General features: G+C 73.1%; 99 protein-coding genes and 1 riboswitch (1 of these 100 running past the window's edge). Of the genes, 46 read left to right on the top strand and 53 right to left on the bottom strand.

Going from position 1 to position 114740, the window contains the following annotated elements; genetic code table 11:
• The 5 genes from ACFYSC_RS19155 to ACFYSC_RS19135 form a co-directional block, all read left to right on the top strand.
• A protein-coding gene (locus ACFYSC_RS19155; RefSeq protein WP_389963574.1) for an N-acetylneuraminate synthase family protein crosses the window boundary here: on the top strand, positions 1-512 show its 3' portion. It extends 1588 nt beyond the left edge of the window; the window shows 512 of its 2100 coding nt (coding positions 1589-2100); its start codon lies off the left edge, out of view; its stop codon occupies positions 510-512.
• A 303-nt stretch (positions 513-815) separates the two neighbouring features.
• Positions 816-1742, top strand: a complete 927-nt coding sequence (locus tag ACFYSC_RS19150; protein ID WP_389963571.1) for a glycosyltransferase family 2 protein — start codon at positions 816-818, stop codon at positions 1740-1742.
• Positions 1739-3052, top strand: coding sequence for a polysialyltransferase family glycosyltransferase (locus ACFYSC_RS19145; RefSeq protein WP_389963032.1), 1314 nt, complete (start codon positions 1739-1741; stop codon positions 3050-3052). Before ACFYSC_RS19150 ends, ACFYSC_RS19145 begins: the two co-directional genes overlap by 4 nt.
• A 107-nt stretch (positions 3053-3159) precedes the next feature.
• Entirely contained in the window at positions 3160-3993 is an 834-nt protein-coding gene (locus ACFYSC_RS19140) for a HAMP domain-containing protein (RefSeq protein WP_389963029.1), read from the top strand.
• Positions 3891-4520 carry a sensor histidine kinase gene (locus tag ACFYSC_RS19135; RefSeq protein WP_389963568.1) on the top strand — a complete coding sequence of 210 codons (630 nt, stop codon included), beginning with the start codon at positions 3891-3893 and terminating at the stop codon, positions 4518-4520. The genes ACFYSC_RS19140 and ACFYSC_RS19135 overlap by 103 nt, the downstream gene beginning before the upstream one ends.
• A 207-nt stretch (positions 4521-4727) precedes the next feature.
• On the opposite strand, the gene ACFYSC_RS19130 is transcribed toward ACFYSC_RS19135, so the two are convergent.
• Positions 4728-5912 (bottom strand): DUF6716 putative glycosyltransferase, encoded by a 1185-nt coding sequence (locus ACFYSC_RS19130; protein ID WP_389963025.1) that lies wholly within the window; start codon positions 5910-5912, stop codon positions 4728-4730.
• An 11-nt stretch (positions 5913-5923) separates the two neighbouring features.
• Positions 5924-6961, bottom strand: coding sequence for a hypothetical protein (locus tag ACFYSC_RS19125; RefSeq protein WP_389963022.1), 1038 nt, complete (start codon positions 6959-6961; stop codon positions 5924-5926).
• A 450-nt stretch (positions 6962-7411) separates the two neighbouring features.
• A riboswitch (cyclic di-AMP (ydaO/yuaA leader) is annotated at positions 7412-7549 on the top strand.
• A gap of 18 nt (positions 7550-7567) precedes the next feature.
• Between ACFYSC_RS19125 and ACFYSC_RS19120 the strand changes: the two genes are divergently transcribed.
• From ACFYSC_RS19120 to ACFYSC_RS19095, 6 genes are all read left to right on the top strand, one after another.
• Positions 7568-8254: a CHAP domain-containing protein gene (locus tag ACFYSC_RS19120; protein WP_389963019.1), complete on the top strand. Its 687-nt coding sequence runs from the start codon at positions 7568-7570 to the stop codon at positions 8252-8254.
• Positions 8255-8744: 490 nt separating this feature from the next.
• The gene (locus ACFYSC_RS19115; protein ID WP_389963016.1) at positions 8745-10091 is read left to right on the top strand and encodes an ABC transporter substrate-binding protein; all 1347 of its coding nucleotides are present in this window, start codon (positions 8745-8747) and stop codon (positions 10089-10091) included.
• An 80-nt stretch (positions 10092-10171) separates the two neighbouring features.
• Positions 10172-11149: a carbohydrate ABC transporter permease gene (locus ACFYSC_RS19110; RefSeq protein WP_389963013.1), complete on the top strand. Its 978-nt coding sequence runs from the start codon at positions 10172-10174 to the stop codon at positions 11147-11149.
• Positions 11146-12027 (top strand): carbohydrate ABC transporter permease, encoded by an 882-nt coding sequence (locus tag ACFYSC_RS19105; protein ID WP_389963010.1) that lies wholly within the window; start codon positions 11146-11148, stop codon positions 12025-12027. The genes ACFYSC_RS19110 and ACFYSC_RS19105 overlap by 4 nt, the downstream gene beginning before the upstream one ends.
• Entirely contained in the window at positions 12024-13448 is a 1425-nt protein-coding gene (locus ACFYSC_RS19100; RefSeq protein WP_362944278.1) for a GH1 family beta-glucosidase, read from the top strand. Before ACFYSC_RS19105 ends, ACFYSC_RS19100 begins: the two co-directional genes overlap by 4 nt.
• 33 nt (positions 13449-13481) lie before the next feature.
• A complete protein-coding gene (locus tag ACFYSC_RS19095; protein WP_389963565.1) occupies positions 13482-14489 on the top strand; it encodes a LacI family DNA-binding transcriptional regulator in 1008 nt (335 codons plus the stop codon).
• Positions 14490-14665: 176 nt separating this feature from the next.
• Here the strand turns inward: ACFYSC_RS19095 and ACFYSC_RS19090 are convergent, their stop codons facing one another.
• Positions 14666-15358 (bottom strand): hypothetical protein, encoded by a 693-nt coding sequence (locus tag ACFYSC_RS19090; RefSeq protein WP_389963007.1) that lies wholly within the window; start codon positions 15356-15358, stop codon positions 14666-14668.
• 22 nt (positions 15359-15380) lie between these two features.
• Here ACFYSC_RS19090 and ACFYSC_RS19085 point away from each other — a divergent pair, with 22 nt between their 5' ends.
• The 3 genes from ACFYSC_RS19085 to ACFYSC_RS19075 all read left to right on the top strand — a co-directional run bounded on the left by ACFYSC_RS19085 (position 15381) and on the right by ACFYSC_RS19075 (position 18082).
• Complete coding sequence (locus ACFYSC_RS19085) at positions 15381-15884, top strand: RNA-guided endonuclease InsQ/TnpB family protein (protein WP_389963004.1); 504 nt, start codon at positions 15381-15383, stop codon at positions 15882-15884.
• A 281-nt stretch (positions 15885-16165) separates the two neighbouring features.
• Positions 16166-17062 carry an aldose 1-epimerase family protein gene (locus ACFYSC_RS19080; protein WP_389963001.1) on the top strand — a complete coding sequence of 299 codons (897 nt, stop codon included), beginning with the start codon at positions 16166-16168 and terminating at the stop codon, positions 17060-17062.
• Positions 17063-17071: 9 nt separating this feature from the next.
• Positions 17072-18082: a phosphotransferase family protein gene (locus ACFYSC_RS19075; protein ID WP_389962998.1), complete on the top strand. Its 1011-nt coding sequence runs from the start codon at positions 17072-17074 to the stop codon at positions 18080-18082.
• 12 nt (positions 18083-18094) lie between these two features.
• Here the strand turns inward: ACFYSC_RS19075 and ACFYSC_RS19070 are convergent, their stop codons facing one another.
• Positions 18095-18607, bottom strand: a complete 513-nt coding sequence (locus ACFYSC_RS19070) for a GNAT family N-acetyltransferase (protein WP_389962995.1) — start codon at positions 18605-18607, stop codon at positions 18095-18097.
• Between the two features lie 225 nt (positions 18608-18832).
• On the opposite strand from ACFYSC_RS19070, the gene ACFYSC_RS19065 reads away from it, so the two are divergent.
• Both ACFYSC_RS19065 and ACFYSC_RS19060 read left to right on the top strand, forming a co-directional pair.
• The gene (locus tag ACFYSC_RS19065; protein ID WP_389962991.1) at positions 18833-20056 is read left to right on the top strand and encodes an FAD-dependent oxidoreductase; all 1224 of its coding nucleotides are present in this window, start codon (positions 18833-18835) and stop codon (positions 20054-20056) included.
• Between the two features lie 125 nt (positions 20057-20181).
• Complete coding sequence (locus ACFYSC_RS19060; protein WP_362944268.1) at positions 20182-21513, top strand: class II 3-deoxy-7-phosphoheptulonate synthase; 1332 nt, start codon at positions 20182-20184, stop codon at positions 21511-21513.
• Between the two features lie 178 nt (positions 21514-21691).
• On the opposite strand, the gene trxA is transcribed toward ACFYSC_RS19060, so the two are convergent.
• The 4 genes from trxA to ACFYSC_RS19040 all read right to left on the bottom strand — a co-directional run bounded on the left by trxA (position 21692) and on the right by ACFYSC_RS19040 (position 28246).
• Complete coding sequence (gene trxA, locus ACFYSC_RS19055; protein ID WP_389962988.1) at positions 21692-22063, bottom strand: thioredoxin; 372 nt, start codon at positions 22061-22063, stop codon at positions 21692-21694.
• Between the two features lie 46 nt (positions 22064-22109).
• A complete protein-coding gene (locus ACFYSC_RS19050) occupies positions 22110-23423 on the bottom strand; it encodes a PQQ-binding-like beta-propeller repeat protein (protein ID WP_389962985.1) in 1314 nt (437 codons plus the stop codon).
• A 259-nt stretch (positions 23424-23682) separates the two neighbouring features.
• On the bottom strand, positions 23683-25464 hold the full coding sequence (locus tag ACFYSC_RS19045; protein WP_389962982.1) for a hypothetical protein: 1782 nt from the start codon (positions 25462-25464) through the stop codon (positions 23683-23685).
• Positions 25465-25843: 379 nt separating this feature from the next.
• Complete coding sequence (locus ACFYSC_RS19040; RefSeq protein ID WP_389962979.1) at positions 25844-28246, bottom strand: ExeM/NucH family extracellular endonuclease; 2403 nt, start codon at positions 28244-28246, stop codon at positions 25844-25846.
• A gap of 162 nt (positions 28247-28408) precedes the next feature.
• Here ACFYSC_RS19040 and ACFYSC_RS19035 point away from each other — a divergent pair, with 162 nt between their 5' ends.
• From ACFYSC_RS19035 to ACFYSC_RS19015, 5 genes are all read left to right on the top strand, one after another.
• The gene (locus ACFYSC_RS19035) at positions 28409-29854 is read left to right on the top strand and encodes a pentapeptide repeat-containing protein (protein WP_389962976.1); all 1446 of its coding nucleotides are present in this window, start codon (positions 28409-28411) and stop codon (positions 29852-29854) included.
• Between the two features lie 95 nt (positions 29855-29949).
• Positions 29950-30627: a permease prefix domain 1-containing protein gene (locus ACFYSC_RS19030; RefSeq protein WP_389962974.1), complete on the top strand. Its 678-nt coding sequence runs from the start codon at positions 29950-29952 to the stop codon at positions 30625-30627.
• Positions 30628-30954: 327 nt separating this feature from the next.
• On the top strand, positions 30955-32220 hold the full coding sequence (locus tag ACFYSC_RS19025) for an extracellular solute-binding protein (RefSeq protein ID WP_389962971.1): 1266 nt from the start codon (positions 30955-30957) through the stop codon (positions 32218-32220).
• 192 nt (positions 32221-32412) lie between these two features.
• A complete protein-coding gene (locus tag ACFYSC_RS19020) occupies positions 32413-33318 on the top strand; it encodes a carbohydrate ABC transporter permease (protein ID WP_389962967.1) in 906 nt (301 codons plus the stop codon).
• A gap of 60 nt (positions 33319-33378) precedes the next feature.
• Positions 33379-34269 carry a carbohydrate ABC transporter permease gene (locus ACFYSC_RS19015; RefSeq protein WP_389962964.1) on the top strand — a complete coding sequence of 297 codons (891 nt, stop codon included), beginning with the start codon at positions 33379-33381 and terminating at the stop codon, positions 34267-34269.
• 106 nt (positions 34270-34375) lie between these two features.
• Here the strand turns inward: ACFYSC_RS19015 and dnaE are convergent, their stop codons facing one another.
• The gene (gene dnaE, locus ACFYSC_RS19010) at positions 34376-37939 is read right to left on the bottom strand and encodes a DNA polymerase III subunit alpha (protein ID WP_389962961.1); all 3564 of its coding nucleotides are present in this window, start codon (positions 37937-37939) and stop codon (positions 34376-34378) included.
• Positions 37940-37995: 56 nt separating this feature from the next.
• On the opposite strand from dnaE, the gene ACFYSC_RS19005 reads away from it, so the two are divergent.
• A complete protein-coding gene (locus tag ACFYSC_RS19005) occupies positions 37996-39006 on the top strand; it encodes a LysR family transcriptional regulator (RefSeq protein ID WP_389962958.1) in 1011 nt (336 codons plus the stop codon).
• 42 nt (positions 39007-39048) lie between these two features.
• On the opposite strand, the gene ACFYSC_RS19000 is transcribed toward ACFYSC_RS19005, so the two are convergent.
• The gene (locus ACFYSC_RS19000; protein WP_362938080.1) at positions 39049-39378 is read right to left on the bottom strand and encodes a helix-turn-helix transcriptional regulator; all 330 of its coding nucleotides are present in this window, start codon (positions 39376-39378) and stop codon (positions 39049-39051) included.
• Positions 39379-39593: 215 nt separating this feature from the next.
• On the opposite strand from ACFYSC_RS19000, the gene ACFYSC_RS18995 reads away from it, so the two are divergent.
• From ACFYSC_RS18995 to ACFYSC_RS18960, 8 genes are all read left to right on the top strand, one after another.
• Positions 39594-40778, top strand: a complete 1185-nt coding sequence (locus ACFYSC_RS18995; protein WP_389962953.1) for a cytochrome ubiquinol oxidase subunit I — start codon at positions 39594-39596, stop codon at positions 40776-40778.
• A 25-nt stretch (positions 40779-40803) separates the two neighbouring features.
• Positions 40804-41571, top strand: a complete 768-nt coding sequence (locus ACFYSC_RS18990) for a cytochrome d ubiquinol oxidase subunit II (RefSeq protein WP_389962950.1) — start codon at positions 40804-40806, stop codon at positions 41569-41571.
• A gap of 21 nt (positions 41572-41592) precedes the next feature.
• Positions 41593-43470, top strand: a complete 1878-nt coding sequence (locus ACFYSC_RS18985; protein WP_389962947.1) for an ABC transporter ATP-binding protein/permease — start codon at positions 41593-41595, stop codon at positions 43468-43470.
• Positions 43467-45320 carry a thiol reductant ABC exporter subunit CydC gene (gene cydC / locus ACFYSC_RS18980; RefSeq protein WP_389962944.1) on the top strand — a complete coding sequence of 618 codons (1854 nt, stop codon included), beginning with the start codon at positions 43467-43469 and terminating at the stop codon, positions 45318-45320. The genes ACFYSC_RS18985 and cydC overlap by 4 nt, the downstream gene beginning before the upstream one ends.
• A 280-nt stretch (positions 45321-45600) precedes the next feature.
• Complete coding sequence (locus tag ACFYSC_RS18975; protein ID WP_389962941.1) at positions 45601-46227, top strand: hypothetical protein; 627 nt, start codon at positions 45601-45603, stop codon at positions 46225-46227.
• Positions 46224-46538, top strand: a complete 315-nt coding sequence (locus ACFYSC_RS18970; RefSeq protein ID WP_389962939.1) for a winged helix-turn-helix domain-containing protein — start codon at positions 46224-46226, stop codon at positions 46536-46538. Before ACFYSC_RS18975 ends, ACFYSC_RS18970 begins: the two co-directional genes overlap by 4 nt.
• Before the next feature lie 93 nt (positions 46539-46631).
• Entirely contained in the window at positions 46632-47516 is an 885-nt protein-coding gene (locus ACFYSC_RS18965) for an ABC transporter ATP-binding protein (RefSeq protein ID WP_389962935.1), read from the top strand.
• 170 nt (positions 47517-47686) lie between these two features.
• Positions 47687-48427, top strand: a complete 741-nt coding sequence (locus tag ACFYSC_RS18960; RefSeq protein WP_389962932.1) for an ABC transporter permease — start codon at positions 47687-47689, stop codon at positions 48425-48427.
• Between the two features lie 309 nt (positions 48428-48736).
• Here ACFYSC_RS18960 and ACFYSC_RS18955 read toward each other — a convergent pair whose 3' ends face one another.
• The 7 genes from ACFYSC_RS18955 to lon form a co-directional block, all read right to left on the bottom strand.
• A complete protein-coding gene (locus tag ACFYSC_RS18955; RefSeq protein ID WP_389962929.1) occupies positions 48737-50065 on the bottom strand; it encodes a S1C family serine protease in 1329 nt (442 codons plus the stop codon).
• A 349-nt stretch (positions 50066-50414) separates the two neighbouring features.
• Entirely contained in the window at positions 50415-51959 is a 1545-nt protein-coding gene (locus tag ACFYSC_RS18950) for an AMP-binding protein (protein WP_389962926.1), read from the bottom strand.
• Between the two features lie 198 nt (positions 51960-52157).
• On the bottom strand, positions 52158-52991 hold the full coding sequence (locus ACFYSC_RS18945) for a MetQ/NlpA family ABC transporter substrate-binding protein (protein ID WP_389962923.1): 834 nt from the start codon (positions 52989-52991) through the stop codon (positions 52158-52160).
• Positions 52992-53141: 150 nt separating this feature from the next.
• Entirely contained in the window at positions 53142-53798 is a 657-nt protein-coding gene (locus tag ACFYSC_RS18940) for a methionine ABC transporter permease (RefSeq protein WP_362938117.1), read from the bottom strand.
• Positions 53795-54757: a methionine ABC transporter ATP-binding protein gene (locus tag ACFYSC_RS18935; RefSeq protein ID WP_389962918.1), complete on the bottom strand. Its 963-nt coding sequence runs from the start codon at positions 54755-54757 to the stop codon at positions 53795-53797. Before ACFYSC_RS18935 ends, ACFYSC_RS18940 begins: the two co-directional genes overlap by 4 nt.
• A 494-nt stretch (positions 54758-55251) precedes the next feature.
• Positions 55252-56397, bottom strand: coding sequence for a Fic family protein (locus ACFYSC_RS18930; protein ID WP_389962915.1), 1146 nt, complete (start codon positions 56395-56397; stop codon positions 55252-55254).
• Positions 56398-56635: 238 nt separating this feature from the next.
• A complete protein-coding gene (gene lon, locus ACFYSC_RS18925; protein WP_389962912.1) occupies positions 56636-59005 on the bottom strand; it encodes an endopeptidase La in 2370 nt (789 codons plus the stop codon).
• A gap of 339 nt (positions 59006-59344) precedes the next feature.
• On the opposite strand from lon, the gene ACFYSC_RS18920 reads away from it, so the two are divergent.
• The 5 genes from ACFYSC_RS18920 to ACFYSC_RS18900 all read left to right on the top strand — a co-directional run bounded on the left by ACFYSC_RS18920 (position 59345) and on the right by ACFYSC_RS18900 (position 64223).
• Positions 59345-60649, top strand: coding sequence for a sensor histidine kinase (locus ACFYSC_RS18920; protein ID WP_389962909.1), 1305 nt, complete (start codon positions 59345-59347; stop codon positions 60647-60649).
• Complete coding sequence (locus tag ACFYSC_RS18915) at positions 60646-61302, top strand: response regulator (RefSeq protein ID WP_389962906.1); 657 nt, start codon at positions 60646-60648, stop codon at positions 61300-61302. The genes ACFYSC_RS18920 and ACFYSC_RS18915 overlap by 4 nt, the downstream gene beginning before the upstream one ends.
• 260 nt (positions 61303-61562) lie before the next feature.
• Complete coding sequence (locus tag ACFYSC_RS18910) at positions 61563-62303, top strand: alpha/beta hydrolase (protein ID WP_389962903.1); 741 nt, start codon at positions 61563-61565, stop codon at positions 62301-62303.
• A complete protein-coding gene (locus tag ACFYSC_RS18905) occupies positions 62296-63420 on the top strand; it encodes an acyltransferase (RefSeq protein WP_389962900.1) in 1125 nt (374 codons plus the stop codon). The genes ACFYSC_RS18910 and ACFYSC_RS18905 overlap by 8 nt, the downstream gene beginning before the upstream one ends.
• Positions 63421-63593: 173 nt before the next feature.
• Positions 63594-64223, top strand: a complete 630-nt coding sequence (locus ACFYSC_RS18900; RefSeq protein WP_389962897.1) for a heme oxygenase (biliverdin-producing) — start codon at positions 63594-63596, stop codon at positions 64221-64223.
• Here ACFYSC_RS18900 and ACFYSC_RS18895 read toward each other — a convergent pair.
• From ACFYSC_RS18895 to ACFYSC_RS18875, 5 genes are read right to left on the bottom strand one after another with little or no spacing between them, the layout of a single operon-like run.
• Positions 64165-64845: a hypothetical protein gene (locus ACFYSC_RS18895; RefSeq protein WP_389962894.1), complete on the bottom strand. Its 681-nt coding sequence runs from the start codon at positions 64843-64845 to the stop codon at positions 64165-64167. The genes ACFYSC_RS18900 and ACFYSC_RS18895 overlap by 59 nt on opposite strands.
• A complete protein-coding gene (locus ACFYSC_RS18890; protein ID WP_389962891.1) occupies positions 64836-66380 on the bottom strand; it encodes a hypothetical protein in 1545 nt (514 codons plus the stop codon). Before ACFYSC_RS18890 ends, ACFYSC_RS18895 begins: the two co-directional genes overlap by 10 nt.
• The gene (locus ACFYSC_RS18885; RefSeq protein WP_389962888.1) at positions 66377-67234 is read right to left on the bottom strand and encodes an ATP-binding cassette domain-containing protein; all 858 of its coding nucleotides are present in this window, start codon (positions 67232-67234) and stop codon (positions 66377-66379) included. The genes ACFYSC_RS18890 and ACFYSC_RS18885 overlap by 4 nt, the downstream gene beginning before the upstream one ends.
• Positions 67231-68064 carry a zf-HC2 domain-containing protein gene (locus tag ACFYSC_RS18880; protein WP_389962885.1) on the bottom strand — a complete coding sequence of 278 codons (834 nt, stop codon included), beginning with the start codon at positions 68062-68064 and terminating at the stop codon, positions 67231-67233. The genes ACFYSC_RS18885 and ACFYSC_RS18880 overlap by 4 nt, the downstream gene beginning before the upstream one ends.
• 13 nt (positions 68065-68077) lie before the next feature.
• Positions 68078-68704 carry an RNA polymerase sigma factor gene (locus ACFYSC_RS18875; RefSeq protein ID WP_389962882.1) on the bottom strand — a complete coding sequence of 209 codons (627 nt, stop codon included), beginning with the start codon at positions 68702-68704 and terminating at the stop codon, positions 68078-68080.
• Positions 68705-68995: 291 nt separating this feature from the next.
• On the opposite strand from ACFYSC_RS18875, the gene ACFYSC_RS18870 reads away from it, so the two are divergent.
• Positions 68996-69322 (top strand): hypothetical protein, encoded by a 327-nt coding sequence (locus ACFYSC_RS18870; protein ID WP_362938161.1) that lies wholly within the window; start codon positions 68996-68998, stop codon positions 69320-69322.
• A gap of 13 nt (positions 69323-69335) precedes the next feature.
• The gene (locus ACFYSC_RS18865) at positions 69336-70367 is read left to right on the top strand and encodes a DUF6745 domain-containing protein (RefSeq protein WP_389962879.1); all 1032 of its coding nucleotides are present in this window, start codon (positions 69336-69338) and stop codon (positions 70365-70367) included.
• Positions 70368-70539: 172 nt separating this feature from the next.
• Here ACFYSC_RS18865 and ACFYSC_RS18860 read toward each other — a convergent pair whose 3' ends face one another.
• From ACFYSC_RS18860 to ACFYSC_RS18840, 5 genes are all read right to left on the bottom strand, one after another.
• Positions 70540-71382, bottom strand: coding sequence for an STM4011 family radical SAM protein (locus ACFYSC_RS18860; protein WP_389963562.1), 843 nt, complete (start codon positions 71380-71382; stop codon positions 70540-70542).
• A 182-nt stretch (positions 71383-71564) separates the two neighbouring features.
• Positions 71565-72977, bottom strand: coding sequence for an STM4012 family radical SAM protein (locus tag ACFYSC_RS18855; protein ID WP_389962876.1), 1413 nt, complete (start codon positions 72975-72977; stop codon positions 71565-71567).
• The gene (locus ACFYSC_RS18850) at positions 72968-73774 is read right to left on the bottom strand and encodes an STM4013/SEN3800 family hydrolase (RefSeq protein WP_389962873.1); all 807 of its coding nucleotides are present in this window, start codon (positions 73772-73774) and stop codon (positions 72968-72970) included. The genes ACFYSC_RS18855 and ACFYSC_RS18850 overlap by 10 nt, the downstream gene beginning before the upstream one ends.
• A gap of 65 nt (positions 73775-73839) precedes the next feature.
• Entirely contained in the window at positions 73840-75186 is a 1347-nt protein-coding gene (locus tag ACFYSC_RS18845; RefSeq protein ID WP_389962870.1) for an STM4014 family protein, read from the bottom strand.
• 144 nt (positions 75187-75330) lie between these two features.
• Positions 75331-76281 (bottom strand): STM4015 family protein, encoded by a 951-nt coding sequence (locus tag ACFYSC_RS18840; RefSeq protein WP_389962867.1) that lies wholly within the window; start codon positions 76279-76281, stop codon positions 75331-75333.
• A gap of 281 nt (positions 76282-76562) precedes the next feature.
• On the opposite strand from ACFYSC_RS18840, the gene ACFYSC_RS18835 reads away from it, so the two are divergent.
• The gene (locus ACFYSC_RS18835) at positions 76563-77996 is read left to right on the top strand and encodes an MFS transporter (RefSeq protein WP_389962864.1); all 1434 of its coding nucleotides are present in this window, start codon (positions 76563-76565) and stop codon (positions 77994-77996) included.
• 128 nt (positions 77997-78124) lie between these two features.
• Here the strand turns inward: ACFYSC_RS18835 and ACFYSC_RS18830 are convergent, their stop codons facing one another.
• Positions 78125-79354, bottom strand: a complete 1230-nt coding sequence (locus ACFYSC_RS18830) for a cytochrome P450 (RefSeq protein ID WP_362938179.1) — start codon at positions 79352-79354, stop codon at positions 78125-78127.
• 158 nt (positions 79355-79512) lie between these two features.
• Between ACFYSC_RS18830 and ACFYSC_RS18825 the strand changes: the two genes are divergently transcribed.
• The gene (locus tag ACFYSC_RS18825; RefSeq protein WP_389962860.1) at positions 79513-80982 is read left to right on the top strand and encodes an FG-GAP repeat protein; all 1470 of its coding nucleotides are present in this window, start codon (positions 79513-79515) and stop codon (positions 80980-80982) included.
• On the opposite strand, the gene ACFYSC_RS18820 is transcribed toward ACFYSC_RS18825, so the two are convergent.
• The 3 genes from ACFYSC_RS18820 to ACFYSC_RS18810 all read right to left on the bottom strand — a co-directional run bounded on the left by ACFYSC_RS18820 (position 80957) and on the right by ACFYSC_RS18810 (position 84244).
• Positions 80957-81505 carry a hypothetical protein gene (locus ACFYSC_RS18820; protein WP_389962858.1) on the bottom strand — a complete coding sequence of 183 codons (549 nt, stop codon included), beginning with the start codon at positions 81503-81505 and terminating at the stop codon, positions 80957-80959. The two genes, ACFYSC_RS18825 and ACFYSC_RS18820, sit on opposite strands and share 26 nt — an antisense overlap.
• A gap of 160 nt (positions 81506-81665) precedes the next feature.
• Positions 81666-83174 (bottom strand): alkaline phosphatase D family protein, encoded by a 1509-nt coding sequence (locus tag ACFYSC_RS18815; RefSeq protein ID WP_389962855.1) that lies wholly within the window; start codon positions 83172-83174, stop codon positions 81666-81668.
• Positions 83175-83395: 221 nt separating this feature from the next.
• Positions 83396-84244: a hypothetical protein gene (locus tag ACFYSC_RS18810; protein ID WP_389962852.1), complete on the bottom strand. Its 849-nt coding sequence runs from the start codon at positions 84242-84244 to the stop codon at positions 83396-83398.
• A gap of 291 nt (positions 84245-84535) precedes the next feature.
• On the opposite strand from ACFYSC_RS18810, the gene arfB reads away from it, so the two are divergent.
• The gene (gene arfB, locus ACFYSC_RS18805) at positions 84536-84958 is read left to right on the top strand and encodes an alternative ribosome rescue aminoacyl-tRNA hydrolase ArfB (protein ID WP_389962849.1); all 423 of its coding nucleotides are present in this window, start codon (positions 84536-84538) and stop codon (positions 84956-84958) included.
• A gap of 134 nt (positions 84959-85092) precedes the next feature.
• Here arfB and ACFYSC_RS18800 read toward each other — a convergent pair whose 3' ends face one another.
• A complete protein-coding gene (locus tag ACFYSC_RS18800; protein WP_389962846.1) occupies positions 85093-85710 on the bottom strand; it encodes a hypothetical protein in 618 nt (205 codons plus the stop codon).
• 325 nt (positions 85711-86035) lie between these two features.
• Between ACFYSC_RS18800 and ACFYSC_RS18795 the strand changes: the two genes are divergently transcribed.
• Positions 86036-86359 (top strand): DUF1330 domain-containing protein, encoded by a 324-nt coding sequence (locus ACFYSC_RS18795; protein ID WP_389962843.1) that lies wholly within the window; start codon positions 86036-86038, stop codon positions 86357-86359.
• Between the two features lie 47 nt (positions 86360-86406).
• Here ACFYSC_RS18795 and ACFYSC_RS18790 read toward each other — a convergent pair whose 3' ends face one another.
• The 3 genes from ACFYSC_RS18790 to ACFYSC_RS18780 form a co-directional block, all read right to left on the bottom strand.
• The gene (locus tag ACFYSC_RS18790; RefSeq protein ID WP_389962840.1) at positions 86407-87045 is read right to left on the bottom strand and encodes a hypothetical protein; all 639 of its coding nucleotides are present in this window, start codon (positions 87043-87045) and stop codon (positions 86407-86409) included.
• Between the two features lie 55 nt (positions 87046-87100).
• Complete coding sequence (locus ACFYSC_RS18785; protein ID WP_389962837.1) at positions 87101-87910, bottom strand: HAD-IIA family hydrolase; 810 nt, start codon at positions 87908-87910, stop codon at positions 87101-87103.
• Positions 87911-88106: 196 nt separating this feature from the next.
• On the bottom strand, positions 88107-89006 hold the full coding sequence (locus ACFYSC_RS18780; protein WP_389962834.1) for a TIGR03619 family F420-dependent LLM class oxidoreductase: 900 nt from the start codon (positions 89004-89006) through the stop codon (positions 88107-88109).
• 232 nt (positions 89007-89238) lie between these two features.
• Here ACFYSC_RS18780 and ACFYSC_RS18775 point away from each other — a divergent pair, with 232 nt between their 5' ends.
• Positions 89239-90324, top strand: a complete 1086-nt coding sequence (locus ACFYSC_RS18775; protein ID WP_389962831.1) for an aminoglycoside phosphotransferase family protein — start codon at positions 89239-89241, stop codon at positions 90322-90324.
• A 46-nt stretch (positions 90325-90370) separates the two neighbouring features.
• On the top strand, positions 90371-90640 hold the full coding sequence (locus ACFYSC_RS18770; RefSeq protein ID WP_389962828.1) for a zf-TFIIB domain-containing protein: 270 nt from the start codon (positions 90371-90373) through the stop codon (positions 90638-90640).
• Between the two features lie 158 nt (positions 90641-90798).
• Here ACFYSC_RS18770 and ACFYSC_RS18765 read toward each other — a convergent pair whose 3' ends face one another.
• The 16 genes from ACFYSC_RS18765 to mtnA form a co-directional block, all read right to left on the bottom strand.
• Positions 90799-91740 (bottom strand): hypothetical protein, encoded by a 942-nt coding sequence (locus ACFYSC_RS18765; RefSeq protein ID WP_389962825.1) that lies wholly within the window; start codon positions 91738-91740, stop codon positions 90799-90801.
• Positions 91741-91763: 23 nt separating this feature from the next.
• Complete coding sequence (locus ACFYSC_RS18760) at positions 91764-92336, bottom strand: phosphatase PAP2 family protein (protein WP_389962822.1); 573 nt, start codon at positions 92334-92336, stop codon at positions 91764-91766.
• Between the two features lie 131 nt (positions 92337-92467).
• The gene (locus tag ACFYSC_RS18755) at positions 92468-92887 is read right to left on the bottom strand and encodes a hypothetical protein (RefSeq protein WP_389963559.1); all 420 of its coding nucleotides are present in this window, start codon (positions 92885-92887) and stop codon (positions 92468-92470) included.
• A 189-nt stretch (positions 92888-93076) separates the two neighbouring features.
• Positions 93077-95104, bottom strand: coding sequence for a CehA/McbA family metallohydrolase (locus ACFYSC_RS18750; protein WP_389962819.1), 2028 nt, complete (start codon positions 95102-95104; stop codon positions 93077-93079).
• A 207-nt stretch (positions 95105-95311) separates the two neighbouring features.
• On the bottom strand, positions 95312-95917 hold the full coding sequence (locus tag ACFYSC_RS18745) for an ATP/GTP-binding protein (RefSeq protein ID WP_362938224.1): 606 nt from the start codon (positions 95915-95917) through the stop codon (positions 95312-95314).
• Positions 95898-96284 (bottom strand): DUF742 domain-containing protein, encoded by a 387-nt coding sequence (locus tag ACFYSC_RS18740; RefSeq protein ID WP_362938227.1) that lies wholly within the window; start codon positions 96282-96284, stop codon positions 95898-95900. The genes ACFYSC_RS18745 and ACFYSC_RS18740 overlap by 20 nt, the downstream gene beginning before the upstream one ends.
• The gene (locus tag ACFYSC_RS18735; RefSeq protein ID WP_362938230.1) at positions 96284-96706 is read right to left on the bottom strand and encodes a roadblock/LC7 domain-containing protein; all 423 of its coding nucleotides are present in this window, start codon (positions 96704-96706) and stop codon (positions 96284-96286) included. Before ACFYSC_RS18735 ends, ACFYSC_RS18740 begins: the two co-directional genes overlap by 1 nt.
• A gap of 98 nt (positions 96707-96804) precedes the next feature.
• Positions 96805-99327 (bottom strand): nitrate- and nitrite sensing domain-containing protein, encoded by a 2523-nt coding sequence (locus tag ACFYSC_RS18730; RefSeq protein ID WP_389962815.1) that lies wholly within the window; start codon positions 99325-99327, stop codon positions 96805-96807.
• 213 nt (positions 99328-99540) lie between these two features.
• Positions 99541-101241: a prenyltransferase/squalene oxidase repeat-containing protein gene (locus ACFYSC_RS18725; protein ID WP_389962813.1), complete on the bottom strand. Its 1701-nt coding sequence runs from the start codon at positions 101239-101241 to the stop codon at positions 99541-99543.
• 53 nt (positions 101242-101294) lie between these two features.
• On the bottom strand, positions 101295-102176 hold the full coding sequence (locus tag ACFYSC_RS18720) for a terpene synthase family protein (RefSeq protein WP_389962809.1): 882 nt from the start codon (positions 102174-102176) through the stop codon (positions 101295-101297).
• Entirely contained in the window at positions 102173-103507 is a 1335-nt protein-coding gene (locus ACFYSC_RS18715; RefSeq protein ID WP_389962806.1) for a cytochrome P450, read from the bottom strand. The genes ACFYSC_RS18720 and ACFYSC_RS18715 overlap by 4 nt, the downstream gene beginning before the upstream one ends.
• A gap of 572 nt (positions 103508-104079) precedes the next feature.
• Positions 104080-105048 (bottom strand): methylmalonyl Co-A mutase-associated GTPase MeaB, encoded by a 969-nt coding sequence (gene meaB / locus ACFYSC_RS18710; protein ID WP_389962803.1) that lies wholly within the window; start codon positions 105046-105048, stop codon positions 104080-104082.
• Positions 105032-107227 carry a methylmalonyl-CoA mutase gene (gene scpA, locus ACFYSC_RS18705; protein WP_389962800.1) on the bottom strand — a complete coding sequence of 732 codons (2196 nt, stop codon included), beginning with the start codon at positions 107225-107227 and terminating at the stop codon, positions 105032-105034. The genes meaB and scpA overlap by 17 nt, the downstream gene beginning before the upstream one ends.
• A complete protein-coding gene (locus ACFYSC_RS18700; protein ID WP_389962797.1) occupies positions 107224-109041 on the bottom strand; it encodes a methylmalonyl-CoA mutase family protein in 1818 nt (605 codons plus the stop codon). The genes scpA and ACFYSC_RS18700 overlap by 4 nt, the downstream gene beginning before the upstream one ends.
• 82 nt (positions 109042-109123) lie before the next feature.
• Complete coding sequence (locus ACFYSC_RS18695; RefSeq protein WP_389962794.1) at positions 109124-109888, bottom strand: N-acetylmuramoyl-L-alanine amidase; 765 nt, start codon at positions 109886-109888, stop codon at positions 109124-109126.
• 416 nt (positions 109889-110304) lie between these two features.
• Positions 110305-111285 (bottom strand): S-methyl-5-thioribose-1-phosphate isomerase, encoded by a 981-nt coding sequence (gene mtnA / locus ACFYSC_RS18690; protein WP_389962791.1) that lies wholly within the window; start codon positions 111283-111285, stop codon positions 110305-110307.
• A 306-nt stretch (positions 111286-111591) separates the two neighbouring features.
• Here mtnA and ACFYSC_RS18685 point away from each other — a divergent pair, with 306 nt between their 5' ends.
• Both ACFYSC_RS18685 and ACFYSC_RS18680 read left to right on the top strand, forming a co-directional pair.
• Positions 111592-112332, top strand: coding sequence for a DUF4232 domain-containing protein (locus ACFYSC_RS18685; RefSeq protein WP_389962788.1), 741 nt, complete (start codon positions 111592-111594; stop codon positions 112330-112332).
• Between the two features lie 98 nt (positions 112333-112430).
• Positions 112431-113045 carry a gamma carbonic anhydrase family protein gene (locus tag ACFYSC_RS18680; protein WP_389962785.1) on the top strand — a complete coding sequence of 205 codons (615 nt, stop codon included), beginning with the start codon at positions 112431-112433 and terminating at the stop codon, positions 113043-113045.
• Between the two features lie 24 nt (positions 113046-113069).
• Here the strand turns inward: ACFYSC_RS18680 and ACFYSC_RS18675 are convergent, their stop codons facing one another.
• Positions 113070-113543: a nuclear transport factor 2 family protein gene (locus tag ACFYSC_RS18675; RefSeq protein WP_389962782.1), complete on the bottom strand. Its 474-nt coding sequence runs from the start codon at positions 113541-113543 to the stop codon at positions 113070-113072.
• 103 nt (positions 113544-113646) lie between these two features.
• Here ACFYSC_RS18675 and ACFYSC_RS18670 point away from each other — a divergent pair, with 103 nt between their 5' ends.
• Positions 113647-114327, top strand: a complete 681-nt coding sequence (locus ACFYSC_RS18670) for a TetR/AcrR family transcriptional regulator (RefSeq protein WP_389962779.1) — start codon at positions 113647-113649, stop codon at positions 114325-114327.
• Here the strand turns inward: ACFYSC_RS18670 and ACFYSC_RS18665 are convergent.
• A complete protein-coding gene (locus ACFYSC_RS18665) occupies positions 114296-114490 on the bottom strand; it encodes a hypothetical protein (protein WP_389962776.1) in 195 nt (64 codons plus the stop codon). The genes ACFYSC_RS18670 and ACFYSC_RS18665 overlap by 32 nt on opposite strands.
• Between the last annotated feature and the right edge of the window lie 250 nt (positions 114491-114740).

Below are 114740 nucleotides of genomic sequence, written 5' to 3'. Positions count from 1 at the left end.
CCATGGACGTGGTCACGCACAAGGTCGCCTCGGCGAGCCTGACCGACCTGGAGCTGCTGCGCGCCCTCGCCGCCACCGGCAAGCCGGTCATCCTGTCCACGGGGATGTCCACGCTGGAGGAGATCGACCGGGCGGTGGAGGTCCTCGGCACCTCCAGGCTCGTGCTGATGCACGCCACGTCCACCTACCCCCTCCCCCCGGAGGAGGCCAACCTCCGCACGATCCAGACCCTCCGGGAGCGGTACGGCGTGCCGGTCGGCTACTCCGGCCACGAGCGCGGCCTGCAGATCTCACTCGCCGCGGTGACGCTGGGCGCGGTGGCCGTGGAGCGGCACATCACGCTCGACCGCACGATGTGGGGCTCCGACCACGCCGCCTCACTGGAACCCGCCGGGCTGGAGCACCTGGTCCGCGACATCCGCGTCATCGAGAGCGCACTGGGCGACGGCGTGAAGCGCGTCTTCCCCGGCGAAGAAGCCCCGAAGTCCCGCCTGCGGCGTGTCACTGTTTAGATGGCGGCAGTTCTCATGGCGACGCTGCGCGTCGCGGCTCGGGGGCTGGTAACCGGTGTCTTCCCTCGTCGTTCACTCGCTGCGCTCGCTCTCTCCTCAGTCCAGACACCGGCGCCCCCTCGCGGGTCCCGACACCGGCACCCCCTCGCGGGTCCCGACACCGGCGCCCCTGAGCGGGTCCGGAGACCGGGGTCCGTGGGCGGGTCCGGACGGCGGGGCCCTGGGCGGGTCCGGATTCCGGTGCTCCTTGTGGCGCGTCACCGTGTGTGAACAGGAAAGAGAACCTTGATCAGGTTGTCGGTTGTGGTGCCGGTGCGGGATGTCGAGCCGTACGTGGCCGACGCGCTGGCCTCCCTCGCCCGGAACGCGCGGCGGGACTTCGAGTTCATCGTGGTGGACGACGGTTCGGCGGACCGGACCGGGCAGATCATCGAGGACTTCCGCGATGACCTGCCCGGTCTGGTCGTGCTGCGCAACGAGACGCCCGTGGGGCTGGCCGACGCCCGCAACCAGGGGGTGTCGCTGGCCTCCGGCCGTTACCTGACGTTCATGGACGGTGACGACTGGCTCGCCCCCGGCTACCTGGCCGATCTGGTGGCGGCGATCGAGGGGCTCGGCTGCGACTTCGTCCGGGTGGACCACGTCCAGGCCGAGGGGCGCAGGAGGGTGGTCCACCGGGCCCCGCTGGCCGTCCGCGGGGTGGTGCTGAAGCCGCGCGAGCACATCCTGCCCCTGGCGTCGCGGACCATGGTGGACTACCCCTACGCCTGGGCGGGGATCTACCGCCGTGACCTGGGTGAGCTGCTGACCTTCCCCGGCCGTCTGCACACCGCCGAGGACCGGCCGTGGATCTGGCGGTTGCACCGGCGGGCGGCGTCCTTCGCGGTGGTGTCGCTGGCCGGGATCTTCTACCGCCGGATGGTGGCGGGCTCGCTGACCCAGGTCGGCGACGCCCGGCAGCTGCACTTCTTCGACGCCTTCGACCTGGTCTTCGCCGATCTGGAGAGGGACGCGGAGGAGGAGTTCGCCGCCAAGGCCGCCCGTACCTTCTGCGCGCTGCTGGTCCACCACCTGGAGCTGGGTGACCGCTTCTCCCCCGAGCTGCGCGCCCGCTTCGAGGCGCGCGGCGTCCAGGCCCTGCGACGGCTGCCCGCCGGTCTGCTGGCCGAGGCGGGAAGCCTGGGTCCCGAGCGCGACGCGGTACTGCGGAAGCTGCTGGAGGAACGATGACGCGGCTGTTCTACGCTTCGACGCTGTTCGGGGCGATGACGCTGGCGGCCGCGATCGACGACGGCCGTTTCGGGCCGCGCGAGGACCGGCGGATCCTGCTGGTCTCCGGCAACGCCGCCGTCCCGGAGGTCATCCCGCCGCTGGACGAGGCTTCCGGGTTCGCCCCGCTGCGCCCGTACTTCGACGAGATCCACTCGTGGAACGAGATCGTGGCCCCGATGCACCCGTCGGACTGGAAGGCGCGCGTCATCGAGGTGCCGATGCTGAGCCGTCTGCTGGCCGCGCGGCTCTCCCTCGGCGACGACCTGCGCGAGCTGGTCCTGGAGTCCGTCGCGGTGCCGCCCGCCCGGACCGTCGCCGCGCTGGTCAGGGACTGCCCGATCACCGTCTACTCCGACGGCCTGATGAGCTACGGCCCCACCCGCGACCCCCTGCCGCTGGAGATCTCCGGGCGGATCACCCGGCTGCTCCACCTCGACCTGGTGCCGGGCCTGACCCCGCTGCTGCTGTCGGAGTACGGCGTGCCCGCCGACGCCCTCCCGGACCGGGCGTTCCTGGACGTGGCGGAGTCGGTGACCTCGGCGGTGGACCCGGCGGCGCCCATGGGGGCGCGGGAGACACCCGGGGCCCCCGAGGACCGGGCGATGATCCTGGGACAGTACCTGTCGGCGCTCGACATCCTCACGGCCGCCGAGGAGGCGGAGCTGCACGCGGACATGCTGCGCGGCGTGGCCGCCCGGGGGTTCGAAACCGTCCTGTTCAAGCCCCATCCGGCCGCCGGGCGGCGGCACGCCCTCCGGCTGCGGGAGACGGCGGCGGAGCTGGGCGTCAGGCTGGAGATCGCCGCGGAGAGCGTCCCCGCCGAGTCGTACTTCGCGGCTCTGCGGCCCGGGCTGGTCGTCGGCTGCTTCTCCACCGCGCTGATCACGGCAAGGAACCATCATGGGCTGCCGGTGGCCGCGATGGGGGGCGAGCGGGTCCTGGAACGGCTCTCGCCCTATGAGAACAGCAACCGGATCCCGGTGACGATCACCGACGCCCTGCTGCCCCGGCTGGCGGCCGACGGGTCGGTGAGCGAGCCGCCGCCGGTGGACCTGCCCGCCCTGGTCCGCGCGGTCGGCTACTGCATGCGGGCCGAGGCCCATCCCGGTCTGCGTGAGGCCGCGTCCGCCTACCTGGACGCCCACGGCCCCGATCGTTACTTCAAGCGTCAGCGGCTGGCCGCCCTGGAACTGCTCACCACTCCGGATCGTACGGGGCCGGGGACGCTCGCCCGGCTCCGGCGGCGCCTGTCACGAACACCCTTGTAAAACCCCAAAATTTGCACATATATGCCTTCTGAGCTGGGATTATCCCCTCCAATCGTCTTGAATGCGGTGCAGGGTCTGCGACGGAAAGGGCGACGAGAGGTAAGAGCATGACGCTGCGGGCACGCAGCACTGCGATCACGGCGCTGTTGACCACCGTGATCGTCGTGCTGGGCTTGGTCGGCCTGCTCATCGTTCTCCGGCAGATGGAGACCGTTGAGGTGCGCGGCCACGCCGCGTCGCTGGCCCGACAGAACGCGATGGCCATTCGGGAGGGTAGGGCGCCCAGCCTGGCGATCGCCGACGACGGGACGGTCATCCAGCTGGTGAGAGGCGGGCGGGTGATCTCCTCCGCACCGGAGTCGGCCGCCGGTCGGCCTCTCACCACGACCCGTCCGGACCCGGGTGATCCGCGCTGGGACGGGACCGTCACCTGGAACAAGCACCGGATGATCATCGTGGGTTCCTCGGTCCCCGGCGGGGCGGTCTACGTCGCGCAGCCGGAACCCGGCCTGTTCTTCGACCCTCCGCGGGTGGCGCTGCTCGGCGTCGCCGGGCTGGCCTGCGTGGGTCTGGTCGCCCTCGCCACCTGGGTGACCACGTCCCAGGCGCTCACCCCGGTACAGCGCATCTGCGCGGAGCTGTGCGACATCACCGCCACCGACCTGAGCCGGCGGGTGCCGGAACCGCGGGGCCCGGAGGAGATCCGGAGGCTGGCGCGGGCCATCAACGACACGCTGGCACGGCTGGAGGAAGCCGTCGGCCGGCAACAGCGGTTCGCCGCCGACGCCTCCCACGCGAGCTTCGCAGCCCGGTCACGGCCCTGCGGACCCAGCTCGACCTGGCGCTGTCCGATCCCGAACCGGACACCGACGCGACGTTCGAGGGGCTGGACCATTCGATCGACCGGCTCCAGCTGCTGGTGGACGACCTGCTGGCGGTGATCCGGCTGGACGCCGCCGCCCCGCACAACCGTGAGCGGATCGACCTGGGCGAGCTGGTCCGCGCCGAGCTGGACCGCCGCCCCGACGAGATCAGTCGTGACCTGACGGCGGGCGCGCTGGTCGAAGGCGATCCGCTGCAACTGGCCAGGGTGCTGACCAACCTGGTGGACAACGCGCTACGGCACGCCGAACACGAGGTGCAGGTGAAGGTCCGCCCCGACTCCGGGTCGGGACACGCGGTGCTTGAGGTCATCGACGACGGCGGCGGCATCCCGGAGGCCGACCGGGAACGGGTGTTCCAGCGGTTCGTCCGGCTGAAGGAGGGCCGCGAATGCGACGTGAGCGGCAGCGGGCTGGGCCTGCCGATCGCCCGGGAGATCGCCGAGGGCCACGGCGGCACCCTGAGCGTCGCCGACTGCGACCACGGCGCCCGCTTCGTCCTACGCCTCCCCCTCTTGGCCCTGGGAGAAGACCCCGCCCTCAACTCCTCCGAGTCCCCAAAGCCCCAACACGAAGTGTCGCAATAAGCCCGCTCGGGAACGCCGGTGTCCGGGCCCGCCCAGAGACCTTGATGTCCCCCGCCTAGGAACGCCGGTGCCCGGACCCGCTCGGGGGCGCCGGTGTCTGGACTGAGGAGAGAGCGAGCGCAGCGAGTGAACGACGAGGGAAGACACCGGTTACCAGCCCCCGAGCCGCGACGCGCAGCGTCGCCATGAGAACCGCAAGACACCGGATCAAGAGCCCCGAGCCGCGACGCGCAGCGTCGCCATAAAACGGCGGCCGGCGCGCAGCACCCTGGGCGGGACCTCGACGCGCAACCGGGCGCGGCGGCGGGCGGCGGCGTACGCCGGCCCGTCGAGCAGGGAGCGGGCCGGGACCAGGCGTCCCGAGCGGGCCATGCCGACCAGGGTGACCAGGTGGGAGGTCCAGTCGTCCAGCCCGCCGGGGTGGAAGTAGTTGGCGTGGCACCACTCCCCGTCCGGGGCGAGGAAGCGCCCCGCGGCCAGGTCTTCGAGGGTGCCGAGCAGTCCGCTTCCCTCGAAGACGAGGTTGATCGTCTCGGCGCCGACCCCGAAGTCCGACAGCACCAGCAGGGGGACGGAGCAGGCGATCGCCTCCAGCGCGGCGGTCGAGCTGACCGTGACGAACCCCGCCGCGCGGGCGAGGTGGTCGCGCATCGGGCCGGCCTCGAACCGCACCGCGCCGGCGGGGACCGCGTCCCGCCCGGCCAGTTCCTCCCACAGCCGCCGGTAGGGGTGCCGCTCGGCGTGGGTCTGCCGCTCGTCGTCGAGGGCGCGGAGCTTGACCACGACGTCCAGGTCCGGCCGCCGCCCGGCCAGCTCCGCCAGGGACAGCAGGATCCGTTCCCGGTCCTCTCTGCGCCTGGGCACCTTGGCCTGGGCGGCGAACACCACGCGGTCGCGCGGCCCGGCGGGGGGCGGGGCCTGCCCCGCGGGCAGGAACGGCAGCCGGGCCAGGCCGACCGCGCCGCCGCCGCCCAGTCTCCGGCCGAGTTCGGTGAACTCCGCCACCTCCCGGCCGCTGTGCAGGACGAACAGGTCGCAGCCGCTGCGGAACAGCCATGCCTTCTCGGTGGCGGGGACGGAGATGCCGGGCAGCCCGGAGACGAACACCGGCCTGGGCGAGAGGCCGGCGAGCACCTCGCCGACCAGCACGTCGACCACCGGGCCGGTGCAGGCGGCCAGCACCGCGTCGGGCCGCAGCCGTTCGGCCGCCCGGCGCAGCGCCCGCGCCGACAGCACGGGAGGGTCGGCGGCCACCCCGGTGACGGCCGCGCGGATCTGCGCCGGCGAGGGTGCGATGGGGGTACGGATCACCGCGAGCTCCGCCGTACAGCCGCCGGGAAGGCCCGCGAGCAGGTGGGCGGCCCACTTCAGATAGGAATCCGAGTCGGCCACGGCCAGGACCTTCACTTTTTGACTCCGGTGTCGTGAGGAGCGGACATCGACAGGTGTGAGCGGAGGGAGGGCGCCGCCAGGGCGGTCCACCAGTCGTCGGGGACGTCCACCGCCTCCACGGTGACGCCCCGGGGTGCCAGCAGGACACGTAGCGAGGTGACGGCGGTGGACGGCAGGCTGAGCACCCGCTGCCCGGCGTCCAGTCCCCGCAGGGTCATCTCGGCGGGGGCCCCGGCGTCGTAGACGGTGACGCCGGGCTGCGCGCCGATCCGTTCGAGGTCGCCGGGGTCCTCCCGGCGGTGCGGGAAATAGGCCATCGGCCCGGCCGCGCCCACCCCGGCGAGCCAGGTGAGGTAGCGGTCGCGGTGGATCAGGCCGTTGCGCACCAGTGAGGTGCCGAGGACGACCGTGGGCTCCTGCGGCCGGGGCCGGCGCAGTGGCTGCGCGCGCAGCCAGGTGAAGTCGTGGACGACCAGTTCGGCTCCCCTGCCGCGTACGGCGCGCGCCAGGTCGTCCGGGATGGGCATCGCGGTGAAGACCGTCAGCCGGCCCGACCGGGCGGCCGAGCGCAGTCGCAGACCGGCCGCCACGCCGAGGACGGAGCGCGACGGGCCCGCGGTGGCCCGGGCCCGTAGCAGCGGCCTGCCAGGGGGCCCGGCGAGCAGTTCCAGGAGCCTGATCGTGGCCAGCCCGTCGTCGACGACCACGATCCGTCCGGGGAGTGCGGTGAGCCAGCGGGCCTGGACCCGGCCGGAGAAGGCGTCGCCGATCACCCAGGTCATGCCCCGCCGGGGCCTGGGCGGCCCGGGGGCCGGGCCGGCCTGTTCCAGCCCCGGGGGAAGGACGAGGCGGGACAGTTCCCGGCGGGTGGCGGTCAGCGGGCGCGAGCCGGCACGGGGCACCACCCGGACGGGGGCGCCGAGCAGCCCGGCGTGGCAGGCCTCGACCACGCAGAGCAGTTGCAGGGGGGACTCCGCCCAGGCGATGGCCGAAGGCTGTTCCCGCGCGTGGTCCCGCCCCTCCTCCACGCCGGGCGATGACCCGTTCACGATCGCCTCACCGTAACCGTGACGCCTTACGCGGCCGGGAACCGCGGATGAACATCCGAGCACGCGCGCCCGGCGACGTGCCGCCCGGAAAGGCACTGAACAGGTAAAACGATCCCCCTTTAAAAAGATCTACGTTAGGGGGCGCTTCAGCCGGGAAGAATCGTCCGTCGCACCGGGGCGTCGCCGGTCCCGCGGTGCGGAAATCCCTGTGCCGCAAGGGTTTGCGGCTTTTGCGAAAGCCTTTGGCCCGAAGTCGCCGATCTTCGGACCGGGAAGTCGACGATCACCGATATTCGGCGTTTTCCCAAGTCAAGGCAATGCGGGAGCTTGCAATCGGCCTGGAGCAGCACGTACGTTCTACTCGTTCGCGATGAGGACCGAGGTCCACAGACCCATCTCTCGTCGACACATTGCCCGACCGCGCATCATCACGACGGATCACTCCGTCGATGGGCGCGGCCGCCGAATCCGCGGCTCTCGCGGAACCGGGGAACCACTTCATGGGGTGAATCAGCGCGTTCGCGCGCCGTAGGGCACTTCCCAGCCCGAACCCGTCAGCTAACCCGGTAGGCGGCATGGAAGCGACGCAAGGAGCCGAACTCTCCCATGGCCAAGAACCGCCTCACCCCCGGGAAGCACAGCCTGGTCCGCGCCCTCGTGGGCGCGTCCATCGTCCTCGCCGGCGGTGCCGTGACCACCGTTCCCGCCCTCGCCGACAACCACGCCTCCGGCCCGCAGGCCGGGTCGGTCACCGAGAACGCCGCGGCCTCGTCCGAGACCCAGGCCCAGAACCTGCCCAAGGTCAGCGCCCAGCAGGTCCTCGACATCGCCGCCCAGCAGATCGGCGTCTCGGAGAACGCCTACGGCGGCGGCACCAAGTTCCATGCCTGGTACCTCGCCAGCGAGCGCGCGAAGGAGACCGTCGCCCGCGACGGCGGCAGGATCCAGGACTACGCCAACGCCCCCTGGTGCGCGATGTTCGTCTCCTGGGTCGGCGAGCAGGCCGGCATCCGGCCCACCATGGGCTGGGACGCCTACACCGTCAGCTACGCCAAGTGGTTCGCCGACAACGGACGCTGGGGTCAGACCCCGAAGCCCGGCGCCGTGGTCTTCTTCGACTGGGGCGGCAGCAAGGACATCGACGCCATCGACCACGTGGGTCTCGTCAAGAAGGACAACGGCGACGGCACGATCACCACGATCGAGGGCAACACCGGCAACGGCAAGGTCGAGGAGCGTGTCCGGCCGGTCGCCCAGGTCGACGGCTACGGATACCCGGTCTACAACGGCTGACGGACGACTCCGGTCTTCCGTTCCCCTCTCCCCTTCCCCTCGTCCGCTCCCGTCCCTCCGGGAGCGGCGAGGACCGGCGGCGGAGACCGGCGGACTACGGCCGACGGACGGCGACCCGGCACGACCGGGTCGCCGTTTCGGCTTTCCGGCCGGGACCTTATCGCCGCGAGGAAGGTCCGGACGATCCCTGATGCACTGGATGATCCCGGTTGGTGAGCGTTCGCCGCGTCGTGTCATGTTGGGGTGGGAGCGCTCCCAAGCGCCCGATCGCACAGTTTGTCACCTTAACGACTGTTCGCCGAGCTGAAACACCCGCGATGTAACGGTTACGTTTCGGCATATTGACGCGCCGGTTGCCCATCGTCCAGTCTTCGTGGGAGCGCTCCCAAAAGCTGCCCGCGCGCAACCCATCGCCGATCGCGTTCGTCGGGGGCCGGTTCGCGATGTCACCTCCCAATCGATTCGGGCGACCACCTGAGAGGGGTCCGGAATGTTGAACACCAAGCGGCACGGCAAGCTCGCCGCCGTCGTGGTGATGACCGCCGCAGCACTGGCGGTCACCTCCTGTAGTTCGAGTGAGCCCGCCAAGAACACGGCCGCCTCGGGCGGCTCGGCCTCCGAGCCGGTGACCATCACCGTGCAGACCTTCGGCGGCGGCGCGAACTTCGGCTACAAGAAGGCCGTCGAGACCTGGAACGCGTCACACCCGAACATCCAGATCAAGCACGAGAACCCGACCGACCGGTTCGAGGACGTCTTCCTGCCCCAGCTCCTGCAGCGTCTGCAGGCCGGCAGCGGCGCGGCCGACGTGGTCGGCATCGACGAGGGCGCGATGGGCCTCATGAAGGCCCGCCCGCAGTTCTTCGTCGACCTCGCCGAATACGGCCTGGACAAGCGCAAGAGCGACTTCCCCGCCGCCAAGTGGGAGAACGGCATCAACAAGGACGGCAAGCTCTTCGCCCTCGGCACCGACATCGGCGGCATGGCGATGTGCTACCGCAAGGACCTGTTCGAGAAGGCCGGCCTCCCCGGTGAGCGCGACGAGGTCAGCAAGCTCTGGCCGGACTGGAACGCCTTCATGGAGGTCGGCAAGAAGTTCCAGGCCGCCAACACCGCCAAGGGCGACCCGAAGTTCCTCGACGGTCCCAACACCCTCTACAACGTGGTCCTGTCGCAGGAGGCGCCGAAGAACGGCAACGTCGCCTACTTCGACAAGAACAACCAGCTCATCCTGGAGTCGAACCCGGCCATCAAGACCGCGTTCGAGACGGTGAAGAGCTTCAGCCAGGCGGGCATGACCGCCAAGCTCGCCTCCTTCACCCCGCCGTGGAACGCCGCGCTGAAGAAGGGCGGCTTCGCCGTCATGGGCTGCCCGGCCTGGATGGTCGGTGTGATCAAGGACAACTCCGGCGAGGGCAACTCGGGCAAGTGGGACGTGGCCGGTGTTCCCGGCGGCGCCGGCAACTGGGGCGGCTCCTACCTGGCGATCACCAAGCAGAGCAAGCACCCCAAGGAGGCCGCCGAGGTCGTGAACTACCTCACCGGCAAGGAGGGCCACGTCATGGCCTTCCAGGAGGCCAATGCCTTCCCCAGCTCCATCACCGCCCAGGAGGACCCGGCGGTCAAGGACCTGAAGAGCGACTACTTCAACAACGCTCCCACCGGCCAGATCTTCGGCGACTCGGTCAAGGACCTGCAGCCGGTCTTCCTGGGTGAGAAGCACGCCCAGGTGAAGACCTCGGTGGAGAAGGTGCTGGAGGGCATGGACCAGGGCTCGGTGCCCTACGACCAGGCGTGGCAGAAGTTCGTCGAGGCCGGCGTCAAGGCCGCGGGCTGACCCCCGTCCCGATCGGCACGGCCCGGCGGCGGTGATCCCGCCGCCGGGCCGGTCGCCTGCCCACCGCTGAAAGGCTACCGATGACCCTGCACGTCGACACCCCGGCGCCGGCCCGGCCACGGTCCCCGCGCCGATCCCCCGGACACCGCGGCTCGGGACGCGGCGGAGGGCTCGCCAGGTTCGACCTCCGGGCGACCCCGTACTTCCTCGTCTCCCCGTACTTCCTGCTCTTCGCCGTCTTCGGCGTCTTCCCGCTCGGCTACACCCTCTGGGTCTCCCTCTACGACTGGGAACTCGCCGGTGACAAGTCGTTCGTCGGGTTCGAGAACTACATCTCCCTGATCACCGACGCGGCCTTCTGGAACGCGGTGGTCAACACCCTCGCGATGTTCGTCATCTCGACGGTTCCCCAGCTCGTCCTCGCGCTCATCCTCGCCAACGCGCTCAACAAGCGCATCCGGGGCCGGCTCTTCTTCCGCCTCGGCGTGCTGCTGCCGATGATCACCTCCGTCGTCGCCGTCGCCGTCGTCTTCACCCAGCTCTACGGGCGCGACTACGGAATGATCAACTGGTTCCTCGGCCTGTTCGGGGTCGACGCGATCAACTGGCAGAACGAGAGCTGGACGGCGTGGATCGCGATCTCCACGATGGTCGACTGGCGCTGGACCGGCTACAACGCGATCATCCTGCTCGCCGCGATGCAGACCATCCCCAAGGACCTCTACGAGGCCGCCGCCCTCGACGGCGCGTCGGCCCGCCGGCAGTTCTGGCAGATCACCATCCCGATGCTGCGCCCGACGATCATCTTCATCGTCTTCATCTCCACCATCGGCGGACTGACGCTCTTCACCGAGCCCGTCCTGTTCGACGGCAACCCCACCATGGCGGGCGGCGCCACCGGCCAGTACCAGACGGTGGCGATGTTCATCGTCAAGGAGGCGTTCCGCGACTTCGACTTCGGCTACGCGGCCGCCGCGGCGTGGCTGCTGTTCGCGCTGATCCTCATCGGCACCCTCATCAACTACTCCTTCACCCGCCGCATCGGGGGTAACAAATGACGGCGATCCACGCCCGGAGCCGCCCGGCGAGAACCGGGTCCGCGCCGAACAGCATCTGGGACGCGACCCCGCTGACGAAGGTCGTCCTGGCCCTCGCGCTCGTGGTGTCGGCCTTCCCGATCTACTACATGTTCATCATGGCGACGCGGACGAACGACGACGCCAGCGAGGTGCCCCCGCCGCTGCTGCCCAGCGGCCGCCTCGGTGAGAACGTCGAGCGGCTGCTGAACACCGAGGACGCCCACTTCCTCCTCGGTCTGACCAACTCGGCGATCATCGCGGTCACCGTGACCGTCTCGGTCGTGCTCATCTCCACCCTGGCCGGTTTCGCCTTCGCCAAGCTCCGCTTCAAGGGCGGCAAGATCCTGCTCGGCCTGATCCTGGTGACGATGATGGTGCCGCTCCAGCAGATGGGTGTGGTGCCGCTGTACCAGCTCATGGTCGACCTCGGCTGGACCGGCCAGATCAAGGCGGTGATCCTGCCGTTCCTCGTCAACGGCTTCGGCGTCTTCATGATGACCCAGTACACCCAGCAGGCGGTGCCCGACGAGCTCGTCGAGGCGGCCCGGGTCGACGGCGCCTCCACCATGCGGATCTACGCCAACGTCATCCTGCCCGCGCTGCGGCCCGGCATGGCGGTGCTCGCCCTCCTGGTCTTCATGCAGACCTGGAACGAGTTCATGTGGCCGCTGATCGTGCTGACCCCCGACAACCCGGTGGTGCAGACCTCGATCGCCGCGCTCAACCAGGCCCACGGCACCGACTACGTCATGCTCTTCACCGGCACGGCGGTCTCGGTCCTCCCCCTGTTCATCGTCTTCGTCGCGTTCGGTCGTCAGATCGTCGGCGGCCTCATGGAAGGTGCGGTCAAGGCGTGACCACGCAAGAGACACGGCTACAGGCCGCGGAACTGCTGTTCCCGACGGACTTCGTCTGGGGGGCGGCCACCTCCGCCTACCAGATCGAGGGGGCCCTCGAAGAGGACGGGCGCGGCCGGTCCATCTGGGACACCTTCATCCGCCAGCCCGGCCGGATCGTCAACGGCGAGAACGCCGACGTGGCGATCGACCACTACCACCGCTACCGCGACGACGTGCGGCTGATGGCCGACCTCGGCCTCGGCGCCTACCGCTTCTCCATCTCCTGGCCGCGGATCCAGCCCGACGGCTCCGGCCCGATCAACCCCAGGGGCCTCGACTTCTACAGCCGCCTGGTCGACGAGCTGCTGGAGCGGGGCGTGGACCCGTGGGTGACGCTCTACCACTGGGACCTGCCCCAGGCTCTGGAGGACGCGGGCGGCTGGCCGTCGCGGGAGACGTCGAAGCGCTTCGCCGACTACGCGGCGGCCGTGCACGACGCCCTCGGTGACCGGGTGCGCAACTGGAGCACGGTCAACGAGCCCTGGTGCGCGGCCTTCCTCGGCTACGCCTCCGGCGAGCACGCCCCGGGACGGCGCGAACCGGCCCAGGCGGTGCGGGCCGCCCACCACCTGCTGCTCGCGCACGGCCTGGCCACCCAGGCCATGCGGGCCCAGCGGTCCGACAGCAGGATCGGCGGCTGCGTCAACCTCTACGCGATCTCCCCGCAGACCGAGTCCGAGGCCGACCGGGACGCCGCCCGCCGCATCGACGGCCTGCAGAACCGCTTCTTCCTGGACGCGCTGCTCAAGGGCGCCTACCCCGAGGACGTGCTGATCGACCTCGACGGGATGGCGGACTTCACCGAGGACGGGGACATGGAGATCGTCTCCACCCCGATCGACATGCTGCTGGTCAACTACTACAGCCGCTTCACCGTCTCCGGCGTCCCCGGCGGCGCGGCGTCGGCGGCGGCGGCGCCGACCGACAGCGGCTCGCCCTGGGTCGGCAGCGAGGCCGTGTCGTTCGTCCAGGCGGGCCGGCCGGTCACCGCCATGGGCTGGGAGATCGACCACACCGGTCTGCAGGAGATCCTGCTGCGGCTGGCCCGGGAGTACCCGAGCGTGCCGCTGGTCATCTCCGAGAACGGCGCCGCCTTCGAGGACGTTGTGGGCGACGACGGCGTGGTCCACGACCGCGAGCGGGTGGACTACATCGAGTCGCACCTGCGCACCTGCCACGAGGCGATCGAGGCGGGGGTGCCGTTGAAGGGCTACTTCGCCTGGTCCCTGATGGACAACTTCGAGTGGGCGTGGGGATACGACAAGCGATTCGGCCTGGTCCGCGTCGACTATGCGACCCAGGAGCGTATTCCCAAGGAGAGTGCTCTCTGGTATGCCGGGACCATCAGGCGCGGAGGCCTGAACGGTCCGGCAGAATAAGGGGCCGGCGAATCATTCATGGGGGCAGGCAACATGAACGGCGACCGTCGTCCGACGCTTGAGGCGGTCGCGGCACTGGCCGGTGTCGGCCGCGGCACCGTGTCACGGGTCATCAACGGCTCACCCAAGGTGAGCGAGAAGGCTCGTGAGGCGGTGCAGCAGGCCATCGAGGAACTGGGGTACGTCCCCAACCGGGCGGCTCGCGCACTGGTCACCCGGCGCACCGACACGGTCGCGCTGGTGGTCTCGGAGTCGGAGTTCCGCGTCTTCGACGAACCCTACTTCGCCGGGACCATCCGCGGCATCGGCTCGGCGCTATCCGAGACCGGTCTGCAACTTATCCTCGCGATGGCGCAGTCGAAGCAGGAGCACGAGCGGCTGGAGCACTACCTCACCGGCCAGCACGTCGACGGGGTGTTGCTGATCTCGCTGCACGGCGCCGACCCGCTGCCCGAACGCCTGGAGGCGATGGGCGTGCCGACCGTCATCGGCGGCCGCCCCGTCGGCCTGACCCCGTACAGCTACGTCGACGTCGACAACCGGGCCGGAGCCCGGCAGGCGGTCAAGTACCTGCTGGGCAAGGGCCGTTCCAGGATCGCCACCATCGCCGGTCCGCAGGACATGGGTGTGGGCGTCGACCGGCTCGCCGGCTACCGCGACGCCCTGCTGGCCACCGGCCTGCCGGAGATCGTGGCCTACGGCGACTTCAGTGAGGAGAGCGGCATGGAGGCGACGATCCGCCTGCTGGCCGACCACCCCGATCTGGACGCCGTGTTCACCGCCTCCGACCCGATGGCCCTGGGGGCCATGCGGGTGCTGCGTGAGGAGGGCAGGGCGGTCCCGTCGGACGTGGCGGTGATCGGATTCGACGACTCCGCCGCCGGCGCGCACTCCTCCCCCACGCTCACCAGCGTCCACCAGCCGACGGAGGCGATGGGCCGGCAGATGGCCCACCTCCTCGTCGCCCGCATCAACGGCGAACGCCTGGAACAGCCCGTCGTGATACTGGACACCCACCTGGTCGAGCGCGACTCGGCCTGAGCGTCCCGGCGGGCCTTCCTCCTCTCGTCTCCTCTCGTCTCCTTTCGACGACGCGTCATCGTGGGCGGCGTCCCACGCGCAGAAGGTTTTCCACCGGACACGTCCGCCGGGCCCCCGGGCCCGGCGTCAACGCGTGGAGGTCTGATGACTCTGCGATTCAACCTGCTGGGCCGGCTTCAGCAAACCATTTGTGAGGGGCTCCGGTCCTTCAGGGCCGGGAGGAATCGCATACGTCGCCGCACGGGCCGGACCGAGCCGGTAAACTTCACAGCGTGAAGTTCGTCGTGCAGGTCCGGCTGTTCCCCACGCCCGCCCAGGAGGCGGCGCTGGCGGACACGCTGCGCCTGTGCAACGAAGCGGCCAACCTCGTCTCCCGCACCGCATGGCAGACCGAGGTGTTCGGCAACTACGACCTGCGCAAGCACACCTACGGCCGCCTCAAGGACATGGGCCTGTCGGCCCAGCCCGCCCAGCACGTCATCAAGAAGGTCGCCGACGCTTATGCGACGGTGAAGGCCCAGGTGAAAGCGAAGCTGCGCAAGCCCCTGGCCACGCCGGTCGCCTTCCGCCCCGACGCGGCGCAGCCGTTCGACGACCGGTGCCTGTCCTGGCAGGCCGAAGAGCGCACCGTGAGCATCTGGACCACCGGCGGCCGGATGAAGGGCGTGGCGTTCGGCTGCTCCGACGAACAGGCCCGCGCGCTGATCGCCTACCGCAGAGGCGAATCCGACCTCATCCACCGCGACGGCCTGTGGCTGCTGACGGCCACCTGCGACGTCCCCGACGTCGACGTCACCGAACCCGACGCCTTCCTCGGCGTCGACCTCGGCATCGCCAACATCGCCACCACCAGCGACGGCACCCGCCACTGCGGGAAAGCACCTGAACGCCGTGCGACACCGCAACCGGGAGCTGCGCCGCCGCCTGCAGGCCAGGCAGACCAAGTCCGCCAAGCGGCTGCTCAAGCGGCGCCGCCGCAAGGAGGCCCGCTTCGCCCGCGACGTCAACCACGTCATCTCCAAGACCATCGTGACCGAGGCGCAACGCACCGGGCAAGGGATCGCCCTGGAAGACCTCCAGGGCATCCGCGACCGGGTACGGCTCCGCAGGCCCCAGCGGGTCACGCTGCACTCCTGGAGCTTCCACCAGCTGGGAGGCTTCATCGCCTACAAAGCCGCCCGGAGCGGGGTCGCCGTGATGCACGTCGACCCCGTTTACACCTCCCAAGGGTGTTCGGTCTGCGGGCACACCGACCGGCGCAACCGGCCGGACCAGGAAACCTTCTCCTGCACGTCGTGCGGCTTCGCTGAGCACGCCGACGTCAACGCGGCCCGCAACATCGCCTCGCGCGGCGTTGCGGGCTGGGCCGCCGTCAGCCGGCCGCACGCGGCCTGAACCGTCGAACCCATCGACGGTGAGGAGCTGCAAGCTCGGTCCTTCAGGGCCGAGAAGCTGACATACGCCACTCCGGCCGCCCCGGCGGCCAGGACCGATCGGATACACGCGGGCGTGTATCCGTCCGGTGATCACCGGCCGTTGACCGCCGCCGCGGCTGTCCCTAACGTTGGACCGTCATGGGAGCGCTCCCATCCATGTTGCGACGGTCCCGGCGGTGGCCGGGCTGCGAAAATGGGGCAGGGCGTCCGCACCGCCCGCCCGACCGAAAGGATCTCCCCTTGTCCCGGCAGTTCACCCTCCGCAGCGGCACCCTGCACGCCGAGATCACCGAGCGGTCCGCCGCCCTGCGCGTCCTCCGCGACGGCGAGCGCGACCTCGTGGTCTCCTGGCCCGCGGACGGGCCGATCCCCTACTACAGCGGCACCCTCCTCGCCCCCTGGCCCAACCGCGTCGGAGGCGCCCGCTACACCTTCGAAGGCGGGGAGTACCGGCTGCCGGTGAACGAGGAGGACCGCGGCAACGCCCTGCACGGGCTGGTCGCCGAGGCCGACTGGAAGGCGGTGGAGTGGCTGTCGGTGGAGGACGAGCACGGGTTCGTCCGGCTCGCCCACACGATCACCCCCACCCCCGGCTACCCGTTCACCGTGGCCCTGGAGGTGCGTTACTCGCTGGCCCCCGGCGGGCTGACCACCACGCTGACCGCCGAGAACACCGGCGACGCCGCCGCCCCCTACGGCTGCGGCCCGCACCCGTGGCTGCTGGCGGGCGACGACGTCGAGCGGTACGAGCTGCACGTACCCGCCGGCAGGGTGCTGCTGGTGGACGACCGGCTGCTGCCGCGCGCGCTGGAGGACGTCTCCGGCACGCCGTACGACTTCACGGTCCCGCGCGTGGTGGGCGACACCGCCGTGGACCACGCCTTCACCGGCCTCACCGCCGATGACTCCGGTCAGGCCACGGTACGGCTGCGCGGCCCCGAGGGCGGGGTCGAGGTGCGCTGGGACGCCTCCGTGCTGCCCTGGGTGCAGGTGTGCACCGGCACCGGCCTCGGCCACCGCGGGCTGGCGGTCGAGCCGATGACCTGCCCGCCCGACGCCTTCAACTCCGGCACCGACCTGATCGTGCTGCGGCCCGGCGAGAAGGCCGAGACCTCCTGGACCATCTCCCCCTGCTGAGGCGGCGTCATGGAAAGCAGAACCAAGCGGCGGCTCACCGGAGCCGACCTCGACGCGCTGGCCCGGCGGACGCTGGGCTCCGGGGTCACCGCCTCCACGGAGCTGACCGACGGCTACGCCAACGCCGTGTGGCGGCTGACTCTGCGCGACGGACGCGAGGTGATCCTGAAGACGGCGCCTCCCCCCGAGATGGAGCAGCTCGGCTACGAACGCCGCCTGCTGCGCACCGAGGCCATGGTCTACCGTCTGGCCGGACCGGCCGGGGTGCCGTGCGCCGAGCTGCTGGCGGCCGACCTGGACGATCCGGTGCTGGGCGGCGACCACCTGTTCCTCTCGGCCCTCGACGGGGTGCCGTGGAACCATGCCGGCCTCGGGGAGACGGACGAGCGGGCGGTGCGCCGGGAGCTCGGCGGCCTGCTGGCCCGGCTGAACGCGGTCACCGGTGACGTCTACGGCTACCCGTACGCCGGCCTGACCGGCGCCACCTGGCGGGAGGCGTTCCTGACGATGACCGGCGCCGTCCTCGCGGACGCGCACCGCTACGCGACGTCGCTGCCCAGGCCCGCCGGGGAGATCTCCGGGGTGATCGCGGCGAACGCCGGCGCGCTGGACGAGGTGACCGAGCCCCGCCTGGTCCACTTCGACGTCTGGCCGGGCAACGTCTTCCTGACGACCGCCGGAGGCCGTCCCCGCATCCAGGCGCTCATCGACCACGAGCGGGCGTTCTGGGGCGATCCGCTGGCCGAGTTCGTCACCCCGACCATCTTCGGGGAGCTGGAGGAGTCGGACGAGATCGTGGCGGGTTACCGGGATGCAGGCGGAACGGTCGCGTTCACCGACGCCGCGCGCACCCGGATCACCCTCTACCGCCTCTACCTCGCCCTGATCCTGCTCGTGGAGGAGGGGCCCCGGCAGTATCCCGAGGAGGAGTACGCCCCGCTCCGCGCCCAGGCGGCCGCTGAGCTGACCGGGGCCCTGGACGCGCTCTCCGGCCGGTCCCCGTCCGCCGTGACCGCCTGAGCGCCTGAGCGCCTAGGAGCGGCGGTCGCGGGCGAGGCGGAACATCTCCGACTCCATGCCGAAGAAGCGCGTGGTACGGCCCTGCGGGGTCATCCCGAGCCGCCGGCAGACGGCCATGGAGGCGTCGTTGTCCGGCTTGACCAGCGCGTACACCTCTTCCAGCCCGGAGGCGAACCCGCGCTCGACCGCGCCCCGGGCCGCCTCGGTGGCGTAGCCGTTGCCCCAGGAGTCGGGGTGGAGGTGCCAGCCCACCTCGACCTCCCCGTCGCCGCCGGGGATCGGCCGGAACAGCACGGTCCCGGCGGCCACCCCGGTGTCACGGACCTCGACCGCCCAGGAGCCGAACCTGCGGTCCCGCTCGTGGAAGGCGTGCCAGCCGTCCACCGCGGGGGCCGCCTCGAAGGTGAAGGGCGGCAGCCAGCGGAGGACCTCCGGCCGGGTGTAGATGTCGGTCATCCGGTCGAGGTCGGCCGGGTCGTGAGTCCACTCGCGGACGATGAGCCGCTCGGTCGCGTAAACAGTCATTCCGGATTTTTATCGCGGCCGGGACGCCGGGTACGTCCCCCGGGAGGACGACCGCACAGCCGCACGGCCGCACGGAGTCGGCGGGTCGGCGGGTCGGCGGGTCGGCGGGTCGGCGGGTCGGCGGGTCGGCGGGTCGGCGGGTCGGCGGGTCGGCGGGTCGGCGGGTCGGCGGGAGGAGGTTTACCTTCGGCCCCGGTCGTGAAACAATTCAATGGGTGATGAATTATGACGGAGAACACGTGCGTGATCGCCGGGGCAGGCCCGGCGGGAGCGACGCTCGCGCTGCTGCTGGCCCGCGCGGGCGTCGAGGTCACACTGCTGGAGAAGCACGGCGACTTCCTGCGGGACTTCCGGGGTGACACCATCCACCCCTCCACCCTGCGGATCCTCGACGAGCTGGGGCTCGCCGAGGAGTTCCACCGGCTGCCGCACCGCAAGGAGCACCGGCTGGTCGTGATGACCGACGACGGCCTGACACCGGTCGCCGACCTGACCCGGCTGCCGGGCAGGTATCGCTACATCGCCTTCGTCCCGCAGTGGGACTTCCTCAACCTGGTCACCGAGGCCGCCGGGCGGTACCCGTCCTTCCGGCTGGTGATGAACGCCGAGGTGACCGGCGTGATCCGGGAGGGCGGCGCGGTACGCGGGATCCGCTACCGCGACGCCGGAGGCGAGCACGAGCTGCGCGCGACGCTCACCGTCGCCGCCGACGGCCGCACCTCCGCCGTGCGCCGGGCCGCCGGACTCGTCCCGAAGGAGTTCGGCGCGCCGATGGACGTGGTGTGGTTCCGGCTGCCGCGCGAGACGTCCGACCTCGACCAGACCTTCCTGCGGCTGTCCAGCGGCCACATCATGGTGGCGATCGACCGCGGCTCCTACTGGCAGCTCGCCTACGTCATCCCCAAGGGCGGTTTCGACGCCCTGCGGGCCGATGGGATCAAGGCGCTGCGCGAGCAGGTCGCCGGTCTGCTGCCGTTCCTCGCCGGCCGCGTCGGGCTGCTGGACGGCTTCGACGACGTGAGCGTGCTGTCGGTCCGGGTGAACCGGCTGCTCCGCTGGCACCGTCCCGGCCTGCTGGCCATCGGCGACGCCGCGCACGCCATGTCACCGATCTTCGGGGTCGGCATCAACCTGGCCGTGCAGGACGCCGTGGCCGCGGCCAACCTGCTGGCCGGGCCCCTCGCCGCCGGGGCCGACATCCCCGAGTCGCTGCTGGCCCGCGTCCAGCGGCGCCGCGTGCCGCCCACGGCGGTCACCCAGCTGGTCCAGCGCGCGGTGCAGGCCGCGCTGATCGGCCCCGCCCTCTCCGGCCGCGTCCGGCCGGCGGGCCTGCCGCGCGACGTCTCCCGCCTCCCGGTGGTCGGCGCCCTCGGCCGCCGCTTCATCGGTTACGGCGTCCTCCCCGAGCACGTGAGGAGCCCGGAGGCGCCCCGTCCCCGGCCGGACTGATCCGGCCTCCCCGGCTTCCCGGGCGGGGTTCTCCCACCCCCGACGTCTCATTTATGACGAAAGCCATCTCATATCTTGGACAAGGGGGTCCGGGAGACGACGCGGTTGCAATAGCCTGGTATGCCGTGAGCATCAACTTCGATTCCTGGCGGCGGCTGCCCGCGGCGCAGCAGCCCGAGTGGCCCGACCGCGACGAGCTGGAGAAGGTCGTCGCCGAGCTCAAGGGGCTGCCGCCCCTGGTGTTCGCCGGCGAGTGCGACAAGCTCAAGGCCGAGCTGGCGGCGGTGGCACGGGGTGAGGCGTTCGTGCTGCAGGGCGGTGACTGCGCCGAGACCTTCGCCGGGGCGACCGCCGACGACGTGCGCAACAAGCTCAAGACTCTGCTGCAGATGGCGATCGTGCTCACCTACGCGGCCAAGGTGCCGGTCGTGAAGATCGGCCGGATGGCCGGCCAGTTCGCCAAGCCGCGGTCCAAGCCGACCGAGGCCCGCGACGGCATCGAGCTGCCCACCTACCGGGGTGACATGGTCAACGGCTTCGACTTCACCCCCGAAGCCCGCGTCCCCGACCCGTGGCGGCTGCTGCGCGCCTACCACTCCTCCGCCGTCACGCTGAACCTCGCCCGCGCCTTCACCCGCGGCGGCTACGCCGACCTGCGCCAGGTGCACGCCTGGAACCAGGACTTCGTGATCGAGTCGCCCGCCGGGAAGCGCTACGAGCAGCTCGCCCGGGGGATCGACCAGGCCCTGGCGTTCATGCGCGCCTGCGGGGCCGACCCGGACGAGTTCCACACCGTGGAGTTCTACTCCTCGCACGAGGCGCTGATCCTCGACTACGACCACGCCCTCACCCGGATCGACTCCCGGACCGGCCTGCCGTACGACGTGTCGGCGCACATGGTCTGGATCGGCGAGCGCACCCGCCAGCTCGACGGCGCGCACGTGGAGTTCTTCTCCCGGATCCGCAACCCGATCGGCGTGAAGCTCGGTCCGACGACCACCCCCGAGGACGCCCTCGCGCTCATCGAGCGGCTGAACCCGGACAACGAGCCGGGCCGCCTGACGTTCATCACCCGGATGGGCGCCGGGAAGATCCGCGACCACCTTCCGTCCCTGGTGGAGAAGGTGACCGCGAGCGGCGCCACGGTGGCGTGGATCTGCGACCCGATGCACGGCAACACCTTCGAGGCGCCCAGCGGCCACAAGACCCGCCGCCTGGACGACGTGCTGAACGAGGTGGCGGGCTTCTTCGAGGTGCACGGCGCACTCGGCACCCACCCCGGCGGCATCCACATCGAGCTCACCGGCGACGACGTCACCGAGTGCGTGGGCGGCGGGCTGGAGATCGTCGAGGACGACCTCGCGCGGCGCTACGAGACGGCGTGCGACCCGCGCCTCAACCGTAGCCAGTCGCTGGACCTGGCCTTCCGGGTGGCGGAGCTGTACCGCTCGGCCTGACCCTCCGCGGTTCCCCCCGGCCGTGCCGCCCCGGTCACCCGGCCCTTCCCGGGCGGCACGCGCGGGCCGTACCCCGTGCCGGGAGGCCGCCGGCGAGACATGTGGTCCGCGCCCGGAGGCGGACACGATGAGAGCCCCGCGGCCGTTCACGGCGCGGGGTTCTCGTGGTGCGGGGGTCTCAGCCCTCCTGGACGCCCATCTCCTTGGCCAGCTCGGCCCGGATCGCCTCCATGTCGAGGGCACGGACCTGACCGATCAGGTCTTCGAGGGCCGGCTCCGGCAGCGCCCCGGGCTGGGCGAAGACGACGATGCCGTCGCGGATGGCCATGATCGTCGGAATCGAGGTGATCTCGAAGCCCTGGGCCAGCCCCTGCTGCGCCTCGGTGTCGATCTTGCCGAACTTGATGTCGGTGTGCTTCTCCGACGACTTCTCGAAGATGGGGCCGAACGTGCGGCACGGCCCACACCAGGCCGCCCAGAAGTCCAGCAGGACGATCCCGTCGTCGGCGATCTCGTTGAAGTTCTGGTCGGTTACCTCGATGGTCGCCACCGGTGGCTCCTCTTGTCGTTCACGTCTGTACGGCTCCCATAACCACCTACCCCCCACCGGACATTCCATGGCGGCCACCGACGCGCAGCGCGGTGACCGCGTGCCTGACGCCCGGCTGCTGGAAGGGCATGACCACCAGGGTGCCGTCCCGATGGTGGACGTGGGCGTCCTCGCCCTCCTTCTCGACCCCGTCCGGCAGCTCGGCGACCGGCGTCGCCCTGCCGGTGGCCGTGTCGATCCTCGTCAGCCTGGCCGCGGGCCCGGAGTAGCCGCCCACCTCCAGAACCAGGAGGCCCTTCTCCCCCGCGTCGCCCTCGACGAACGTGATCCTGTTCTGCCCGATGCCCGAGGACTTCCACAGCCGCCTGCCGGTCGCCAGATCGAAGGCCAGGACGTCGTTGCGGCTCTCGGCGAGGCTCTTCCCCCGCACGGGGGCCGCGGCGAGATAGAGCGTGCCGCCTCGCACGGCCGCGCGGAGCTCCTCACGGCCGTGCTCCAGGTACATCGTCCTGTTGAGCCGCAGGAGGTCGACCTCCTCCCCGGTGCCGAACCTGCGCGCCTTTCTGCCCCGGTCCTCCAGCACGAGGATGGACGCCTCGTCCGCGCCGTCCCAGGCGGCGACCACCGGGTCGGCGGAGAGCAGGTGCTCGGGCCCCTCGTGGATGCCCGCGACCCGCTGCCGCCCCGTGACGGCTCCGGTTCTCGCGTCGAGGACCACGATGGCGTCGCCTCCCTCCGTGCAGCTCAGGCTGACGGCCACCTGGGCGGCGGAGGCGAGGGCGTCCCGGGCCGCACACGGTGACGAGATCGCCCGCCGCCACGCCCGCCCGCCGTCGGAGAGCCGGTAGGCCGCCACCTCCTCCCAGGTCCGCACGACCACCAGGTCGCCCGAGAGCAGCAGGGTAGGAGGGAAGATCCCCCTGTCGTTCTTCGCCGGGGGCATCGGCGGGATCGCTGTCTTCCAGGCGATGCGGCCCGTCCCGGCGTCGATGCCCACCAGCCTGTCGCAGACCTTCCCGGTGCCGTGGGCGGCGGCGCCCCTGCCGCCCGAGAGGCCGTGGGTCGCCGCGCACATCTCCCCGCCGGGAGACGGGATGCCCCAAGCCCGCTTGCCGGTCCCCAGGTCGTAGGCGAGCAGGCCGTCCTTCTGCACGCGGACGGCGGCCTTGTCGCTCACCCAGGTGCCGAGGGCGATCGAGGCGTCGGTGCCGATGACCTCGGTGCCCTCCGTGGTGAAGGGGACGCGCCATTCGCCGTCCCCCAGGCCCCCGCTTCCCGATCCGAACCCGCCGGAGACGAGCCAGGCGGTGCCCGCGCCGATGCCGAGCAGCACGACGAGGCCGAGCGCCGCCAGGAGCACGGTCCTGCCCGTCCTCCTCGGGACAGGCGGAGGAACGGGGTGCGCTCCCCGCGGCTGCGGGGCCTGGTACGGCCCGGGGCCCCGCGGTGGGTACGGCGGCGCGCCCTGCGGCGGGTAGGGTCCGGGACCCTCCGGTCCCGGCGGGTACGGCCCGCCCGGCCACGGGTACGGCTGCCCGCCGTACCCGCCCGTCCGTTGCGGCGGGTGCGGCCACCCCGGCGGCGGGGGGTTGCGGTCGTCGGTCATCCTGCTCTCCCCGTCAGCCGAGCCGGCCGCGGACGTAGTCGGCCCACTGCCGCTGGAACCGGTCCTCCTCGACGCCCAGGACCTTCCGCATCGCGTCCTGGGAGCGGCCGTCGCGGTAGGAGGCCGTGACGAACTCGACGAGCCTGCGCTCGCCGTACCTCTCCGCGATCATCCGCGACGCGAGGTGGCCCATCAGGTAGTTCACGCTGGTCATCCCCTTGGCGTCCCAGGAGACGTTGTCCGGGATCCGACCGGTGAACGGCTGGGAGAGCCGCCCGGCGAGGTAGGCGCGGCCCTCGTCGTAGCGGACGTCGGCGGTGATGGGGCTGCCGCGGTTGGCCACGTACTCGGCGAAGCCCTCGACCATCCAGTTGTCGAGCCCGAGGAAACCGGCCTTGCCGCCGTCGAGGCTCGCCAGCGCCGAATGCGTGAACTCGTGGCGGAAGATCTCCCGGATGCCGCCGACGGTCCCGAAGAACGCCGAGGCGGTGTCCACCACGACCCGGCTGCCTCCGATCGGCAGCGCGTCGACGCTGCTCTGCCAGGTGAACATGGGGATGGAGACCCCGGCCTCGTGGGCCTTCTCCTTGCGGAACAGACCGCCGAGCTGTTCCCTGCCCTTGACCAGCGCCGCCACGAAGCCCTTGGGCACATCCCGTCCCCGCCGGCCGTTCTTCGCCAGGAACGCGAGGTCGTCCGCGGCGGCCCGTTCGGCGATCGGGGCGATCCGCCTCGCCTTGGCGGCCAGCGACGGCGGGGCCAGCATGACGACGTGCGGGGTCCTGACCATCGAGACGTCGGACCAGACGTCCCACGGCCCGGGGTAGTAGACGGTCCTGGAAGCACCGCCCACCGGCGCCGGGGCGCCGCCCACCTTGGTGACCACGATCGGGGCGCCGGCGGCCCGCCGGGAGACGGTCCAGCGGTACCACTCGGAGACGGGTTCCAGATCGATCCCCTTGAACCGGTGGACGAAGGCGACATCGAGGTTGAACGTCACGCCCCGGCCGAAGCTGTCCTGTGCACGTCCCTCCTGCGCCAGGGTCCGGTAGGACATCTCGGTGATCGGCAGCTTGCGCAGGTTGTTGAAAAGCCTGGTCTGCTGCTGGACCAGCGCCGTGTTCTCCTGGTCGAAGATCCCGGTGTACGCCTTGAGGTCGCCGTCGTTCAGCGCCGCGGTGTGCCCCTTCAGCAGTGCCTCGACGTCCTGCTTGGTCACCGCCACGGAGGCCGGGTCGGCGGGCGCCGTCTCCTCGGCGGAGGGCCCGGAGCGCTTCCCCGTTCCCAGCACCGTGCCCACCACGATCCCGGCCCCGACCGTCACCAGGACGGCGAGGAGGGCGAGAGCGATCCACAGCCAGGTCCTGCGGCGGCGCGGCGCCGGGGGGCCCGGCGGCTGCTGCCCGCCCGAATACGGCGCGGAGGGCTGCTGCCCGCCCGGCTGCCATTCCAGGGGCCCCTGCCACTGCGGATCCGACTGCGGGCCGGGCTGTCCGTACGGCGGACCGGGCGGAGGGGGTTGCCCGTACGGCGGGCCGGGCTGAACGGGCGGGGGCCGTTCGCCCCACCGGGACGGCGCGGGCCCCTGCGGAGCCTGCGGCACCGGCGCGGGCTGCGGCGCGGCAGGAGAAGGCAACGCGACGGGGGAAGGCGACGCGACGGGCGAGGGCTGCTGCGGCTGCTGCGGGACCGGCGGCGCGTCGGGTGCGGGCGACTGCCCGCCAGGCTGCCACTGCGCGGGCCCCTGCCACTGCGGGTGTGGCGGATACTGCTGGTTGCCCGGCCCCGTAGTCACATTCGCCCCATAGACACCAAGAGTTATAGACCGCCCCAAACCATAGCGCCGATCCCGAACCCCAGAACCACGAATCCCCCGTCGCCTCCGCGTGGAGGCGACGGGGGATTTTCACGCGACGCGCAGCGTCACCATGAACCCGCTCGGGGGCGCCGCTTCCTGGGCTGAGGGACGCCGCGAGGGGCGCCGGTGTCTGGACTGAGGAACGCAGGAGCGGAGCGACGAAGTGACGAGGGAAGACACCGGGTCAAGAGCCCCGAGCCGCGACGCGCAGCGTCGCAATGAATACAGAACGACGAGGGAAGACACCGGGTAAGAGCCCCCGAGCCGCGACACGAAGTGTCGCCATGAGTAACAGCGTCGCCATGAGTGACAGCTGCTAGGGCTTTCCGCCGGGCAGGTCCAGCCCGATGATCACCGGGTCGTGGTCGGAGGAGCGGAACGCGTCCGGCCGGTAGAGGCTCGGCGGGTTGTACTCCGTGTTGTAGTCGAGCATGCGGCTCTCGTCCGAGTTGATGTGCCAGATCGTCGCGCCGGTGACGCGCTTGAGCAGGCTCTTTCCGGCCAGGGCGTGGTCCAGTTCGCCGAGCTTGCCGCCGTAGAGGTAGCTGTAGCGGTCGGGCGCGGGGATGAGCTTCTTGGTCACGCTGGTCAGACCGCCGGCCTCCAGCGTGTGGATCGGGTCCTCCTCGCCGTAGGAGTTGAGGTCGCCGAGCACCAGCGGGTTGGGCAGGTCGAGGCTGCCGATCAGGGCCAGCGTCGCCTGCGCCTGGCGGATCCGCTCGCCGTTGTAGCAGCCCTGGCCGTCACCGGTGTCGGCGTCGGGCCCGATGGCGTCCTCGTCGCAGCCCTTGGACTTGAAGTGGTTGACGATGAGCGTGAACGGCTGGCCGCCCTGGACCCGGCGGAACGTCTGGATCAGCGGGGGCCGCCGGTAGACGGGGTCGGTGGAGGAGAGCGCGGGACCGACGGGCTTGAGCCTGGCGGGCTTGTAGATCGCCGTCGCGTGGATCAGGTCGGTGCCGGGGGTGGGATTGGCGAGCGCCGCGTAGGTGCCCGCGCCGACCTCGGCGTTGAGCGCGTCGACCAGCGCCTGGACGGCGGTCTGGCCGTTGTTCTGGACCTCCATCAGGCCCACCGCGTCGGCGTCCATCCCCTTGAGGGCGGCGACCAGCTTGGCGAGCTGACGTCGCTGCTCCTCGGCGGTGGTGGCGCCGCGCGACTTCAGGGTGGTGAACCAGTTGAGGGTGTTGAAGCTGGCCACCTTGACGTTCCCGTGGACCGGGGACGGCTTGGCCTGGCGCGGGGCGGCCGGGGCGAACTCGATCGGCGCGGTCGGCTGGAGGCGGTAGACGCCGAAGCCGTAGCCCAGCACTCCGGTGACGCCGGTGGCGGTGTCGCCGAGGCGGACGACCCGGGGGTCGGTGTAGGGGATGACGGCGGGGTTCTCCTTGGTGGAGCCGTCGTCCACGAGCAGGCTGCGGCGGGCGTCGCGGGCGGCGTCCACGCCCCGCCGGTCGGTCGGCTGGAACACCCGGCCGTCGGCGGAGACGGTGACCTCGCCGTAGCGGCCCAGGTTGTAGTGGTCGGTGAGGGTCAGCTTGTCCGGGAAGGTGACGAGCACGCTCTCAAGCGGCTCGAAGGTCTTCCCCTCGGGCAGCGGCAGGTGCTGCCCGGCGGGCCGCACGCTGCCGGTGCCGCAGACGTCGACGGCGGTGACCGGTGACAGCTCGGTCCAGCCGTTGTACTCCACGACCTTGCCGGTGACCAGCACCCGGTCGCCGGGCTTGACGTCCTTGAAGGAGTCGCGGGCGTAGGCGTAGAGGCCGTCGGAGGTGGCGGGGTCGTCGTCGGGGGTCGGGTCCTGGAGGAAGAACCCGCCGAGCTGGTCGGCTCGCTGGAAGTCGCCGGTCACGATGCCCTCGACGCGGACGGTCCGCCCGGCCAGCGGGCTGACGTCACCGCTGCCCTGCACCTCGGCGATCTGGTGGGTGGCCGGGGTCTCGCACGGCTCCCCTGTCGGTGTCGGCGTCGGCGAGGAGGTCGGGCTCTGCGACGGGGTCGGGCTCACCGTGGGGCTCGCCGTCGGGGTGGCGGTGGGGTCGGGACCGGGGTCGCCGCAGGGCGCCGGGGTGGTCGCCCGGTTGCGCGGCGCGGGGGCTCCGGTGGCCACGTCGGCGGCGTTGGCGTCGGTGTCGGCGCAGCCGTGGTCGCCGCGCAGGCCGGCGAGCGTGCCGGAGAGGGCGGGGGCCGGGGCGGAGCCCTCGAAGTAGTTGGCGGTGCCGTACCCGACGAGGTCGGCGATCAGCGCCGTCTGCTCGACGGTGCAGGGGGCGGAGCCGCCGTTGCAGGCCAGGCCCTCGGCCGAGCGGACCAGGACGACCTTGCCGGCGCTCGCGCTCAGATTGATGGCGCCGGTGCCGTCGGGGTCGGGCAGCGCGGCGCCGGTGGAACCGCCGGCGAGCCGGATGAGGTGGTACTGACCGGGCGCCAGCGTGCCGGCCAGCGGGACGGGCGAGTTGGCGCCGAAGGTGCCGGTTCCGGTGGCGCTGCCGTACTGCACGGACCAGCCGTCCAGCGGGACGGGCGCGGAGCCGCGGTTGAACAGCTCGACGAAGTCGTTGGCGTACGGCGCGCCGCTGTTGCCGCCACCGCCGTAGACCTGGCTGATGACGACGGTGCCCGGCGCGGCCAGGGCCGGGGCGGTGGTCAGGACCGCCAGACCGGACACGGCGAGGCCGCCGGCCATGAGGGCCGCGGCCACTTTGGTTGAAGGACGCATGACCGGGAGCGTAAAGCCACATGTATCGCTCCACACGTACTTATGAGTAGATAGAAGGTGAAATTACATAATCTCGATACTTTGTGGAGGTTAACCGGCGGCGATCATGGCGCACTTTGCCATAGATCTCGCTTTGGCCCTCTTCATGGGTATGAGTCGGTCATGAGAAGCCTGGACGTGGGCTGGGCCACCTGCGCCGCCCTTCACGGATGCACCGGATCGGCGCGGCAGCCCTACGGGCGCTGCCTGGTCCACCTGGACGCCGACGAGCTGGCCGAGGTCCTCGGCGGCCTCTCCCCCGGCTCCCCCCTCGACCTCCGGGGCACCCGGATCGAACCGGAACTCCTGGAACGGGTCCTGGAGGCCACGCGCGGACGCCCGGGGCGGGCCAGGTTCGACCGGGCGGTCCTCACCGGGGACGCGCGGTTCGGCGGCGTCGTCTTCGGCGGGGACGCCTCCTTCGACCACGCGCGCTTCCACCGCCTCGCCTCCTTCGTGGACGCGCGCTTCACCGGGAACGTCTCCTTCCGCGGGGCCGGATTCGCCAGGGAACTGTCCCTGCACGGCGTCTCCGTCGCCGGGCACGCGGCGTTCGACCGGGTCTCGGCGGGCCGGGACGCGCTGTTCGGCGCCGCCGCCTTCGGGCGCACCGTCTCCTTCGAGGGCGCCGAGTTGCACGGCTTCACCAGCTTCGACGGCGCCAGGTTCGCCGGGGACGCCGTCTTCCGCGGGTGCCGGTTCGACCGGGCGGTGTCGTTCCGCAGGGCGGAGTTCGGCGGGCTGGCCGGGTTCGAGGGGGCACGGTTCCGGGAGGGCGGCTCCCTGACTCCCACCGCCGCCGGTCGCGGCCTGTGCCTCGCCGGGGCGTGGACGGGCGGCGGCCTGGACGTCGCGGCCGCCGGCTGCCGGGTGGACCTGCGGCGCCTGCGGGCGGCCGGGCGGCTGGCCGTACGGCTCGACGGCGCCGAGGCCGACCTCACCGGCGCGACACTGCTCGGCCCGGCCAGGATCGAGGGGCGCGCCCGGCCCGGTGACGGGAACGCGGGAGGCGCCGGGGGCGGCGGGCGGGACGCGACCGCGCGACGGGTGTCCGTGGGATACGGCGCGGCCCGGATGACCTCGCTCCGCGGGCCGGACCGGACGAGGCCGCCGGGTACTCCCACGACCGGCCGGGTGAGCTCGCTGCGCGGGGTGGACGCCGAGGCCCTGGAGCTGGTCCGGGTGGACCTCGGCGCCTGCGGTCTCGCCGGGGTCCGCCGCCCGGAACGGCTCCGGCTCACCGGGTGCGCCTTCACCGGGGCCCCGCGAGGCGCGCGCCTCGCGACGCGCGGGTGGCCGCGCCGGCGCGCGCCGATCTCCGGCCCCGCCCGCGGGATGGCGGGAATGCGCCACGTCGCCGTCGCGGCGTCCGCGCACTGGCTGCTCGGGCCGCGGTGGGCGCTCGGCGGGAACGGCCCGCGGACGAACCGGATCATGGGATGGCTCGCGCTGGTCACCGCCGTCACGGTCGCGAGCCTGCTGGCCGGCATGGTCTCGCATACCGCTCACCGGCCCGTCCCCGCACCTCCCCCAGAAAGACATTCCATGACATTCCAGGGTTACCCCTGATGCGCATCCCCGGATATGGGGCCAGGATGGATCATGTACAGCTATGCCGGTCCCCGCCCGGGACCGCTTTTTCCGAAGACCACGATGGAGTGAGGATGGCGAACGCCGGAGTCATCGACGACTACGTGACCCGGCTCGGCCGCACCCTCAAGGGTCCGCCCGGCCCCAAGCGGGACATGATCACCGAGGCTCGCGACAGCCTGGTCGACACCGCCGAGGCGCTGGAGGACGGTGGTCTGGACCGGGCCGAGGCCGAGCGGGTCGCGGTCGAGGAGTTCGGCGGGATCGACGAGATCGCCCCGGCCTACCAGGAGCGGCTGGCGGTCTCGGCGGGCCGCAGGCTGGCGGCCCTGCTCTTCGTCAGCGTGCCGCTCACCTGCCTCATGTGGGGCGTGATCTGGAAGTTCTTCCCGGGCGACCCGGCCGGCTACGTCTCCAGACCGGGATGGTTCGGGCCGGTCGCCCGCGCCGTGGACCTCATCCAGGTGTTCGTCGGCCTGCTCGGCGGGGTCGCGCTGTTCGCGCTCGGCCGGGGGCTGCGCAGGCTCCGCCGGCCGCGGTTCGTCATCAGGTCGCTCGCCGCGCTGGTCTGGGTCATGCTGCCGACGGTCGGCGTCCTGTCGCTGGCACTGACGTACGGCTCGCACAACGCGGGCGGCTTCCCCGTCTACGGAACGGCCGCCGCGCTGGTGAGCGACGCGCTGTCGCTCGTACAGCTGTACGGTGCGGTGCGATGCATGAGGGTCACCCGGCGCCGGCTCGCCATCGCCTGACCCCGCGCACCCGTTCACGACCCGCCCGCCCGCATACACGCTCGGCCGGCCACGGCCCGCCCGCGTGCCCGGTCCCGCGCTGACCGCACGCCTGGAGCGCCGGTCGTGTCCGTCCTCGATTCTCTGCGTCGAACGCTCTCCGCCCTGAACGCTCCCCCGGTATAGACCAGTTGGCGTGGCCGTCCCGCCTCGTTGTGAATTTGATATTTGCTGGTATAGACCGGCCCCCCGGTTCCGGTTTACCTTGGCGGAGCCGTACACGAGGGGCGCCTGCCCGTTCCTCACTGCCGGTACGGACCAGCCCCCCAATCCCAAGGTGGTAACCGAATGAACAAGAGGATCATCGGCGTGGCCGGCGCCGGCGTGGCCGCCGTGCTGGCCCTGTCGGCCTGCGGCTCGGGCGGCGGCGAGAGCGGCGGCGGGGAGAAGGCGGCCGACGGCTCGGTGACGCTGAAGCTCGTCGCCGCCGACTACGGCGGCGGTCCCAGCGCGCCGGACAGCGGCGACAAGTTCTGGAAGGGCGTCGTCGACGAGTTCCAGGCCGCCAACCCCAAGATCAAGGTCGACGTCCAGGTCATCAACTGGAACGACATCGACAAGCAGGTCGCGACCATGGTGCAGAACGGGCAGGTGCCCGACATCCTGCAGACCGGTGACTACTCCGGCTTCGTCAAGGACGGCCTGCTGTACAAGACCGACGAGATCCTCTCCTCCCAGACGCAGTCCGACCTGCTCGCGAAGTTCGCCGAGTACGGCAAGGTGGACGGCACCGCCTACGGCATCCCGTTCGTCTCCTCCGCCCGCGCCCTGTTCTACAACAAGGCCCTCTTCACCAAGGCCGGGATCTCCGAGCCGCCCAAGACCTGGGACGAGCTCAAGGCCGACGCCGAGAAGCTGAAGAAGGCCGGGGTGTCCCAGCCGTTCGGCCTGCCGCTCGGTCAGGAGGAGGCTCAGGCCGAGTCGTTCCTGTGGTTCATGGGCAACGGCGGCGGCTACAAGGACGCCTCCGGCAAGTGGACGGTGAACTCGCCGCAGAACGTCGAGGCGTTCACCTTCCTCAAGGGCATGGTCGACGCCGGTCTCACCACCCCCAACCCCGGCACCAAGGACCGCAAGAAGGTCTGGGAGGACTTCGCCGCGGGCAAGGTCGGCATGGTCAACGGCGGCCCCATGTCCATCCCGATCTTCGAGAAGGGCGGCCTGACCGACTTCGGCGTGGCCCCGATCGCCGGCAAGACCGGTCCGCTGGACACCACCCTCGGCGTCATGGACTGGATCATGGCCTTCAACAAGAACGGCCACAAGGAGGAGATCAAGAAGTTCTTCGACTTCTTCTACTCCTCCTCGGCCGTGCAGAAGATCAGCGACACCTACAAGCTGCTGCCGGTGACCACGTCGGGCATTGAGAAGCTCTCCTCCGACGAGAAGCTCAAGCCGTTCCTCGACGCGCTGCCCAACGCCACCTTCTACCCGTTCACCGACCCCAAGTGGTCCGAGGTGAACACGCAGATGAAGCAGACCGTCGGCAACGCCGTCACCGGTGACCCGGCCCAGGTGCTCGGCGCGGTCCAGAAGGTCGCCGACGCCGGCTAGTTGTGCTGATGATGCTCGCGCCCCTCGTGAAAGACGGGCCGGCGAGGGGCGCGTCGGTGCCTGGAGTGACGAGCGCCGGGAGCGCAGCGACCAGAGCGAGGAGGGAAGGCACCGACCCTCAAGCGCCCCAAGCCGCGGCGCGCAGCGCCGCCATCGACACAGCGAGCCCGCCCCCTGTTAGAGAGCGAAATTATGCAGCAGACGTCCACCCTGAAACGGGTGATCCGTGCGCTCGGTCCGCTGCCCTGGATCGGCCCGGCGGTGGTGCTGATCGGCGTGGTGGTCGTGTGGCCGGTGGTCACGATGATCCAGTCATCGTTCCTGAAGATCAGCCGGTTCGGCGTGACCCAGGGTTCCAACGGGCTGGACAACTACACCAAGCTGTTCGACGAGCCCGACTTCGGCGGAGTGATGTTCCGGAGCCTGGTGTGGGTGGTGGCGGTGGTCACCCTCACGGTCCTGATCTCGCTCGCCCTGGCCCAGTTGTTCAACCAGCGCTTCCCCGGCCGCCGCATCGCCCGCTGGGCGATGATCGCGCCCTGGGCCGCGTCGGTGCTGATGACCGCGATCATCTTCAAGTGGATGCTCGACCCCGAGGTCGGCCTGATCAACATGATCCTGCGCGATCTCGGGCTGCTCGACGCGCTGGGCGGCGTGGAGGCCGACCCGCTCGGGCGGGCCTCGACGGCGATGCCGTGGCTGGTGGCCGTGGCGGTGTTCGTGTCGCTGCCGTTCACCACCTACGCGTTGCTGGCCGGGCTGGCCACGATTCCGGGCGACGTCTACGAGGCGGCGCGGATGGACGGCGCGTCGCGGTTGCGGACCTACTGGTCGATCACGCTGCCGCTGCTGCGGCCGGCGCTGACCGTGGCGGCGCTCATCAACGTGATGAACGTCTTCAACAGCTTCCCGATCATCTGGGCGATGACCCACGGCCAGCCGGGCTACTCGACGGCCACGTCCACGATCTTCATGTACATCCTCAAGGGGACCGACATCGGCGAGTCGGCCGCCATGTCCGTGGTGAACTTCGGCATGGTGATCGTCCTGGTGGCGATCTTCCTCAGGGTCAGCAAGTGGAAGACCGAGGTGTCCTGACATGTCCGCCATCGAGGCCGCACGTCCGGCGGCGGGGGCTCCGCGTTCCAGGGAGATTCGATGACCGCCACCGAAACCGCGCGCCCGGCGGCGGGCGCGACCGCCCGCCGTACCGCGTCCCCGGCCCCCGCACGACGGCTTCCGAGGATCAGGACGGTGCTCGTCGCGGCGACGGCGTACCTGGTCGCGTTCATATTCCTCTTCCCCTACCTGGAGATGGTGCTCACGGCGCTGCGGCCGCAGGAGGAGCTGCTCAAGGCGTCCTATCTGCCGACCGTCTTCGCCTGGGAGAACTTCACCGCCTTCTGGTCCGGCGGGCTGGCGGGCAACCTGCTGGTCACGCTGCAGGTCGCCGCGGGCTCGACGGTCCTGGTGCTGCTGGTGGCGCTGCCCGCGGCCTACTACACCGCCCGGCACGCCTTCCGGGGCCGTACGGCGTTCCTGGTGCTGGTGCTGATCACCCAGATGTTCCAGCCGACCGCGCTGCTGGTCGGCATCTACCGGGAGTTCTTCCAGTTCGGCATGGTCGACTCGATCTGGTCGCTGATCCTGGTCAACGGAGGCTTCAACCTCGCCTTCGCGGTGTGGATCCTCAACGCCTACTTCTCGTCGATCCCACGTGAGCTGGAGGAGGCGGCGTTCATCGACGGCAACGGCCGGTTCGGCGCGCTGTTCCGGGTCACGCTGCCGCTCGCGGCGCCCGGCGTGGTCACCGCGCTGATCTTCACGTTCATCGCCGCCTGGAACGAGTTCGTGGTCGCCCTGACGCTGACCACCACGCCGGAGCGGCAGCCGCTGACCGTGGCGCTCAACTCGTTCATCGGCCAGTACGAGGTGGACTGGCAGAACCTGTTCGCCGGATCGGTGATCGCGACGATCCCGGTCATCATCCTGTTCGCGCTGATCGAGCGGAAGGTGGTGGGCGGTCTCACGGCCGGGTCCATCAAGTGACGCCGTCCCGGCACCGGGACAGGGCCGGGGACATCGGGACGGAAGGCCCCGCCGGCGGAGCGGTTGGCCGGGCTCGGCCGGGGTGCGGCTCGCGGCCGGGCCCGGCTCACGCTCCGCCGATCGCTTCGGGGCCGAGCAGCGCCTTGAGGTCACCGTAGAACGCCGGGCCGGGCGTGATCTGGAAGGGTTCGAGGTTCATCAGGACGCTCTTGGTACCGGAACGACGCAGGAGCATGTGAACCGGGGTCCGGCCGGGGTGGGCGGTCAGGATGTGTCTGAGCTCCCGGACGAGGCTCAGGTCCACCCGGCTCTCGTGAATCGAGATCACCACCGGGGATCCGATGTCGTTCCGGGAGAGGTCGATCAGGGTGATCTCCTCGGCGTAGACGCTCGTCGTCTCTTCGCGGGTGTTGATACGGCCCCGTACGGAGACGACGCGGTCCTCTGCCAGGGTTCCGCCGTACAGGGTGTAGGTCTTGGGGAAGACGAGGCACTCCACCGCGGCGTCGTGGTCTTCGAGGGTGACGATCGCCCAGGGGTTTCCCTGTTTGGTCACCTTGCGCTGCAGACCCGAGATGATCCCGGCCACCCGCACCGGTCCGTCCACCCGGCCGGAGGCCAGGAGGCCGGCGATCGTGGTGTCACGATGGGTCTCCAGGATCCGTTCGGTCCCGTCCAGGGGGTGGGAGGAGACGTACAGGCCGAGCATCTCCCGTTCGAAGGTCAGCAGTGTGCCCCGGTCCCACTCCTCGGCGGGTATCGCGGCCGAGAACGCCCCGCCGGAGCCGTCGCCGGGCGCGTCGAAGACACCGAAGAGGGAGTCCTGCCCCTGGGCCTGACGGCGTTTGACGTCGATGACCGCGTCGACGGCCTGCTCGTGGACCATGACGAGGGCCTTGCGCCGGTGGCCGAGACCGTCGAACGCGCCGGCCTTGGCCAGCGACTCGATGACGCGCTTGTTGCAGACGACCGGCGGCACCTTGTCCAGGAAGTCGTTGAAGTCGGCGTAGGCGCCCTTCTCCCGGCGGGCTCCGACGATCGCCTCGACGACGTTCGCGCCGACGTTGCGGATCGCGCCGAGCCCGAAGCGGATGTCCCGGCCGACGGCGGTGAAGTCCAGCTCGCTGTCGTTGACGTCCGGGGGCAGCACCTTGATGCCGAGGCGGCGGCAGTCCGAGAGGTAGACCGCCATCCTGTCCTTGTCGTCACCGACCGAGGTGAGCAGCGCGGCGAGGTATTCGGCGGGATGGTTGGCCTTGAGGTAGGCCGTCCAGTAGGACACGACGCCGTATCCGGCGGTGTGGGACTTGTTGAAACCGTAGCCGGAGAAGGGGACGAGGACGTCCCAGACGGCCTTGACCGCCTCGTCGGAGAAACCACGCTCCCCCATGCCGGCGGAGAACTTGCCCCACTCGGCGTCCAGGACCTCCTTCTTCTTCTTGCCCATCGCGCGGCGCAGCATGTCGGCGCCGCCGAGGGAGTACCCGGCGAGCCGCTGGGCGATCGCCATGACCTGCTCCTGGAAGACCACCAGGTGGTAGGTGTCGCCCAGGATCGGCTCCAGCGCCTCTTCGAGCTCCGGGTGGATCGGCTCGACCTTCTGCCTGCCGGTCTTGCGCAGCGCGTAGTTGGTGTGGGCGTTCATCTCCATCGGCCCCGGCCGGTACAGGGCGTTGACCGCGGCGATGTCGGTGAACACCGTCGGCTGCATCAGCCGCAGCAGGACCCGCATACCGCCGCTGTCGAGCTGGAACACCCCGAGCGTGTCACCGCGCGCCAGCAACTCGTAGGTCTTCCGGTCGTCGAAGGGGACCTCGCGGATGTCGATCTCGATGCCCTTGTTGGCCTTGACGCCCGCGATCGCGTCGTTGATGACGGTGAGGTTGCGCAGCCCGAGGAAGTCCATTTTGAGCAGGCCCATCTCCTCGGCCTGCGTGAAGGGGAAGGCGGTGATGACCGGGCCGTCCTGCTTCGGCTTCACCAGGGGAAGCACGTCGATCAGCGGCTCGGACGACAGGATCACACCGGCGGCGTGGACACCGGTGCCGCGGGTCAGGCCCTCCACCCCCATGGCGGTGTCGATGATCTGCTTGACGTCGGGCTCCTCGGCGTACATCCTGCGCAGTTCGGCGGCCTCGCCGTGGCGGGGGTGGCTCTCGTCGCCGATGGCCGCCAGCGGGATCTCCCTGCCGCCGACGGCGGCGGGGAATGCCTTGGTGATACGGTCGCCGAGCGCGTACGGGTGGCCCAGGACCCGGCAGGCGTCCTTCACGGCGGCTTTCGCCTTGATCGTGCCGAAGGTGACGATCTGGCACACCCGATCGTCTCCGTACTTCTCGGTGACGTAGTTGATCATTTCGTCCCGGCGACGGTCGTCGAAGTCCAGGTCGACGTCGGGCATCGTGATGCGCTCGGGGTTGAGGAAGCGTTCGAAGATCAGCTTGTGCTCGATCGGGTCGAGTTCGGTGATGCCCGTGCAGTAGGCGACCATCGAACCGGTCGCCGAACCCCGGCCCGGGCCGAGGCCGATGCCGTTCGCGCGGGCGTGGCGGCAGATGTCGGCGACCACGAGGAAGTAACCGGGGAAGCCCATGTCGTCGATCACCGACAGCTCATGGTCCAGGCGGTCCAGGGCCTCCCGCGGCGGTTCCCCCCTGTAGCGGCGCCGCGCACCCTCCAGCGCCTCCTCGCGCAGCCAGGAGGACTCGGTCTCGCCGTCGGGGACGGGGAACTTCGGCATCAGGTCCCGATGGGCGAACACGTCGCCGTAGTCACCGACGCGTTCGGCGACGAGGAGCGTGTTGTCGCACGCGCCCGGGACCTCCGCGTCCCACAGCGCCCGCATCCGCTCGGCGGTCTTGATGAAGTAGCCGCTTCCGGAGAACCGGAATCGGTTGTGGTCGGCGAGTCGCTTGCCGGTGCCGATGCACAGGAGCGCATCATGCGCCCCGGCCTGGTCCTCGGTCACGTAGTGGGAGTCGTTGGTGGCCAGGGGCGGCAGGCCCAGTTCCCTGCCCAGCCGGAGCAGGTCGTCACGGACGCGGCGTTCGACGGCGATGCCGTGGTCCATCAGCTCCAGGAAGTAGTTCTCCCTGCCGAAGAGGTCGCGGTATCCGGCGGCGGTCTCGACGGCCTTGTCGTACTGGCCCAGCCGCAGCCGCGTCTGCACCGCGCCGGAGGGGCAGCCGGTCGTGGCGATGATGCCCCCGCCGTACTCGGCGAGCAGTTCGTCGTCCATCCGGGGGTACTTCTGCACGTGGCCTTCGAGCCAGGCCCGGGACTGGAGGCGGAACAGGTTCCGCAGCCCTCCGGCGTCGGCGGCCCACATCGTCATGTGGGTGTAGAGACCGCGGCCCGAGACGTCGCCGCCTTCGCCGGTGGCGTCGTCGGACCTGCGCAGCGCGAGATCGTCGCTCCAGTACACCGCCTCCTTGCGGAGCCGGGAGGCGGGTGCGACGTACGCCTCGATGCCGATGACCGGCTTGACGCCCGCCTTGTTCGCCGAGCGGTGGAACTCGTACGCGCCGTGCACGTTGCCGTGGTCGCTCATCGCCACGGCCGGCATCCCCTGCCGGGACACCTCCCGCATCAACAGGTCGATCTTGGCCGCGCCGTCGAGCATGCTGTACTCGGTGTGCACGTGGAGATGCACGAAGGAACGCACCGACATCCACATCCCCTGGTTGTAGATTCATCCGCGAGCCTGAGCATTCGACCTGAGAGTTGATGGAGTTGTCCAACAACCGGCACGCCGAGGGATCACAACCATCTGGTGTACATGAAGGTGAGGGGGATCTTGATATCGCCGCGGTCCGCGCCTTCTTCGCCGTCACCGAGGACCGGTATTTCAGCGAGGCCGCGGCCAGGCTGGGAATCAGCCAGCAGGCCGTCTCCAAGCGCATCGCCAGGCTCGAGTCCGACCTCGGCATGCGACTGCTGTCCCGTTCGCGTACGGGAGCGGAGCTCACCGAGGACGGCAAGGCGTTCCTCCCCCATGCGCGCGCCCTCGTCAACGCCGCCGACCAGGCGCTCGCCATGCTGCGCGACCGACGACGCGCGCTGCGGATCGATGTGCTGGACACCCGGACGGCGGCCATCGACCTGGTCCAGGGGTTCTACGAAGCCACCGGGAGGGGAACGGACATCGAAATCGTCGGCTCGGAAGGACTCAGGTCCGCACGCGGCACGCTTGCCCGCGGAACCGTCGACGCGGCCTTCTGCCGCGTCAGCGGAACGGTGGAGGGCCTCACCTGCGTACCGGCCTACCTGGAACCGGCGCACCTGCTGGTCGGCCGCGACCACCCCCTCGCCGGCCGGCGGCGGGTGGAGACGGCGCGACTGGCCGGATCCACCGTGTGGATGCCGGGCAACGCGGCCGGAAGCGAATGGGCCGAGTACCACTGCCATCTCGGCGCCGCCTTCGACATCGGCATCGACACCTCCGGCCCCGACTTCGGCTATGAGCACTTCGTGTCCGAGGTCGGCGCCGGCCGGCGGATGAGCCTCGTCGGAGAGAGGTCACGCCTCCCCTGGCACCCGGACACCGTCCGGATCCCCCTCGTCGGCCCCGTCCCCGTCTACCCGTGGTCGCTGCTCCACCATCCCCGGAACCGGCACCCGGCGCTGCGGCTGCTCATCCGCCACGTCACGGGCGGCTATCGGCCGTTCGACCCGCGCAGCCAATGGCTCCCGGACCCCGACCGCGCTCTCTTCACCCCGGGCCCCAGGAGTCGTTAGACGCCTGCCGAGTCCGAACGTCCTCCGGGGAGGCACGGCGGGTCAGCGGGTGGTGCGAGGCTCCAGGACGCTGCCGATGGCTCCGGTGAACTCGCGCCAGGCGGAGCGCTCCCCGGCCAGGGCGGTGCGGCCGGAGGAGGTCAGCCGGTAGGTGCGCCGTTTGCGCCCGCCCACCACGGCCCATTCGCTGGCGAGGTATCCCGCCTGCTCCAGGCGGCGCAGCGCCGGGTAGACGGTGCCGGTCGGCACGCTGAGCGCGCCCCCGCTGCGCTCCTGGAGCGCCTCGATGATCGCGTAACCGTGCAGGGGCTCGTTCTCCAGCACCGACAGCAGCAGGGCGTCCATGTGCCCGCGGAGCGCGTCGGTGTTCACACCGCCTCCCCGGTCGTCTCCGCGGTAGGACGCGCGGGACGGGCGGAGGACGCGGGACGCGAGGGAGGCACGGCCCTCGCGCCGTCGCTCTTGTCGGCTCGCTCGCTCACCCTCGTCACCCTACCTCTCGAATAGGCATCCTACATGTAGGCGTGCTACATGTAGAGTGCCTATAGGTAGACAGACACAACAAGAGATGTGACGGAGGTGAGATCGTGGACGTGCTCGACCTGGCCCGGACCCAGTTCGCCGTGACGGGAAGCCTGCACTTCCTGTTCGTCGTGCTGACCCTCGGCCTGGCCCCCCTGGTCGCGATCACGCACACGCGGTACGCGCTGACCGGCAGGCCGCTCCACGAGCGCCGGACCCGGTTCTGGGGCCAGATCTACGTGATCAACTACGCCCTGGGGATCTTCACCGGGCTGGTGATGGAGTTCCAGTTCGGCCTGAGCTGGAGCGGCCTGTCGCACTACGCGGGCGACGTCTTCGGCGCGCCGCTGGCCATCGAGACGCTCGGCGCGTTCTTCCTGGAGTCCACGTTCCTGGGCCTGTGGATCTTCGGCTGGCACCGGCTGCCGAAGTGGCTCCACGTGGCCTGCATCTGGCTGGTGACGCTGACCGCCTACGCCTCCGCGCTGTGGATCATGGCGGCCAACTCGTTCCTGCAGAACCCGGCCGGCGCCGTGGAGCGGGGCGGCCGGCTGGTGCTGACCGACTTCGGGGCGCTGCTGACCAACCCGGCGCTGGCCATGTCCCTGCCCCACGTCATCGGCGCGTCCCTGTGGACCGGCGGCTTCGTGGTGATGGGCGCCAGCGCCTACCACCTATACCGGCGCGACGGCGACCGGGAGTTCTTCACCGGTCCGCTCCGGCTCGGCGTGATCGTCGCGTCCGTCGGCTCGCTGATCACGGTCGGATTCGGTTACGCCCAGTTCGGCATGCTCGGCCAGTACCAGCCGGGCAAGTTCAGCGCCGAGCCGCTGGCCGGGGCCGGGCTCGGCCTGATGATCCTCATCGGCCAGACGCTCCAGCTCCTGCTCGCGTTCGTGCTGCTGCCCGCCGTGTACTGGCTGCCGCGCTGGCGGTGGGCGCAGCCCCTGCTGATGATGATGACCCCGCTGCCGTTCGTCGCCGCGATCTGCGGCTGGCTGGCCCGCGAGGTCGGCCGTCAGCCCTGGCTGATCAACAAGAAGCTGACCGTCGCGGACGCCATGTCCCCGGGCCTCACCTCCGGCATGGTCACCGCCTCGCTCATCGGGTTCGCCGGCGTGCTGGGCCTGCTGGCCGTCGCCGACTACCTCCTGATCGCCCGCGCCGTACGGCGCGGCCCCTCCTCCGTCGCCCTCGGCGCCCCCGGCCCGGCCGATCCGGCCGAGCGCGAGCCCGCGCTGAGCCTCTGACCCCCTTCGACCCCCGGGAAGGCACATGGACATCCTCTGGCTGGGCGTGCTCGCTCTGCTGCTGATCGGCTACTTCGCCCTGGAAGGCTTCGACATCGGCCTGGGGCTGCTGCTGCCCGTGCTGGGCCGCACCCCCCGGGACCGCGACCGGATCGTCGCCGCCATGGCGCCGTTCGTGCTGGCGAACGAGGTGTGGCTGGTGGCGGTGGCGGGCGTGCTGTTCGGCGCCTTCCCCGCGGCCGAGGGGGAGGCCCTGTTCGGCCTCTACCCACTGGTCGTCTCCCTGCTCCTGTCGTGGATCGTGCGCGACGCCGGCCTGTGGTTCCGCCGCCGCCTCGACGGCCCGTCCTGGCGGGCGGCCTGGGACTGGGCGGTCTTCGCCGGCTCGGCGGGCCTGGCCCTGAGCTGGGGCATGGCGCTGGCGGCGATGGCCGGGGGCCTGTCCGGGCCCGCGATCGGGCTGCCGGGCATCGGCGCCGGGCTGCTGGTGGCCGCGGCGTTCGCCTTCCACGGCTGGACGTTCGCCTCCTGGCGCCTGCCGGACGGCCCCACCGGGGCGCGCCGTACCGGGACGGCGCTGCTGGTGTCGGCGTGCGTGGCCGCCGCGCCGGCCGCGGCGGTGGCCGCGGCCGGCGCCCCGTGGCTGCTGGAGCGCGTCGCGTCGGCGGAGACGCTGGGTGTGCTCAGTGTCATAATCCTGCCGTTCACGCCCCTGATGGTCGGTGCGCAAGTATGGGTGTGGCGCGCCTTCGGTCCCCGGAGCGCCGCCGACCGGATGCCGTCGTTCTTCTAGCGTCGCTCTTCTAAGGTTCGCATGCACAAGGATCTCCTACGGCTGGCGCGCGGCGAGCGCGCCGTCCGCGGGCACCTGGCCCTCTGCCTGGCCGCGGCGGTCCTCGCCGGATCGCTCGTCCTCGTCCAGGCGGAACTGCTCGCCGGGGTGCTGTCCGGGCGGTTCGCCACCTCCGCGCTGGGGCTGCTGGCGCTGGTCGTCGCGGTCCGCGCGGCGCTCGGCCTGCTGCAGGGCGTGGCGGCCGGGCGCACCGTCGCGGGGGTGAAGACCACGCTGCGCCTCCGGCTGCTGGGCAGGCTGCGGGACATGGGCCCGGCACGGCTGGCCGCGCACCGCTCCGGCGAGCTGGTCACGCTCGCCGGTCGGGGGCTGGACGCCCTCGACCCCTACCTGACGGGATACCTCCCGGCGGTCGCGGTGGCCGGCGTGGTGCCGATCGCCGTACTGGTCCGGCTGTTCGCCGCCGACCTGACCAGCGCGCTGATCGTGCTGGTCACGCTGCCGCTCATCCCGGTCTTCGGCGCGCTGGTCGGCATGCACACCAAGGCCGTCACCGAGCGGCAGTGGCGGGCCCTCGCCCGGCTCGGCGGCCATTTCCTGGACGTGGTCCGGGGCCTGCCCACGCTGCGGGCCTTCGGCCGCGCCCGCTACCAGGCCGAGGTCATCGCGAAGGTGGCCGACGCCCACCGCGCCGCGACGATGCGCACCCTGCGGGTGGCGTTCCTGTCGTCGCTGGTGCTGGAGCTGGCGGCGTCGCTGTCGCTGGCGCTGGTCGCCGTGCCGGTGGGCCTGCGGCTGCTGTCGGGGTCGCTGGACCTCTCGGCCGCGCTGCTGGTGCTGCTGCTGGCGCCGGAGGCGTACCTGCCGCTGCGCGTCATGGGCAACAGGTTCCACGCGGCCATGGAGGGGGTCGCCGCGGCCGACGAGGCGTTCGCCGTACTGGACGAGCGGGCCGGTCCCCCGGCGGCAGGCGCGACCTCCGGGGACGGCGCGGCGGGTACGGTGACCGGTGCGGCCATCGGTACGGTGGCCGGCGCGGCCCCGGTGGCCGGCGCGGCCTCCGCCCGGGGGAACGGCGCGCGTGGCGGCGCCGATGGCGGTGCGGCGCCGGAGATCCGGCTGGAGAACGTCACCGTGCGCTACCCGGGCCGCGAGGACGCGGCGCTGGAGGACGTCTCGCTGGTGATCGCGCCCGGCGAGCGGGTCGCGCTGGTCGGCGAGAGCGGCGCGGGCAAGAGCACGCTGCTGCACCTGCTGCTCGGTTTCGTCGCCCCCGCCTCGGGCCGGGTCCTCGTGGACGGCGTGGAACTCGGCGGGCCCCGCGAGCCCCGGTCCGGCGAGGTCGCGGAGCCTCCGGAGCCCACGGAGCCCGGGAACCACGCGAAGCCCGGGAACCACGCGGAGCCCGCGGAGCCCGCGGAGCTCGCGGAGCTCGACGCCTGGCGGGCCCGGCTGGCGTTCGTGCCGCAGCGGCCGCACCTGTTCGCCGCGTCCGTGGCCGACAACATCCGGCTCGGCGCCCCCGGCGCGACGGACGCCGAGGTCCGGGACGCGGCGCGCGCCGCGCACGCCGACGAGTTCGTCGCCGCGCTGCCCGAGGGCTACGACACCGTGCTGGGCGAGCGCGGGGCGAACCTGTCGGCCGGGCAGCGGCAGCGGGTCGCGCTCGCCCGGGCGTTCTGCCGCCCGTCGGCCGGCCTCCTGCTGCTCGACGAGCCGACGGCCCGGCTCGACGGCCGTAGCGAGGCCGCCGTGGTGGCCGCGACCCGGGAGCTGACCGGGGGCCGTACCGCGGTGATCGTGGCGCACCGGCCCGCGATGATCGACATCGCCGACCGGGTGATCAGGATCGCCGACGGGCGCGTGGTGGCCGCCGTCCCGGCCGGGGAGGCTCGATGAGCCGGCGGGACGAGGAGCGGGAGGACACCACGGTGGGCCGGGACGGCACGGGCCTGGAGGACACGGGCCGGAACGACGCGGACCGGGACGGTTCAGGCCGTGACGGTACGAGACGGGAGGAAACGGCCACCACGGTGAGGGCTGAGGATGCTCCCATCCGGACGAATGCGCCGGTACGGCCCGGCAGGCGGCTGGCCCTGGCCGCGGTGGCCGGCGCGGCGGCGGAGCTCGCCGGGCTCGGGCTGATCGGCTCGGCGGCGTGGCTGATCACCCGGGCGGCCGAGCAGCCCCCGCTGGCCGCGCTGAGCGTGGCGATCGTGGGGGTGCGGGCGTTCGCGACCACCAGGGGCGTCCTGCGCTACGGCGAGCGCCTGGCCGGGCACGACGTGGCGCTGCGCGCCCAGGCCACGACCCGGGAGCGGCTGTACGAGGCGCTCATCCCCGCCGGGTTGCCGGGGCGGCGCGGTGCCGACCTGCTCAGCCGGATGGTGGACGACACCGACGCCGCCCAGGACCTGCTGGTGCGCGTCCTGCTCCCGGCGGCGGCGGCACTGGTGACCGCGGTCGCCGCCGTGGTGCTCGCCGCGTTCCTGCACCCGGCGGCGGCCCTCGCGCTGCTGGCCGGGCTGGCGGTGGCCGGGGCGCTGATCCCGGCCGGCACCGCCGCCGCGGCCCGCCGCTGGGCGGCGCGGATCGCCCCGGCCCGCGCCGACCTGGCGGCCCGGGTCGCCGACCTGGTGCACGGCTCGGCCGACCTCGCGGCCTACGGCGCCGGGGACCGGGCACTGGCGGCCTGCGCCGAGGCCGACGCCCGCCTGGCCCGGCTGGAACGCCGCCAGGCGCGGGGGAACGCGCTGGCCACCGGTGCCGGCGTGCTCACCCAGGGCCTCACCGTCCTGGCCGTCGTGCTGGTCGCCCGGGGCGCCGGGACGGGCCCGGTCGCCACGGCGGTGCTCGCGCTGACCGCGCTGGTGGCGTTCGAGCCGGTGCTGCCGATGGCCGCGGCCGGGGAACGGCTGACCGGGGTGCTGGCCGCCCTGCGCCGCCTGCGGGAGATCCGCGCGACCCCGCCGGCCGTCTCCGAGCCGGCCCGCCCCCTGCCCGTACCGGCGGGCCCGCCGTCCGTCGAGGTCTCCCGCCTGGTGGTCCGGCACGGCGACGGCCGCGCCCCCGCGCTCGACGGCGTCAGCCTGACCCTGACCCCCGGCAGGCGCGTCGCCCTGGTCGGCCCCAGCGGGGCCGGCAAGAGCACGCTGCTTTCGGCGCTGATGCGCCTGGTGGAGCCGGAGTCCGGAGCGATCCGGCTGAACGGCGCCGACATCCGCGAACTGGCCTCCGACGACGTCCGCGCGGTGATGACGGGCCTGACCCAGGACCCGTACGTGTTCCGGGCGTCGCTGCGCGACAACCTGCTGCTGGCCGGCCCCGAGGCCGGCCCGGAGGAGCTGGCGGAGGCGGTACGGCGGGCCCGCCTGGAGACGTGGGTGGAGCGGACCGGCTGGGACACCGTGCTCGGCGAGGACGCCCGGACGGTGTCCGGCGGGCAGCTCCAGCGGCTGGCACTGGCGCGGGCCCTGCTGCACGACCCGCCGGTGCTGCTGCTGGACGAGCCCGCCGAGGCGCTGGACACCGAGACGGCCGAGGCTCTCATGGCCGACCTGCTGGACGCCACGCGGGGCCGTACGACGCTGCTGGTCACGCACCGCCTGCACGGTCTGGAGCAGGTCGACGAGATCATCGTCCTGGAGAACGGCAGGGTGACGCAGCGCGGCACCCACGACGAGCTGGTGGGTGTCCCCGGCTACTACGGCGACCTGTGGCGGTCGGAGGAGATGGTCTCCCGCCGCTGAGGCGCCCCGCCGGGTCGGCTCCCCCGTCCCCGGGAAGCCCGGCCGTCCGGGGGGCCGGTTCGGCGGCCGTCTCCGCCCGCCCCCGGTTGCTTCCGTGAACGTCTCCGCCCGGCCTCCCCCGGTTGCCTCCGCAGGCGTCTCCGCCGGGTCTCTCCGCCGGACCTCTCCGCGAGGTTTCTCCCCCGAATCGCACTGAGGGGTTGAGTTGGCGGCGCAAGCAGGTTTACAGTTCAAACCAGAGAGTTTGCAACGCAAACTTGTTTACCGCCGAAGGAACACCGTGGACGACGACGAGCGGGTGCTGAGCCCGCAGGAGATGCTCCGGCTCATCGAGCAGCAGGAGACGGCCGCCGCCGAGCGGTTCACCCCGAACCCGGTGCCGCACTTCCTGGCCTGGGGAGTGGCCTGGCTGGCCGGGTTCGGCGCGCTCTTCCTGAGCTACGGCCTGTCCGGCAGGCCGTACGCGCCGGTACCGGTCTGGACGGCCCTGGTGGTCCTCTGGGTGCTCACGGTCGCCGCTCTGGTGATCAGCGCGGCGACCATGTGGCAGCTGCGCAGCCCGGTGCGCGGGGCGTCCCAGGAACGCGGCACCAGGTACGGCATGGCCTGGGGCCTGGGCTTCCTCGGCGTGTGGACGGTGGGCATCCGGTTCGGCCAGCTGCTTCCCGCGGCCGAGACCGGCCTGCTGTGGGCGGGCCTGTCGATGATGACGGTCGCCATGCTCTACGTGGCGGGCGGCGCCGTCTGGGACGACCGGACGATGTACCTCTTCGGGGCCGGCCTGGCCGTGCTCAACGCGGCCGGCGTGATGGCCGGCCCCGGCTGGCACTCGCTGCTGATGGCGGCGGGCGGCGGGGGCGGGTCGATCGTGGCCGGACTGCTGCTGCGCAGGGCGAGACACCGGTGACCCCCGGCCTCGACCCGGTGATCCACGCGCCGGCCCGGCTGCGGGTGGTCGCCACGCTCAACGCCCTCCGCGAGGGCGACACCGTCACCTTCCCCGGCCTGCGTGACCTCCTCGACATGACGGCCGGCAACCTCTCGGTGCACCTCGGCAAGCTGGAGGACGCCGGGTACGTCGAGATCACCAAGACCCACCGGGGGCGCACCCCCGTCACCTACGTCGCCCTCACCCGGCGGGGCCGGCTGGCCTTCGAGGACTACACCGCCGAGATCCGCTCGCTGCTCGACGCCGCGGCACCGCCCGCCGACGACTGACGACCGGCGTCGGCGGCCGACCGCCGGCGGCCGACGCCGAAGGCCGGAGGCCGCCCCGCCTCCCCCACAGACCCCGCACGATACGAAAGGCACATGATGGAGACGCTGGCACGCGCCATCGAGGTCACCCGCCGTTACGGCAGCGTGACAGCCCTGGACGGGGTGTCGCTCGACATCCACCGGGGTGAGCTGGTCGGCCTGCTCGGCCCCAACGGAGCGGGCAAGTCCACCCTGATCAACCTCTTCGCCGGGCTGCGCAGGCCCCACTCGGGCCGGGTCGAGCTGTTCGGCGGCTCCCCCGCCGACCCCGTACGGCGCCGCGACATCGGCGTCACCCCGCAGGAGACCGGCCTGCCGTCGACCCTGCGGGTCCGCGAGGTGGTCGACTTCGTCACCGCCCACTACCCCCGCGGCGCCGCCCGCGGGGAACTGCTGGAGCGGTTCGGGCTGACCGGGATGGAGCGCCGGCAGATCGGCGGGCTGTCGGGCGGGCAGAAGCGGCGGCTCGCGGTGGCGCTGGCCTTCGCCGGGGACCCTCGGCTGGTCTTCCTCGACGAGCCGACCACCGGCCTGGACGTCGAGGCCCGCCGGGCGCTGTGGGACGCCGTCCGGGACTTCCACGCCGGAGGGGGCACCGTGGTGCTCACCAGCCACTACCTGGAGGAGGTCGAGGCGCTGGCCGAGCGGGTCGTGGTGGTCGACCGGGGCAGGGTCCTGGCCGACGACACCGTGACGGCGATCCGGGGCATCGCCGGGATGCGCCGCGTCACACTCACCGCCGGGGAGCTGCCCGACCTGCCCGGCGTCGTGCGCGCCGAGCGGGACGGCTCCCGTGTCCTGCTGCTCACCGCCGACGCCGACGCGCTGGTCCGGGCCCTGGTCCGGGCCGACGTCCCCTTCTCCGGCCTGGAGATCGCCTCCACCTCCCTGGAGGAGGCGTTCCTGACCATCACCGCCCGCGAGCCCCAGGCGGCCTGAACCCCGGTCGCGGGCCCCGGTCGCGTCGCGGCCGTCCGCTCCCCGCCGCGTCGCCCCGGTTCCGCGCCGCCCTGTCCGGCGGCTCCGCGCCCCGCACCGCTTTTCCTCTCCCCGGCTCTCATACTTCCGGGAATCCCCGGTTCCCACGCTCCCGAGAAAGGGACGCCCCCATGTCGTCGCTCCTCCTGACCCACACCAAGTACCGGTTCCTGGAGACCATCCGGGTACCGATCGCGGTGGTCGGCAACACCTTCTTCCCCTCGGCCTCGATGCTGTTCTTCGTCGTCCCGTTCACCGGGGAGGACCCGCTCCTGGCCACCCTCGCGACCGGGTCGATGATGACGTTCTCGGTGATGTCCACCGCCCTGTTCACGCACGGCCTCGGGGTCGCCGACGACCGCGCCCAGCCGTGGGACCCGTACATGCGCACCCTGCCGGCGGGCCCGTGGCCGAGGTTCGGGTCCAACATCCTCAACGGGCTGATCATGACCCTGCTCGGCATCCTGCCGGTGCTCGTCATCGCGGCCACGCTCACCGAGGCGACCGTGACCCCGTCGCAGCTGCTGCTCGGCCTGGGCGCGCTGCTCGTCGCGTCGGTCCCGTTCACCCTGATCGGGCTGTTCGTCGGCTATCTGCTGCCGGCCAAGGCGGCGATCGCGGTCGTCCAGCTCGTGCTGCTGCCGATGGCGGTGGGCGGCGGCCTGCTGATGAGCCCGACGGACCCGCCCGCGTTCATCGCCGCCGTCGCCCCCTACCTGCCCACCCGGGGCGGGGCCGAGCTGGTCTGGGCGGCGGTCGGCGGGCCCGCGCCCCGGATGCTTCCGCTGGTCATGCTCGCGGTGTGGACCGTGGTGGCCGGGGCGCTGGCCGTCTGGGCCTACCGCCGCGACGAGGGCCGCCGCTTCTCCTGAGGCGACCGCGCCCACGGGCCGGGTCCGGATCGCTCCCCCGCCCGGATCCGGCCCGGAGCCGTTCCGGACCGCCCTCCACTCCGGCGTCGCGGGCCCTTCCCGCACCGGGAGAGCACCGGGAGCGCATCGTGAAACACAAGGACGTGCCGCCGGATCCCCTCCTTCCGGCGGCACGTCCTTCTCCAGGGAGTGAGCAGCATCCGTCCCCGGGCTCTCTCCGTACGGCCCGGCCGGTCCGCCGGGCCGTACGGCGGCGCGTGCCACCGGGCGGTCCGGCCGGGCGTACGGCGGGCCGGGCGTGTCGGGTCGTCAGGAGGTGGTGGTCTTCTCCTCCAGGGTCACCCGGACGTTCTGCTCACGGCCGTCGCGGACGTAGGTGAGCGACACCTCCTGGCCCGGCTTGAGGCCGCGCACCGCGCCGACCACCGTGTCGGGGCCGTCGACCGCGGTGCTGCCGATCTTCGTGATGACGTCGCCCTGCTTGATCCCGGCCTTCTCCGCGGGGCTGTCCGCGGTGACCTGGGCGACGAGGGCGCCGGCCGCGTCACCGGTGGCCTGGGCGAGGTTCACGCCGAGGAACGCGTGGGAGACCTTGCCGCTCTTGATGAGCTGGTCGGCCACCTGCTTGGCCGTGTTGATCGGGATGGCGAAGCCGACGCCGATGTTGCCCTCGCCGCCGTTGGTGGCGATGGCCGAGTTGACGCCGACGACCTGGCCGCGCGTGTCGACCAGCGCGCCGCCGGAGTTGCCGGGGTTGATCGCCGCGTCGGTCTGGATCGCGTGGCCGATCGTGGTGGGCCCGCTCGCGGACTGCTGCTGTTGCTGCCCGCCGCCCCAGCCGCCGCCCCAGCCGGGCGGGAGCTGCGGCTGCTGCTGCTGGCCGCCGACGGTCACCGTACGGTCCAGGGCGCTGACGATGCCCGCGGTGACCGAGCCGGACAGGCCCAGCGGGCTGCCGACGGCGAGCACGGAGTCGCCCACCTTGAGCTTGTCGCTGTCGCCGAGCGACGCGGCGGTGAGGCCGGAGACGTCGTTCGCCTTGATCACCGCCAGGTCGGTGGCCGGGTCGGTGCCGACGACCCGCGCGGTGGCGGTCTTGCCGTCGCTGAACTTGACGGTCACCTCGCCGCCCTGCCCGCCGGCCTCGACCACGTGGTTGTTGGTCAGGATCATGCCGTCCGCCGTCAGCACCACGCCCGACCCCTCGCCGCTGCCTCCGGAGGTCTTGACCTGGATGGACACCACCGACGGCTGGACCGCCGCGGCGACGTCGGCGACCGTGGTCACGTTGCCGGCCGGGGCGGCCAGCGGCGCCGACACCGCGGCCGGCACCGCGGTGGGACCGTCGTCGAACGAGGCCGTGGCGACGGAGCCGACCACGCCGCCCCCGACGGCCGCCACGGCCAGCGCCAGCCCCGCGCCGATCTTCTGTGCGGCGGTGAGCCGCGTCCGCTGGGCGGGGACGGCTCCGGGCGCCGGGGCGGTGAGCGTCTCCGGCATCGGGTGGATCATCGTCGGCTGCGGGCCTTCGGCCCTGGAGGCGGCGAAGCCTCCCGCTCGCGGCGGCACCTTGCCGAACTGGCTCCAGCCGGTCACATCGGCCGGGGTGGTGTCCTGCCCATCCTTGTTCGGTTCCATGTCCTGCTCCCCAACTCCTCGCGTCCGCCCGTGCCGAGCCGGGGCGGCGACCGGTGACTCCAGTGCATCCAAAGATGCCGGAGAGGGTGTAAGACCAGGTTAAGAGGATGATCGGGAAAGAAGCGCTCTTCTGACGCGGGCTTTATGCGCCGTGGTCAGCGGGTCCTGCCGGCCCCGGAGATCGGTGACGGAAATCACGCCGGGCCACGTGGAAGGGCCGTACAGGGTGGACCCTACAGGGCGGGCCGCACGCGGGACGATCCGCCCGGGGGCGGACCGCGCGGGGTGAGCCGCCCGGGGGCGGACCGCGCGGGGTGAGCCGCCCGGGAACGGGCCGCGACGGCGCGCGTCAGCGTCCGGTGGGCCAGTACTCGTCGCGCAGCAGGCGCTTGTAGAGCTTTCCGGTGGGGTGGCGGGGCAGTTCCTCGCGGAAGTCCACCGACTTCGGGCACTTGTACGGCGCGAGCCGCTCCCGGCAGTAGGCGATCAGCTCCGCCTCCAGCGCGGGACCGGCCAGGTCCATCGAGACCGGCGAGACGACGGCCTTGACCTGCTCGCCCATCTCCTCGTCGGGGACGCCGAAGACCGCGACGTCCGCGACCTTCGGGTGGACCGACAGGACGTTCTCCGCCTCCTGCGGGTAGATGTTCACCCCGCCGGAGATGATCATGTAGGAGCGGCGGTCGGTCAGGTAGAGGAAGCCGTCCTCGTCGAGGTAGCCGATGTCGCCGAGGGTGGTCCAGCCCCGGCCGCGGGGATCGCGCGACGCCTCCGTCTTGGCCTCGTCGCCGTGGTAGACGAACCGCGGCCCGTCGGAGAAGTAGACCGTGCCGTGCTCGCCCGGCGGCAGCTCCTCCCCCTCCTCGTCGAGGATGCGCACGACGCCGAGCAGGGCGCGGCCGACCGTGCCCGGATGCTTGAGCCAGTCCTCGGAGCCGACGTGCAGGAAGCCGTTGCCCTCGGTGCCGGCGTAGTACTCGTGGATGATCGGCCCCCACCACCCGATCATCCGCTCCTTGACCGGGATCGGGCAGGGGGCGGCGGCGTGGATGGCACACCTCATCGACGACAGGTCGTGGCGGGCGCGGACCTCGGCGGGCAGCTTGAGCATCTTGATGAACATGGTCGGCACCCACTGCGAGTGGGTCACGCCGTACTTCTCGATGAGCGCGAGGGCCCGCTCGGGGTCGAACCGTTCCATGACCACGACCGTCGCGCCGAGCCGCTGGAAGGTCATGCAGTACCGCAGCGGGGCGGCGTGGTACAGCGGGGCCGGGGAGAGGTAGACGCTGTCGGCCGACGGCGCGAACAGCAGCCGCACGAGCTGCAGCAGGCCGCCGGGCGCGTCCAGCGGCGCCTTGGACAGGGTGGGCTTGACGCCCTTGGGGCGGCCGGTGGTGCCCGAGGAGTAGAGCATGTCCGCGCCCTGGCACTCGTCGGCGACGGGGGTGGGCGGGTGCGCCGCCACCGCCTCCTCGTAGGAGGCGAACCCCTCCGCCCCCTCCGGGACGCCGTCGAGCATGAGCCGCAGCTCGACCTTCGGGGTCAGGGCGGTGACGGAGGCGGCCACGTCGGCCAGGGAGGCCGAGGAGATGAAGACCCGCGCCCCGCAGTTGTCGACGATGTAGGCCAGTTCGTCGGTCCGCAGCCGGGAGCTGATCGCCGTGTAGTACAGGCCCGACCGGTGGGCGGCCCAGGCGATCGTCAGGAACAGCGGGTGGTTCTCCAGCATGAAGGCGATGTGGTCGCCCGGCCGCAGTCCCGCGGCCCGGAGGAGGTGGGCCAGCCGGTTGGACTCGGAGTCCAGCTCACGGTAGGTGACGACCTGCCCGGAGTCGGCCATGATCACGGCGGGCTTGTCCGGCGAGGTGGCGGCGATCGCTCCCGGGTGCATGAAACCGAACATTACTCTGCCGGTTGCCCGGTGAGAAGAGACGACCGGGCCGCGGCTCCGGGTGTCCGGAGGCCGCGGCCCGGTCGTGCGGCACGCGCGTGGCGCGGGGTGTGCGGAACGGCACGGGCGCGAGACTCGCACGGGGAACGCCGCGGAACCGTACGGAACGGCCGTGGGCCCGTACGGCACGGCGCGGGGTCAGGAGGCGGGGATGACCGCGCCCTTGTACCGCTGCTCGATGAACTGCTTCACCTCGGGACCGGCGAGCAGCTTGGCGAGCTTGACCACGCGCGGGTCCTTCTCCTTGCCGGCCGCCACGACCAGGCCGTTTGCGTAGGGGTTGTTCTCGGACTTCTCCAGCACCAGCGCGTTCTCGGCCGGCTTCAGGCCCGCCTCCAGGGCGTAGTTGCCGTTGATGACGGCGGCGTCCACGTCGTCGAGGGAGCGGGGCAGCTGCGCGGCCTCCAGCGGCTGGAACTTCAGGTTCTTGGGGTTGCCGGTCACGTCACGCTCGGTGGCGGCGGTGCCGACGCCCTCCTTCAGGGTGATCACGCCGTTGTCGGCGAGCAGCTTCAGCGCCCGGCCGAGGTTGGTGGCGTCGTTGGGCACGGCGACGGTCGCGTTCGAGCCCAGCGCGTCCAGGCTGGTGATCTTCTTGGAGTACAGGCCCAGCGGCTCCAGGTGGACCGGCTGCACGAAGGTCAGCTTGGTGCCCTTGGAGGAGTTGAAATCGTCCAGGTAGGGCTTGTGCTGGAAGTAGTTGGCGCCGAGCTGGCCGTCATCGAGCTGGACGTTCGGCTGGACGTAGTCGGTGAACTCGACGATCTCGAGGTTCAGGCCCTCCTTGGCGGCGAGCTTGTCCTTGACGAACTTCAGGATCTCGGCGTGCGGGACCGGGCTGGCGCCGACCTTGAGGACGTCGGAGGCCGAGGTCGTGCCTTCACCGCCGGACCCGGACGAGCCCGAGCCGCAGGCGGCCAGGGCCAGGGTCAGCGCGATGATCGCGGAGACGATTCCGATGAGCTTGCGCATGGTGTGCTTCCTTGTGGATACGGCGTCCGGCGGCCCGCTCGCGGCGGGGCCTCCGGGGGACGGGAAAGGTACGGCCGGCCCTCCGGGAACCCGTCTCGGCGGGACCCCGGGGGGACGGGAGGAGCGCGGGGGGCGCGGGGGCGCGGAAGGTCAGCGGCGGGCCAGGCGGCGGGCGGCGAAGTCGCCCAGCATCTGGCCGAGCTGCACGATGACGATCAGGACGACGACGGTGACGATCATCAGTGAGGTCTCGAAGCGCTGGTAGCCGTAGCGGATGGCCAGGTCCCCCAGCCCTCCGCCGCCGATGGCGCCGGCCATCGCCGAGTAGGAGATCAGCGCGACCACGGTCACCGTGAGGCCCGCGACCAGGCCGGGCATGGCCTCCGGCAGCAGGACCTTGCCGACGATCGTCGTACGGCTCGCGCCCATGGCCTGGGCGGCCTGCACCTTGTCGTCGCCGACCTCGCGCAGGGCGGTCTCCACCAGGCGGGCGAAGAACGGCGCGGCGCCGAGGGTCAGCGGGACCACCGAGGCGGTCGTGCCGATGGTGGTGCCGACGATCATCCGGGTCAGCGGGATCACCGCGATCATCAGGATGATGAACGGCAGCGAGCGGCCGATGTTGACCACCAGCCCGAGCACCCGGTTCAGCGGCCCGGAGGGCAGCAGCCCGCCGCGGTCGGTGACGATCAGCGCGACGCCGAGCGGCAGCCCGATCAGCACGGTGAACAGCGTGGACCAGGCGACCATCTCGACGGTCTGCCAGGTCGCCTCCCACAGCAGGGGGGCCATCTCGTCCCAGGTCATCGGGCTTCCTCCACCAGCAGGCCGCGCTCGGACAGGTGGGCGAGGGCGGCGTCCCTGCCGCCGCCGGTGAGGCGCACGCGCAGCCGTCCGGCGGAGACCCCGGCGACCTCCTCCAGCGCCCCGCCGAGGATGTTGACGTCCACGTCGAACTTGCGGACCAGCTGCGAGATCACCGGCTCGCCGGCCTGACCGGCGAAGGTGATCGTGACGGCGCCCGGCTCGGCCGGGGGAAGCGGGAACAGCTCCTCCGTCAGCCGGGACCCCGGCCGGGCGAGCAGGTCGGGGATGGCTCCGGACTCCTGGATCCGGCCGTCCGCCATGATGGCGGCCGAGTCGCAGATCGACTTGACGACGTTCATCTCGTGGGTGATCAGCAGGATCGTCAGGCCGAGCTCGCGGTTGAGGCTCTTCAGCAGGGCGAGGATCGACTGGGTGGTGGCCGGGTCGAGCGCCGAGGTGGCCTCGTCCGACAGCAGCACCGCGGGCCTGCCCGCCAGCGCGCGGGCGATGCCGACGCGCTGCTTCTGGCCGCCGGACAGCTGCCCGGGGTGCGCCTTCGCCTTGTCGGCCAGGCCCACCAGCTCCAGCAGCTCGGCGACGCGCCGGGCGCGTTCCGCCCGGCCGGTCTTCATGACCTCCAGGGGGAACGCGACGTTCCCGGCGACCGTGCGGGAGGACATCAGCGCGAAGTGCTGGTGGACCATCCCGATGCCCCGGCGGGCCAGGCGCAGCTCGCCCTCCCCCAGCGCGGTCAGCTCCCGGCCGGCCACGGTCACCGTGCCCTCGGTGGGCCGTTCCAGCAGGTTGACGCAGCGCAGCAGGGTGCTCTTGCCCGCGCCGCTGCGGCCCAGCACACCGAAGATCTCACCCTCGCGGACCCGGAGGTCGACGCCGTCGACGGCGACCACCTCGCGTCCACGATCCCGGTAGACCTTGCGCAGGCCTGACACGTCGATCACAGCTGTGAATCCCCCAAACGGATGTCGAAGAAAGGACGTCGAGCGGGGGACGGGCTAGCGGGTGCCGGGGTGGAAGGGCAGGTGACTCAGACGGCGCAGGACGAGACGGTCCGCGGGGCAGGTCATGGTGGAGGCCTTCATGGGTTCGCGAAGAGGACGGGGCGGGGGCGGGGTCAGCGCGCGGAGCGGGTCCGGCGCGTTCCGCACATGCACATGCCACGACACGACCCTCGGTCCGTCGAGGTCGGGGCGGCACGGCGCGTCGTCTTCACGTGGGCGTCAACACATGCTTTAGAAGCCCTATTCCTGATATTTCATGTGATTCAGGTCACTTTACCAAAGTAGGGTTGACCAGGGAGAACCGGAGATACGGCCTCCCGGGGGGCGTTCCGAGGACCGCGACGGCCTCCCCCGAAGCCGTACGGCGACCACCCGGCGGGGCCGGTGGAGCCGGGCGTCAGGTCTCCCCCGAGACCGCGAGACGCGCCACCGGCTCAGGCGTGGCGGTAGGGGTCGCGCAGCGGGACCGCCCGCGCGGCGAAGCCGTCCTTGATCTCCTGCATCCGCGGACCGGGCGCGTAGAAGCGCCCCTTGGTCTCCCCGTACGGCCGCAGCCACCCCCCGGCCGCCAGGTCGCGCAGGTCCCGGGCCGCCTGCCCCTGGCTGAGCGCCTCGTCGGCCTGGTACCGGCTGCGGCGCAGCCGCCGGTTGACGAACACCTCGTAGAGCGCGGAGACGGTCCGCGGGTTCAGGCCGTCGGCGTCGACGCGCTCCTCCAGCATCGTCCACACCTCCCCCGCCTCGGCCAGCCGCCGCCCGACCTGCTGGGCCTGGAGGTGGTGGGCGCGCAGGCAGAACCGCACCCAGGGCAGCATGTCGCCGTGCGGGTTCCACCGGATGTCCCGCCGTGTGCCGGACAGGGCGCGGTAGTAGTCGACCGTGTTCTCCAGGGTGCCCAGCCACTCCTCGATGGAGGAGAACTCCGGGGTGGTGATCTGGTCGCGGCCGAGAACCAGCGTCTGCAGCGCCCGGGACATCCGGCCGTTGCCGTCGCGCCAGGGGTGGATGCTCACCAGGTTGAAGTGGGCCATGGCCGCCCGCACGTAGCTCGGCGCGTCGAGGTCGCCGGAGTTCAGCCAGTCGGTCAGCTCCTCCAGCAGCTCCGGCACCTCCTCGGCGTCCGGGCCCTCGTAGACGACCTCGCCGGTGGCCGTGTTGCGGACGTAGATGCCGCCGGGCCGTACGGCGCCCGGGGTCTTGTCCACGTGGTGGCCGATCATCATGAAGTTGAGCGCGTGGAGCAGGCCGGTGTCGAACCGGAACGCCCTGGCGCGGGAGAGGATCCGGATGTAGGTGAGCGCCTGCTGGTAGCCGGAGATCTCCCTGGCCACCGCGGCGGGGGTCTCCAGCGGATCCTCACCGGCCATGATCGACTCGATGTCCTCGACGCTGGCGCGGTAGCCCTCGATGGAGTTCGAGCCCTGGATGGCCAGGGCCTGGAGGTGGCGCCGGAGCTTCCCGTCCCAGCGGTGGGTCTCCGCGAGACGATATTTCAGGTCGCGCCGCATCTCCTCGATCTCGCCGAGGACCTTGTCGTCGATGGCCTCCAGCCGAGGCGTGCCGTACAGCATGCCCCCCATGACAGCATGGACGGATCATCCATTCAAGCGAATGAATGATTTGTCCATTTATGCCCTTCGAGGACCGGCCGGGTCGCCGCGACCGCCCGGAACGGCGGACGGCCCGCCCTCTCGAAAAGGGCGGGCCGTCACGGGTACGGCCGGCCGGGCCGCACGCGGCCGGCCGTACCCCGGGCGGCCGGTCGGGCCGCGGGAGGCGGGCCCGGCCGGGTGAACCGGGCCGGGACCGTGAGCCGGGTCAGGCCGCGGCGCGGTCGGCGACCTTGGCCGGGGTGAGCGCGATCTCCAGGACCTCGCGCACGTCGCTGACCGTGTGGACGGTCAGCTCGTCGCGCACCGCCTGGGGCACGTCGTCCAGGTCGGGCTCGTTGCGGGCCGGGATCAGCACGGTGGTGATGCCCGCCCGGTGGGCGGCCAGCAGCTTCTGCTTGACCCCGCCGATCGGCAGCACCCGGCCGGTGAGGGAGACCTCGCCGGTCATCGCCACGTCGCTCCTGACCTGGCGGCCCGACAGCAGCGAGGCCAGGGCCGTGATCAGGGTGACGCCGGCCGACGGGCCGTCCTTGGGAACGGCGCCGGCGGGGAAGTGGACGTGCACCGAGCGGTCCTTGAGGGAGGACACCGGCAGCTCCAGCTCCGCGCCGCGCGAACGCAGGTAGGACAGGGCGATCCTGGCCGACTCCTTCATGACGTCGCCGAGCTGGCCGGTCAGGGTCAGTCCGGTGTCCCCGGTCTCCGGGTCGGCCAGCGACGCCTCGACGTACAGGACGTCGCCGCCCGCTCCGGTGACCGCCAGGCCGGTGGCCACGCCGGGCACCGCCGTACGCTGGCGGGACTCCGGGAGCGAGGACTCCGGCACGTGCCGCGGGCGGCCCAGGTAGGGGACGAGGTCCTCCACCGTCACCGGCAGCTCCCCGGCGCCGAGCGCGACGTTGGCGGTCACCTTGCGCAGGACCCTGGCGATCGAGCGTTCCAGGGACCGCACGCCGGCCTCCCTGGTGTACTCGCCGGCCAGCCGGCGCAGCGCGTCCTCGCCGATGACGACGTCCTCGGCGGTCAGGCCGGCCTTGTCGAGCTGGCGGGGCAGCAGGTGGTCGCGGGCGATGGCGACCTTCTCGTCCTCGGTGTAGCCGTCGAGGGTGACGATCTCCATGCGGTCCAGCAGCGGGCCGGGGATGGCCTCCAGCACGTTGGCGGTCGCCAGGAACAGCACGTCGGACAGGTCGAGCTCGACCTCCAGGTAGTGGTCGCGGAAGGTGTGGTTCTGCGCCGGGTCGAGGACCTCCAGCAGCGCGGCGGTGGGGTCGCCGCGGTAGTCGGAGCCGACCTTGTCCACCTCGTCGAGCAGCACGACCGGGTTCATCGAGCCGGCCTCGCGGACGGCGCGGACGATCCGGCCGGGCAGCGCGCCGACGTAGGTGCGGCGGTGGCCGCGGATCTCGGCCTCGTCGCGGACGCCGCCGAGGGCGACGCGGACGAACTTGCGGCCCATCGCGCGGGCCACCGACTCACCGAGGGAGGTCTTGCCGACCCCGGGAGGACCGGCCAGCGCCAGTACGGCGCCGCTGCGGCGCCCGCCGACGACCCCGAGCCCCTGGGCGGCGCGGCGGCCGCGGACGGCGAGGTACTCGATGATGCGGTCCTTGACGTCGTCGAGGCCGGTGTGGTCGGCGTCGAGGACGGCGCGGGCCGCGGCGATGTCGTACGAATCCTCGGTCCGGGTGTTCCACGGGATGTCGAGGACGGTGTCGAGCCAGGTGCGGATCCAGCCGGTCTCCGGGGACTGGTCGGAGGTCCGCTCCAGTTTGTCGACCTCCTTCATCGCGGCCTCGCGCACCTTCTCGGGCAGGTCGGCGGCCTCGACGCGGGCGCGGTAGTCCTCCTCCTCGGTCTCCGGGGAGGAGCCGTTGAGCTCCGACAGCTCCTTGCGGACGGCGGCGAGCTGCTGGCGCAGCAGGAACTCGCGCTGCTGCTTCTCCATGCCCTCCTGGACGTCCTTGCGGATCGTCTCGGCGACGTCGAGCTCGGCGAGGTGCTCGCGCGCCCACTCGACCAGCTTGGCCAGCCGGTCGGCCGGGTCGGCGATCTGGAGGATCTCGGCCTTGCGCTGGGTGCCCAGCCAGGGGGCGTAGCCGGAGCTGTCGGCCAGGACCGACGGGTCGTCCATCTGGTTGACGGCGTCGACGACCTGCCAGGCGCCCCGCTTCTGCAGGATGGTGGTGGTCAGCGCCTTGTACTGCTTGGCCAGCTCGACGGCGCGCTCGCCCGCCGGAACGGCCTCGATGACGGTGGCCTGCACCCACAGCGCGGCGCCGGGTCCGGTCGTGCCGGCGCCGACGCGGACGCGGTCGACGCCGCGCACCACGGCGGCGGGCTCACCTCCGGGCAGCCTGCCGACCTGCTCGATGACGGCCTTGACGCCGACGGAGCCGTAGCGGCCGTCGATGCGGGGAACGAGCAGGACCTGTCCCTTGTTCTCGGTGAGCGCCTGAGCCGCGTCGATCGCGGCCCGGACCTCGGCCTCGGACAGGTCCAGCGGGACCACCATTCCCGGCAGCACGACCTGGTCGTCGAGCGGGAGAACCGGGAGGATCAAGCTCTCACTCATGCGCACTCCAAGGGTTGAGTTACATCGACTCAATTAATGGGAGCGTGGAAATGTTCCCGGGATTGAGTGTGTTCGCCGTGAGCGATCGTAATTCTGTAATCGACGCCTCTGGCGAGTCTCCCGGGAGTCCCGGGGCGGCCGTCGCCGGGGGCTCCGCAGGACTTCGGAAGCCCGAGGACCGCCCGGGCGGTTTCGCGGGACACACCGGGGTCACCCCCGGCGCGGACCTCCCCGGGGATCGCCGCGAAGGGCTTCGGGGAAGGGTCACCCCCGAGAGGTACGCGACGGATCACCCCGGGGCGGGACGACAGCCGTCCGCGATCTCCCTAGGCTGGGCCGGTGCCCCTGCGCGACGCCCTCCCCCGGTTGTCCCGGCCTCTGGTCCGCGCCCTGGTGAAAGGGGAACCCGGTCCGCCGTTCCCCCGATCCCGGCGCCTCCGCCCCCGGCTTCCGCTCTTCCTGGGACTGCTGCCGTTCCGGACCGTCGACCTGGTCCTGGTGGCCGACCTGGTGCTCGCCTGGATCCTGTTCGCCGGCGGCTACTCGCTCCTGCTGACCCTCAACGGCATGCCGCCCCAGCCGGGTGTCCCCACTCCGGGGATCAACGAGAACGTCCTCTTCCTCTGCGCGCTCGTCTCCTCGCTGCCGGTGGCGCTGCGCAACCGGTGGCCGCTGGCGGCCTGGCGACTGGCCACCGGCGGCATGCTTCTGGCCGCCCACTTCATGGACCGGCTGTTCACCCAGCCCTACTCCTCCTCGGGCGTCATCACCTACCTGCTGGTCGTCTACTCGGTGGCGGTGCGCTGCGACCGGGAGACCGTCCTCGGGGCCTGGCTCGTCTCGATGCTCGCCCTGGTCGCGGTCAAGCCCGGCGACCCCCTGATCGCGCTGGGCGCCGTCATGCTCACCGTGACCGCGCTCCTCGGCTACAACGTGCGGACCAGGCGCCTGGCCGCCGGTCGGCTGGCGGAGGAGGAACGGCGCAGCGAACGGGCCCTGGCGGCGCAGGCCGTACTGGAGGAACGGACCAGGATCGCCCGGGAACTGCACGACGTCGTCGCCCACCACATGTCGGTGATCGCCATCCAGGCCGAGGCCACGCCGCTGAAGGCCGCCGGAGACCCCGGGACGCTGGAGGAGGGGCTGCGGGAGATCCGCGCGCTGTCGCTGGCGGCCATGACCGAGATGCGCCGCGTGCTGGGCGTGCTGCGCGACGGCGACGAGCGCGCCGACACCGCGCCGCAGCCCGGCCTCGGCCGCCTGGAGGAGCTGATCGCCACCGCGCGCTCCGCCGGGCTCACCGTGACGCTCCGGCTCGGCGGCGACCTGCTGGGGCTGCCCACGACGGTGAGCCTGTCGGCCTACCGGATCGTCCAGGAGGCGCTGAGCAACGCCATGCGCCACGCACCCGGCGCGGCCGTCTCGGTACGGATCACCCGCTCCGGCGACGAGCTGCGCGTCCACGTGGCGAACGGCGCCGGCGGCGGTCGCGAGCGGCCGCCGGGCAACGCCGGGCACGGCCTGCTCGGCATGCGGGAACGGGTCTCCATGATCGGCGGCAGACTGTGGGCCGGGCCGGTCGGCAAGGGCTTCGCGGTCACCGCCATACTGCCGATCATGGAAGACGCGGAGGACGGCGCATGACGATCCGGGTGCTCATCGCCGACGACCAGGGCATGGTGCGGACCGGCTTCACCGTGTTCCTCGGCTCGCAGCCGGACATCGAGGTCGTCGGCGAGGCCGCCGACGGGCGCGAGGCCGTCGCCCGGACGGCCGAGCTGCGGCCGGACGTCGTGCTGATGGACGTGCGGATGCCGGTCATGGACGGCCTGGCCGCCACCCGGGCCATCCTGGAGGCCGACGGCCCGAAGCCGAAGGTGCTGATCCTGACCACCTTCGACCTCGACGACTACGTGTACGAGGCGCTGCGGGCCGGGGCGAGCGGGTTCCTGCTCAAGGACGCCTCCGCCCAGCAGCTCGCCGAGGCGGTCCGGGTCGTCGCCTCCGGCGACGCGCTGCTCGCGCCGTCGGTGACCCGGCGGCTGATCTCGGAGTTCGCCCGGGTCGGGCCGCGCCGCCCGCGTGCCAGGCCGGCCGACATCACCGAGCGCGAGACCGAGGTGCTCACGCTGATCGCCCAGGGCCGCTCCAACCAGGAGATCGCCGGACAGCTCGTGCTGTCGGAGCAGACCGTCAAGACCCACGTGGGCCGCATCCTGGCCAAACTGGGTCTGCGCGACCGCGCCCAGGCGATCGTCTACGCCTACGAGTCGGGCCTGGTCCGTCCCGGCGGCTGACCCCGGGGCCCTTCGCGCGGCCGGACGCCGCCCCCGGCAGGGACCTCGTACGGCGAGCGGCCCCCGGGACACCGCGCGCCCGGACACGCCCCCGGCGGGAACCTCGTACGGCGAGCGCCCCCGGGACGCCGCGTGACCGGTCCCGGGGTGACCTCCTCCCCCCACGGGGTGACCGGGCAGGTGAGCGCGGCGGGGTGACGCGGGCGACGGGCCCGGATCCCTAGCGTCCTGTCCGATCCCCCTGTCGGACCGGAGGTCCCATGCCCCGTCGCGCACTCACCGCGGTCGTCGCCGCCGCCCTGGCCTACACGGCCGTCCCCGCCGCCCACGGTGACCGGATCGTCCGCGTCTACGGCGACCTGAGCGCGGCCGAACGCGTCGCGGTCGTCGTCCCCGGATCCGACACCACGGCCGCCAACTTCGACGGCGGCCGGGCCGACCCGTACAGCACGCCGGCGGTCGGGGCCCGGACCGTGCTGGCCGAGGCGCGGGCGCTGGACCCCGGGGCCCGGCTGGCGGTGGTCGCCTGGCTCGGCTACGACAGCCCGGCCACGGAGAGCGTCGGCGCGCTGACCGACCGGGCCGCCCGGAGGGGGGCGGCGGAGCTGCGGCGCTTCCTCGCCGGAACGGGGTTCCGCGGCAAGCGGGTCAGCCTGCTGTGCCACAGTTACGGCTCGGTGGTGTGCGCCCTGGCCGCGCGGGGGTCGGGTGTGGAGAGCGTCGCCGTCTTCGGCAGCCCGGGGCTCGGCGTCTCGTCCGCGGCGGAGCTGGGCGTCCCGCTGTGGGCGGGCAGTGGGAGCGGCGACTGGGTGCGCCGGGTGCCGAAGGTACGGCTGGGACCGCTGGGGTTCGGGCCCGATCCGGCGGGGGCGGGCTTCGGGGCCCGCGTGTTCGCCGCGGGCGGCGTGGGACACAGCGGCTACCTGCACCCCGGCACCGAGTCGCTGCGCAACCTCACCCTGATCGCCCTGGGCCGGACCGGCGAGGTGTCCCGTGGCTAGTCTCAGCGCCGTCGCCGCCCGGATCGAGGCCGCCACCCCGGCCGGCCGGGACCGCGGGGCGGACGCGCTGCGGGCGCTGGCCATCGCCGGGGTGGTCACCGGCCACTGGCTGGTCACGGCGTGGACGCCCGGCCCCGGCGGGACGGTCCGCGTCTCCAGCCCGCTCGCCTGCATGCCCTGGCTGACGCCGGCCTCCTGGGTGCTGCAGACGCTGGCGGTCTTCTTCTTCGTGGGCGGGTACGCGGCGGAGCGGAGCCTGCGGTCGGCCGCCGGATACGGGGCGTGGGCACGGGCCAGGATGCGGCGGCTGCTGCGGCCGGTGGGCCCGCCCGTCCTGGTGTGGGCGGGCGCCGCCGCCGGGCTGGCACTGGGCGGCATGCCGGCCGGCTCGGTCAGGTCGCTGGTGCAGCCCACGGCCGGGCCGCTGTGGTTCCTGGCGGTCTTCGCCGCGCTCACCGCGGCCACACCCCTGCTGCGGGCCGCGCCGCTCGCCGTGGCCGGATCGGCCGCCGCCGCCGTGCTCACCACGGACGTGATCCGGTTCGGGCTCGACGGGCCGTCCTGGCCGGGATGGGTGAACGTGGTGGCCGGGTGGCTGGTGCCGTACGCGCTGGGCGTCGCCTGGGCACGCGGGGCGCTCGCCTCGCGCCGGGCGGCGGCGGGCCTGCTGGCGGCGGGCGCGGCCGGGACGGCGGCGCTGGTCGCCTGGGCCGGGTATCCGGCGAGCATGGTCGGCGTCACCGGGGCGAAGGTGTCCAACCTCGGCCCGCCCACGCTCGCCGTGGTCTGCTTCGGGATCGCGCAGACAGGGCTGGCGCTGCTGGTGCGCGAGCCGCTGGCCCGGCTGGCGCGGCGGCCCCGGGTGTGGGCGGCGATCGCGGTGGTGAACCTGTCGGCGATGACCGTCTTCCTGTGGCACCAGACGGTCCTCGCCGGGGCGGCGCTGGCCGCGCTGCGTCTCGGGGGTCTGCCCGGCCTGGTGGAGGCGCCCACCGGGCCGGCCTGGCTGGCGCACCGGCTGGCCTGGCTGCCGCTGCTGGCCGTACTGCTGGTCCTCGTCGCGTCCGTCACCCGTGCGGGCGGACGGTTCCGCGGCGGGAGGACGGCCGGGGGGTGAACGCCCGTGACGGGCGGACCGGGAAGTCGGGTGGTTCCGCGGCGGGCGCGCCGGACCCGGATGATCGGCGCGAGTTTGACGGGTTTGGTGGGCTTTGTGAGGCTGGGTAGCCGATGTCGGCGTAAACCCCCTTCCACCACGGAGTGATACCGATCGAGACACCGTTCTCCGAAGTGCTCAGGAACGCCACCCGGGACGACCACGCCGCGGCCGAGAACCAGGACTATCTCGTCGCGCTCCTGGCCGGCCGGCTCAGCCCGGAGGGCTACGGCGCGATGGTCGCCCAGAACCACTTCGTCCACGCCGCGCTCGACCGCGTCTCCCGGACCCTGGCGGACGATCCGGTCGCCGCGCCGTTCGTCCTGCCGGAGCTGTACCGGGAGGAGGCGTCGGCGCGCGACCTGGAGACGATCCTCGGCCCCGGCTGGCGGACCGCGATCGAACCATCGACGCCGACCCTGGCCCTGGTCGCCCGCATCGACCGGACCGCCGCCTGGCCGGGCGGCTACGTCGCCCACCACTACACCCGCTACCTGGGCGACCTGTCGGGCGGGCAGTTCATCCGGCGGGAGCTGCGGCGGATCTACGGCTACGGGCCGGACGGCGGGGCCGACGCCTACCGCTTCGACGCCGTCGGCAGCATCCCCCGCTTCAGGAAGGAGTACCGCGCCCGGCTGGACGCCCTGCCCGTGGACGAGGACGAGCGGCGGCGGATCGTCCAGGAGGCCAGGCTCGCCTTCCGGCTCACCACCGAGGTGCTGGCCGGCCTCGGCCGCGCGGTCCTCGCCGAACCGGCCGCCTGAACCGCGAGCGCAGATCACCGCAGGCCGGCCCGAGCAGCACCGTGACGACCACCAGCGTCGCAAGCCAGCCGTGGTGCACCACCTCCCAGTTGTCCTCCTGCGGATACAGCCACGGCCAGTACGGACCCCGGGCCGCCAGGCTCACCGAGACGGCCGCGAGCAGGCCGCCCGTCCCGGCGAGACCGGCCACCCTCCCCGAGTGCAGCCGGGCGGCCACCGACGCCGACAGCAGCCCTACCGCGGCGCACACCGCCGCCTCCAGCGCCATCCCCGGCACCCTCAGCTCGTCTCCCGCGCGCAGCCTGGCCACCGCGACCACGCAGGCGGCCGACCAGACCACCCCGGCGCCCAATGCGCCCAGGGCGCAGCGCAGCCCCTGACGCACCCGGCGGGGCACCGGGGTGGCGGCGGTGTCGGCGTCCATCGCGTCGGGCACGGTGAACGCGGCCGCCGCGCCCAGCAGCACCGCCGTCATCCGCAGCAGGGTGAACGCCGTCCCCCACCCCAGACCCGCGCCGGTGTCCACCATCGAGATGATCAGCAGGGACAGGGCGGCGGCGACCGCGAGGGGGGTCCAGTGGGTCGCGCTGAGCACCGGCCGCACCAGGCGGATCACGAGCACGGCGTCCCCCTGACCGGCTCGGGGGCGAAAGCCGGGTGCAGTCCCAGCAGCGGCAGCGCCCGCTCGATCGTCGTGCCCGGCGCAAGCAGCGTGTCCCAGTGCGCCCAGATCCGCTCCCGGGCTCCCGGCGTGGCCAGGAGCTCGCGGGCGTAGCCCAGCTCGGCCGCGCCGTAGCGGGCCGCGCCCAGCGGCGACAGCCGGGTCTCGAACAGCGACCCCCCTATCTGCAGCTCGCTCTCCACGGCGGGCGCCGGCGGCGCGACCTGGCCGAGAAGCCACAGACCCACGACGGTTCTGGCCTGCCCCCGCCCGTCACAGCCCGCACTCGTCCGGGCCTCCAGCCGGGTGAACCGGTTGACCAGCCGGGCGGCGAGCGCCGTGCGGTGAGCGTCCCGCGCGCCGGCCCGCCCCCACATCATGAACGTCCCGATGAACCGCTCGTCGTGATCTTCGGCCATCCACCAGCTGTCGGAGTACTGCCGGACGGCCGGCAGCCGGCCGCGCGCCGCCGGGGGCAGCGCCTCGACGACGGGCTCCACGGCCGAGGCCCACAGCGGGATCCAGGAGACGTACTCGGGGAACGCGCAGTAGGTGACGACGCCCCGCTTCTCGCACCTGCGGGAGTCCGGCCCGAAGTAGCGGTCGCGGACCGGCGCCGGGACGAGCCGCGCGGTGAACTCCGTACCCCGCGTCAGAGGCGGGTTCATCTCCGCCTGTCCCGGGGCGGCGGCGGTCGCGACGGCCCCCGCGGGCACCGCCACCGCCACGGCGGTCACCGCCGCCGCCAGCCGCGCCGGCCGGACCCCGTGCCGCAGCAGGGCCACGGCGGCGAAGAGGACGACGGCCGCGACCAGGTACGGCACGTGCAGACCGGACGGCCGGGCCGGCCAGTCGGGGCCGTGGAACAGCACCACCGGCAGGAACCAGCCGCCGTAGCCACCCTGGTTGCCGTTCAGCCAGGTGAACGCTCCCAGCAGGAAGACCGCCGCGGGCACCGCGACCGGCCAGGGCGCCCACCTGCCGAGCACCGCGCCCAGCCCCGCGGCGAACGGCACCGCCAGCACCCCCGCCAGCGCCTCGTACGGGTCGAACGTCCCGGCCACCGGTCCCATGGCCAGCCGCGCCGCGAGGTAGAGTGCCATCGTCAGCGCGGCGATCCCGGCGCTCACGGCCACGACCGCGACCACCGCGGCCGCGGTCCGCTCCGCTGCCCGACCGGGCAGCGGGCCGAGGGACTCGGGCATGCCCTCGCGGGTGTCCCGGGAGACGGCGAGGTGCGCGGCCAGCATGGCGGCGGCGGCGAGCAGCAGCATGGCGCCCGACATGCTCACCGGGTCGACGGTCAGGTCCGGCAGCCACTCACGGACCGCGTACAGCCGCAGGCCCAGGCACAGGGCCGCCGCCCCCCACAGCAGCGGACCGCGCAGCAGCCGGCGCGTCTCGAAGGCCGCCAGCGTCCACATACCGGCGGGGGGCGTCGGCGCCCGCAGACCGCCGGAGGCCGTCAGCGCCCGCGGTCCGGCGGAGAGCCTCACGCCGTCACCCCCGCCGCGTCACCGAGGAGGAGCAGGTAGCCGTCCTCGATGGCCGGCTCGGCGGGGACCGCGCCGGCCGGCCGCTCCCCCAGAGTCCGGTAGCGGCCGTCGGCGGTCCGCCAGAACAGCCGCGACGCCGCCGGGGGATGCTCCGAGAGCCACACCTGCCCGGACGCCGCCGTGGCGAGACCCGCCGGGGTCCCCACGAACACGACACGCCCCCCGCGCATCACGACGACCTGCTCGCACAGGGCGGCGACGTCCTCGGTCTGGTGGGTCGACAGCAGCACCGTGCGGCCCTCGCCGAGCCGGGAGACCAGTGCCCGGAAGCGCATCCGCTGCTCGGGGTCCAGCCCGACCGTCGGCTCGTCCAGAACGAGCAGGCCCGGCTCGCCGAGCAGCGCCTGGGCCAGAGCCAGGCGCTGCCGCATGCCCCCGGAGAGCCTGCGGACCTTCGTCGCGGCCCGATCGGACAGGTCCACCTCGGCCAGCACCCGGCGCACCTCCCGGTGACGCTCCCGCCGATCGGTGATCTCCTTCAGGATGGCCACGTAGTCGACCAGCTCGAAGACGGTGAAGTGCGGGTAGGCCCCCGGGTTCTGCGGCAGGTACCCCAGGCGGCGGCGCAGCGCGGTGCGCTGTCCCCGGTCGGCGGGGTCCAGGCCGAACACGCGGATCTCACCGGAGTCGGGGGCCAGCGTCGTGGCCAGGCAGCGCAGCAGGGTGGTCTTGCCCGCGCCGTTCGGGCCGAGCAGCCCGGTCACGCCGAGACCGGCGCCCAGGTCGACCCCGTCGAGGACGGGGGTGGCTCCGTAGCGCTTGGTCAGCGCCCGGACGTCGATGGTCGTGGTCAACGGTGTTCTCCGGGGTCGAGGCGGCGGCGCCGCGCGTACAGCAGGGGAAGGAGCAGGGCGACGGCCGCGCCGTACAGGGTCTGGGCGGGCGGCTGGAAGGGCAGGAACCGGTCGCCGGCGGCCACGCCGCAGACCAGCACCGCGCCCCACCACGCCGCGGCGAGCGCGGCGGCGGCGACGAGCGGCGAGACCCGGGTGGACAGCACCAGCGCGGCCAGGCTCAGCGCCAGCGCGGGCAGCAGCCAGGCCGCGCCGGAGCCGCCCGGCACGGACGGGCGGGGCAGCAGCAGCGCGGCCACGCCGGTCAGGGCGAACGCGACGGCCAGCACCGCCACGGCCCGCAGCAGGAACAGCCGCGGCCCCGACAGCGGGGTGGCGGCCTGCGCCTCGTGGACCGGGTCGACGCGCGGGCCGTAGGCGAACGCGATGCCCAGCAGCGGCAGGACCGGAGCCGCCGCCAGGAACGCCAGCACCGCGTCCGGGTCGCGGACGGCGAGGCGGGCGGAGACGACGGCGAAGGCGAGCACCAGTGTCACCGCGGTCAGCCAGGCGCGGCCGAGCGCCGGGGTGGCCGCCACCAGCCTCGCCAGGTGCCCGGGCACGCCCAGCCGGTGCAGGACCCGCTCGGCGAGCCGCGGCCGGGGCCGTCCCACCACGTCCTCGATCGCCGCCCAGCTCTCCGCCAGCCACTCCCGCTCGTACGGCACCGCCGCGCGGCACCGCCCGCACCGGGTGAGGTGACTCTCCACCGACATCACCTGTGCCGCGTCCAGCCGGCCGGCCACGTAGCCCTCGGTCAGCCCGGCCGGCAGGTGCCACTGCGCGTTCATGCGAGATACCCCTTCACGCCAGATGTCTCCGAAGCTGTGCCTTGGCCCGCATGACGCGGGTCTTCACGGTGCCCTCGGGCACGCCGAGGAGGCGTGCCGCCTCCCTGACGGTCAGCCCGTCCAGGACGGTGGCCTGCAGGGCGGCGCGCAGGTCGGGCGAGAGCCGGGCGATCGCGGCGCCGAGGTCGCCGTGCTCCACGCCGACGAGCACGGCGTCCTCGGCGGATTCGGTGACCAGGCGCGCCTCGCCCGGCCTCACGGAATCCGCCGGACCCGCGAGGTCCGCGAGTTCTGTGAGCCTCGCGGTCCGGGCGGAACCGGCGGCCCCGGCCCGGCGCAGGGCGGAGATCAGCCGGCGGATCGCGATCGTCCAGATCCACGCCGCCGCCTCACCCCCCGCCGCGTCGAAGCGGCGCGCGTCCCGCCAGACGGCCACGAACGTGTCCTGGAGCGCGTCGTCCACCAGGTCCGCGTCGGCGCAACGGCGGGCCAGCCGGGCCCGCAGCCAGGGCGCGTGCCGCTGGTGCAGCAGCCTCAGCGCCTCCACCCGCCCTGCCGCGACGGCCGCCATGAGCTCGGCGTCGTCGCTGTCGGGGCCGGCCGGTGGCGGTTCGCGGCGCCTGGTCCTGAAGAGATCCACATTCCGGTCTATCGCGGGATCCACCGGTTCCGGTTCCGTCCCGGAGGAAATACCGGGCCGGGGAGAACACCGGACCGGCTTCCGTGAGGGCCGGGCCGCTTCCGTGAGGGCCGGGCCGCTTCCGTGAGAGCGGGGCCGCTTCCGTGAGAGCGGGGCCGCTTCCGTGAGAGCGGGGTCGCTTCCGTGAGGGCAGGACCGGCTTTCGTGAGGGCAGGGGCCGATTTCGCGCGGCCGGGAAATGTCGGTGACGGCGGCTAGTTTCCGATCATCCCGACCGCGAGGAGACCGCCGATGTACCGCCAGGGTGACATCCTGATCGTTCCCGTCGACGAGGACGCCGTGCCGCCCGAAGCCAGGACCGCGCCGTCCGCGCCGCGCGACGCCCGGGGCCGCCTGGTCCTGGCGCTGGGCGAGGCCACCGGACACGCCCACGCGGTGGTGGGCCCCGGCACTCTCGTCCGCGGCCCGCGCCCGATGGACCCCGACCACCTGCACCTGCCCGGCGGCGGCCGCGTCGTCCACGAGGAGCACGCCGCGATCCCCCTGCCCAAGGGCTGGTACCGCGTGCAACGCCAGCGCGAGTACGTCCCCGGCGCCTTCCGCGTCGTCGCCGACTGAGGAGCCCCCGAGCATGACCGTCACCACCGAACTCACCGACGTCCTGACCGCCTCCGCACTCCGCTGGGAGGAGGTCGCCTTCCGAGCCGGGCCCGCCGACCGTCCCGAGGCGGAGGCCGGCGTACGGCTGGCCTACCGGGCCGCCGGGCTGGCCGAACCGGAGGAGATCGTCTGGGTCGGCTCCCCCCTCGCCGGCGCCCGGGCCGTCGCCCTGCCCGGCACCGGCCGGTCGGTACGCGACGCGGTGCGGACCGTCCCGTGGCAGCGCGCCAGGGCGGAGGCGCACGCCGCCCTGGGCCCGGCGGACTGGGCGCTGGCCTGGGCCCTCACCGGAGGGCGGCTCTGGGATCCGGTGAACGGGGTGGTGGCCCGGATCCGCCAGGGCGTCGCCTCCGCGGAGGAGTCGCAGACCGCCGCCGCCGCGCTGCGCGCCTCGACCCTGGACGCCGTGCTGGGCCAGCACGACGCGCCGTGGCTGGCGCTGTTCGACGCCCTGGAGCGGCCGGAGACGGAGGGGCTCGCCCGGGTCGCGCGGTCGGCGGGCTGGTGGTGGCCGTTCGAGCGGGTGGCCATCGTGTGCGAGCGCCCCGCCGGACTGCACCGCGACGGGCTGTCGCGCCTGCACCGCGCCGACGGTCCGGCGCTGTCGTTCCCCGACGGGTTCGCCGTGCACGCCTGGGGCGGCATGCCGGTCCCCGCCGGCTTCGCCGCCACCATGGCGGCGCTGACCGTGCAGCGGATCGACGCCGAGGAGAACGCCGAGCTGCGCCGGGTCATGCTGGAGCACTTCGGCTACGACCGCTACCTCGCCGAGTCCGGCGCCGTCCCCGTGCACCGCGACGAGACCGGCGTGCTGTGGCGGATCGTCCTGCCGGACGACGAGCCGGTGACGACGGTCGAGGTGGTCAACTCCACCGCCGAACCCGACGGCACCTTCCGCAGATACTGGTTGCGGGTCCCGCCGTCCACCCGCACCGCCCGCGAGGGCGTGGCCTGGACCTTCGGCATGGCCGAGGCCGACTACCGGCCGGACAGGGAGACCTGAGCCCGCCCGTGTCCCCGGCCGGCGGCACGGGCGCCGGCCCGCTCCTGCGGGAGCGGGCGGATCCCGGCGACGACCGGCGTCACGTCGCGGTGGCCGGGCGGCCTCCTCCGGGTGACCGGACCGGCCGGCGGGACGGCGAGGGCCCCGATCCGGTCTCCGGTCTCAGCCGATATCAGCCGATCCGGCCGTGGAAGGCGGGGATGCGCTCCAGGATCCCCCCGGCGAAGACGTCGTAGAGGCCGGTGGGCTCCAGGTGCACGTAACCGATGTGACAGTCGCACAGGGCCGCCGGGCACGGCCGGGCGCGCGGCCGGAACGTCCCGTCGTAGAGGTTGCCGAGTACCTCCGGGACGAAGTGGCAGCGCCGTACGGTGCCCTCGCCGTCCACCGAGATGACGGTGTCCCCCGTACGGCACGGCCGCCCGGCGCTGCGGTGCGGCGTTCGGCTGTAGGAGAAGAGCGGATCCAGCCGCGTCCACTCGGCCGCCTCTGCGTCGGTGTAGGAGTGCCCCTCGGCGGCGTTGACCCACAGGTAGACCTCGGCGGGCAGGTCGTCACGGAGCCGCCGGGCATGGTCCAGGTGCTCGGGCAGCCCCACGACGCCGACGCTGAAACGGACGCCCATACCGGTCAGCTCGCGGCACCGGCCGAGGAACCGCTCGTGGGCGACCTGCCCGGGGTGGTAGGTGACCCACAGGGCGAGGGTGCCGAGGTCCGCCTCGCCCAGCCAGGCGGTGCGGCAGCTGAGGTTGGTCTGGATGGCGACCCGCCGGACGTGCGGCAGGTGGCTGAGCCCGACCATCGCCCGCCGGTACCACGACCGGACCAGCCCCTCACCCCAGGGGGTGAACAGCACCGAGATGGGGTGGTCGCGCTCCGCCGCCCACCGGGTGAACCGCTCCAGCGCCGCCCGGTCGCGGCGCAGCCGGGCGGGGTCGTCGCGGCGCTTGGCGAACGGGCAGTAGGGGCAGTCGTAGTCGCAGCTGGACAGGGGGCCCCGGTAGAGGACGGTCAGGTGGCCGGCGTCGTGGCCGCGCGCGGCGGTGTCCTGGTCGCACGCGCCGTGAGCGGCCTGACCGTGAGTGGCACGGTCGTGAGCCGCGGTGTCCTGGTCGCACGCGTCGTGAGCGGCCTGATCGTGAGCGGCGCGGTCGTGCACCGTGAGGACGGGTAGTTCGCGGGGGCGTTCTCGTCCGGTCACCGCGGCTCGTATCCCGCCATCAGCTCCCGGACCGCGCCGGAGAACAGCCCCGGGCCGATCGCGTCGGAGTGCGCCAGCCCTTCCGCGGTGAGGCGCAGCCACCCGGAGGCGTCCGTATCCAACCACCCCCGGTCGGCGAGGCGGTCGAGCTCGGCGCCGAAGTCGGCCGTCGCCCCGGTGCCGAAGCGCGCCCGGTAGGCGTCCGGGTCGAGCCCTTCGGCCTGGAGCAGGGACTGGATGAGATGACGGCGGCGGCGCTCGTCGTCCCCCAGACGGAACCCCACGTTGGCGGCGGTGAAGTCGCCGGGCTCCAGCCGTACGTAGTCGTCGATGATGGCGCGCACCTGACGGGTGCCGACCGCGTACTCGTGGGAGTAGTGCAGGGCGGAGGTGTAGGAGCGGGCGCCGCAGCCGAGCCCGACCATGCCGTCGCTCTGGCAGCAGTAGCCGGTCGTGTGGGCGGGGCCCGCCGTACGGGCGGAGGCCGGCAGCCGGAACATCCGCATGGACACCTGCTCGTACCCCGCGGCGAGCAGGTGGTCGCGTCCCCGCCGGTAGAGGCCCAGCCGGTGGTCGTCCCAGTCACGGGCGCGGCGGCCGAGACCGGTGAGCGGCCGGACGTACAGCGGGTAGAGGTAGATCTCCTCGGGTTTCCAGGCGAGCGCCGCGTCCAGCGAGTGACGCCACGACCGGGCGTCCTGCCCGTCGATGCCGTAGATGAGGTCGAGGTTGAGCGTCTCGAAGCCGGCCTCCCTGATCCGGCCGAGCGCCGCCTCGACCTCCTCGCGCCGCTGCGGCCGGACCGCCGCGCGGGCCTCGGCGTCGACGAAGCTCTGCACGCCGATCGAGATCCGGGTGGTGCCCCGCTCGGCCAGTACCGCCAGGCGGTCGGCGGTCGCGGTCGCCGGTGAGGTCTCCACCGACAGCGGCACGGCCCGCAGGTCGACGCCCATGGTCCGCTCGGCCAGGTCGAACAGCCGGGTGAGCTCGGCCGCGCTCAGGTAGGTGGGGGTGCCGCCGCCGACGGCCGCGACCGCGAACACCGGACCTGCCGGGGCTCCGGGAGCGCCGGAAGCACCGCCGGGAGCGCCGGAGGCACCGGGGGCGCCGTCCAGGGCCGCGTCCAGGGCCTCCCGTACGGCGCCGGCCTGGCGTTCCAGGGCGTCCAGGTAGGCGGCGACGAGCTCCTCCGGCGCGCCGGTCCGGGTGAACAGGTTGCAGAACCCGCAGCGCATCTCGCAGAACGGGATGTGCAGGTAGAGGGAGAGGCTGTCCATCGGCTCGCCCTCCCACACCCGCCGCAGCGGTGGGCGCGGGTCCAGCGGCCGGTAGGCGGTTTTGTGCGGGTAGGCGTAGACATAGCTTTGGTACGGCCCACCCCCGGCCGAGCCGTCGGCGATCATCGCCATTCCCCCTGTTCCATCGTGAACTCTCCATAGGGCACGGTCCAGACCACCTCGTGGCCGATCCGATGACCGATATATCCGTCTTCACCGTAGGCGGTGCCATGATCGGAGCAGACGATCGCGAAGCCCGGACGCCTGCTGCACATCAGCGCGAACAGCCTGCCGATGTGCCGGTCGACGTACTCCAGCGCGGCGGCGTGAGTGTCCCGCCCGTCCCCGTGCTCGCGGGTGGCGCCCGGCAGATGGAACCAGTTCGGCTGGTGCAGCGCCGAGACGTTGACGAACAGGAACACCGGTCCCCGGGCGTCCCGCACCGCCCGCCCGGCGCACTCGATCTGCGCCTCGAACGAGGTCGGCGAGGTCACCCCGAACGCCGGCTCCCAGTGACTCTCGGCGAACAGTCCCGGCAGCGCGGAGCCGAGCGGGGTGAGCTTGTTGAAGAAGCCCACCCCTCCCACGCAGACCGTGTGGTATCCGGCCCGGGCCAGCCCGCCGGGCAGGTCCGCCGCGTCGAACACCCAGGTGCCCTCGGCCGTCGTCTCGCTGCCGGGGAACTCCGCCGCGAACAGCCGGGGATGCGGTCCCGGCGCGGCCGGGGTGGGCAGGAAACCGGCCAGGATCGCGGCATGCGCGGCATAGGTGAAGCCGCCGGGGCTGTGCCGGCGTTCCCACCGCCCGCCGGGCAGCGCCCGGGCCAGGGTGGGCAGCCTCCCCGCCCTGATCAGCTCGTCGGCCACGTCGTAGCGGAGCGTGTCGAGCGTCACCAGCAGCAGGTCGTGGCTGCCCACGATCGCGTTCATGTCCCGGATCGCACCCGGCGCGCCGCCCCGGCCGCCCCTCGCCCCGCCGCTCACCCTCTCGCCGCTCACCGTGTCACCGCCACGTGGGAGAAGGCCGCGTGGCCCGCGGGTGGGCCGCTCTCGGGTGGGCCGCTCTCGGGCGGGCCGCTCTCGGATGGACGGCCCGTGGACGGATGGCTCACGGATGGACGGCCCGTAGGCGGACGGCCCGCGGGCGCGCCGGAGGGCGTGTGGGCGGGAGCGTGGCGGGCGAGGACCGCCCAGACCTGGGCCGCGTACGTGTCGAGCCCCTCGGCCGCGCCTCCCGGCAGGCCCGTCAGCCCGGGCAGCAGGTCGCCGAAGGCGTTGACCTCCGCCACGGCGACGCCGCGCCAGTCGGCGCCCACCATCACGTCCACCCCGGCGCACAGGCTGCCGGGAAAGCACGCCGCGGCCCGCGCGCAGGCGTCCAGGAGCCGTTCCCAGCCCCGCGGGCCGAGCCGCGCCCGGACCGCGCCGAGGTCGCCGCGCACGCCGCCGAGGTGCAGGTTCGTCATGGGGGTACGGGCGGCACGGACGACCGCGTGGGTGGGCGTGCCATCGACGGTGACCACCCGCAGGTCGATCACCCGGCCGCCGAGGCCCGCCTTGGGGAACCACCGCTCCACGTGGAGGCCGTCGGCGGCCAGCAGGTCGACGATCGCCGCCACCTCGGCCTCGGCCGTGTAGGAACGCACCCGGAGCGAGTTGTGCAGCTCCGCCGCGTCCCGCTCGCCCCCGGCCCGGTCGTCCCCGGCCCGGTCGTCCCCGTACGGCACGGCCCCGGCCGGTTCGCCCCGGGTCAGCTCGGCCGAGGTCACCGCCTTGATCCTGGGCCCGGCGACCTGCAGGGCGACGACCCCGGAGGCCGACGAGCCGTGGGCGGGTTTGACGAACACCCTCCGCCAGCCGGCCCGGTCCATCCGCTCGCGCAGTTCGGCGTAGCCGCCGACCGGTCCGGGCAGGGCGGGCGGCACCGGCACCCCGGCCGCCGCCAGCCTCGCGTGGCACCGGCGTTTGTCGAACATCACCGCGATCTCGTCGACGTCGGCGAGCAGCACCGCGCCCGGCGTGCGGGTGACGGCCCGGCGGATCCGCTCCAGCCCGGCCGTCAGGGCCGCGTGCCAGGCGGCTCCTCCGCCGGCCCGGGTCGGCCGTCCGGGGCCGCGCAGCAACGCGTCGGCCTCGGCGTCCTGGCCGGGCGACTCGATCCGCACGAGCGTCCCCGGTTCAAGCCGGATCTCCTCGCCCCGCAGCACGCGGGTCCACGGGACGACCGCGGGCGCGGGCAGGCCGTACCGGGCGCAGGCGGCGGCGAACAGGGTCACCCTGCGGTCGCCGGGTGTCCCGACGACGGCCGTCCTGACCGGTGTGTGATCACCGTGCTCGGTCACCTGGGGTCCTTACGGAATCGAGGTCGAATCGGGGCCGGGTCGGGGCCGGGGCCGGATCAAGGGCGGAGCCGGGATCGAACCGGGGCCGAGGCCGGGGCCGGGGCCGGAAACGGGTCGAGGCCGGGAGAGGGCGGCCGGAGGGGGTCACTCGGCCACCGCGACGTAACGCCAGTCGTCGTCGGGATCCTCCCGCTCCGACAGGTCGACCTCGACGCCGGCGAAGGCCGCCCGGACCCGCTCGACCATCTCCTCGCTCAGGTAGTGGTGGTGCAGGTCGAGGCGCTCAAGGTGGGTCAGCGGCTGGCCGGACAGCAGCGCCTCGGCCCCGGCGTCGGTCAGTGCGCCCATCGACAGGGACAGCGACGTGAGCCGTGCGACCACCGGCGCCGACGCCACCGCCGCGGCGATCTCGTCCTGGATCTCACTGTCCTGCAGACCCAGGTGGCGCAGGGCCGGCAGTCGCTCGCCGGACAGGATCGGTGCCAGGTCCGCCACGGTGGCGTCTCCGCCGTACTCCTGGACGCCCAGCCACAGCTCCAGGTATTCCAGGGCGGGAAGGTCGGACGCCGCGACGCCGCGAACGACCTGGGCGGGCAGACCGCCCGTCTCGAACCGGAGCACCCTGAGGTTGGCGTGACGGACCGGGCTCAGCATGAGCTCGGTGCCCCCGCGCACCTCCAGCCGCTCCAGCAGCGGGAACGCCTCCAGCAGCGGGGTGACGTCGCTCTGCTGGATCCAGGAGATCTCACACTCCTCCGACGGCATCGCGCCGAGGAACAGGGAACGCAGGGCCGGGAGGCGGCCGGCGTTCTTGACGAGCAGGTCGACGACCCCCGAGCTGTCCTTCTCGTAGGCGTCCTCCCAGCCGCCGACGATCAGCGCCCTGACCGCGGTGGTGTCCGTCTTCTCCAGGAACGTCGCGAACCGCTGTTCGAAGCCATCCCCCGAGTCGTAGACGTCCTCGGCGATCCGCCACGCCACCCGGTCGGCGGCGGGCGTCCGGTCGCCTTCGCCGTCCGGGAGCGCGATCGGCAGACCGGCGTAGGTGCCGTCGTAGAGACCGTCGACGCGGTCGGTGAACTCGGTGTGGTCCATTTCGGGGGCTCCCGTCAGGTGGTATGCGACAGGAGACGTCCTACCAGAGATCACCGACACCCCGGCAACCGCGGCCTCCCGCCGATGTCGCGCCTCACCGGGGAAGCGGGGCCTCCCGGAAGCATCCGGTGACCGATGGCGAGCCCGGGAGGCATGAGGTGATCGACGGTGGCCCTCCGGGGCCGCCGGGTGACCGGCGGGTCTCCGTTTCCGGCCGCGCGGGCCGCGAACGGCCGGCGGCGAGCCGGAACAACCGCGGGATCCCGGTGATTGTGACAACCATGGACAACGGTCATCTCAGGCTCCGTTCGGCCGCCGGCCGGTGGGTGCTCCTCGCCACCGTGCTCGGCTCCGGCATGGCGCTGCTGGACAGCACGGTCGTGAACGTGGCGCTCCCCACGCTCGGCCGCGCTCTGGACGCCGACGTGGCGGGCCTGCAGTGGACCGTCAACGCCTACACCCTCACCCTGGCCGGCCTGATCCTCCTGGGCGGCTCACTGGGCGACCGGTACGGCAGGCGGCGGGTGTTCCTGGTCGGCGTGGTGTGGTTCGCGCTCGCCTCGGCCGCGTGCGGGCTGGCGCCCGGGGTGGAGGCGCTGGTCGCGGCCCGGGCCCTGCAGGGCGTCGGCGGCGCCCTGCTGACCCCCGGGGCGCTGGCGATCATCCAGTCGTCCCTCGTGCCCGAGGACCGGCCCCGCGCGATCGGCGCCTGGTCGGGGCTGGGCGGGGTCGCGGCGGCCGTCGGGCCGCTGCTGGGCGGCTGGCTGGTGGAGACGGCCGGCTGGCGCTGGGTGTTCCTGATCAACCTGCCGCTGGCCGCGCTCGTGGTGGCGGTGACCGTACGGCACGTGCCGGAGAGCCGGGACGCCGGGGCCACCGGGCGGTTCGACGTGCTCGGCGCGGCACTGGCCGCGCTGGCGCTGGCCGGGATCACCTACGGCCTGATCGGCCTGTCGGCGCCCTGGGTGGCGGCGGGCGCGGCGCTGGGCGCGGGGTTCGTCTGGCTGCAGATCAGACGCTCGCCGGACGCGCTCGTGCCGGTCGGGGTGTTCGCCTCACCGGTCTTCGTCGCGGTCAACGCCGTCACGCTGGTCATGTACGCCGCGATGGGCGTGGTGTTCTTCCTGCTCGTCGTCCAGCTCCAGGTCTCGGCCGGCTTCTCGCCGGTGGCCGCCGGGTCGGCGATGATCCCGATCACCGTGCTGATGCTGCTGCTGTCGTCGAGGGCGGGCGAGCTGGCCAGGCGGATCGGCCCGCGCATCCCCATGACGGGCGGCATCCTGCTGTGCGGCGCGGCCCTGGTGCCAATGTCGTGGATCGGCCCCGGCTCCCCCTACGTCACGGGCGTGCTGCTGCCGGTGTCGCTGTTCGGCCTGGGCCTGTCGGCGGCGGTGGCGCCGCTCACCGCCACCGTGCTGGCCAGCGCCGCCGACCGCTACGCGGGCGTGGCCAGCGGCGTCAACAACGCCCTGGCCAGGACCGGCGGGCTGCTGGCGGTCGCCGCGGTCCCGCCCCTGGTGGGCCTGACCGGCGACGCCCTGCGGGACCCCGTGGCCTTCACCGCCGGGTTCCGCATGACGATGCTGGTCGCCGCGGTGATGATGGCGGTCGCCGCGGTGACCGCCTTCTGCACCGTCCGCCGCAACGTCCTGACCGGAGAGGACGGTGCGTCGCTCAGCGGCGCACCGGCCGGGCCAGACCGGGATGGTCGGTGACGATCCCGTCGGCGTCGGAGGACAGGTCCGCGGTGAGGCCCTCGCTCCCCCTCCGTCCGGCCTCCCGCCCCCGGGGAGAACCGGCCGACGGCACCGACGCGCCCCCGCAGAGCCGCCGGGGCGCCGGGTCAGAAGGTGAACGCCTGCCGGCGGACGCTGTTGTCGAAGTTGGACACCAGCAGCTCCGGCTCGCCGACCGTGCGGATCATCGGCAGCCGGGTGAACAGCTCGCGGAACATCGTCCGGATCTCCAGGCGGGCGAGGTTGGCCCCCAGGCAGAAGTGCGGGCCCGGCCCGCCGAACCCGACGTGCGGCTTGGTGTCGCGGGTGATGTCGAACCGGTCGGGATCCGGGAAGACCGCCTCGTCGCGGTTGGCCGAGCCGTAGAAGAGCACGACCTTGTCCCCGCGCCGGAGGCGGAGGCCGCGCAGGTCGTGGTCCCGGGTGACGGTGCGGCGGAACTGCATGATGGGCGAGATGTGGCGGACCATCTCCTCGACGGCCCCGCCGACGCGCCCGTCGAAGTCCTCCAGCAGCGCGCTTCGCTGGTCGGGGTGGTCGGTGAGCAGCTTCATGCCGTGCGCCATGGTGTTGCGGGCCGTCTCGTTGCCCGCGACGAGCAGCAGTGCGAAGAACGATCCCAGCTCGCGGTCGGTGAGCCTCTCGCCGTCCACGTTGGCGGTGACCAGCGCCGAGATCAGGTCGCCGCGCGGCTCCCTGGCACGTTCCCGGCCGAGCCGGATCACCAGGCGCTGCAGGGCGAGGAGCGCGACGGTGTTCTGCGCGGCCATCCGCACGGTGTGCGGCAGGCTGGGGCGTATCCCGCTGTAGGCGGTGGAGATGTCCACCTGCCGGTGCACCGCGGCCCGCACGTCGTCGGGGATGCCCATCATGTCGCAGATGACGTGGATGGGCAGCCGGGCGGCGACCTGGGTGACGAAGTCGCGCGGCCCCTCGGCCAGCACGTCGTCGACGATCCGGGCGCACGCGGCCTCGATGCCTCCCTGCAGCCCGGCGAGCATCTTGGGGCTGAACGCGCGCGAGACGATGCGGCGCAGCCGGGCGTGCCGGGGGTCGTCCATGTTGACCATGGACTCGCCGAACACGTGCTTGACCCAGCCCGGCGGTTCGGGGCTGGTCACACCCGGCTCGCTGGAGAACACCCTGGCGTTGCGGCTGGCCTCCACCACGTCGGCGTGCCGGACCAGCGCGTAGAAGCCCTTGCCGGAGCGGAGCAGCGGCACCCGCTTCTCCGCGAAGAACACCGGCCGATCCAGCGCGCGTAACCGGGCGAACGCCTCGTGACGCTCCTTGGGCGGACGACGCCAGAAGTCGAGATCAGCCAGGTCGATGTGCATGGCCTCAATCCTGACACGCCCTTTACCTGAGCCGATCACCCCTGACCAGGTCTTTACCTTACGCGGTCGTGATATAGCGCATCCCGTACCCGCGTCCGCCACGGGGATTTCATCTCCTCGTGAGCCGGATGTCCGGGTCCTCCCGGAGCATTCATCTCATGAGAGCAGCGCTCCTCACCTCCGCCGTCGTCGCCTCCCTCGGCCTCTCCCCCGCCGCCTCCGGAGCCCTCCCCGTGGTCTCCGGCGCGGCCGCCGCCCCCGCGTACCCCGCGTACCCCGCGGGCACCGCGGCCCGGTCCTGCTCCGGGGTGCCGTCCGACTTCGACGGAGACGGCCGCGCCGACCTCGCGGTCGCCGCGCCGTACACCCGGGTGGGCGGCCGCGCCCGCGCCGGGGCGGTCACCGTCCTTCCCGGCGGGCGCGGGGAGAAGAGCCTGCTCACCCAGGACTCCCCCGGCGTCCCGGGCGAGGCCGAGACCGGCGACGCGTTCGGGTCGGCGCTGGCGGCCGGCGACTTCGACGGCGACCGGTGCGCGGACCTGGCCGTGGGCGTCTCGGAGGAGGACCGCTCGCGGCCGGACGCCGACGGCTCCGGCGTGGTGCAGCTGTTCCACGGCTCGCCGGACGGCCTGCGCCCCGGCCGGGTGATCGACGCCCGCGATCTGGGCGGCAGACGCGGCGCCGACCGGTTCGGCGCCGCGCTGGCCGCCGGGGACCTCGACGGCGACGGCGACGACGAACTGGTGATCGGCATCCCGGGTCTGGGCGGGGGAGGCGTCGGGGTGTACGGCCTCACCGGGCGCGCCCCCCGGATCGTCACGCAGCGGACCGGCTGGGTCGGGCAGCGGGAGGCGCAGACCGACCAGTTCGGCGCGTCCCTGGCGACCGGCGACTTCGACGGCGACGGCCGTGACGAGATCGCCGCCGGCACCCCCGGCGACTCGGTCCGCGCCAGGGGGCAGGGCTCGGTGACCGTCCTGGACGTCCGCCGCCGCACGGCGCGCCTGCTCACCCAGGACAGCCCCCGGATCGCCGGCCGGGCCGAGGACTGGGACTCCTTCGGCGCGGCCCTGGCCGTCGGCGACTTCGACGCCGACGGCCGCGACGACCTGGCGGTCGGTGTCCCGGGCGAGGGGCTGACCAGGGACCAGCGGGCGATGGACTACGGCGACGGCACCGTGGACGTGCTCTACGGCTCGCCGGGCGGGCCGGGGGCCGGGCGGACCGAGGCGTGGTCGCAGCGGTCGCTGCGGGGCGAGCCCCGCTACTTCGACAGGTTCGGCGCCGCGCTGGCCGCCGGGGACCTCGACGGCGACGGCGACGACGAGCTGGCGGTGGGCGTGCCGGGCGAGAACGCCGTCCAGGTGCTCGCGGGTACCCGCTCGGGCGGCCTGACCCGCGCCGGCAACGCCCTGGTCACCGGCCGGGACGGCGGCTTCGGCTCCGCGCTGGCCGTCCTCCCGGGCCGGGGGCTGGCGGTCGCGGCCCCGCTCGGGGGCAGGGTCGCGCTGGTGCGCGTCCGCCCCGGCGGCGGGAAGGGCGGGCGTCCGGCGGCGGCGACCCTGGCCGCCGCCGCCGGGGACGCACTCTTCGGCTACGCCCTCACCGGACCTTCGACTTCGCGGTGACGTGGCTGCGGATCGTCTTGGCGAGCGCGCCGAGCGAGGTGTGGCGGTCGGAGGTGACGGCCGCGCCGAACTTCGCCACGGCGGTGCCGCGGCGGCGGACCACCCAGCCCCGGATCTTGACGGTCGTCGAGTCCCCCTTGTCGAGCGAGGTGACCAGGCACCGTACGGAGCGTCCCTTGGCGGAGCACTTGACGCTGCGCGGCTTGGCGATCACCTTGACCTTGCGGAAGGCACGGGAGAAGTCGCCGGTGAGCGCCATGTAGTGCTGTCCCTTGGCGCTCTTGTTGCGGACCTTGATGGTGTAGGTGAGATAGCCGCCCCGGTGGGTGTACTTGGGGAAGTACACGTCGTAACGGAACTTCTTGGGGGGAGCGGCGGCGGCCTGGGCGGCCGCGGCGGTGGCGGCCCGGGCTGCGGCCGCGGGGGGCGCCACCGCGGCGGCCGGTGAGGCGGGGATGAGGAGGGTGCCGCCCGTCGCCGCGGCGAGAGCCGCGGCGGCGAGCCTCGTGGAGAGGTAGCTCATACGCCGCATCATCCATCAAAAACACCCGGATTCTCCGGGTTGTCCGGAACGAATTCGACGCGGCCGCGGCCCGGTGCGTGGCCGGGACCCGTGCCACGCGCCGTACGGGCGGACGGACGGGGTTCCGGTGGGCGCGGTGCCGGGCGTCGCCGGAGCCCGCTCAGACCAGGGCGGACCGCCCCGCCGGGACGGTGAACCGTGCCCCGGTCCGCGCCGGGGCGCCCCGCCTGCTGATGTGGTCGAGCGTGCGGAAGTCCGCGCTGAGCTCGTCGGCGGTGACCCGGCAGACGATGTAGCCGCGCCGCTGGTCGAGGTAGGAGATGTGCGGGTTCTCCGCGACCGTCTCGGCGATCTTCCCCTCGTCGCGGTAGCCGTCGCCGTCACTGGAGATCGAGGAGGTGACCAGTTCCACCGCCACCCTCGGCGATTCGGGGTCGTCGAAGTCGAGCCGCAGGTCGGCCGCGTGGTGCATGTGCGCGTCCCCGGTCAGCACGACCGGGTTGGCCGCGCCGGAGTCGCGGAACCCGGCCAGCAGCCGGGCCCGCTCGGCGGCGTAGCCGTCCCAGGAGTCCAGGTTGACCTCCGACCCGGGGCCGACCCTTGCGTCCTTGCGGGCCATCAGGACCTGCTGGCCCACGAGGTTCCACCGGGCGCCGGAGGCCGCCAGGCCGTCCAGGAGCCAGCGCCGCTGGTCCTCCCCCAGCATGGAGCGCCCCGCGGCGAGCCGGTCGTCGCAGCCCGCCCTGGCGCCGTCGTCGCACGCCTGGTCGTCGCGGAACTGCCGGGTGTCGAGCAGGTGGAAGCGGGCCAGCGGCCCCCAGTCCACCCGCCGGTGCACGCGCATCGACGCCCCGTGCGGCACGCTCGCCCGGCGCAGCGGCATGTTCTCGTAGTAGGCCCGGAAGGCGTCGGCCCGCCGCCGGGCGAAGTGGGGGGTGCCGTTGCTGGAGACGCCGGCCGCCCAGTTGTTCTCCACCTCGTGGTCGTCGAAGGCCACCAGCCAGGGCGCGGCGGCGTGCGCGGCCCGCAGGTCGGGGTCGGTCTTGTACTGCGCGTGCCGCAGCCGGTAGTCGGCCAGCGTGGCGCACTTGTCCCCCGCGTGCCGCCTGACGGCGCCGCCCAGGGCGGTGTAGCCCCGGTGGGCGTACTCGTACATGTAGTCGCCCAGGTGGACCACCAGGTCCGGCTCCTGCTCGGCCAGCCGCCGGTAGGCCGTGTAGTACCCGTGCTCGTAGTGGGCGCAGGCGGCCACCGCCAGCGTCAGCGGCGACAGGGCGGCCGGGGCGGTGCGGGTCCGGCCGGCCGGGGAGACGTGCCCGGCGGCGCGGAAGCGGTAGAAGTACTCCCTGCCGGGCTCCAGCCCCTCCGGCTCGACGTGGACGCTGTGCGCCGCGCCCGGCCGGGCGGTCGCGGTGCCGTGGCGGACCACCCTGGCGAACCGCTCGTCGACGGCGACCTGCCACTCGACGTCCACGTCCCGGGAGGGCATCCCGCCCCGCCCGTCCGGGGCCAGCGGATCGACGGCCAGCCTGGTCCACAGCACGAACCCGTCCCGCGACGGGTCGCCGGAGGCGACGCCCAGGGTGAAGGGGTCGCGGGCGAGGGTCCGGGCCGGCAGGCCGGCCCCGGTGAGCGTCAGGCCGCCCGCTCCGGCGGCGGCGATGGTCAAAAACGCTCTGCGTGTCGGCTTCTGCTCCACACCGCCAGTGCAGCCCGCCGCGCTTTCCCGGCCGTGGCCCGCGGGACACGGCCGGGTGAACAGCCGCTGCACAGGCGCGCCGCGAACCGGGTGCCCGCCGTACGGCGGGGCGGCACCGGCCCGGCCCGGCGACCGGGGCGGGGCCGCCGGGGGCGCGGACCGCGAAGGAGACCGTACGGCCGGGCGCGGTCTCAGGCGGGCGCCGGGACGCCGAGGTACGGCGCGAGGTGGGCGTTGAGCGCGCCGCACCCCAGGTACTTCTCCACGGTGTGGAAGTCGAACCGGTCGAGGTTCACCAGTGCCTCCTGATCCACCCCGGTGAAGCAGGCGCGCAGGCTCGGGGGGATCGCCGCGATGTCGTCCTTGTCGGCGATGTTGACCCAGCGCCGCACCCCCGGTGGCCGGGCGCCCCAGCCGTTGACCGGCGCGGGCAGCAGCCGCTCGAAGATCACGTCACGCATGCCGAGCGGGCTGCCGAGGGTGATCAGCAGCTCCACCTCCAGGCCGGGATCGGACCACAGCGTCTCGTAGGCCACCACGCTGCCGAGCGAGTGCGCGATCACCGCCTTCGGCCTGTTGCGCCTGATCGTCTCGGCCACCGCCGAACGCACCTTCTCCCGCACCCCGCCGTCCGCCGCGAGGTAGGCGGCGACGTCCGGGCAGAAGAACCCGGCGAAACCGGCCGCGTCGGAGTGCATGCGGCCCAGCAGCCAGCGGGTCATCCGGTTCAGCGCCCCGGTCAGCCCCTCCCCCACCGCGTCGAGCTGCTTGGCCCAGGCGACGAAGACGGCCTGCGTCCCGGCGTCCATGCGCTCCACGGACCGCTGCGCCTCGTCGCCGTGCCCGCCCAGCAGGTGGGCGTAGTAGGCGATCTCGGCGAGGTAGCGCTCCCCGCCGTACGGCCGGCCGCCGGTCAGCCCGGCGTGCAGGTAACGGTCCCACTTGCCGCGCATCGCGGCGGCGGCCCCCGCGACGGAGTTCCCGGCGTCGCGGTAGTAGTGGTACTTGCCTATCCCGTGCACACCGACGATCTTGTCCACGTGCCCCGTCCCTCGCTCGACCGATCCGCGTCCGCCCCCGGCCGGCCGGGGCTCCGGCGCCGGAGTCCGTCCGCGTCCCGCCGGGGGAGTCCGTACCGCCGGCGACCGGCGGTCACCGGGCCGCAAGCAACTGTGACGGAAGCGGCGGCGCGCCACAAGAGCATCTTCCGCCGGTCGACACCGTATGGGACATAAATCGCTTGATCGACGGGTTTGGCCGCTGGTTATCCTGGAACCCTTCCCCCGGGGAGAACCCACCGCCACCCGCACCCGCCATGAGGAGCCAGCGCCATGCCCGGTCCGCTTCAGATCAGCGGCTCGGTCATCGTGCCCGAGGCCGAGCTCCACTGGCGCTTCTCCCGCTCCTCGGGACCGGGCGGCCAGGGGGTCAACACCACCGACAGCCGGGTCGAGCTCGGCTTCGACCTCGCCGCCACCGACGCCTTCCCCCCGGTCCTCAAGACCCGCGCCCTCTCGCGCCTGGGCCCCCGCCTGGTGAACGGCGTCATCACCGTCACCGCCTCGGAGTTCCGCTCCCAGCTGCGCAACCGGGAGGCCGCCGGGATGCGCCTGGCCCAGCTCCTGCGCGAGGCGATCGCCCCGCCGGCCAAGAAGCGCCGACCCACCAAGCCCAGCCGGGGCGCCGTCGAGCGCCGCATCGCCGACAAGAAGCGGCGCTCGGAGCTCAAGCGCCTGCGCCGCGACGGCTCCTGAGCCGGGCTCCCCTCCACCGGGGACGCGCTTCCGGCCGGGACACGGGTCCGCGGCGGGAACATGGGGCCGCCGCCACGGCCGAAGCCGGCCGTGCGGACGGTCGCCGGGAGTCGTCCCCGCCGTTTCACGAGCGGTCAGACGCAGCCCCATCTGATGCCCTGGAAGTCGACCCCGTTAGCCCATTTAAACCATTTACCCTTTCCCGGGCGGACGATGTAGCAAGGGCTGTCCAGCCCCACCTTCCTGATCGAGAAGGAAACGGTGTACGGGCACCGGTTCTCGACTGTCACCGTCTGTGTGATGATTCCCGAGGAATGCGAGTAGCGCACGCATTTCGGGGCGCTCTCCGACACCCTGCCGGGCGCTCCCACGGCGTCCGGCGACTCCGCGCCCGGCGACGCCGCGGGATCGCTCCGCCCGGACTCCGGATCGGCCGGGGCGGCGTCGCCGAGAGCGGCCTCCGGGCCGCCCGGTGCCGTCCCGGCCGTCCCACCCGGCTCGACCGGCCCGTCCGGGGACGCCCCCCACTCCTTCAGGGCGGTCGCCGGGTCGCCCGGCGTCGTGCCGCCGGGATCCAGGGCCCCCGCGAACCTTTCCCCGGCGGGGGACCGCCTGGCGTCGTCGGCCCTCGCCGGAGCGACGAGCGCTCCGGCCAGCAGTACCGCCGCGGACAGCGTCAGCCCGGCATCGCGGATGTTCCGATGAAGCATGACTTCCCTTTCCGAATGACCCGGGCAGGGATCGTCCTTCACCCGCCCCTCTTCTTGATATCCGACATGACGTCAAAACTCATTCTCGCTCTGTTTCGACATGGAAGGTCTTTTACCGCCCTCCACGAGAGATAAAAGCATACGATTTTCCAAAAATACTGATTTGTCGCCCGACGGAGACAGACCGCCCCCCGCGCGAGGCGCGGCCGCACCCCGCGGCAGGGCGACCGATTCCAGCGCGGGACGCACCGGAGAACTGCCTATGCATGACAGATTCCGGACACCCGCCGCCCTCATAACGTGGTGACCCGTACCGAAGAGGGCGGAGCGCGAGCGCCCGCCGCCGTCACCACCAAGGGAGGACCCCATGACCGCCTACGCCATCGCCCACCTGCACCGGACCGAGGTCGGCCCCGAGATCACCGAGTACCTCGAGAGGATCCAGGACACCCTGGACCCCTTCTCCGGCCGCTTCGTCATCCACGGCCCGCCCGCCGAGGTCCTGGAGGGCACCTGGCCCGGCGCCCTGATCGCCATCTCCTTCCCCGGCATGGCCGAGGCCCGCGCCTGGTACGACTCCCCCGCCTACCGGGAGATCCTGCCGCTGCGCACCCGCAACGCCGACGGCGACACCATCCTCATCGACGGGGTGCCCGAGGGCCACCTCGCCACCGACGTCCTCAAGGGCTGATCCCGAAGGCGGGGTCCGTCCCGCCCGGCCACCGGCGCGCGGCCCGCTCACAGGGCGGGCCGGCGGTCCTCCATCTCCCACAGATGGTCCAGGACGTGCCAGGCGATCCGGCGGGCGGCGTAGCGGGCCGGCCAGCCGCCCGGCACCACGGGCCCGCCGCCGGACGGCTCGGCCAGCACCGCGGAGATGTCCGCCCGCAACGCCGCCAGACCCTCCGCGTCGCGGAACGGACGGTGCCGCACCCCGATCTTCCGCGCGTACGAGCGCTCGGCCTCGATCACGTGGGCCACCATCTTGTCGCGGTCCCGGCCGCCGCCCCGCGGCCCCTTGCGCAACTCCTCAGGCGAGGCCGCCGCCGCCTCGTCGAACAGCTCCCACCCCGCCCGGACCAGCGCGGCGGCCCGTGCCGCCTCCGCCGCCTCCACCGGCTTGCCGTCCAGCTCCGGGACCAACCAGATCGTCCCGAAGTCGGTCATGTCGGTGCCCCGGACCCGCTCCACGACCACCGGGTCGCCCGGCTCGAACACCAGCCCGGCGCGCTCGGCGACCGGCCGGTAGCGCGGCGCGTAGTCCGCCAGCGCCTCCAGCGCCGACTCCTCCGACCGGCCGATCCGGCACCACCCCGGCCACTCCACCGAGCAGGCGAAGACCTTCTTGGGACCCGCTTCCAGATAAACGTCCGTCATACCGCCCCAGCGTGCCACCGGAACATGACAGCCCCCGTCAGGTACGGCCGGCCCGTCAGGCCCCCGCCTCGACCATGTCGATCAGGTCCGCCACCGAGTTGACCACCTGGGACGGCCGGAACGGGTAGCGGTCCACCTGGTCACCGCCCATGACGCCGGTGAGCACCAGGATCGTGTGCAGCCCCGCCTCCATGCCCGAGACGATGTCGGTGTCCATCCGGTCACCGATCATCGCGGTGCTCTCGCTGTGCCCGTCGATGGCCCGCAGCGCGCTGCGCATCATCATCGGGTTGGGCTTGCCGATGAAGTACGGCGAGACCCCCGTCGCCTTCGTGATCATCGCGGCGACCGCGCCGGTGGCCGGCAGCGACCCCTCGGTGGACGGACCCACCGGGTCGGGGTTGGTGGCGATGAACCGGGCGCCGCCCTCGATCAGCCGGATGGCCCGGGTGATCTGCGTGAAGCTGTAGGTGCGGGTCTCACCGAGCACCACGTAGTCGGGGTTGATGTCGGTCAGGACGTACCCCGCCTCGTGCAGGGCGGTGGTCAGCCCCGCCTCCCCTATCACGTAGGCGGAGCCGCCGGGCCGCTGCAGGGTGAGGAACTGGGCCGTGGCGAGCGCGGACGTCCAGATCGCCTCCGGCGGGATGTCCAGCCCCGCCGCGCGCAGCCGTACGGCCAGGTCCCGCTGCGTGTAGATGGAGTTGTTGGTCAGGACCATGAACCGCTTGCCGGAATCGCGCAGGCGCCGGATGAACTCGTCGGCTCCGGGCACCGGCTGCCCCTCGTGGACGAGCACCCCGTCCATGTCCGACAGCCAGCACTCGATCGGCTTGCGCATCTCCACCGTTCCCTCATCTTCCATGACATCGGGCTTCGAACAGTCCAATGGGACAAGGATGGCAGGAGGGGTGCGAGCGGCTCGCGGGAGGTCGGGACGCGACGCGGCCGGCGCACCGGGACCGGGTCCCGAGGGCCGGGAGTGACGAGGAAACCAGGGAACACAGGGTGCGGGCGGGACGGGGCGCCGACCGGGGCCCGGCGACCGGGAGACGGGCAGGTCAGGGCGCGAGAGCCTCCAGTGCCGCCTCTGCGCGGCGCATCGACTCCACCGGGTCGGCGTCCGGCGAGCCGATCTCCGGGTCGAAGTTGAGGTCGTGGAAGACGTCGGTGACGCCCTTGGCCTCCAGGCGGGCCACGTCCCGCCGGATCTCCTCGAACGAGCCGGTCATCGGAGCCCTCTCCGCCTCGCCGGACGGTCGTACCCGGGTGACGCATCGTGTGACGAACCGCAGCCCCTCGGGGTCGCGTCCGTTCTCCCGCGCCGCATCCTTTACGATGTAGATTTTTTGATCGATGTCGTCGAGGTCCTCCCGGCTCGCGCTGATCCAGCCGTCCGCCAGCCGCCCCGCGCGGCGCAGCGCCGGCTTCGCGCCCCCGCCCAGCAGGATCGGCGGCGGGGTGAGCGGCTTCGGATCCTGGTGCACGGGCGGCAGCTCGTAGAACTCCCCCCGGTGCTCGACGACGTCCTCCGCCCAGAGCCGGCGCAGCAGATACAGGAACTCCTCCCCCCGGCGGCCGCGCAGCTCGAACGGCACGCCGGAGGCGACGAACTCCTCCCGCAGCCATCCCAGCCCGAGCCCCACGTCCAGCCGCCCGCCCGACACCGCCTGCAGGGTGGCGAGCTGCTTGGCCATCAGCGCGGGCGAGGCGAACGGCATGTTCAGCACCGCCGCCCCCAGCCGGATCCGGGAGGTCACCCCGGCGAGATAGGCCAGCGTGACCACCGGGTCGTGCACGCTGCGGTACACCGGGCCCATCGGGTGCCCCCGCGGATACAGCAGCCGCTGGAAGGTCCACACCTCGTGGTAGCCGAGCTCCTCGGCCCTGCGGGCGACCCGCGTCATGTTGCCCGGCGTCGCCCAGGACCCCGAGACCGGCACCGCGAATCCGATCCTCATGCACCGCACTGTATGCCGCGCGGCACGTCACGGCGCGGCTCCGGCGCGGCGCGCCCGGCATCCGGCACGACGCCCTCCCGGCTCCGGCGCGACGCGCCTCGGGCTCCGGTACGGCCCGCCCTCGGACTCCGGTACGGCGCGCTCCCGGCTCCGGCGCGGCGGGGTCCGGACCGCGCACCGGGCTCTCCGGCTCCGGTGCGGCGGGACCGGAGACCGGTGGTTCACTTGGCGGGTGAACGACAGCGACGATCTCATCGACGACCTCCGGCGGCTGGCCGAGCGGCACGGCGACGGCCCCGCCGAGGTCGTCCCGACCCGGCCGGACGTGGTGATCGTCCGGGCCGGGTCCATCGTGGTCAAGGCGCACGGTCCCGGCGCGCGGCGGGAGCCGCTGGAACTGCGGGTGCGGGCGGCGGCCCACCCCGCGCTGCGCGGGATCGTGCTCGGGCCGGTGACCGAGGAGGTCACCGCCGTCCGCGGCAGGCTCGTCACCGTGTGGCCCGCGGGCACCCCGGTGGATCCGGGCGACCCGGACGCGGCCCCGTGGACGGCGGCGGCGCGGCTGCTGGCCCGGCTGCACGCCGTACCGGCGCGGGCGCTGCCCCCGCTGCCCCCGGCGGGCGGACCGGCCCGGGTCGCGGCGACGGTCGCCCGGCTGGAGGGCCGCTCCCCCGCCGCGGACCTGGTGCGCCGCACCCTGGCGTGCCTGCCCCTGCCCCTGCCCGGCCCTCCCGGCGTCTCCCCGGCCTCCCCCCGTGTCGCCCCCGGAGACCTCCCCGCTCCCGCCGCGGAGCTGCCCGGCCCCCGCGTCCCCCTCGACTCCGCCGGCGCTCCCGGCCTCCCCGGCACTCCCCGCGCCGCCGGCCTCCCGGGCCGGTCCGGTGCGGCCGGTGCGGCCGGTGCGGCCGGTGTCGCGGGCTCGCTCGCCCACGGCGACTGGCACATGGGCCAGCTCGTCCGCACCGGAGGCGAGTGGATCCTCATCGACGTCGACGACATGGGGACCGGCGACCCGGCCTGGGACCTGGCGCGGCCGGCGGCGTGGTTCGCGGCCGGGCTGCTGGAGCCGTCCGTCTGGCACGGCTTCCTGGCCGCCTACCGGGCGGCCGGGGGACGCGCCGCCGGAGCCGGGGGCGACGACCCGTGGCCGTGGCTCGACCTGCCCGCCCAGGCGATGACCGTGCAGCTCGCGGCGGCCGCGGTCGGCAAGGCCGAGCGGGCGGGCCGGCCGCTGGACGAGGTCGAGCACGCCCTCCTCGACACATGCGAGAAGATTGCCAGGGCCAGAAACGCCTGCCACGGCGCACCCGCGCAGTAGGTTGTGGATACTCCAAGGAAACGCGAACAACAAGGAGATCAGCCAGATGCAGTGCCCGAAGTGCCGGGGCCTGATGCGCACCTACGAGCGCAACGGCGTCCACATCGACCAGTGCGAGAGCTGTCGAGGGATCTTCCTTGACTACGGCGAGCTGGAGACCCTCACCCGCATCGAGAGCCAGTGGTCCCAGCAGCACCACTCCGCGCCGCCGCCTCCCCCGCCGCCGCACGGCGCCCCGGGCTGGGGCGCGCCGCACCACGGTCACTACGGCCACCACCGCCAGCGCAGCTGGGTGGGCATGCTCTTCTCGACCTGACCGGCCGCGGACGGCACCGGGCCGGGGCCCGTCACGGGCCCCGGCCCGCTCGTCCCCGGCCGCCGCGCCCGCCCTCCCCGATCCGGCGAGGGCGGGCGCGCCCCGGAGGGACGAGCGCGTCCCCGCCGCCCCGGAGGCGCTCAAGCCGGTCAGGCCGATCAGGCAGGGAACTCGCCGGGCTTGACCTTCCGGGAGCGGGCGTTGCCCCCGACGACGGGGTTCAGGGTGAGGGTCCAGTTCTTCCAGCTGATCTGGGTGGCGGTGTAGGTGGTCCGGAACCGCAGCGCCTTGTCGAACCGCTCGAAGGCGCACGACCTGGTGAAGGTCCGGGCCCGGGAGTCCCAGTCGTCGCCGAGCGTGTAGTAGACCTTGTAGCTGCCGTCCCGCACGCCGCGGACCTTGAACTTCGACTTCTTGCGCACGTAGACGGTGACGGCCTTCTTCTTCCCCCTCACCAGGACGACGACGGCGTCCTGACGGTTGCCGTTGCGCAGCTCCAGGTAGCCGCGCCCGGTGCGGCTCTCGGACCGGATGTAGCGGCCGTTGGGCAGGCGGCGGGTGCGCTGCGCGGCCGCCTTGACCGGCACGACGTCGGCGGGGTACCCGGTCAGCGAGCGCGCGGCCTCGCGCACCGCCGGCAGCTCGTCCTCGCGCTCCATCCTGGTCAGCACGGCCGGGCCGGTGCAGACCTCCTGGTTCTGCGCCTCCTGACGCGCGGTGTCGAAGGCGGCGGCGAACCGGCGCAGCGCCGTCAGGTAGGCGTCGTGCCCGGCCCTGACCTCGGCGGGCGGCGTCAGCTCCGCCAGCCGGGTCACCGCGTCGTTCACCGTGGTCGAGGCCCGCTCCAGCCGCCCGTCGAGGCTCTTCGGCCCGTCGGCCGCGGCGAGCTTCCGCAGCGCGTCGCGCACCGGGCCGCGTGCCTTGTCCAGTTCGCTCCGGTAGGCGTCGGCGGTCAGCGCGACGGGGGCCGGCGTTCCGGGAGAGGAGGCCGTCCCGCCGGTCGCGGGCGGGCCGGCGGCGGGCTCGCGCTCGCCGGCGGTGCAGGCGCACAGGGCCAGGGCAGTGATCACGACGCAGGAGAGCAGCCGGGGGGTGGTCACCTGTCCCACTATCGCCTGCTAGATCATCGCACGTCAATGGCGGCGTCCCCGGCCGCGTCCGGCCACAGCCGCCGGACGGCCAGCCCCGCCGCCATGCCGGTGGCCGCCCCGGCGAGCACGTCGCCCGGGTAGTGGACGCCGGTGTAGACGCGGGAGAAGCAGACCCCCGCGGCCAGCGCGCAGATCGGGACCGCGACCGCCGCGGGCGCCTCCAGCGCCACGGCGGTGGCGAACGCGGCGGCGGAGGCGGAGTGGCCGGAGGGGAACGAGGTCGACACCGGCATGCGGATCAGCCGCTCCAGGGGCAGCCCCTCGGCCGAGGGGCGGGTGCGGCCGAAGATCTGTTTGCCCACCAGGTTCACCAGCGGGCTGGCCAGGCTGATCGCGAGCAGGCCGCGCGTCGCGGCGCGGCGCAGCGGCCGGCGCCCGGTGGCCGTCAGCACCCCGGCGAGCCCGGCCCACAGCAGCGAGTTGTCGGCGGCGCGGGACAGCGCGGGCACGAAACGCTCCAGGCCGGGCAGGTGCGCCCCCGCCACCGCGGCGAAGAGCCTCCTGTCCAGCCGGCTCAGCCACGGCCTCACCCTCATGCCCCGCATGCGCACCACCTTCCCGTACGGCCTCTCGCCTTCCCGCGCGGCCTCTCGCCTTCCCACGTGGCCGGCCGTATCACCGTCCTCCCGCACCGTTTCCCGTACGGCCGGCCTCCGGCTTCCCGTACGGCCGGCCGTCAGCCGACGGCGATCCGGAAGAGGGCGTCGCCCGAGGCGCGCCTGCTCACGTCGTCCGGGGGCGTCCGGCCGTCCGGGCAGCGGCGGCAGTTGGAGATCGTGACGGTGGTCGTGCCCGGCCGTTTGGCGTTGAAGACGAAGTAGCGGGCCGGACCCGCGGCGCCGGAGGCGGGGCCGGACTCCTCGCTGATGAAGGAGGCCACCGCGACGTCGGGCAGGTCGCCCATCTCCCAGTCGTCGCCGGCGGGCCGGTCGTCGTCCACCGCCAGCGTGAAGCGCGCGCCCGGGGCGACCCGGACGTCCACGGTCCTGCCGACGCTCCCGTGGAAGACCGTGCCGACGTCCTTGACGGCGCTTCCGGAGCCGCAGCCCCCGGCCAGCACCACCAGCAGCAGGGCGGCCAGCCCCGTTCGGTACATCACCCGGCTCAGCGTAGCGAGCCGGCGGGGGTGCCGTCCCGGAGGGCGCCGCCGTACGGCCCGGTGTCCGGAGGGTCCCCGCCCCGGCGGACGGCGCCGGGGCGGGGCGCGGGGCAGGACGAGGCGCGGGGGGTGAGCCGGGACGGGGCGGAGGCGAGCGCCGGGGGCCGGAAGCCGCCGGCCGGGCGGTCAGCCGCCGGCGAGGCGGGAGCGGTAGACGCGCCGGGCGCGCTCGTAGAGGGCCAGGTGGTCGTCGAGCTGCCCCGGGCGGTCGAAGACCCCGAGGTCGCGGACCATCGCCTCCAGGCCGTCCAGCCAGTCCAGGCACCAGCGGACGTCCTCGGGCCTGGCCACGTGGCGGCCGGCCACGTCGAGGTAGACCGGGCTGGTGTGGGCGTACACGCCCTCGCCGGTCAGCGAGCGCTCGTGCGGGCCTCCGACGGCCACCGCGACGACGTAGGTGGGGTCGCCGGCGACCAGCTCCGCGGTCAGCTCGCCGGGCGGTCCCTCGGCCAGGACGCCGTCGGCGGTACGGATCTCCAGCCGCTCCACCTCGGGGCCGATCGAGCGCACGACGATCGGGATCCGGTCGCCGGGTGAGAGGTCCAGGGTGTCCCCGGGTCCCCGGCCGCCGGCCGACAGCTCCAGCCAGGGGCCGGTGGTGCCGAAGGTCCGGCCCCGCCGTACGGCCTCGGCGAACGAGGCGGCGGTGAGCGGCCCGTCCACCCGCGCGTAGACGCGGGCCCAGCCGGGCGGGTTGGACTGGTTGCCCCGCCGGGCGAAGGAGATCATCGCGTCGGTGCCCGCGGTGACCGCGAGCCGGTTGCCCGCGCCGATCAGCCGCCGGTAGATCGCGGCGGGCCCGGTGATCGTGGTCTGGCTGAGCACGTCGAGGCTGTCGACCAGGCCGAGGGCGGCGTCGGCGACGATCTCCCGGGCCGTGCAGTTGCGGCCCGAGGCCAGGCCCGCCTCGGGGCCGTCGGCGTCGGTGACCGCGGCGTGGAAGGGGTGGCTGTAGCCCAGCAGCGCGCCGAGCCGGCGCAGTTCCTCGCAGCCGGCGGCGTTGGGCGGCCAGTCGGCGTCGCCGGCGAAGCCGGTGTGGAACCGTTCCGGCGGGGCCGAGACGCCGAAGGCGTACAGGTGGCCGAGCAGGTCGTTGCGGTACTCGACGCCGATCCTGGCCAGGTGGGTGGCGTCCGACCACGGCAGGTCCTGTCCCGCCCAGTGCCCCAGCGCCTCGGAGTCGTAGACGCGCGGGGTGGAGACGTTCCCGGCGACCAGGTTGAGCACGTGCAGGTCCTCGCCGTGCTGGATGGCGGCGGCGTGCTCGGGCAGGCCGACCATGTCCCCGGCCCAGTTGAGGTGGACGTGCATGTCGCCGCCGTACCAGCCGCGCGCGGCGGCGTCGTAGAGCCGCTCGGGGGTCAGCTCGACCAGGGTCTCCTCACCGGCCGCCGGGGTGATCTCCACCTGGGCGGCGCCGTACTCCATGCCCCGGGTCACCCGCACGGTCAGGGGTTCGGCGGGGACGTCCAGCACGACGTCGTCGCCGTGGAAGTAGGGCAGCACGTGGTAGTCGCGGCGGGCGGGGGCGCCCTCGGGGTACCAGCCCTGCTCGTGCCCGCCGTGGACGCTCCACCGGCAGGGGAACCCGGCGCGCAGCCGCAGGCGGGCGGCGGCGGCCGGGCGGGTCAGCGCGGAGAGGTCCACGCGGCGGCCGTCGGCGACGACCTCGCTCGCACTGGTGATCCCGACCAGCCGGGCACCGCGCGGGCCGACCTCGCAGGTCTCGCCGTCCACCGTGACGGTGGTCCTCTCGTCGCGGGCGGAGTCGAGCAGCAGGGTCGTGCGCAGCGGCCGGTCGTCCAGCACGGCCTGCGGGAGCGCCTCCAGGGTGTGGCCGCCGGGGGTGAGGCGGAGCGCGGCGAGGTTGTCGCGGACCCGGCCGTCCAGGACGCCGCGCACGATCTCGTCCATGTCGAGCCGGACCAGGCGGGTGCGCCGCTCCTGGGGGGACAGCTCCGGGTGGCGGGCGGCGACCATGGCGTGGCAGACGTCCCAGAAGGTGTCGGTGCCCATGAGGTAGGCGTCGGTCGCCATGGACTTGACGTAGAAGATGGGGTTCTCACCCCAGGTGACGCCGTGCTCGGCCAGCAGCCGGCGGTACTCCTCGGTGGCCCGGGCGACGGCGGGCGGCAGGAGTGGGTCGTGACACATCGTTTCTCCCCGTGAGAAGGCGCCTGACGATCGCCGTCATCGTGGCACCCGGACACGGACCGCCACGGCCCCGTCACACTCACTGGGAGGATTTATCACTACTTAGAGGGAAAGAAGCCAACCCATAACGGCCGATCCTCCTCCGGTTCCGGTCAGGGGTGGCCGGCGCCGCGCGGTCCTGGGGGGCCGCGCGGCCGGGAGCCCGGCTCAGCGGCTGCTCGGCGCCGGACCCAGACGCATCCGCATCGCGTGCTCCACCAGCGTGATCAGGACCTCCTTGCCGGACTCCCGGCGGCGGGCGTCGCACATCACGATGGGGATGTCCTCGTGGAGGGTCAGGCCGAGCCGTACCTCGTCGAGGTCGTAGCGGCGGGCGCCGTCGAAGCAGTTGACCGCGACGATGAAGGGCGTCTCGCGCCGCTCGAAGTAGTCGAGGGAGGGGAAGCAGTCGGCCAGCCTGCGGGTGTCGGCGAGCACGACCGCGCCCAGCGCGCCGAGGGCCAGCTCGTCCCACAGGAACCAGAAGCGCTCCTGGCCGGGCGTGCCGAACAGGTACAGCCGGTAGTCGTCGCCGATGGTGATGCGGCCGAAGTCCATCGCGACCGTGGTCGTCTTCTTGCCCTCCACCCCCGACAGGTCGTCGATCCCGATGCCCTGGTGGGTCAGGGTCTCCTCGGTACGCAGCGGCTCGATCTCCGACACCGACCCGACCAGGGTCGTCTTGCCGGCTCCGAAGCCTCCGGCGACCAGGATCTTGATCGCCTTGGGCAGCGTGACGCGCCCCGCTTCGCGGTCAGAGCGCACGGAGGCCATCCAGCACCGCCTTGTAGAGCTTCTCGTCGTGCATGTCCGTCTCCGAGTGAGGTTCTTGCGTGGCGATGAGTCCCTGGTCGAGCAGGTCGCTGAGCAGGACGCGGACCGTGCCCGCCGGGAGGTTGATGTGCGCGGCGATCTCCGCCACCGACTGGGGCCGGTGGCAGAAGCGCACGATGGCCTGGCACTCCGGATCGAGACCGCCCGCCCCCGCGTGGGCGGGGCCCACGGCCACCGCCAGGGTGATCAGGTCGAACCGGCCACGGGTGGGCTCGGTCCTGCCGCGGGTGAGGACGTAGGGCCGGACGATCGCGCCGGCGTCATCCCCCACCCACTGCGTGTCGGGATGCTCGTCGGAGGCGGGCATCACGAACCGTCGTCCCCGGCGAGGTCGGAGCGCGCGGGTGAGGTGAGGTACTGGCCGACGCGGGTGACGAGCATGGCCATCTCGTAGGCCACCAGGCCGACGTCGGCCTGGTGGGCGCAGAGCACCGCCAGGCAGGCCCCCTGCCCGGCCGCGGTCACGATCAGGTACGCCGACCGCATCTCGATGATGGTCTGGCGCACCGCGCCGCCCTCGACGCGGTCGCTGACCCCCCGGCCCAGGCTCTGGATCGCCGACCCCACCGCGGCCAGATGCTCGGCGTCGGCCCGGTCGAACCCCCGCGAGGCTGCCAGCAGCAGGCCGTCGGTGGAGAAGACGATGCCGTGCTCGGCCTCCTCCACCCTCGCGACCAGGTCGTCCAGCAACCAGGCCAGGTCGGTGAAAGATCCTGTTCCCTGCACCACTCGTTGTCCTCTTTCTGCTTAATTCTGCTGAAAGGGCGGTAAATCACCCGCCGCGGCGGCCCCCGACGCCGACGCGGATCGGAGTCGTCACGGAACCGTCATCGGTCTCGTTCCCGCGACGGGCCGCCGGCCGGATCGTCCTCTTCGGAGAGCAGCTGGGCGGCCTCGGACCGGCCCCGGCGCGTGCCGGCCTGGAAGGAGGCCATGGCCGCGCGGATCGCGTCCGGCGAGGGCTCGCCCTCGCCGGACGCGGCCGGCTCCGCGGGCTCGGCGGACCACTGGCGCTCCTCCTGGAGGGGGGCCGCGAGGTTGGTCTGCGGGACGCGGCGCGGCAGGCCGCCGGGCGTGTGGCTGGTGTCGGGCGGCGGCAGGAGCGGCGGCGCCGCAGGCGTGGCGGGCGCGGCGGCGGCCGTACGGCGCGCCGCCGATCCGCCGGCTCCGCCGTCCATGTCATCCTCGACGCCGGCCGGGGCGGCCGGGGCGGCCGGGGCTGCTCCGACGGCCCCGACGGCCCGGCGCACGGCCTCCCGGGCCGGGCTCTCCCGGAAGGCGGAGCCCGGCGCGGAGGAGGGGTCGGGCACGGAGGAGGGATCCGCCAGGGACGGCCCGGCGGGGAGTCCCGCCCGCGGGGCGGCGGAGAAGACCGCCTCGGGGACCCGTACGGCGTTCTCCATCGTGACGTCGGCGGGGATCCCGGCGTCCCCGGGCCTGTCCCGCCCGCCGTTCCCGCCGTCTCCGCCCTCGCTCACCAGCTCCTGGGGGATCAGGACGACGACCGTCGTGCCGCCGTACGGCGAGGTCTTGAACGCCACCCGGATCTCGTGCCGCTCGGCCAGCCGGCTGACCACGTACAGGCCCAGGCGGGCGTTGCCGGCGAGCTTGAGCTCGGGGGGGTTGGCGATCCGCTCGTTGGCGGCGGCGATGTCCTCCGGGCTCATGCCCAGGCCCCGGTCCTCGATCTCCAGGGCGTAGCCGTGGGCCACGACGCCCCCGCTGACCTGCACGGTCGTGTAGGGCGGGGAGAAGGACGCGGCGTTCTCGACGAGCTCGGCCACCAGGTGGATGACGTCGCCGACCGCGCGCCCCTCCAGCTCGGCGTCGCCCAGGGGCAGCACGTCCACCCGGGTGTAGTCCTCGATCTCGGCCAGCGCGCCGCGGACCACGTCGATCATCGGGACCGAGTCGCGCCAGGCGCGGCCGGGTGAGGCGCCCGCCAGCACCAGGAGGTTCTCGGCGTAGCGCCGCATACGGGTCGCCAGGTGGTCGAGCCGGAACAGGTCCCGCAGCTCCTGCGGGTCGTTCTCCCGGCGTTCCATGACGTCCAGCACGCTGAGCTGGCGGTGGACCAGCGACTGGGTACGGCGGGCGAGGTTGCGCAGGATGTCGGCGATGTCGCGGCGGAGCTGGGCCTGCTCGGCGGCGACCTTGATGGCGGTGCGCTGCACGGCGTTGAACGCCTGGCCCACCTGGCCGATCTGGTCGCTGCCGAACTCCAGCTCGGGGGCCTCGGCCGCGACGTCGACCTCCTCTCCGTGGCCGATCCGCTCGACGACCGAGGGAAGCCGTTCGTCGGCGAGCTCCCGGGCCGCGTCGCGCAGCTTCTCCAGCTGCCGGATCAGGGCGCGGGCGGTGGTGATGGACAGCACGATCGAGGCGATGACGGCGAGCAGTCCGAGTCCTCCGGCCAGGACCAGCCGGACGATGACGCCGGTGGCGACCGGCCCGGACCGCTCGACCACGCCGGCGCCCGAGGCGAGCACGACCTCGGCCAGCCGGGAGTGCGCCGGCTGGGCGACCGCGCTCCACTGCTGGGCGTCGATCAACCCGGAGGACACCGCCTGGTCGTTGCCGATCAGCAGGGTCTCCAGGGAGCGCAGCCGGGTGAACTGCTGCCCTTCGGACAGCCGCCGGTAGGCGTCCTGGTCGGAGGCGGGCAGCTCGTCCATCGACTGGGTCACCAGAAGCTGCCGGTTGCCGACGAGCTGGGTGAGCTGGACGCGCTCGGCGCCGGTGAGCCGGCCCGCCGTCAGGGCGCCGGCCACCAGGGCGTCCTCCTGGGCCAGGAGGTCGCGGGCCCGGTTCATCCTGATCAGTGCCCGGGTGTCTCCGGCGATCTCCTCGTCGTCCAGCGTCGCCATGGAGTCGTAGACGCGGAAGACCGCGTCGACGGCGCCGGTGAACATGGCGACCGCGTGGGCGCGGTCCATCTGCCCGCCGTCGATCGCCCCGCGCGCGGCGGTCAGGTCGTCGAGCAGCCGGCGGACCTCGCCGATGTGCCTGCCGAGCGTGTCGCTTCCCAGCAGCTCCACGGCGCGGCCGGAGGTGAGCGTGCGGAAGTTCGCGGCGGCGTCGTCGGTGCGCCCGCGCTGGGCGGCCAGCGCCTGCTGCCGCTGGCGCGGCCCGACGGCACTGCCCAGGGTGACCGCGGTGAGGCGGCGCTCGGCCTGGAGGGCGACGATGAGCTGCTCGCCGGGGTCGGCCACCTCGGTGCTGAGCGTGGCGACGCCCAGCATGTTGACGCCGTCCCGGACGGTCACCCACGCGGTGAACGCCCAGAGTGCGACAAGTGATACCAGCAGCGCCGTCACCTTGGTCCGCAGGCGTGGATCACGCACGCGCATAGCATCAACCCCGGAAAAAAGCAGAAAAATGGCTGTTTCGTCGCGGACCGATCAGCACATATACGTCGCCGTCGCCGCTTTGCAGGGATAAGTAGTACATCCCCAATGCACCCGCCAAACCCTAGCAATATCCCCAAATACCCTCAAGGCGAGGCATGAGTAAAAATGCCCGTCTGTCCTTTTCGAGAGGTTCACCAGTGGTTTTTCCGGTGCTCACTCCGGCATGGCCCCCGTCTCCCCTCCGGAGAGGTGGAGCGCCCCCAGGACGGCCGCCCGCACGATGGCGACCGGCAGGTAGAGGTCCTTGTCGACCCAGAGCGGCGGCGGCCGGTGGTCCCGGGCGGCCAGCAGCGCCTCGCGGCCGCGCCGTACCGCGTCCCGCTCCCGCCGTGCCGCGGCCGGCTCCCGCCCGCGGGCGGCGCCGGTCAGCAGCAGGGTCTGCAGTGCGTAGGCGGTCTCCTCGGCGGTGCCCTCCCAGCGGCCCCAGGAGCCGTCCGGGCGCTGGGTGGCGAGCACCCAATCCGCGGCCCGGCCGACCGCCTCCCGCGACTCCGGGCCGCCGAACTCGGCCAGGGCGATCGCGCAGCAGGCCGTGGCGTAGTACGGCGAGACGTGCCAGCGGTCCGTCCACCTCCCCTCGCCGTCCTGGCGGTCGCGCAGCCAGGAGACGAGCTTGGCGACGACGGCCGCGTGCCGGGGCTCGCCGCCGCGGCGGCGCACGTACTCACCGAAGGCGTCGAGCACGTGGGCGTTGGTCGTCGGGGACATCCCCTCCTCGCCGCGCCAGGTGCAGAAGTGGGTGTCCAGCTCGAACGGCCACAGCCCCTCGGGCTCGCACGGCTCGCCGAGCAGCGCCAGCGCGTGCAGCGCCACGGAGGTGGTGTCGGCGTCGGCCGGCAGCCCCGGCCCGGTGGCGACCCCGTCCGGTCCCAGCCTCTCGCGCAGGCTCGCCGCCAGCTCTGGCGGCGCCTCCACGGGGAGGCCGGCGCGCAGCAGCCAGCTCAGCGTCCAGCCGCGCTCGAACACGGTGATGGGGAGGGCACACGGCACCGGCCCGCCGGAGACCGACACCACCTCCTCCAGGTACCGCCGCACCGGGGCCGCCGCGCCGGGCGGGCGCGCGCCGTTCCCGGGGCCGCCCGCCGGGGCGTCCCCCTCCGGCCCGGCGCCCGGCGGGGCCGCGGCCAGCCAGGCGGCGCTCGCCGCGGGCGACGCGCCCACGGCCGCCATCCCCGCGGTCATCGGCGTCGGGGCGATCCCCTGCGCGGCCGCCCCTTCCGGGCCCGCCGCCTCCAGCGCGTGGACCAGCTTCTGCGGAACGGCCGCGCCGGAGGCCATCCACCGCCTGACCGCGGCCAGCTTGGCGCCGTCCGCACCCGGGAACGGCCCCGGCGCCGGGCCGAGGCGGCCGGCGGTGTCCGGGTCCTCCGCGTCGAGGTGACCGCCGATCAGGGAGAGCAGGCAGGGCACGATGAGCTCGATCGCCGGCATGTCCGGCAGCGGTTCCTTCCGGCCCGGGGCCGCCTGGGACCGCACCAGCGCGAGGCCCCGGGCGGCGGCCTTGGCCAGCAGGTCGCGGTCGGCGGAGGACTCCCGGCGGCGCTCGGCCAGCAGCGCCTCGACCGCGCTGAGGGTGGGGACGAGGCCGTGGTGGCCCGGAGGGCCCCAGCCGCCGTCCCCCCGCTGGGTGGCGATCAGGAAGTCGATCCGCCCGGCGTGCCCGGACAGCCACGGCGCCAGGCTCACCACCCGGCCGGTCTCGTACGGCGAGGGCGACACCTGGCCCCAGGGCTCGGCCAGCAGGCCGGCCACCAGCTCCCGCGCCGCGGCGGGCAGGTCGCCGGGGGCGTGAGACCGGCCGGGCGTCTCCGGGGCGGGCCGGCCGGCGGCGCTCACGACACTCACAGCATTCACGGCGCTCACGGCATTCACAGCGCTCACGGCGCCCGCAGCGCTCACGACGCCGGTCACAGCGTCCCCCAGTAGTCGCCGACCCGGTAGAACCCGGCGCAGAAGTCCATCTGGCGCTCCATGTAGCGGGCCAGCTCCGGGTGGGCGTCCAGCGCGGCCAGGAGCTCCCTGGCGTCGGCGGCGAGTTCGGCGGTCCGCCGTTCGATCCCGGCGCGGCCGCCGCCGAGCGGGATCGCGTTGAGGTCGCCCCAGGCGACGTCCCGCTCGTAGGTGCCGAGGTCGTTGAGGAGGCGGATGACCCGCTGCACGGCCCGGCTCGCCTCGCGCAGCGGCTCGGCGTCCGCCACCGCCCCGCCGTCCGCGACGTGGATCCAGTGGGCGGCGAAGACGAAGGAGAAGCCGAGGTTGTCGGCGTTGGCGAGATACTCCTCCAGCGTGGGCCGGGCCTTCTCGCTCTTCCAGCGCCACTCGGTGAGCATGCCGTCCAGCATCCGCCGCAGCTCGTCGCGCCAGACCGGCCCGAGCACGCCGTACGCGGGCGAGGCGGACAGCTCGTCGCGGATGTCCGCCAGCATGCGGGTCAGGTCGTCGCCGGGGACGGGCGGGGCGCCCGCGGCCACGTCCGCGCAGCGCCGGGCGATGCCCTCGACCTCCTCCCGGGAGTCGGCGACGTAGTCGACGAGCCAGTCCAGGCCGAAGGCCCACAGGGTGACCTTGTTGGCCATCCGCAGCCGGTCGGCGTCGAGCCACGGCCCGCTGAAGGCCATCGCCAGGGAGAGCGTGCTGTACAGGGCGGCGTCGAACGGCTTGGCGGAGAACAGTTCCGGGTAGGCCGCCGCCCACCCGCGCATGTCCCGCTGGGCGTGGCCGGCCCCGGCGCAGATCGCCCCGCACTCCGCGGCCGGCGGCCAGGCGTCCCGGGCGGGCGCGGCCGTCATCGCCCGGCCCCGACCCGGTCGCGTCCGGTGAAGGACACCTTCAGCATGACCTTCTGCTTCGGGCGCAGCGAGGCCGCCCAGCCCATGGGGTACGGCCCCGGGGTGGGCACCGACACGCGGTACCGGCTGAGGATGGAGGCGACCACGAGCGGCGCCTCGACGTAGAACAGGTGCTCGCCCAGGCACTTGTGCGGCCCGCCGCCGAAGGGGAAGTAGGAGTACCTGTGCCTGCGCTCCCCCTCGGCGGGCGCGAACCGCTCGGGGTCGAACTCGTCCGGGCGCTCCCAGAACGCGTCCAGCCGCTGCGTGGCGTAGGGGGAGATGAACACCGTCGAGCCGCGCCGGATCCGCACGCCGCCGATCTCCGCGTCCTCCATGACCTGCCGCGGCAGCAGCCAGCCCGCCGGGTACATGCGCAGGGTCTCCAGCAGCGCCATCCGGGTGTAGGTGAGCCGCGGGAGGTGCTCGGGCAGGGCCGGGCCGCCGCCGACCACCTCGTCGATCTCGGCCTGGAGCCGGGCCTCGACCTCCGGGTGCTCCTTCAGCAGCAGCCACAGCCAGGTGATGACCATCGCGGTGGTCTCCGAGGAGGCGGCGTAGACGCTGACCAGGGCGTCGCGGATCTGCTTGGCGGTGAGCGGGTCGCCGTTGTCGTCGGTGGCGCGGCAGAGCATCGAGATGACGTCGGTGCTGTCGTCCGGGTGCTCCATGGCACGGCGCACGATCGGGTACACGACGTCGTCGATTCGCTGGACGGCCCTCTCCAGGGCCCGGTCGCGGGGCACCCGGATCGTGTAGGGCATGAACGGCATGAGGAACCGGTAGACGAGCGAGTTGGCGACCGTGTCGAAGGCGGGGATGATGTCCTCCCCGTCCTTGCGGTCCAGCTTGTCGCCGAACAGCACCCGGTTGACGATGTAGGTGAGGATGGTGGACATCTCGGTGGCGGCGTCGAAGCTCTGCCCGGACCGGGCGAGGTCGTCCCACTCCTCGATGCGGCCGGCGACGCGCCGGGAGACCTCCTCGGTGATCGTGGCGATGTACCGGGTGGTGAACATCGGCTGCAGGATCTTCCGGCTGACGTGCCACTGCTCGCCGTCACCCATGATGCTGTGCCCGAAGAGCCGGTCCAGGGGACGCCAGAACATCCCCACCCGCTGGTAGTTCGTCCACTCCAGGCGCATCACCTGCTGGACGTGGTCGGGGTGGGAGACCAGGTAGGGCCGGAACGGTCCCAGCCCCAGCCGGACGACCTCCCCGCCCGACCGGCGGGCGAGGTCCGCCAGGGCGACCGCGGGGTCGCGGAGCAGGGCCGGAAGGGCCCGGTGCATCGGAACGGACCTCGCCCGTCGAGCGGATGAAACGGCCACATCTGTCGGCATCGCCAAGGTCTCCCCACCGGCGCCCCGAATCCGCGCAGCACGAGACCGCCCATGGCGGTGCGGGCCGTACGGGATCCGGGAGCGGGGTCCGGCCACCTCGCCACGGCCGGTTCCCGCGCGGAAGGAACAGGTCAGGACCTGCCGGAGGGCAGCCCTCGCGCGACCTTCCCGCGCACCGTCATGCGCTTTCCGTCCTTGCGGTATTCACTGAGCGCACTATTACGACATTTGCAACTCTTGGCGCGAAACATTACATGATCCACCACTTGTGATCAAGTGGTGGTAAAACCATAAACTGCATCAGTACCGACAACTCCGGGCATTGGACCCGAATTAACAAGACGGAAACCCCTGTATGTCAACTTTCGCCTTGACATTCCACCACATCGGGTGGTCATCTGAGGTCCGGCCCGGACGGTGCCGCCGCCGGGCGTGACCGGCCGGCCGTCGCGGCGGGTCCCCGGCTCCCAGCCCGCCGGGCCCCGGCCCATCGGCTCACAGGCCCGGTCCGCGGGGTCCGCTCACTCGCGGAAGGCCGCCAGGATCCGGTCGGCGGCCAGGGACGGCGTCAGCGTCCCGGCCCGCACGTCCCGCTCGATCTCGGCGGTGATCCCGGCCACCCGCGGATGCCCGTGCAGCGCCGCCAGCAGCCGGTCGGTCACCAGCGACCAGGTCCAGCGGACCTGCTGGCGCCGGCGGCGCTCCTCCAGCTCACCCGAGGCGGCCAGCGCGTCCTGGTGGGCGACGACGTGCGCCCACAGCTCGTCCAGCCCGGCGCCCGACATCCCGCTGCAGGTCAGCACCGGCACCGTACGCTCCGAGCGCAGCAGCCGCAGCGCCCCGGCCAGCTCCCGGGCCGCCTTGCGGGCGTCGGCCTCCCCCGGCCCGTCGGCCTTGTTGACCGCGATCACGTCGGCGAGCTCCAGCACGCCCTTCTTGATGCCCTGGAGCTGGTCGCCCGTCCGCGCCAGGGCCAGCAGCAGGAAGGTGTCGACCATGTCGGCGACGGCGGTCTCGGACTGGCCCACGCCGACGGTCTCCACCAGCACGACGTCGTAGCCGGCGGCCTCCACCACGACCATCGCCTCCCGCGTCGCCCGCGCGACGCCGCCCAGGGTGCCGGAGGTCGGCGAGGGCCGGATGAAGGCGTCCGGGTCGGCGGCCAGGCGCGCCATCCTCGTCTTGTCGCCGAGGATGCTGCCGCCGGTCCTGGTGGACGACGGATCGACGGCGAGCACCGCCACCCGGTGCCCCTGACCGGTCAGCCGCACGCCGAGGGCGTCGATGAACGTCGACTTGCCCACCCCCGGCACGCCGGTCACGCCGACCCGGCGCGCCCGGCCGGCCGACGGGGTCAGCTCGGCCAGCAGCCGCTGCGCCAGCTCCCGGTGGTCGGGGCGGGAGGACTCCACCAGGGTGATCGCCCGTGCGATCCACGCCCGGGAGCCCTCCTTCACCCCGGCGGCGTAGTCGTCAAGCGTCCGCGCCATGGTCCAGCCGGGTGAGCAGGTCGGCGAGCAGCCCGCGGGCGGCGTCGGCGATCACGGTGCCGGGCGGGAAGATCGCCGAGGCCCCGGCGGCGCGCAGCGCGTCGAAGTCGCCCGGCGGGATCACCCCGCCGACCACGATCATGACGTCCCCGGCGCCGAGCGCGGCGAGCGCGTCGCGCAGGGCGGGCACCAGCGTCAGGTGCCCCGCCGCCAGCGAGGAGACCCCGACCACGTGCACGTCGGCCTCGACCGCCTGGCGGGCGACCTCCTCGGGCGTCTGGAACAGCGGGCCGACGTCCACGTCGAACCCGAGGTCGGCGAAGGCCGTGGCGATCACCTTCTGGCCCCGGTCGTGGCCGTCCTGGCCCATCTTGGCCACCAGGATCCGGGGGCGTCGCCCCTCCAGCCGCTCGAACCCGGCGCACAGGTCGCGGACCTCGTCCACGCCGGAACCCACCTCCTCCCGGTACACCCCGGAGATCGTGCGGACCTGGCCGGCGTGCCGGCCGAAGACCTTCTCCAGCGCCTCGGAGATCTCCCCGACGGTGGCCTTGGCGCGGGCCGCCTCCACCGAAAGCGCGAGCAGGTTCGCGCCGTCCTCCGCGCCCTTCGTCAGCGCCGCCAGCGCCTCCTCCACCGCGCGCGGGTCGCGCTCGGCGCGCAGCCGGCGGAGCTTGTCGAGCTGCCGGGCCCGCACCGCGGTGTTGTCGACCTTCAGCACCTCGATGGGCTCGTCGGCGTCGGGCCGGTACTTGTTGACGCCGATGACCGGCTGCGCCCCGGTGTCGATGCGGGCCTGGGTGCGGGCGGCGGCCTCCTCGATGCGGAGCTTGGGCAGCCCGGCGTCGATCGCGGCGGCCATGCCCCCGGCCGCCTCCACCTCCTCGATGTGCCCCCACGCCCTGCGCGCCAGCTCGGCGGTGAGCCGCTCGACGTAGTAGGAGCCGCCCCACGGGTCGATCACCCGGCAGGTGCCCGACTCCTGCTGCAGCAGCAGCTGGGTGTTGCGGGCGATCCGCGCCGAGAAGTCGCCCGGCAGCGCCAGCGCCTCGTCCAGCGCGTTGGTGTGCAGCGACTGGGTGTGCCCCTGGGTGGCGGCCATCGCCTCCACGCAGGTGCGCACCACGTTGTTGAAGACGTCCTGGGCGGTCAGCGACCAGCCGGAGGTCTGCGAGTGCGTCCGCAGCGACAGCGACTTGGGGTTCTCCGCCCCGAACCCCGACACCAGCCTCGCCCACAGCAGCCGGGCGGCCCGCAGCTTGGCGACCTCCATGAAGAAGTTCATGCCGATGCACCAGAAGAACGACAGGCGCGGCGCGAACGCGTCGACGTCCAGGCCCGCGCCGACCCCGGCTCGCAGGTACTCCAGGCCGTCGGCGAGGGTGTAGGCCAGCTCCAGGTCGCAGGTCGCCCCGGCCTCCTGGATGTGGTAGCCGGAGATCGAGATCGAGTTGAACTTCGGCATCCGCTCGCTGGTGTAGGCGAAGATGTCGGAGATGATCCGCATCGACGGCCCAGGAGGGTAGATGTAGGTGTTGCGGACCATGAACTCCTTGAGGATGTCGTTCTGGATGGTGCCGGCGAGCTGCTCCGGCGCCACCCCCTGCTCCTCGGCGGCCACGATGTACAGCGCCAGCACCGGCAGCACCGCGCCGTTCATGGTCATCGACACGCTCATCCTGTCCAGCGGGATGCCGTCGAAGAGCTGCCGCATGTCGTAGATCGAGTCGATCGCCACCCCGGCCATGCCGACGTCGCCGGCCACCCGGGGGTGGTCGGAGTCGTAGCCCCGATGGGTCGCCAGGTCGAAGGCGACCGACAGGCCCTTCTGCCCGGCGGCGAGGTTGCGCCGGTAGAAGGCGTTGGACTCCTCGGCGGTGGAGAAGCCGGCGTACTGCCGGATCGTCCACGGCTGGGTGGCGTACATCGTCGGGTACGGCCCGCGCAGGTACGGCGCCACGCCCGGGTAGGTCGCCGGGAAGTCCAGCCCGTCGAGGTCGGCGGCGGTGTAGAGGGGCTTCACCCCGATCCCCTCGGGGGTCTCCCACACCGGCCCGCCCCGGCCGTTTCCGGAGGCACGCCGTACGGCCGGCCCGGCGGCGCTCCCACCGCCGTCCGGTGGAACCGAGGAGGCGCTCTCACCGCCGTCCAGCGGGACCGAGGAGAAGTCGGGAATCATCGGGTCACCCCCAGGTCGTCGAAGGTCGTGCGGAGCACGCCGAGCGCGTCGCACCCGGCGTACAGGTGGTCGTCCACACCCGGGTACTCCCCCCGCCCGGCCAGCCAGATCCTCCTGGCCCCGGCCGCGCGCAGCGCGGCGGCCACCGGGGCGGCGTGCTCGCCGTACAGGCGGTCGCCGGAGCACAGGCAGGCGACCCGCGCGCCGGAGGCGGTGAACGCGGCGGCGATCTCCTCCGGGTCGGTCAGCGGGCCGCCCGGCACGGTGGCGATCCCGCCGGCCTGGAACAGGTTGGCGGCGAACGACGCCCTGGCGTTGTGCGCGGCCACCGGCCCGATGGTCGCCAGGAACACCCGGGGGCGGACCGGCTGGGCGTCGGCCAGGTCGCGCAATCGCTCGAACTCCCCGGCGTAGTGGACGCCGGAGGCGGGACGCGGGTGCGGCGGGCGCCGCAGCGGGCGCTCGGCCGGGTCGGGGAACTCGCTCACCCCGGTGATCGGGTCACGGCGGTGCGCGACGGCCTCGGCACGCCGCTCCCGGGTGGCGGCCAGCCGCTGGGCGACGAGGTCGTCCCCGCCCTCCGACCCCGCGCCGCCGGCGCGCTCGATCTCCCGGAACCACCCCCAGGCCCGCTCGGCCAGGTCGCGGGTGAGGCGCTCGACGTAGTAGGAGCCGCCGGCCGGGTCGGCCACCCGGGCCACGTGGGCCTCCTCCAGCAGCAGCGAGTGGGTGTTGCGCGCGATGCGGCGGGCGAAGGCGTCCGGCAGGCCCAGCCGGGCGTCGAACGGCTGCACGGTCACCGCGTCGGCCCCGCCGGTGCCGGCCGCGAAGCAGGCGAGCGTGGTGCGCAGCATGTTCACCCACGGGTCGCGGGCGGTCATCATGGCCGAGGAGGTCACCGCGTGCTGGCGCTGCCCGGCGTTCCGCGTCACCCCGCACACCTCGGCGACCCGGGCCCACAGCAGGCGCGCGGCGCGGAGCTTGGCGATGGTGAGGAACTGGTCGGCGGTGGCGGCGTAGCGGAACTCCAGCTGCCCGAACGCCTCCTCCTCGCCCAGCCCGGCGCCGGTCAGCACCCGCAGCGCCGCGACGCCCGCGGCGAGGGAGCAGCCCAGCTCGTCGGCGTCGCCGCCGCCGGCGTCGTGGTACGGCGTGGCGTCCACGACGGCCGCGCGCAGCCCGGGGAACTCCGCGGCGCAGCGCCGGGCCAGGTACGCGGCGGTCTCCGGGTCGCGCAGCGGGTCCGCGCCCAGGGTGCCGGTCAGGAACCCCGCCACGGACCCGCCGTCGCCGCCGCCGGCCGCGGGCCCGCCGGGGCCGCTCCCGGCGGGGCGCTCACGGGCGGCCTGCCCGGCCGCCAGTGTGAACAGGGTCTCGGCCGCCTCGCGGGTGCGCTCCCCGGCGTCCAGCGCGACCGAGATCAGCTCCAGGTGGACCCGTTCCAGGACGCGCGGCAGGTCCTCGGGGCCGACGGCGAGCCACAGCGAGGTGACGCCGTTCTCCAAGTCGGCGAGCACCGCCTCGGCGTCGGCCGTCTCGTGCCGCTGCCGCGTCTCCCAGCCGCCGCCCCCGGGCCGGGAGCCGCGGACGTAGGGGGCGGCTCCCGGCAGACCGGGATCGCCGGGCAGGTCGGAGGCGTCGTAGAGCGGGGCGATGGTCACACCGTCGTGGGTCGTCACGGCCAGCGCCTCCTCGGGCGAGGCCGCCTCCACGCCCGACCTGCGCAGGACCCCGAGCGCCAGTTCCCGCCACCGCTCCCGCGTGGCCGGAGGGAAGCCGGCGGTCCATCGAAGTTCCTCAGGCGGCACCGTCATGCCTGGGATCGTAAGCCCCGCGGCCCGGTGACGGCGTCCCGGGGTCCCCGCCCGGGTGTGTCCCGCCCGGGGTCCGGGCCTGTCAGGTGACGGGCTCCTCCCAGGCGGCGTTCCAGGTGGCGCGGTCGACGGCGCCGGTGGCGGGCAGGCCCTTCTCCTCCTGGAACTTGCGGCAGACCCGCTGGGACTCCTCGCCGTACAGGCCGTCGGCGTCGAGATCCCAGCCGCGCTCGCGCATCTGGCGCTGCCAGGTGCGGACGTCCGCGCCCTCCATGACCGGCGGGTACTTCAGGACGCGCCCGGGGAAGACCGGGTGCGGCTCCGGCGGGGCGGGGGTGCCGCCGGGACGGGGCGCGCCCCGCTTCACCCACGCGTACAGCGGCTCGCCGGGGCAGTCGGTGGCGTACCCGTCGCGGTGACCCTTGATCTCCCGGCCCGCGCCGCCCTCGGCGCGCAGGTACTCGACCGCGTCGAGTACGGCGTGCAGGATGCCGTCGGTGGGCTTGGTGAGCCCGGTCGAGCCGACCAGGGCCAGCACCGCGTAGTGGCCGCTGTTGAGGCCGGGGCCGTTGGCCGCGGGCAGGTGGTGCAGCCCCCTGCCCTCGAACACCTTCCGGTGCGGGCACGCCACCATGCTGTAGCCGATGTCCAGCCAGCCGTTGCCGTCCATGTGCTGGTTCTGGATGGACCTGACCAGGGCGACGCACTTGGCGTGGTCGTCGACGATTCCGGGGTCGACGCGCCCGCCGGTGTAGTGGACCTTCACGCCCTTGGTGGAGGAGATCCGCGAGTACGAGCCGCGGGGGGCGCGGGCGCCCCATGCGCGGCGGGTCACTATGTCGGCCACAGGTGTCTCCAGGGGGAACGCGAACTGCTCGATGTACCGCGCGACCGACGTTATCCGTAGCGTCCCACGAAGCGGGGCGGGTTTCGCAAATACCACCAGTCGCATCTTCGTCACATGCGGGGCCAATGACGGTTACACCCCGAACATGGACGTATCACTTCCACCTCCGGAGAGGTCGAAACCACCGGCGTCCCGCGGCGCCGGGCCCGGTCGTTCCCGCGTGGACCCGCCTGCGGCGGAAGATCGCAGGTCGGAAGCGAGGGGCGCGAGCCATGACGGCCCGCCGGGGACACGTCGAATGACCCGGACCACGTCGCCTCACCGGAACCGGGCGGACGACCATGACGCCCCGCCGAGGCCGGCTGCGGACGGACCGGGCCGCGGTGTCTCTTCCCCGGCTTCGACGGGCCGCCCCGCTAGAGCGTCTCGCCCCGGTCGGGGCGGATGACCCGGCGTTCGGTGACGATGGCGGTGATCAGGTCGCGCGGCGTCACGTCGAAGGCCGGGTTCAGCACGGCCGCGCCCTCCGGCGCCAGCCGTACCCCTCGCACGCCGAGCACCTCCTCCGGGTCGCGGTCCTCGATCTCGACGCGGTCCCCGGAGGGGGTCGCGAGGTCCACGGTGGACTCCGGGGCGACGACGACGAACGGCACCCCGGCGCGGCGGGCGCCCAGGGCCAGCGCGTAGGAGCCGATCTTGTTGGCGGTGTCGCCGTTGGCGGCGATCCGGTCGGCGCCGATCAGCACGGCGTCGGCCTCTCCCCTGGCCAGCAGGAACGGTCCCGCCGAGTCGACGACCAGCCGGTACGGGGCTCCCATCCGGCCCAGCTCCCAGGCGGTGAGCCGGGCGCCCTGCAGCAGCGGCCGGGTCTCCAGGGCCAGCACCCCGGCCAGTCGTCCCCGCTCGTGCAGGGTCTGCGCGACGCCGAGCGCGGTGCCGCGCTCCACCGCGGCCAGGCCGCCGGTGTTGCAGACGGTCATGATCCGCGGCCGGTCACGGCCGGTCAGCTCGCACACCAGGTCCGCGCCCCGCTCCCCCATGGCGCGGCAGGCCGCGATGTCGGCGTCGCGGATCTCCAGCGCGCGGCCGAGCACCGCCTCGAACCCCCCGCCGAGGTGCTTCAGCGCCTCGTCCACGCCCCAGGCGAGGTTGACCGCGGTCGGCCGGGCGGCCCGCAGCCGGGCCGCGGCGGCGGCCGGGTCCGGTTCGGTGGCCGCCGCGAGCGCGACGCCGAGCGCCCCGGCGACGCCGAGCGCGGGCGCTCCCCGTACGGCCAGCCGCCGGATGGCGTCGATGAGGCCGTCCACCGTCGTGACCCGGACGACGACGCACTCGCCGGGCAGCAGGGTCTGGTCCACAAGCTCGACGGCGTCACCGGCCCAGTCGATCGTCCGCATACCTGGCAATCTACGCCCGCTCCCCGGGGAGGCCGCCACCCCTGTTCCGGCCCGGCGGCCACGACCGCACGACGGCGCGGGGGACAGACCTGGGCGTCGCCGAGGCCAGGAGAACCTGACTCCCCGGATAGGACCGGGCAGGCCGGGCGGGCGCGCACCGTGCCCCGGCGATGACCGGCCGCCCAGGTCAGACGGGTTCTGGCTGCTTCTCCCTGTGCGGCGCGGGCGGAGGCGCCCGTCCGAAGCGCGCCCGCCGTCCTCGCAGCCCGGCGAACAAGTCGGGGCCGCCGTACGTCTCAGAGAGGCATGAGACGATCCAACGGCGCCGGGCGCCTCCCGGCCCTCTCGATGGTGGTGGCGGGCGTGCTGATGGCCTCGGCCGCGTGCGGCTCGGCGACGCCCGTCCAGCGGAACGGCTCCCCCGTGGGGACCGCCGGTGACGCCGCACCGATCGCAGCCGGGGACGCCGCGCCGATCACGGCAGGGGGAGCGCGGCCCGCGGACACCGCGCCGATCGCGGCCGGAGGCGCCGTGACGGCGACGACCGGGGACGCCGCGCCGGCCGCGGCGGGGGAAGCGCGGCCCGCGGACGCCGCCCCGGCGGCGGGCGTCGCCGCCCTCCCGGGCACGGCGGCGCCCGGACGCTGCCGGACCGGCGCGCTCTCGGCCCGGGTCGGGCGGGTGGACGCGGGCGCGGGTCAGCGGTACGCGCCGCTGGTGCTCACCAACAGGTCCTCCGGGACCTGCCGGGTGTACGGCTTCCCGGGCCTGGTCATGATCGACCGCGGCGGCGACGCGTTGCGCACCAGGCCGCGGCGGGAGAACGTCCGCCCGCAGGGGGTGACCCTGCGGCCCGGCGCCTCCGCCCACTTCAGGATGCACTGGACCGAGGTGCCGAGCGGGCGGGAGACCACCTGCCCGGCGGCCGCGCGGCTGATGGTCATCCCGCCGGACGAGACCGCCTACCTGACGATCCCCTTCACCGCGCGGGTCTGCGGCGACGGGCGCATCGACCTCACCCCGGCGGCCCCGGGCGCACGCCTCTGACCCCGGCGGCCCCGGGCGCACGCGCACGCCTCTGACCCCGTCCCCCTCTCCGGCCGCGCCCCCGGGGGCCGTGAAGCATGATCGGTTACGCTGGCGGGATGTTGCTGGAGCATCGCGGTGCGCGGCCGGTGGTTCCGGAGTCCGCGTACGTCGCCCCCTCCGCCGTGCTCTGCGGCGCGGTCGTCCTCGGCGAGCGGGCCCGCGTCCTGCACGGCGCCGTGCTCACCGCCGAGAGCGGCGAGGTGCGCGTCGGAGCGGACGTGGTGGTGATGGAGAACGCCCTGGTCCGCGGCCGGGCCGGGCACCCGGCGGTCCTGGGCGACGCCGTGCTGATCGGTCCGCACGCGCACGTCAACGGGGCGGTCGTCGAGGACGAGGTGTTCGTCGCCACCGGCGCCTCGCTGTTCCCCGGGGCGGTGGCGGGCACCCGGTCGGAGCTGCGGATCAACAGCGTGCTGCACGTGAACTCCCGGCTGGCCCCCGAGACCGTCGTGCCGATCGGCTGGATCGCGGCCGGCGACCCGGCCCGGCTGTTCTCCCCCGACCGGCACGAGGAGCTGTGGGAGGTCCAGCGCGAGCTCGACTTCCCCGGCACCGTCTACGGCGTGCCGCGCGGCTCGTCGATGCGCGGCATCATGGCCCGCCAGGTCGAGTTCTACGGCGCCCACCTGGAGGACCGCCTGCTCGACGATCCCGGCGGGCACGGAGGCTGACCTCCCGCCGGGCGGCCTCCCGCGTCAGCCCGCCGGGGCGTCGCCGTAGGCGGCCAGGAGCGCGGGGAGCGTTCCGGTGGCCGCGGCGATGGCGGCGGTGTCCTGGTACTCGCGCCATCGCACGACCTTCCCGCCGTACACGGTGAGCACCCCGACGAAGCCCGCGGCGGCGCGGAGGCCGGTGGTGGTCACCGTCCCGGCCAGCTCGTACTCCACGACGATGGTCCCCGGGTCGTCCGTACGGTGGACCACGACGTCGCGGACCTCCTCGAACCGCACGGGCAGCGCGGCCCGGCCCCGCTCGGCGAAGGCGGTGAACTCCCGGCGTCCCTCGATGCGGCGCGGACGGCCGGGCGGGGCGAACGGGGTCTCGACGACGGCGTCCTCGGCGAGCAGGTCGCCGAAGCCGGCGCCGCCCTCCAGCCACCGCTTCCGCGCGGCCTCGAAGACCTCGACGGGACCGGGCGCACCGGCCGTTCCCAGCACGTTCTCGGGCATGATGGATCCCCTCCCTGGCGGACGGATAAGATGAGTTTTGACTCACTTTGATAATCGTGAGCGGAGACTCACTTTGTCAACGCCCGGAAGGAGGACGGTTCCGATGGCCCCGCCGACATCACGGCCGACAGATCCCGCCGAGCCCGGCACCGCCGCGGGAAAGCCCACGGGAGAGCCCGCGGACCCGGCGGGCGGCCGGGGGATGCGCGCCGACGCCCGCCGCAACCGGGCCCGCATCCTCGCCGCCGCCGGGGAGGTCTTCGCCGAGAAGGGCCCCGCCGCCTCGACCGAGGAGGTCGCGGCCAGGGCCGGGGTCGCGGTCGGCACGGTCTTCAAGCACTTCCCCGCCAAGCGGGACCTGCTGCGGGCCATCATGAAGGACCTGCTCGCCGAACTGACGCGGGACGTCGCGGACCTCGCGGCCCGCGACGACCCCGCCGCGGCGCTGTTCGCCTTCATGGAGCGCACGGTGGAACAGGCCGCGCACAAGCGGACCGTCGCCGGCCTGCTGGCCGAGGCGGGCGCCGGGATCCAGGTCTCCGATGCCCTGCTGCCCCTGCGAGAGGGCATCGAAGCGCTCCTCACCCGGGCCCAGCGGGCCGGCACCGTACGCGAGGACGCGTGCGCCGACGAGGTGATCGCCCTGATCACCGGCCTGTGCCAGGGCGCGATGCACGCCGGATGGGACCCCGGGCTGCGCCGCCGCACCCTCGCCATCGTCGCCGACGGCCTCCGCGCTCACCCTGACGCGCTCACTCCTTCTCCGGTCCGACGAACAGGATGACCTGTCCGTCCGATCCGGCCACCGCGTCGTGGACGTACCACTCCGGCCTCACCTGGTCACGGCGGAGACCGTCGGGGTACGGCCGGTCGGACCCGTTGGACTCGTAGCGGTACTCGACTCCGGTGATCTTCCGCTCGTCCAGGACGGCCCACGCCTCGGCCACCGTACGGCCCGGGACGTCCCAGGGACGCGAGAATCCGGCATCCCCTCCTCTCCGAGGACGTGAAGCCGCGACGTCCCCGGGGAGACCACCCGGCCATGCGACGGCCGGAATCGGCGGGCCGTATCCGCCGCGATGTTCGGCGAAAACCCGTCACGTAAAGTGGTGTTCACGTTACGGTAAGCGACATGCCGTCTCCTGCTCACGACGCTCTCATCGAGCTCTTCCGTGACCACCCCCGACTGGCCGTGGA

Source organism: Streptosporangium sp. NPDC004379 (genome assembly GCF_042873875.1).
Classification (GTDB): Bacteria; Actinomycetota; Actinomycetes; order Streptosporangiales; family Streptosporangiaceae; genus Streptosporangium.
The sequence above is the reverse complement of the archived record's forward strand: the minus strand, read 5'-3'. Positions and strand labels throughout refer to the sequence as shown.

Bases quoted from the DNA above. Each gene is read 5' to 3' on its own strand.
- ACFYSC_RS19145 (WP_389963032.1), top strand. From the start codon at position 1,739: ATGACGCGGCTGTTCTACGCTTCGACGCTGTTCGGGGCGATGACGCTG.
- ACFYSC_RS19140 (WP_389963029.1), top strand. From the start codon at position 3,160: ATGACGCTGCGGGCACGCAGCACTGCGATCACGGCGCTGTTGACCACC.
- ACFYSC_RS19120 (WP_389963019.1), top strand. From the start codon at position 7,568: ATGGCCAAGAACCGCCTCACCCCCGGGAAGCACAGCCTGGTCCGCGCC.
- ACFYSC_RS19115 (WP_389963016.1), top strand. From the start codon at position 8,745: ATGTTGAACACCAAGCGGCACGGCAAGCTCGCCGCCGTCGTGGTGATG.
- ACFYSC_RS19110 (WP_389963013.1), top strand. From the start codon at position 10,172: ATGACCCTGCACGTCGACACCCCGGCGCCGGCCCGGCCACGGTCCCCG.
- ACFYSC_RS19105 (WP_389963010.1), top strand. From the start codon at position 11,146: ATGACGGCGATCCACGCCCGGAGCCGCCCGGCGAGAACCGGGTCCGCG.
- ACFYSC_RS19095 (WP_389963565.1), top strand. From the start codon at position 13,482: ATGAACGGCGACCGTCGTCCGACGCTTGAGGCGGTCGCGGCACTGGCC.
- ACFYSC_RS19075 (WP_389962998.1), top strand. From the start codon at position 17,072: ATGGAAAGCAGAACCAAGCGGCGGCTCACCGGAGCCGACCTCGACGCG.
- ACFYSC_RS19070 (WP_389962995.1), bottom strand. From the start codon at position 18,607: ATGACTGTTTACGCGACCGAGCGGCTCATCGTCCGCGAGTGGACTCAC.
- ACFYSC_RS19065 (WP_389962991.1), top strand. From the start codon at position 18,833: ATGACGGAGAACACGTGCGTGATCGCCGGGGCAGGCCCGGCGGGAGCG.
- ACFYSC_RS19040 (WP_389962979.1), bottom strand. From the start codon at position 28,246: ATGCGTCCTTCAACCAAAGTGGCCGCGGCCCTCATGGCCGGCGGCCTC.
- ACFYSC_RS19035 (WP_389962976.1), top strand. From the start codon at position 28,409: ATGAGAAGCCTGGACGTGGGCTGGGCCACCTGCGCCGCCCTTCACGGA.
- ACFYSC_RS19030 (WP_389962974.1), top strand. From the start codon at position 29,950: ATGGCGAACGCCGGAGTCATCGACGACTACGTGACCCGGCTCGGCCGC.
- ACFYSC_RS19025 (WP_389962971.1), top strand. From the start codon at position 30,955: ATGAACAAGAGGATCATCGGCGTGGCCGGCGCCGGCGTGGCCGCCGTG.
- ACFYSC_RS19020 (WP_389962967.1), top strand. From the start codon at position 32,413: ATGCAGCAGACGTCCACCCTGAAACGGGTGATCCGTGCGCTCGGTCCG.
- ACFYSC_RS19015 (WP_389962964.1), top strand. From the start codon at position 33,379: ATGACCGCCACCGAAACCGCGCGCCCGGCGGCGGGCGCGACCGCCCGC.
- dnaE (WP_389962961.1), bottom strand. From the start codon at position 37,939: ATGTCGGTGCGTTCCTTCGTGCATCTCCACGTGCACACCGAGTACAGC.
- ACFYSC_RS19005 (WP_389962958.1), top strand. From the start codon at position 37,996: ATGGAGTTGTCCAACAACCGGCACGCCGAGGGATCACAACCATCTGGT.
- ACFYSC_RS18990 (WP_389962950.1), top strand. From the start codon at position 40,804: ATGGACATCCTCTGGCTGGGCGTGCTCGCTCTGCTGCTGATCGGCTAC.
- ACFYSC_RS18985 (WP_389962947.1), top strand. From the start codon at position 41,593: ATGCACAAGGATCTCCTACGGCTGGCGCGCGGCGAGCGCGCCGTCCGC.
- cydC (WP_389962944.1), top strand. From the start codon at position 43,467: ATGAGCCGGCGGGACGAGGAGCGGGAGGACACCACGGTGGGCCGGGAC.
- ACFYSC_RS18965 (WP_389962935.1), top strand. From the start codon at position 46,632: ATGATGGAGACGCTGGCACGCGCCATCGAGGTCACCCGCCGTTACGGC.
- ACFYSC_RS18960 (WP_389962932.1), top strand. From the start codon at position 47,687: ATGTCGTCGCTCCTCCTGACCCACACCAAGTACCGGTTCCTGGAGACC.
- ACFYSC_RS18955 (WP_389962929.1), bottom strand. From the start codon at position 50,065: ATGGAACCGAACAAGGATGGGCAGGACACCACCCCGGCCGATGTGACC.
- ACFYSC_RS18950 (WP_389962926.1), bottom strand. From the start codon at position 51,959: ATGCACCCGGGAGCGATCGCCGCCACCTCGCCGGACAAGCCCGCCGTG.
- ACFYSC_RS18945 (WP_389962923.1), bottom strand. From the start codon at position 52,991: ATGCGCAAGCTCATCGGAATCGTCTCCGCGATCATCGCGCTGACCCTG.
- ACFYSC_RS18940 (WP_362938117.1), bottom strand. From the start codon at position 53,798: ATGACCTGGGACGAGATGGCCCCCCTGCTGTGGGAGGCGACCTGGCAG.
- ACFYSC_RS18930 (WP_389962915.1), bottom strand. From the start codon at position 56,397: ATGGGGGGCATGCTGTACGGCACGCCTCGGCTGGAGGCCATCGACGAC.
- lon (WP_389962912.1), bottom strand. From the start codon at position 59,005: ATGAGTGAGAGCTTGATCCTCCCGGTTCTCCCGCTCGACGACCAGGTC.
- ACFYSC_RS18915 (WP_389962906.1), top strand. From the start codon at position 60,646: ATGACGATCCGGGTGCTCATCGCCGACGACCAGGGCATGGTGCGGACC.
- ACFYSC_RS18910 (WP_389962903.1), top strand. From the start codon at position 61,563: ATGCCCCGTCGCGCACTCACCGCGGTCGTCGCCGCCGCCCTGGCCTAC.
- ACFYSC_RS18880 (WP_389962885.1), bottom strand. From the start codon at position 68,064: ATGAACGCGCAGTGGCACCTGCCGGCCGGGCTGACCGAGGGCTACGTG.
- ACFYSC_RS18870 (WP_362938161.1), top strand. From the start codon at position 68,996: ATGTACCGCCAGGGTGACATCCTGATCGTTCCCGTCGACGAGGACGCC.
- ACFYSC_RS18865 (WP_389962879.1), top strand. From the start codon at position 69,336: ATGACCGTCACCACCGAACTCACCGACGTCCTGACCGCCTCCGCACTC.
- ACFYSC_RS18855 (WP_389962876.1), bottom strand. From the start codon at position 72,977: ATGGCGATGATCGCCGACGGCTCGGCCGGGGGTGGGCCGTACCAAAGC.
- ACFYSC_RS18850 (WP_389962873.1), bottom strand. From the start codon at position 73,774: ATGAACGCGATCGTGGGCAGCCACGACCTGCTGCTGGTGACGCTCGAC.
- ACFYSC_RS18840 (WP_389962867.1), bottom strand. From the start codon at position 76,281: ATGGACCACACCGAGTTCACCGACCGCGTCGACGGTCTCTACGACGGC.
- ACFYSC_RS18835 (WP_389962864.1), top strand. From the start codon at position 76,563: ATGGACAACGGTCATCTCAGGCTCCGTTCGGCCGCCGGCCGGTGGGTG.
- ACFYSC_RS18830 (WP_362938179.1), bottom strand. From the start codon at position 79,354: ATGCACATCGACCTGGCTGATCTCGACTTCTGGCGTCGTCCGCCCAAG.
- ACFYSC_RS18825 (WP_389962860.1), top strand. From the start codon at position 79,513: ATGAGAGCAGCGCTCCTCACCTCCGCCGTCGTCGCCTCCCTCGGCCTC.
- ACFYSC_RS18820 (WP_389962858.1), bottom strand. From the start codon at position 81,505: ATGAGCTACCTCTCCACGAGGCTCGCCGCCGCGGCTCTCGCCGCGGCG.
- arfB (WP_389962849.1), top strand. From the start codon at position 84,536: ATGCCCGGTCCGCTTCAGATCAGCGGCTCGGTCATCGTGCCCGAGGCC.
- ACFYSC_RS18795 (WP_389962843.1), top strand. From the start codon at position 86,036: ATGACCGCCTACGCCATCGCCCACCTGCACCGGACCGAGGTCGGCCCC.
- ACFYSC_RS18790 (WP_389962840.1), bottom strand. From the start codon at position 87,045: ATGACGGACGTTTATCTGGAAGCGGGTCCCAAGAAGGTCTTCGCCTGC.
- ACFYSC_RS18785 (WP_389962837.1), bottom strand. From the start codon at position 87,910: ATGGAAGATGAGGGAACGGTGGAGATGCGCAAGCCGATCGAGTGCTGG.
- ACFYSC_RS18780 (WP_389962834.1), bottom strand. From the start codon at position 89,006: ATGAGGATCGGATTCGCGGTGCCGGTCTCGGGGTCCTGGGCGACGCCG.
- ACFYSC_RS18770 (WP_389962828.1), top strand. From the start codon at position 90,371: ATGCAGTGCCCGAAGTGCCGGGGCCTGATGCGCACCTACGAGCGCAAC.
- ACFYSC_RS18760 (WP_389962822.1), bottom strand. From the start codon at position 92,336: ATGCGGGGCATGAGGGTGAGGCCGTGGCTGAGCCGGCTGGACAGGAGG.
- ACFYSC_RS18755 (WP_389963559.1), bottom strand. From the start codon at position 92,887: ATGTACCGAACGGGGCTGGCCGCCCTGCTGCTGGTGGTGCTGGCCGGG.
- ACFYSC_RS18750 (WP_389962819.1), bottom strand. From the start codon at position 95,104: ATGTGTCACGACCCACTCCTGCCGCCCGCCGTCGCCCGGGCCACCGAG.
- ACFYSC_RS18745 (WP_362938224.1), bottom strand. From the start codon at position 95,917: ATGGCCTCCGTGCGCTCTGACCGCGAAGCGGGGCGCGTCACGCTGCCC.
- ACFYSC_RS18740 (WP_362938227.1), bottom strand. From the start codon at position 96,284: ATGCCCGCCTCCGACGAGCATCCCGACACGCAGTGGGTGGGGGATGAC.
- ACFYSC_RS18730 (WP_389962815.1), bottom strand. From the start codon at position 99,327: ATGCGCGTGCGTGATCCACGCCTGCGGACCAAGGTGACGGCGCTGCTG.
- ACFYSC_RS18720 (WP_389962809.1), bottom strand. From the start codon at position 102,176: ATGACGGCCGCGCCCGCCCGGGACGCCTGGCCGCCGGCCGCGGAGTGC.
- ACFYSC_RS18715 (WP_389962806.1), bottom strand. From the start codon at position 103,507: ATGCACCGGGCCCTTCCGGCCCTGCTCCGCGACCCCGCGGTCGCCCTG.
- meaB (WP_389962803.1), bottom strand. From the start codon at position 105,048: ATGGCGCGGACGCTTGACGACTACGCCGCCGGGGTGAAGGAGGGCTCC.
- scpA (WP_389962800.1), bottom strand. From the start codon at position 107,227: ATGATTCCCGACTTCTCCTCGGTCCCGCTGGACGGCGGTGAGAGCGCC.
- ACFYSC_RS18700 (WP_389962797.1), bottom strand. From the start codon at position 109,041: ATGACGGTGCCGCCTGAGGAACTTCGATGGACCGCCGGCTTCCCTCCG.
- mtnA (WP_389962791.1), bottom strand. From the start codon at position 111,285: ATGCGGACGATCGACTGGGCCGGTGACGCCGTCGAGCTTGTGGACCAG.
- ACFYSC_RS18685 (WP_389962788.1), top strand. From the start codon at position 111,592: ATGAGACGATCCAACGGCGCCGGGCGCCTCCCGGCCCTCTCGATGGTG.
- ACFYSC_RS18680 (WP_389962785.1), top strand. From the start codon at position 112,431: ATGTTGCTGGAGCATCGCGGTGCGCGGCCGGTGGTTCCGGAGTCCGCG.
- ACFYSC_RS18675 (WP_389962782.1), bottom strand. From the start codon at position 113,543: ATGCCCGAGAACGTGCTGGGAACGGCCGGTGCGCCCGGTCCCGTCGAG.
- ACFYSC_RS18670 (WP_389962779.1), top strand. From the start codon at position 113,647: ATGGCCCCGCCGACATCACGGCCGACAGATCCCGCCGAGCCCGGCACC.